Origin of the sequence: Corallococcus silvisoli (assembly GCF_009909145.1) — a bacterium.
In the GTDB taxonomy this organism is placed as follows: domain Bacteria; phylum Myxococcota; class Myxococcia; order Myxococcales; family Myxococcaceae; genus Corallococcus; species Corallococcus silvisoli.
Genome location: NZ_JAAAPJ010000016.1, coordinates 1 through 115,343 on the forward strand (window position 1 = coordinate 1; position 115,343 = coordinate 115,343).

The 115,343-nt window shown below is 70.8% G+C and carries 92 protein-coding genes and 2 pseudogenes (1 of these 94 running past the window's edge); 50 read left to right on the forward strand and 44 right to left on the reverse strand.

Translation table 11 applies throughout. The annotated features are described in order from the left end of the window. Both sitA6 and sitI6 read left to right on the forward strand, forming a co-directional pair. A partial coding sequence (sitA6, locus tag GTY96_RS28175) for a SitA6 family polymorphic toxin lipoprotein (RefSeq protein ID WP_161666343.1) occupies positions 1-214 on the forward strand: 214 nt, incomplete at its 5' end. A gap of 27 nt (positions 215-241) precedes the next feature. After that, the gene (gene sitI6 / locus GTY96_RS28180) at positions 242-967 is read left to right on the forward strand and encodes a SitI6 family double-CXXCG motif immunity protein (protein WP_161666344.1); all 726 of its coding nucleotides are present in this window, start codon (positions 242-244) and stop codon (positions 965-967) included. 3 nt (positions 968-970) lie between these two features. On the opposite strand, the gene GTY96_RS28185 is transcribed toward sitI6, so the two are convergent. The 3 genes from GTY96_RS28185 to GTY96_RS28195 form a co-directional block, all read right to left on the reverse strand. Beyond that, positions 971-2,800, reverse strand: coding sequence for an alkaline phosphatase D family protein (locus GTY96_RS28185; protein WP_161666345.1), 1,830 nt, complete (start codon positions 2,798-2,800; stop codon positions 971-973). Between the two features lie 163 nt (positions 2,801-2,963). Further along, entirely contained in the window at positions 2,964-3,980 is a 1,017-nt protein-coding gene (locus GTY96_RS28190; RefSeq protein WP_161666346.1) for an alpha/beta fold hydrolase, read from the reverse strand. A 71-nt stretch (positions 3,981-4,051) separates the two neighbouring features. After that, positions 4,052-4,489, reverse strand: a complete 438-nt coding sequence (locus GTY96_RS28195) for an SRPBCC domain-containing protein (protein WP_161666347.1) — start codon at positions 4,487-4,489, stop codon at positions 4,052-4,054. 56 nt (positions 4,490-4,545) lie between these two features. On the opposite strand from GTY96_RS28195, the gene GTY96_RS28200 reads away from it, so the two are divergent. After that, positions 4,546-4,875 (forward strand): ArsR/SmtB family transcription factor, encoded by a 330-nt coding sequence (locus tag GTY96_RS28200; protein ID WP_161666348.1) that lies wholly within the window; start codon positions 4,546-4,548, stop codon positions 4,873-4,875. 6 nt (positions 4,876-4,881) lie between these two features. Here the strand turns inward: GTY96_RS28200 and GTY96_RS28205 are convergent, their stop codons facing one another. From GTY96_RS28205 to GTY96_RS28240, 8 genes are all read right to left on the reverse strand, one after another. Further along, positions 4,882-6,156, reverse strand: a complete 1,275-nt coding sequence (locus GTY96_RS28205; RefSeq protein WP_143907501.1) for an MFS transporter — start codon at positions 6,154-6,156, stop codon at positions 4,882-4,884. A gap of 211 nt (positions 6,157-6,367) precedes the next feature. Further along, a complete protein-coding gene (locus GTY96_RS28210; RefSeq protein WP_407926986.1) occupies positions 6,368-7,897 on the reverse strand; it encodes a CapA family protein in 1,530 nt (509 codons plus the stop codon). Between the two features lie 530 nt (positions 7,898-8,427). Continuing rightward, positions 8,428-8,934 carry a DoxX family protein gene (locus GTY96_RS28215; RefSeq protein WP_143907498.1) on the reverse strand — a complete coding sequence of 169 codons (507 nt, stop codon included), beginning with the start codon at positions 8,932-8,934 and terminating at the stop codon, positions 8,428-8,430. Positions 8,935-9,050: 116 nt separating this feature from the next. After that, a complete protein-coding gene (locus GTY96_RS28220; RefSeq protein WP_328701030.1) occupies positions 9,051-9,833 on the reverse strand; it encodes a tRNA1(Val) (adenine(37)-N6)-methyltransferase in 783 nt (260 codons plus the stop codon). A 1-nt stretch (position 9,834) separates the two neighbouring features. Continuing rightward, entirely contained in the window at positions 9,835-10,788 is a 954-nt protein-coding gene (gene gshB, locus GTY96_RS28225; RefSeq protein ID WP_143907494.1) for a glutathione synthase, read from the reverse strand. 137 nt (positions 10,789-10,925) lie between these two features. Next, positions 10,926-12,560, reverse strand: coding sequence for a serine/threonine protein kinase (locus GTY96_RS28230; protein WP_161666351.1), 1,635 nt, complete (start codon positions 12,558-12,560; stop codon positions 10,926-10,928). 426 nt (positions 12,561-12,986) lie between these two features. Then, entirely contained in the window at positions 12,987-13,313 is a 327-nt protein-coding gene (locus tag GTY96_RS28235) for a hypothetical protein (RefSeq protein WP_255442862.1), read from the reverse strand. Positions 13,314-13,320: 7 nt separating this feature from the next. Beyond that, complete coding sequence (locus GTY96_RS28240; protein ID WP_143907490.1) at positions 13,321-13,611, reverse strand: hypothetical protein; 291 nt, start codon at positions 13,609-13,611, stop codon at positions 13,321-13,323. A gap of 189 nt (positions 13,612-13,800) precedes the next feature. Here GTY96_RS28240 and GTY96_RS28245 point away from each other — a divergent pair, with 189 nt between their 5' ends. Continuing rightward, the gene (locus GTY96_RS28245) at positions 13,801-15,984 is read left to right on the forward strand and encodes a tenascin-X (protein ID WP_235685930.1); all 2,184 of its coding nucleotides are present in this window, start codon (positions 13,801-13,803) and stop codon (positions 15,982-15,984) included. A 4-nt stretch (positions 15,985-15,988) separates the two neighbouring features. On the opposite strand, the gene GTY96_RS28250 is transcribed toward GTY96_RS28245, so the two are convergent. Both GTY96_RS28250 and GTY96_RS28255 read right to left on the reverse strand, forming a co-directional pair. After that, positions 15,989-16,930: a hypothetical protein gene (locus tag GTY96_RS28250; RefSeq protein WP_143907486.1), complete on the reverse strand. Its 942-nt coding sequence runs from the start codon at positions 16,928-16,930 to the stop codon at positions 15,989-15,991. Positions 16,931-17,016: 86 nt separating this feature from the next. Further along, positions 17,017-17,751, reverse strand: coding sequence for a DUF429 domain-containing protein (locus tag GTY96_RS28255; protein WP_143907484.1), 735 nt, complete (start codon positions 17,749-17,751; stop codon positions 17,017-17,019). 78 nt (positions 17,752-17,829) lie between these two features. On the opposite strand from GTY96_RS28255, the gene GTY96_RS28260 reads away from it, so the two are divergent. Then, positions 17,830-18,849 carry an aldo/keto reductase gene (locus tag GTY96_RS28260; protein WP_143907482.1) on the forward strand — a complete coding sequence of 340 codons (1,020 nt, stop codon included), beginning with the start codon at positions 17,830-17,832 and terminating at the stop codon, positions 18,847-18,849. A gap of 423 nt (positions 18,850-19,272) precedes the next feature. Here the strand turns inward: GTY96_RS28260 and GTY96_RS28265 are convergent, their stop codons facing one another. Further along, positions 19,273-20,004: a head GIN domain-containing protein gene (locus tag GTY96_RS28265; RefSeq protein ID WP_143907480.1), complete on the reverse strand. Its 732-nt coding sequence runs from the start codon at positions 20,002-20,004 to the stop codon at positions 19,273-19,275. 115 nt (positions 20,005-20,119) lie between these two features. Beyond that, entirely contained in the window at positions 20,120-23,500 is a 3,381-nt protein-coding gene (locus tag GTY96_RS28270) for a protein kinase domain-containing protein (protein ID WP_161666352.1), read from the reverse strand. Between the two features lie 218 nt (positions 23,501-23,718). Between GTY96_RS28270 and GTY96_RS28275 the strand changes: the two genes are divergently transcribed. From GTY96_RS28275 to GTY96_RS28315, 9 genes are all read left to right on the forward strand, one after another. Beyond that, a complete protein-coding gene (locus GTY96_RS28275; protein WP_235685931.1) occupies positions 23,719-24,759 on the forward strand; it encodes a hypothetical protein in 1,041 nt (346 codons plus the stop codon). A 34-nt stretch (positions 24,760-24,793) separates the two neighbouring features. After that, complete coding sequence (locus tag GTY96_RS28280; RefSeq protein WP_161666353.1) at positions 24,794-26,689, forward strand: ribonuclease R family protein; 1,896 nt, start codon at positions 24,794-24,796, stop codon at positions 26,687-26,689. 242 nt (positions 26,690-26,931) lie between these two features. Continuing rightward, positions 26,932-31,842 carry a PA14 domain-containing protein gene (locus tag GTY96_RS28285; protein WP_161666354.1) on the forward strand — a complete coding sequence of 1,637 codons (4,911 nt, stop codon included), beginning with the start codon at positions 26,932-26,934 and terminating at the stop codon, positions 31,840-31,842. Positions 31,843-31,950: 108 nt separating this feature from the next. Beyond that, positions 31,951-37,704 carry an RHS repeat-associated core domain-containing protein gene (locus GTY96_RS28290; RefSeq protein WP_161666355.1) on the forward strand — a complete coding sequence of 1,918 codons (5,754 nt, stop codon included), beginning with the start codon at positions 31,951-31,953 and terminating at the stop codon, positions 37,702-37,704. 8 nt (positions 37,705-37,712) lie between these two features. Continuing rightward, on the forward strand, positions 37,713-38,270 hold the full coding sequence (locus GTY96_RS28295) for a hypothetical protein (RefSeq protein ID WP_161666356.1): 558 nt from the start codon (positions 37,713-37,715) through the stop codon (positions 38,268-38,270). Positions 38,271-38,542: 272 nt separating this feature from the next. Further along, complete coding sequence (locus tag GTY96_RS28300) at positions 38,543-38,821, forward strand: hypothetical protein (protein WP_161666357.1); 279 nt, start codon at positions 38,543-38,545, stop codon at positions 38,819-38,821. Beyond that, positions 38,806-39,123 (forward strand): immunity protein TriTu family protein, encoded by a 318-nt coding sequence (locus GTY96_RS28305; RefSeq protein WP_161666358.1) that lies wholly within the window; start codon positions 38,806-38,808, stop codon positions 39,121-39,123. The genes GTY96_RS28300 and GTY96_RS28305 overlap by 16 nt, the downstream gene beginning before the upstream one ends. Further along, entirely contained in the window at positions 39,120-39,380 is a 261-nt protein-coding gene (locus GTY96_RS28310; protein WP_161666359.1) for a hypothetical protein, read from the forward strand. Before GTY96_RS28305 ends, GTY96_RS28310 begins: the two co-directional genes overlap by 4 nt. Positions 39,381-39,421: 41 nt before the next feature. Beyond that, complete coding sequence (locus GTY96_RS28315) at positions 39,422-39,877, forward strand: hypothetical protein (protein ID WP_161666360.1); 456 nt, start codon at positions 39,422-39,424, stop codon at positions 39,875-39,877. Between the two features lie 195 nt (positions 39,878-40,072). Here the strand turns inward: GTY96_RS28315 and GTY96_RS28320 are convergent, their stop codons facing one another. Then, positions 40,073-40,558 (reverse strand): YkgJ family cysteine cluster protein, encoded by a 486-nt coding sequence (locus tag GTY96_RS28320; RefSeq protein ID WP_143907468.1) that lies wholly within the window; start codon positions 40,556-40,558, stop codon positions 40,073-40,075. Between the two features lie 419 nt (positions 40,559-40,977). On the opposite strand from GTY96_RS28320, the gene GTY96_RS28325 reads away from it, so the two are divergent. After that, on the forward strand, positions 40,978-43,020 hold the full coding sequence (locus GTY96_RS28325) for a PilZ domain-containing protein (RefSeq protein WP_161666361.1): 2,043 nt from the start codon (positions 40,978-40,980) through the stop codon (positions 43,018-43,020). A 58-nt stretch (positions 43,021-43,078) separates the two neighbouring features. On the opposite strand, the gene GTY96_RS28330 is transcribed toward GTY96_RS28325, so the two are convergent. Next, complete coding sequence (locus tag GTY96_RS28330) at positions 43,079-44,065, reverse strand: NYN domain-containing protein (protein ID WP_143908861.1); 987 nt, start codon at positions 44,063-44,065, stop codon at positions 43,079-43,081. A gap of 387 nt (positions 44,066-44,452) precedes the next feature. Between GTY96_RS28330 and GTY96_RS28335 the strand changes: the two genes are divergently transcribed. Then, the gene (locus GTY96_RS28335) at positions 44,453-44,707 is read left to right on the forward strand and encodes a hypothetical protein (protein ID WP_143908863.1); all 255 of its coding nucleotides are present in this window, start codon (positions 44,453-44,455) and stop codon (positions 44,705-44,707) included. Positions 44,708-44,722: 15 nt separating this feature from the next. On the opposite strand, the gene GTY96_RS28340 is transcribed toward GTY96_RS28335, so the two are convergent. The 4 genes from GTY96_RS28340 to GTY96_RS28355 form a co-directional block, all read right to left on the reverse strand. Beyond that, positions 44,723-45,736, reverse strand: coding sequence for an ABC transporter substrate-binding protein (locus GTY96_RS28340; RefSeq protein ID WP_143908865.1), 1,014 nt, complete (start codon positions 45,734-45,736; stop codon positions 44,723-44,725). A gap of 76 nt (positions 45,737-45,812) precedes the next feature. After that, complete coding sequence (locus tag GTY96_RS28345; RefSeq protein WP_143908867.1) at positions 45,813-46,571, reverse strand: ABC transporter permease; 759 nt, start codon at positions 46,569-46,571, stop codon at positions 45,813-45,815. 15 nt (positions 46,572-46,586) lie between these two features. Then, positions 46,587-47,504, reverse strand: a complete 918-nt coding sequence (locus GTY96_RS28350; RefSeq protein ID WP_143908869.1) for an ABC transporter ATP-binding protein — start codon at positions 47,502-47,504, stop codon at positions 46,587-46,589. A gap of 136 nt (positions 47,505-47,640) precedes the next feature. Next, positions 47,641-48,186, reverse strand: a complete 546-nt coding sequence (locus tag GTY96_RS28355) for a hypothetical protein (RefSeq protein ID WP_143908871.1) — start codon at positions 48,184-48,186, stop codon at positions 47,641-47,643. Positions 48,187-48,410: 224 nt separating this feature from the next. Here GTY96_RS28355 and GTY96_RS28360 point away from each other — a divergent pair, with 224 nt between their 5' ends. Genes GTY96_RS28360 through GTY96_RS28370 form a run of 3 tightly spaced genes read left to right on the forward strand, consistent with a single transcriptional unit; the run spans position 48,411 to position 52,527 of the window. Next, a complete protein-coding gene (locus GTY96_RS28360) occupies positions 48,411-49,505 on the forward strand; it encodes a glucose 1-dehydrogenase (protein ID WP_143908873.1) in 1,095 nt (364 codons plus the stop codon). Continuing rightward, entirely contained in the window at positions 49,502-51,352 is a 1,851-nt protein-coding gene (locus tag GTY96_RS28365) for a glycoside hydrolase family 15 protein (protein ID WP_143908875.1), read from the forward strand. Before GTY96_RS28360 ends, GTY96_RS28365 begins: the two co-directional genes overlap by 4 nt. A gap of 32 nt (positions 51,353-51,384) precedes the next feature. Next, the gene (locus GTY96_RS28370) at positions 51,385-52,527 is read left to right on the forward strand and encodes an App1 family protein (RefSeq protein ID WP_143908877.1); all 1,143 of its coding nucleotides are present in this window, start codon (positions 51,385-51,387) and stop codon (positions 52,525-52,527) included. 82 nt (positions 52,528-52,609) lie between these two features. Here GTY96_RS28370 and ppk1 read toward each other — a convergent pair whose 3' ends face one another. Then, entirely contained in the window at positions 52,610-54,775 is a 2,166-nt protein-coding gene (gene ppk1, locus GTY96_RS28375) for a polyphosphate kinase 1 (protein WP_143908879.1), read from the reverse strand. A 215-nt stretch (positions 54,776-54,990) separates the two neighbouring features. Between ppk1 and GTY96_RS28380 the strand changes: the two genes are divergently transcribed. Further along, positions 54,991-55,497 carry a hypothetical protein gene (locus tag GTY96_RS28380; protein WP_328701032.1) on the forward strand — a complete coding sequence of 169 codons (507 nt, stop codon included), beginning with the start codon at positions 54,991-54,993 and terminating at the stop codon, positions 55,495-55,497. Positions 55,498-55,516: 19 nt separating this feature from the next. Here GTY96_RS28380 and GTY96_RS28385 read toward each other — a convergent pair whose 3' ends face one another. From GTY96_RS28385 to GTY96_RS28395, 3 genes are all read right to left on the reverse strand, one after another. Continuing rightward, positions 55,517-56,695, reverse strand: a complete 1,179-nt coding sequence (locus tag GTY96_RS28385; RefSeq protein WP_255442985.1) for a trigger factor — start codon at positions 56,693-56,695, stop codon at positions 55,517-55,519. 134 nt (positions 56,696-56,829) lie between these two features. After that, entirely contained in the window at positions 56,830-57,843 is a 1,014-nt protein-coding gene (locus GTY96_RS28390; protein WP_143908880.1) for a hypothetical protein, read from the reverse strand. Positions 57,844-58,018: 175 nt separating this feature from the next. Further along, positions 58,019-58,282 carry a hypothetical protein gene (locus GTY96_RS28395; protein WP_161666362.1) on the reverse strand — a complete coding sequence of 88 codons (264 nt, stop codon included), beginning with the start codon at positions 58,280-58,282 and terminating at the stop codon, positions 58,019-58,021. 278 nt (positions 58,283-58,560) lie between these two features. On the opposite strand from GTY96_RS28395, the gene GTY96_RS28400 reads away from it, so the two are divergent. Further along, positions 58,561-60,828, forward strand: coding sequence for a sensor histidine kinase (locus GTY96_RS28400; protein WP_143908884.1), 2,268 nt, complete (start codon positions 58,561-58,563; stop codon positions 60,826-60,828). Positions 60,829-60,838: 10 nt separating this feature from the next. Here GTY96_RS28400 and GTY96_RS28405 read toward each other — a convergent pair whose 3' ends face one another. Next, positions 60,839-61,738 carry an MBL fold metallo-hydrolase gene (locus tag GTY96_RS28405; protein WP_143908886.1) on the reverse strand — a complete coding sequence of 300 codons (900 nt, stop codon included), beginning with the start codon at positions 61,736-61,738 and terminating at the stop codon, positions 60,839-60,841. Positions 61,739-61,907: 169 nt separating this feature from the next. After that, positions 61,908-62,354 carry a cupin domain-containing protein gene (locus GTY96_RS37305; RefSeq protein WP_201756480.1) on the reverse strand — a complete coding sequence of 149 codons (447 nt, stop codon included), beginning with the start codon at positions 62,352-62,354 and terminating at the stop codon, positions 61,908-61,910. 437 nt (positions 62,355-62,791) lie between these two features. Here GTY96_RS37305 and GTY96_RS28415 point away from each other — a divergent pair, with 437 nt between their 5' ends. The 5 genes and pseudogenes from GTY96_RS28415 to GTY96_RS28435 all read left to right on the forward strand — a co-directional run bounded on the left by GTY96_RS28415 (position 62,792) and on the right by GTY96_RS28435 (position 65,791). Next, a complete protein-coding gene (locus tag GTY96_RS28415) occupies positions 62,792-63,139 on the forward strand; it encodes a thioredoxin family protein (protein ID WP_161666363.1) in 348 nt (115 codons plus the stop codon). Positions 63,140-63,204: 65 nt separating this feature from the next. Next, complete coding sequence (locus GTY96_RS28420; RefSeq protein ID WP_235685932.1) at positions 63,205-63,486, forward strand: hypothetical protein; 282 nt, start codon at positions 63,205-63,207, stop codon at positions 63,484-63,486. Positions 63,487-63,521: 35 nt separating this feature from the next. Next, complete coding sequence (locus GTY96_RS28425; RefSeq protein WP_161666364.1) at positions 63,522-64,418, forward strand: Vgb family protein; 897 nt, start codon at positions 63,522-63,524, stop codon at positions 64,416-64,418. Positions 64,419-64,493: 75 nt separating this feature from the next. Then, a pseudogene (locus GTY96_RS38630) lies at positions 64,494-65,054 on the forward strand (Tox-REase-5 domain-containing protein); the annotation flags it as partial. 17 nt (positions 65,055-65,071) lie between these two features. Continuing rightward, positions 65,072-65,791 carry an immunity 52 family protein gene (locus tag GTY96_RS28435; RefSeq protein ID WP_201756493.1) on the forward strand — a complete coding sequence of 240 codons (720 nt, stop codon included), beginning with the start codon at positions 65,072-65,074 and terminating at the stop codon, positions 65,789-65,791. 58 nt (positions 65,792-65,849) lie between these two features. On the opposite strand, the gene GTY96_RS28440 is transcribed toward GTY96_RS28435, so the two are convergent. After that, on the reverse strand, positions 65,850-66,791 hold the full coding sequence (locus GTY96_RS28440) for a TIGR02266 family protein (protein WP_161666367.1): 942 nt from the start codon (positions 66,789-66,791) through the stop codon (positions 65,850-65,852). 73 nt (positions 66,792-66,864) lie between these two features. Next, a complete protein-coding gene (locus tag GTY96_RS28445) occupies positions 66,865-68,220 on the reverse strand; it encodes an RtcB family protein (protein ID WP_143908898.1) in 1,356 nt (451 codons plus the stop codon). A 235-nt stretch (positions 68,221-68,455) separates the two neighbouring features. Here GTY96_RS28445 and GTY96_RS28450 point away from each other — a divergent pair, with 235 nt between their 5' ends. After that, on the forward strand, positions 68,456-68,737 hold the full coding sequence (locus GTY96_RS28450) for a hypothetical protein (RefSeq protein ID WP_143908900.1): 282 nt from the start codon (positions 68,456-68,458) through the stop codon (positions 68,735-68,737). Positions 68,738-69,026: 289 nt separating this feature from the next. Here the strand turns inward: GTY96_RS28450 and GTY96_RS28455 are convergent, their stop codons facing one another. Continuing rightward, the gene (locus GTY96_RS28455) at positions 69,027-70,220 is read right to left on the reverse strand and encodes a BTAD domain-containing putative transcriptional regulator (RefSeq protein ID WP_161666368.1); all 1,194 of its coding nucleotides are present in this window, start codon (positions 70,218-70,220) and stop codon (positions 69,027-69,029) included. Between the two features lie 341 nt (positions 70,221-70,561). Between GTY96_RS28455 and GTY96_RS28460 the strand changes: the two genes are divergently transcribed. Then, positions 70,562-70,885, forward strand: a complete 324-nt coding sequence (locus GTY96_RS28460) for a pilus assembly protein N-terminal domain-containing protein (RefSeq protein WP_143908904.1) — start codon at positions 70,562-70,564, stop codon at positions 70,883-70,885. Positions 70,886-70,898: 13 nt separating this feature from the next. On the opposite strand, the gene GTY96_RS28465 is transcribed toward GTY96_RS28460, so the two are convergent. Continuing rightward, positions 70,899-71,351, reverse strand: a complete 453-nt coding sequence (locus GTY96_RS28465; RefSeq protein WP_186002193.1) for a PaaI family thioesterase — start codon at positions 71,349-71,351, stop codon at positions 70,899-70,901. Between the two features lie 5 nt (positions 71,352-71,356). Then, positions 71,357-71,806, reverse strand: a complete 450-nt coding sequence (locus tag GTY96_RS28470; protein ID WP_161666369.1) for a PaaI family thioesterase — start codon at positions 71,804-71,806, stop codon at positions 71,357-71,359. Between the two features lie 175 nt (positions 71,807-71,981). Between GTY96_RS28470 and GTY96_RS28475 the strand changes: the two genes are divergently transcribed. Both GTY96_RS28475 and GTY96_RS28480 read left to right on the forward strand, forming a co-directional pair. Beyond that, positions 71,982-75,419: an amidohydrolase family protein gene (locus GTY96_RS28475; RefSeq protein WP_161666370.1), complete on the forward strand. Its 3,438-nt coding sequence runs from the start codon at positions 71,982-71,984 to the stop codon at positions 75,417-75,419. Positions 75,420-76,116: 697 nt separating this feature from the next. Beyond that, on the forward strand, positions 76,117-76,284 hold the full coding sequence (locus tag GTY96_RS28480; protein ID WP_161666371.1) for a hypothetical protein: 168 nt from the start codon (positions 76,117-76,119) through the stop codon (positions 76,282-76,284). 3 nt (positions 76,285-76,287) lie between these two features. Here the strand turns inward: GTY96_RS28480 and GTY96_RS28485 are convergent, their stop codons facing one another. From GTY96_RS28485 to GTY96_RS28490, 3 genes and pseudogenes are all read right to left on the reverse strand, one after another. After that, positions 76,288-79,527: a hybrid sensor histidine kinase/response regulator gene (locus GTY96_RS28485; protein ID WP_328701039.1), complete on the reverse strand. Its 3,240-nt coding sequence runs from the start codon at positions 79,525-79,527 to the stop codon at positions 76,288-76,290. Positions 79,528-79,542: 15 nt separating this feature from the next. Next, positions 79,543-80,043 (reverse strand): annotated as a pseudogene (locus GTY96_RS37975) (PAS domain-containing protein); the annotation flags it as partial. Positions 80,044-80,132: 89 nt separating this feature from the next. Beyond that, the gene (locus GTY96_RS28490; protein ID WP_143908911.1) at positions 80,133-81,122 is read right to left on the reverse strand and encodes a hypothetical protein; all 990 of its coding nucleotides are present in this window, start codon (positions 81,120-81,122) and stop codon (positions 80,133-80,135) included. 282 nt (positions 81,123-81,404) lie between these two features. Here GTY96_RS28490 and GTY96_RS28495 point away from each other — a divergent pair, with 282 nt between their 5' ends. After that, the gene (locus tag GTY96_RS28495) at positions 81,405-82,913 is read left to right on the forward strand and encodes a M20/M25/M40 family metallo-hydrolase (RefSeq protein WP_143908913.1); all 1,509 of its coding nucleotides are present in this window, start codon (positions 81,405-81,407) and stop codon (positions 82,911-82,913) included. Between the two features lie 11 nt (positions 82,914-82,924). On the opposite strand, the gene GTY96_RS28500 is transcribed toward GTY96_RS28495, so the two are convergent. Beyond that, positions 82,925-84,673 carry an MDR family MFS transporter gene (locus tag GTY96_RS28500; RefSeq protein WP_161666373.1) on the reverse strand — a complete coding sequence of 583 codons (1,749 nt, stop codon included), beginning with the start codon at positions 84,671-84,673 and terminating at the stop codon, positions 82,925-82,927. Positions 84,674-84,976: 303 nt separating this feature from the next. Here GTY96_RS28500 and GTY96_RS28505 point away from each other — a divergent pair, with 303 nt between their 5' ends. Together GTY96_RS28505 and GTY96_RS28510 are read left to right on the forward strand one after the other, a co-directional pair. Further along, positions 84,977-86,203, forward strand: coding sequence for an ABC transporter permease (locus tag GTY96_RS28505; RefSeq protein WP_161666374.1), 1,227 nt, complete (start codon positions 84,977-84,979; stop codon positions 86,201-86,203). 27 nt (positions 86,204-86,230) lie between these two features. Beyond that, positions 86,231-87,451 (forward strand): ABC transporter permease, encoded by a 1,221-nt coding sequence (locus GTY96_RS28510; RefSeq protein WP_201756482.1) that lies wholly within the window; start codon positions 86,231-86,233, stop codon positions 87,449-87,451. 58 nt (positions 87,452-87,509) lie between these two features. On the opposite strand, the gene GTY96_RS28515 is transcribed toward GTY96_RS28510, so the two are convergent. After that, entirely contained in the window at positions 87,510-88,073 is a 564-nt protein-coding gene (locus GTY96_RS28515) for a cysteine hydrolase family protein (protein ID WP_143908921.1), read from the reverse strand. Positions 88,074-88,185: 112 nt separating this feature from the next. Between GTY96_RS28515 and GTY96_RS28520 the strand changes: the two genes are divergently transcribed. Beyond that, positions 88,186-89,169, forward strand: a complete 984-nt coding sequence (locus GTY96_RS28520) for a GlxA family transcriptional regulator (RefSeq protein WP_143908924.1) — start codon at positions 88,186-88,188, stop codon at positions 89,167-89,169. 102 nt (positions 89,170-89,271) lie between these two features. On the opposite strand, the gene GTY96_RS37980 is transcribed toward GTY96_RS28520, so the two are convergent. After that, positions 89,272-89,871, reverse strand: a complete 600-nt coding sequence (locus tag GTY96_RS37980) for a hypothetical protein (RefSeq protein WP_186002195.1) — start codon at positions 89,869-89,871, stop codon at positions 89,272-89,274. 609 nt (positions 89,872-90,480) lie between these two features. Here GTY96_RS37980 and GTY96_RS28530 point away from each other — a divergent pair. The 11 genes from GTY96_RS28530 to GTY96_RS28580 all read left to right on the forward strand — a co-directional run bounded on the left by GTY96_RS28530 (position 90,481) and on the right by GTY96_RS28580 (position 103,368). Next, on the forward strand, positions 90,481-91,725 hold the full coding sequence (locus GTY96_RS28530) for a phospholipase D-like domain-containing protein (RefSeq protein WP_143908928.1): 1,245 nt from the start codon (positions 90,481-90,483) through the stop codon (positions 91,723-91,725). A gap of 191 nt (positions 91,726-91,916) precedes the next feature. Next, a complete protein-coding gene (locus GTY96_RS28535) occupies positions 91,917-92,438 on the forward strand; it encodes a GNAT family N-acetyltransferase (protein ID WP_143908930.1) in 522 nt (173 codons plus the stop codon). Between the two features lie 167 nt (positions 92,439-92,605). After that, a complete protein-coding gene (locus tag GTY96_RS28540) occupies positions 92,606-93,835 on the forward strand; it encodes an AAA family ATPase (protein WP_143908933.1) in 1,230 nt (409 codons plus the stop codon). A 209-nt stretch (positions 93,836-94,044) separates the two neighbouring features. Then, a complete protein-coding gene (locus GTY96_RS28545; RefSeq protein ID WP_143908934.1) occupies positions 94,045-94,485 on the forward strand; it encodes a hypothetical protein in 441 nt (146 codons plus the stop codon). Positions 94,486-94,687: 202 nt separating this feature from the next. Further along, a complete protein-coding gene (gene mmsA, locus GTY96_RS28550; RefSeq protein ID WP_143908936.1) occupies positions 94,688-96,172 on the forward strand; it encodes a CoA-acylating methylmalonate-semialdehyde dehydrogenase in 1,485 nt (494 codons plus the stop codon). Positions 96,173-96,256: 84 nt separating this feature from the next. Beyond that, positions 96,257-97,510 carry a GTP cyclohydrolase II gene (locus tag GTY96_RS28555; RefSeq protein WP_161666376.1) on the forward strand — a complete coding sequence of 418 codons (1,254 nt, stop codon included), beginning with the start codon at positions 96,257-96,259 and terminating at the stop codon, positions 97,508-97,510. Further along, positions 97,503-98,711: a URC4/urg3 family protein gene (locus GTY96_RS28560; protein ID WP_143908940.1), complete on the forward strand. Its 1,209-nt coding sequence runs from the start codon at positions 97,503-97,505 to the stop codon at positions 98,709-98,711. Before GTY96_RS28555 ends, GTY96_RS28560 begins: the two co-directional genes overlap by 8 nt. 68 nt (positions 98,712-98,779) lie before the next feature. Then, positions 98,780-99,415, forward strand: a complete 636-nt coding sequence (gene upp / locus GTY96_RS28565; protein ID WP_143908942.1) for a uracil phosphoribosyltransferase — start codon at positions 98,780-98,782, stop codon at positions 99,413-99,415. Positions 99,416-99,725: 310 nt separating this feature from the next. Next, positions 99,726-101,162: a golvesin C-terminal-like domain-containing protein gene (locus tag GTY96_RS37310; protein WP_201756485.1), complete on the forward strand. Its 1,437-nt coding sequence runs from the start codon at positions 99,726-99,728 to the stop codon at positions 101,160-101,162. A 116-nt stretch (positions 101,163-101,278) separates the two neighbouring features. Further along, complete coding sequence (locus GTY96_RS28575) at positions 101,279-102,037, forward strand: class I SAM-dependent methyltransferase (RefSeq protein WP_143908944.1); 759 nt, start codon at positions 101,279-101,281, stop codon at positions 102,035-102,037. Then, positions 102,037-103,368, forward strand: coding sequence for a CapA family protein (locus GTY96_RS28580; RefSeq protein WP_143908946.1), 1,332 nt, complete (start codon positions 102,037-102,039; stop codon positions 103,366-103,368). The genes GTY96_RS28575 and GTY96_RS28580 overlap by 1 nt, the downstream gene beginning before the upstream one ends. A 358-nt stretch (positions 103,369-103,726) precedes the next feature. On the opposite strand, the gene GTY96_RS28585 is transcribed toward GTY96_RS28580, so the two are convergent. Further along, the gene (locus GTY96_RS28585) at positions 103,727-105,013 is read right to left on the reverse strand and encodes a chloride channel protein (protein WP_161666377.1); all 1,287 of its coding nucleotides are present in this window, start codon (positions 105,011-105,013) and stop codon (positions 103,727-103,729) included. Positions 105,014-105,332: 319 nt separating this feature from the next. Here GTY96_RS28585 and GTY96_RS28590 point away from each other — a divergent pair, with 319 nt between their 5' ends. From GTY96_RS28590 to GTY96_RS28600, 3 genes are all read left to right on the forward strand, one after another. Beyond that, complete coding sequence (locus GTY96_RS28590; protein ID WP_143908950.1) at positions 105,333-106,418, forward strand: SGNH/GDSL hydrolase family protein; 1,086 nt, start codon at positions 105,333-105,335, stop codon at positions 106,416-106,418. A 445-nt stretch (positions 106,419-106,863) separates the two neighbouring features. Then, entirely contained in the window at positions 106,864-108,534 is a 1,671-nt protein-coding gene (locus tag GTY96_RS28595; protein WP_143908952.1) for a DUF6923 family protein, read from the forward strand. Between the two features lie 52 nt (positions 108,535-108,586). Then, on the forward strand, positions 108,587-109,159 hold the full coding sequence (locus tag GTY96_RS28600) for a hypothetical protein (protein WP_143908954.1): 573 nt from the start codon (positions 108,587-108,589) through the stop codon (positions 109,157-109,159). 100 nt (positions 109,160-109,259) lie between these two features. On the opposite strand, the gene GTY96_RS28605 is transcribed toward GTY96_RS28600, so the two are convergent. Both GTY96_RS28605 and GTY96_RS28610 read right to left on the reverse strand, forming a co-directional pair. Next, positions 109,260-109,853: a macro domain-containing protein gene (locus GTY96_RS28605; RefSeq protein WP_143908956.1), complete on the reverse strand. Its 594-nt coding sequence runs from the start codon at positions 109,851-109,853 to the stop codon at positions 109,260-109,262. Between the two features lie 22 nt (positions 109,854-109,875). Next, positions 109,876-110,733 (reverse strand): hypothetical protein, encoded by an 858-nt coding sequence (locus tag GTY96_RS28610; protein ID WP_143908958.1) that lies wholly within the window; start codon positions 110,731-110,733, stop codon positions 109,876-109,878. Between the two features lie 138 nt (positions 110,734-110,871). On the opposite strand from GTY96_RS28610, the gene GTY96_RS28615 reads away from it, so the two are divergent. Together GTY96_RS28615 and lnt are read left to right on the forward strand one after the other, a co-directional pair. After that, a complete protein-coding gene (locus GTY96_RS28615; RefSeq protein ID WP_328701038.1) occupies positions 110,872-111,432 on the forward strand; it encodes a hypothetical protein in 561 nt (186 codons plus the stop codon). Then, positions 111,429-113,036 carry an apolipoprotein N-acyltransferase gene (gene lnt, locus GTY96_RS28620; protein ID WP_161666379.1) on the forward strand — a complete coding sequence of 536 codons (1,608 nt, stop codon included), beginning with the start codon at positions 111,429-111,431 and terminating at the stop codon, positions 113,034-113,036. The genes GTY96_RS28615 and lnt overlap by 4 nt, the downstream gene beginning before the upstream one ends. A gap of 19 nt (positions 113,037-113,055) precedes the next feature. On the opposite strand, the gene GTY96_RS28625 is transcribed toward lnt, so the two are convergent. The 3 genes from GTY96_RS28625 to GTY96_RS28635 all read right to left on the reverse strand — a co-directional run. Continuing rightward, positions 113,056-114,279 (reverse strand): multidrug effflux MFS transporter, encoded by a 1,224-nt coding sequence (locus GTY96_RS28625; protein ID WP_161666380.1) that lies wholly within the window; start codon positions 114,277-114,279, stop codon positions 113,056-113,058. Beyond that, positions 114,276-114,902: a TetR/AcrR family transcriptional regulator gene (locus GTY96_RS28630; protein WP_161666381.1), complete on the reverse strand. Its 627-nt coding sequence runs from the start codon at positions 114,900-114,902 to the stop codon at positions 114,276-114,278. The genes GTY96_RS28625 and GTY96_RS28630 overlap by 4 nt, the downstream gene beginning before the upstream one ends. A 171-nt stretch (positions 114,903-115,073) precedes the next feature. Further along, positions 115,074-115,343: the 3' portion of a GMC oxidoreductase gene (locus GTY96_RS28635; protein ID WP_143908968.1), read on the reverse strand. The gene runs 1,257 nt beyond the window's last position; 270 of the gene's 1,527 nt are visible here — the last part of the coding sequence; its start codon lies off the right edge, out of view; its stop codon occupies positions 115,074-115,076.

The window sequence follows — 115,343 nt, forward strand, 5'->3', positions numbered from 1 at the left end:
GGGCATCGACATCCACCAGTACACGATCCCCATCCCTGTCCATGTCCACCGGCGCATCCACGGTGGTGGGCCCAAGGGGGGCCTGTGGAACGAAGCCTGGCGCGACTTCAAGGCGTCGAACGATGGCGCCACCCCTCCGGAGATCTTCAAGCACGCGGGGGAGCTCATCTACCGATTCCAGCTTCTGGGCGGTCCCATCGAGAAGTACAACTGACGGCTCTCGCGCGAGGAGCGCCAGCCCGTGACCCGTTTCTTCCAATTGCGCAACGACAAGGAAGCCAGGGCCCGTTTCAGCGGGGACTTCGATGCCGCGCACCCATGGGGGCTGCCAGGACTGAGGGACTGCCCAGGTTGTGGGGCCACCTGGTCCATCTCCGCTCAACACTATCCAGGCGTCGACCTGTCCCATTTCCCTGAACGCGGTCTATTCGAGGAGGCTCGCGCGGAGCCCTTCACGGAGTTCGTCCGCCTGCGTGAGTTGATTCGCCCACTGGCTCCTCTGGATGCAAGGCTTTCACCCGGCACCACCTTCGGTCCGTTGGTGGGCCGCGCCACCGGCCAGTTCGGGCCCTTCACCGGCTTGGAGGACTCGTTGATCCTCGTGCGCCGCGACGCCTTCGACAGCCTCCAGGCCGCCGGAGTGCGTGGGCTGCTGGGATGCAAGACGGAGTTGCGGTTCCGGCAGAAGACGCCCCCGGACATCCTCGAACTCCAGTTGGAACCCCGTGGCTTGCTGCACCCGGATTGCTTCCCGCCCGACCTGGCGCCCCCCTGTGCCACCTGCGGACGACTGGGACTCCGCCTCCCGGAGGACCCCATCCTCGATGGCGCCTCACTGCCCACGGACACGGACCTGTTCCGCCTGGGCAATTACAGCACCGTCCTCATCGGCACCGACCGTTTCAAGGACGCGGTGGAGCAGGGGGGATGGACCGGCATCTCCTTCCGTGAGCTTCCCGTCCACTGAACCTCACCCCTGCGGCGGGAAGGGGGGCGGCTCCACCACCACCTCCATCGGCAGGTGCTGCTTCTCCGCGATCCACTGGATCCACAGCTTGGGACGCGGCGGCGTGTCGGGGTGCTTGGGTCGCTCCAACCGGATGGACAGCCAGTTGCGGTCCCGCAGGTACAGCTCCTTGCCCACCGGCAAGAGCTCCGTCTGGAGGAAGCCCGGCAGGTCCTCCCGCGCATCCTGTGACATCGCGAGCATCCCCCTGAAGGCCAGCCATCCCGGCGGCGGATGCACGATGGGCGAGGACGTCGCCTGTTCGATGAACACCTCCCCCACCGTGCCCAGCGCCGGCACCAGGTGGTCCGGGTTGCGTGAACGCACGCGCGCCCTGGCCCCCACGTGCACGTCTCCCGACAACACCGTCACCGCGCAGTAGGACTTCCTCGCCAGCGAGAACAGGTTCATCAACAACCGCGTGCGCTCGCCGCGGTGCACCGCCGATTCCCACTGGTCCAGCAGGTCGTCCCGCAGGTCCCCGCTCATCCGCTCCATCGCCGGCCCGAAGCGCAGGTGCACCAGCGGCACCGACGACACCACCAGCACGTGCCGCGCCTTCTTCCCGTTCTCCGGCCGCTGACGGTGCTCCTCCCGCCAGGCGTCGAACGCATCCCACTGCGGCCGACTCATCACCGTGAACTCGGTCCGCGGATGCGCGCCCTTCTCGTCGAGCTTCCTGCTGGTCCTGCCGCTTCGCAGGTCCAGCATCACCACGTCCAGGTCGCAGTCCGCCGTGGAGAAACAATACGTCTGGAAATAGTGCCGGGTGCCTCGCGGATCCACGTCCAAGGCCTCGCGCCACATGGGCTTGACCACGCCCAGGTCGTCCGGCTCGCGCGCCATCCCCGGCTGGTCGAGCGTGCCTCTCTGGAAGGCCTCGAACGTCCGCGCCGCCGCGCTGTAGATGGCCCGGTACCAGTGCGACGCCTGAAGGTCCTCCTGTGAACCCCACCCGTCGAAGATGTCGTGGTCGTCCCACATGAAGAGCCCCGGCACCCGCTTCAGCAGCTCCGCGATGCCCTGGTCCCCGCCCCACCGCTCCCGGTAAAGCCATACATACTCCGTGAGCAGCTTCTCGCGGAGGCCCTCCGGGACCTGGGCCTTCAACCGCTCGGAGCGCCGCAGCTTCATGAACCCGTTGAGCAGGTCCATCGTGCCGTGGAGCGAGTCCGCGTAGAGCTGATCCCCCCCTCCCACGAGCAGCTGGAGACCCGGCGTCTTGTCCGGATCCGTCGGCTCCTCCTGGTGTTGCTTCAGCATCCGGTCCCAGAGCGCGAAGGGCTGCTCCAGGTCGCTCCAATCACTCGCACGGCTGGCGCCATTGCAGGAGAAGAACGCGATGTTCGGCGACACGCCCTTGGGGGGCACGACGATGTCCGACACCACCAGCGGCACCGACGGGTCGAGCGGCGGCGGCGAGGGCGGGTCGCCACGAGGGGGCGGACGCTCGAACGTCACCGGCACGCCGGGATGGTCCGGGGACTCGAAGTGATAGGTCAGCCGCTGGGCCGCCTCCGTGCGCGGCAGCACCACCTCCCAACGCCACACCACCCCCCGTGTGTCCTCGGGCAGGGCGGTGAAGTCCGCCGCGGGCCTCGCCTTCTCCTCGCCGTTCAGCGCCTTGACCGGCTGGCCCCTCGCGTCCCTGAAACACAGCGTCAGCGCCGGGGCCCGCGCGGCCGACGGGCTGTCCAGGAACAGGTTGACGAAGAAGCTCCACACATCGTGGGACCTCGGGTCGGGCGTGGCCTGCGCCTTCGCGTAGAGGATGGGTCCGAGCAGCAGCTTCATCACGCCCCCGTTGAACCGTGAGGCCGACCTCCGGCCCGGCGGGAAAGCGTGTCACAGACCTCCGCTCGCGTCGAAGAAGGCGCGAAGCCCGCCCGCTCCCCCCTTGCGCGGCGGCGCGGCGAAGACCCTCTCCCAGCCCCCCGCGGACGCGGGGCGTGCGTGGCTACTTCGCGCCCTTGCGCAGGAAGTCCAGCAGGGCGGCGTGCCACTTCTCCGGCGCCTCGAAGTGCGGGATGTGGCCCACGTCCGGGAGCTCCACCAGGGTCGCGCCCGGGATGGCCGCGGCCGTCTTCTTCCCCAGCGCCGGGTACTGGCCCAGCCTCGGGAGCAGCGCGGGCGGCACGCTGCCCTTGCCCACCACCGTGCGGTCCTCCTGGCCAATGACGACCAGCGTGGGGACCTTCACGAGCGGGAACTCGTGCACCACCGGCTGCTCGTAGATCATCGTCTGCGTGGCGGCGGCCACCCAGGCCATGCGCGGGTACTCGCCGCTGAGCGTCTGGCGGTAGAGGACCTGGACGTATTCGTCGTACTCGGGCTTCCACTTCACGTAGTAGCCGCGCTGGTACTTGCGCAGGCCCTCTTCCGTGGCCTGGAGGTTCTCGCGGTAGAGGTCCTCGGTGGACTTCCACGGGACGCTCTCGCGGTAGTCCTCCAACCCGATGGGGTTCTCCAGCACCAGCCGCGCCGTCGTCTCCGGGTACATCAACGCGAAGCGGGTGGCGAGCATGCCTCCCATGGAGTGCCCGACGACGGTGGCCTGCTTCACGCCCACCGTGTCGAGCACCTGCTTCGTCAGCGACGCCAGCGTGTGGAAGCTGTACGCGATGGCGGGCTTGGACGACTTGCCGAAGCCAAGCTGGTCCGGCACCACGACGCGGTAGCCCGCGCCGGTGAGGACGCGGATCGTGTCCTTCCAGTACGCGCCGAAGAAGTTCTTCCCGTGCAGCAGCACCACGGTGCGCCCGTTGGCGTTGGCCGTGGGCTTCACGTCCATGTACGCCATGCGCAGGTCCTGGCCCTCCAGCGTGACGGGCAGGAACTGCACGGGCGCGGGGTAGGGGTAGCCCTCCATGCCCAGGCCCAGCGCCTCCGGGGCGCGTTTCGTGTCCTGCGCGTTCGCCGCCGGAGCGGACAGGAGCAGGGCGGAGAGCAGCAGCGCGGGGACTCGGACGGACATGGGTCTCCAGGGGGTGGAACGGGTCGCGGAGAACGGAGGTCGCGCCGGGACATTCCCCCGCGCCCCGGTTTTCAGAGGGCCCCGCCCTCACGAAGGGGGATGCCGAACTCCAGGTACGCCTTGAGGCACGCCATCATGTGCATCCACCCGCCACAGTTGTCGTAGGAGGCCTTCAGCCCCTTCGCGTCCTGCGTCCAGCCCGACTCGCTCACCTGCACCAGCGTGGCCCCGCCCTCCAGCGGCTTGAAGACCATCTCCACCCGCGTGGAGCCGCCCGTCGCAGACGGCCACTCGAAGAGGAGCCGCTCGTCGCGGACCACCTGGCGGACGGTGACGTCGAACTCCCCCGGCGCCTCCGCGAACGACCACTTCACCGTCGTGCCCTCCACCAGCGGCCCGCTGGCCTTCTGCACGAAGTAGCCCCCCAGCTTCGCGGGGTTCACCACCGCCTCGAAGACCTCCGCCGCGGGCTTCCGGATCTTCAACTGCACCTGGAACTTCGGCTCCATGCGCCACCTCGTGCCGTGAACTGGTTCCAGCGCGGAATAGGTTATATAAATATAACATGTCAAGGAGCACCCAGGACGACCTCCTCTTCAAGGCGCTGGCGGACTCGCGGCGGCGGGCCATCCTGGACCTGTTGAAGGACGCGCCCCGGACCACCGGGGAGCTGTGCGAACACTTCGAGGCGACCCTGGACCGCTGCACGGTGATGCAGCACCTCGGGGTGCTGGAGAAGGCGGAGCTCGTCGTGTCGCGCAAGGAGGGGCGGACGCGGTGGAACTACCTCAACGCCGCGCCCATCCAGGACATCCACGCGCGGTGGATCTCCTCCTACGCCACGCACGCGGTGAAGCTCTTGTCGAAGCTGAAGCGGGACCTGGAGGGCGACTGAGGGCCGTCAGTGCGCGCTGTCGGAGAAGGGACGCACCTCCGCCTGGGGCGTGGGCCGGTTCTCGAAGCGGTGGGGCTTGAGCAGGCGCGCGGAGAGCACCAGGGTGAGGAAGAGGGCGCTCGCGCCGAGCGTCACGAGGCGCAGGTTCATCCGGTCCGCCAGCGCGCCCTGGAACCAGACGCCCAGCGAATAGCCCGCGCCCAGCACCATGCTGTAGAGGCTGCCCATGCGCGCCTGGAGCTCGCGCGGCACGCGGTTCTGGCAGGACGCGCTGAGGCTGCTCATCAGCACCAGGTAGTTGGCGCCCAGGAAGAAGATGCACACCGCCGCCACCTGGAGCGTGGGCGCCAGCCAGTACACGCCCGACAGCATCGCGATGGACATGGCCGCGTAGCCGCGCAGCCTGCCCTGGCCGACCATCTCCGCGAGCGTGCCCACGCACAGCGCCGCCGTCACCGCGCCCGCGCCCTGGCAGGTCACCAGCAGCGACGTCGCCGCGGCGCCCTGGCCCAGCTCCCGGATGGCGAACACCGGCACCAGCCCGATGAAGGGCGCCACCAGCGCCGCCACGAAGAAGGTGGCCACCAGCACCAGCGAGATGTCCTCGTCGCGGTACGCCACCGTGATGCCTCGCACGATGCCGTCGAGCAGCGGCTCGCGCTTCACCCGGGGGTCCCGCGCCGGAGGCACCACGCGCCACAGCGCCACCAGCACCGCGAAGAAGGACAGCGTGTTCGCGAGCAGCGCCCACGCGGGCCCGCCCGCCTGCAACACCACCGCGGCCAGCGTGGGCCCCAGGATGCGGCCCAGGTTGAACTGCGCCGAGTTGAGGCTGGTGGACAGGTGCAGCTCGTGCGGCGGCACCAGCTCCGCGAGCAGCGCGGAGAAGGCCGGGTAGGTGAGCGTGCTCACGCACCCGCTGAGGAACGAGATGACGCCGATGGCGGACACCGACAGCTGTCCCCGGAACGCCAGCACCGTCAGCACGCCCGCGAGCGCCGCCTGGAGCAGCGCGCCCAGCGCCGCGTACGCGCGCCGGTCGAAGCGATCCGCCAGCGCCCCACCCACCGGCGCCAGGAACACCGCGGGCAGGAACGACAGCGCGACGATGGCGCCCGTCCACTCGGCGCGGCCCGTCGTCTGGGTGACGTACACGCCCATCGCCACCGTCTCCATCCAGGTGCCGATGTTGGAGATGAGCGCGCCCAGCCACACCGCGAAGTAGCCGGGGTATTCGAATGGGCGCAGCGAAGTGAGTCTTGGCAGTCGATGGGCAGGCACGGCGGATCTTCTCTTAGCGCACGCCGCGCGAGCGCGCCTTGCCCGGCGCGGCACGCTTGGGGGCGCAATGATGCGCACGGCAGTCCAGGCAGCAGCCCGGCTTCAACGAGCCACGCATTCCCCGAGGGAGCAGCGTGGAACGGGATGTTTCAGCGGCCCCGGCGTGGAGGGTCCGTGGGTGGGGGTGCGGCGTTGTCGGGAAGGCGCCGCGCTACGGCGCGGAGCTGGAGGCCGTCGCGGGTGACTTGCGCGGGGAGAGGCGGCCATCGTCGGCGATGCGGGCGCCGGTGTCCGGGAAGTCCTCGGCGGTGAGCTTGCGCACCAGCGAGACGACCTTGGCGGCGGGGTCCGGCTGCGTGATGCCTTCGCCCACCTGCCGGGTGGGGAGGATGCGGCCGGTGGAGAAGCGGCCCTGGCTGTCCAGCTCCACCTCCAGGACCATGCCCAGGCCCTGCGGCCCCTGGAGGTTGAAGCGGCCGTAGGTGGCGAAGTTGCCCATGGAGTAGGCGATGAGGCGGCCCTGGTAGAACTCCATCGCGCGCGCGACGTGCGGGCCGTGGCCCAGCACCAGGTGCGCGCCCGCGTCCACCACCGCGTGGGTGAAGGCGCGCAGGTCGCCGCGGTCCTCGCCGAAGAACATCTCCTTGCCGGGCGGGACGTGCAGGGCCTTGCCGCCCTCGGCGCCGCCGTGGAAGGAGACGATGACGATGTCGTGCGTGGCGGCCACCTGCTTCACCAGCGCGGTGGCGGTGGGCAGGTTGTTGAGGTGGTTGCAGCCCGCGGACGTGTGGAAGGCCACGAGTCCAATCTTCAGCCCGTTGCGCTCCAGCGTGGCCACGCTGCCCGGGGGCCCGCTCCACGCGATGCCCAGCGCGTCCAGGGTGGACTCGGTGGCGCGGCGGCACTCCTCGCCGAAGTCACCGGAGTGGTTGTTCGCGGTGGAGACCACGTCCACGCCGGCCTGCTGGAGGTACTGGCCGAACGAGGTGGGCGAACGGAACGCGTAGCAGTTGGAGGCGGAGCGGCACTTGGTGGTGCGGCCGGTGTCGCAGAGCGGGCCCTCGAGGTTGACGAAGGTGAGGTCCGCGTCCTCCAGCAGGGGGCGCACGGCGGCGATGACGCTGCCGCCGCCTTCCGGGGGCAGGTAGCCCTCCGGCACGGTGGTGCCGAGCATCAGGTCGCCAGTGGCGCGGATGCGCAGCTTCGCGCCCGGGGGCGGGGGAGGGCGGGGCGGGCCGTTCAACGGCTGCGCGAGCCGGGCCTGGAGCGCGGCCTGGTTGCGGGCCTGGGTGAGCGCGCCTTCCAGGTCGGGCTGGTGGGGGTTGAGCGCGCGCACCTGGGTCCATTGCGCGAGGGAGTCCGCCCAGCGGCCCTCGACGGAGTAGGCCCAGCCCAGCTCCCAGCGGCAGTCGGCGCGGGACGGCGCGGCCTGCACGCACGCGGACAGCTCCGCGATGGCGGTGCGTGAGTCCTTCGACTGAAGGGCCTCCACGCCGCGCGCGAAGTGCGCGTCGGGATCGCCCACGGTGGCGAGACCGGACGCGGTGCCGGACTTGCCGTGCAGGGCCACGGCGGCGGCGCGCAGGGCCGCGACACTGGCCTCCACGGCGATGCGGCCCGCCTCGGAGAGGGTGTCACCGCCTGTCGCGGGCGCGGCGGACTGGGCCGTGGAGGCTCCCACACCCGTTGCCGGCGCGCTCACGGACGCGGGAGCAGCGACGGGCGCGAGGCCAGCGGGCATCCGCAGCGACACAGGAGTCGCGGACACCGCGGACGCCGCGCCGTTCGCGAAGGTCACCCCGGCGGAAGCGGCCCGGGGCGCGACATCGGCGCTCCGGTTCATCGCGACGGCGCGGACCGAGGCGAGGCCCGCGCTCCGGTTCATCGCGACGGCCCGGACGGAGGCGAGGCCCGCGCTCGTGAGCCGCGCGGTTCCCGTCCCTTCGGTGAGCGGCCCCCTCGCCACGGCCATCACCGACGCGGCGCCCACGGCATCCAGCGGATTCGCTCCGGCGTTCCGGATGACGGAGCGCACAGAGGTCGTGCCGGCTTCGGTGAGGAGCGCGGTGCTGGGGCGCTCGGCTGTGGAGAAGTTGGGGACGGACGCGGCGGGCGCGGTGAGCGCCAGCATCAGCAGGACGGACGGGGACATGGCCGGCGCATCTTACGGGAAGGCGCGGGGGCAGGGGCGCCACCCCAGGGCCCGGCTCGACAGCAGCCGGGCAGGCGACACCCTCACACCCCTTCCGGCTGCCCCGAACCCGGGACGGCCTACCCGAGCGCGTCCAGCAGCGCCGAGCGCCGGCGCTGACGCGGCAGCAGCCGGAAGTGCCTCAGCTCCCTGCGCTTCACCCGCCGCTCCAGCGCGCCGTACAGCGACAGCCGCCCCGGGCCGCGCATCAACGTCCCCAGGGCAATCGCGATGAGCGCCGCGTTGAACTCGTAGCCGCCCTTGGTGATGTCGAAGCCGTTCTTGCCGTGCACCTTCGCGATGGCCACCGCCTGCGTCACGATGACGGAGAGCGCGGTGAACCGCGTCGCGATGCCCAGGATGGAGCTCACCCCGGCCACCAGCTCCGTGATGCCCGTGGCCAGCACCCACGGCCGCCCTGGCTTGAACCCCAGCTGCTCGAACATGCCCGAGTGCTGCTCGGTGCCCCCCTTCTTCAGCTTGGCCACGCCGTGCTGGATCATCGTCGCGCCCAGCGACAGGCGGGCAGGCAGGAGCGCGGCGGACTTCAGCATCGACGGTCGTTCGTCCAGCATCATCACGTTCATGGGAGCTCTCCTCGTCGGGACGCGGGCGTCCGGTGGATGAAGTGCCCCTTACGTTGTGATGCGTCCGCCCCTCCGGCCTCGACGCTCGCAAGGCACGTCGCTCGGCGGACGGGCGCTCAACCCCCGCCCCGCTCCGCCAGTGGCACGTCCATCAGCGCCGCCACCTCCGCGCTGTAGCCCCCCGGTCCCTCCCCATGCACGATGAGCGGCGGCCGCACCGACAGCCCCCGGTCCTGGTCCCGCAGCGCCTGCACCAGGAAGCGCGTCGCCGGGGCCTCCACCCGCGCGTGCACCGACCGCAACACCCGGGGGAACAGCCTCGCCCGCTCGAGCAGGCCCAGCACCTCCGCCAGCCGCGCCGCCGGATACACCAGGCTCACGCCCCCACCCGGCCGCAGCGCATGCCGCGCCGCCGCGACCACCGAGGCCGCGTCGCACGCCACCTCCGACTTGGACACGGCCCGCTCCAGGTCCGGGCTCACCACGCCCGCTTCGGCCCGGCGGAACGGCGGGTTGGACACCACCTGTCCATGGGCGCCGGAGGCGAACAGCGACCGCGCCTCCCGCAGGTCCCCGAGCACCGGCCGCACCCGGCCCTCGCACCCGTTGAGCGCCACCGCGCGCGTCAGCCGCGCGTGCACCGCGGGCTGCAACTCCAACGCGTCCACCGGCCCGGCGACGCCGAACTGCTTCACCAGCAGCAGCGACACCACGCCACTGCCCGCGCCCAGCTCCAGCACCGGGCCGGGCAGGTCCCGGCCTTCGGTGGCCGCGAAGTGCGCCAGCAGCACCGCGTCCAGCGTGAAGCGGTAGCCCGTCCGGCGCTGGAACACGCGCACGTCCGCGGTGCCAATGGAGTCCAGCGTCTCGCCGTCGTCGGGCCCCTCGGAAGCGGTCACGTCAGCGCGCGCCGTGCATCCGTTCGGCCACATCCAGCACGCGCCCCTCGCAGGAGACGCCGTCCAGGTGGCTGGCCTCCACCAGGCCGGTGGGGCTGGTGACGTTCACCTCGGTGAGGTAGTCGCCCAGCACGTCGATGCCCACCAGCGTCAGCCCCTTCTCCTGGAGCGCGGGCTTGAGGCGCTGGCAGATGTGCAGGTCGCGCGCGGTGATGTCCGCCTTCATCGGCTTGCCCCCCGCGGCCATGTTGCCCCGGTGGTCCGCGTCCGACGGCACGCGCAACACCGCGCCCACCGGCTCTCCGTCCACCAGGATGATGCGCTTGTCCCCCAGGCGGCTCTCCGGCACGTAGGCCTGCGCGAGGATGGGCTCCTTCCCGCCCTGCGTCAGCAGCTCCACCATGGAGCGCGCGTTGCGGTCCCCTGGCGCGAGGAACAGGATGCCCTTGCCCCCGAACCCGTCGATGGGCTTGAGGATGGTGCCCTTCTCGTTCCCGGCGGCGAACTCCAGCACCACCGACAGCTCGCGCGTCACGCGCGTCTCCGGCATCAGGTCCGGGAAGTTCAGCGTGAAGAGCTTCTCGTTCGCGTCGCGGATGCCGGACGGGTTGTTGATGAACACCGGCGCCCGGTCCGGACACAGCTCCACCAGCTGGGTGGCGTGCAGATAGTCCGCGTCCACCGGCGGGTCCTTGCGCAGGAACAGCACGTCCAGCTTCGACAGGGGCCGCACCTCCTCCGAGAGCACGTCGAAGTGCCGGCCCGGCTCGCGCCGCACCCGGACCCGGCGCATGCGCGCCTCCGCGCTCCGGCCGTTGAAGCGCAGCCAGCCCTGCTCGAAGTAGTAGACGTCGTGACCGCGCCGCTGGGCTTCCAGCATCAGCGAGAACGTCGTGTCGTGGTCCACCCGCACGCTCTCGAGCGGGTCCATCAGGAAGCCAAGGGAGAACGCCATGAGGGTCGCGGGCTCAGGGGGGAGAAGGGTGGGGGCGGGAGGATAACGGACACCCTCCGCCCGTGCCGCTCCTTCCCTTCTCCATCCGTCCATGCCGGAACGAAGCCCGCGCCCGACGGGGGAGGGGAGCCGCCCCCTCAGCGGCCAGGCAGCTCCCGGAGCTTGAGGTTGAGGCGCACGGGCTTGCCCGTCTCCACCGGCACCGCGAGCAGGCGGCGCTTGCCGTCCTCGCCCACCAGGACCAGCTCCGCCTGTCCCACCGGCAGCGCGCGCTTCACCAGCGGCGTGTGGCCCAGTGACTTGTTGTTGAGGAAGACCTCCGCGCGCTCATCCAGGAAGAGCGTCACCTCGCCGCGGGCCCGCTTGCCCCGCGTCGGCCGGGGCTCCTCGCGGTCGGAGTCCGGGTCGTGGTCCTTCGCGCTCCGGTCCTTCGCGCCCCGGTCCTTGTCCTTGTCCTTGTCCTTGTCCTTGTCCGGCTCCGCGCCGGCCGTGCCCGCCTCGGACACCGGCTCTCCGGGCGGGCGGATGGGGATGGCGACCATGGCACTGGGGTTCACCGGGAGGGGCGCCTCCTCGGCTTCGATCAACTGGACGAGCCGGAACGCCCCATAGGCGACGCCCAGCAGCAGCGACAGCGACAGCAGGGCCCACACGACGCCCAGCTTCGAGCGCTTCACCGGGGGCGCGGTGTCCTCGCTGGTGGGGTCTTCCGCGCGCAGCCGGGCGATCTCCGCCTTCTTGCGCGCCTCCACGACGCTCAGCGCGGTCGCCTTGCGCTCCGGCAGGTAGGGGCCGTCATCCTTCTGGAGGGCCCGCTTCGCCGACGCCAGCACCTGGCTGCTCGTCGTCACGTCCGCGCTCTCCAGCAGCGAGCGCGTGGCGGCCATGCGCTCCGCGAACAGGCCCTTCATCAGGGCCGCGCGCTGCTCGGCGTCCATCAGCTTGCCGCCCGCCGCCTTCTCGATGGCGCGCGCCATGTCCCGGCCGGACGCGTAGCGGCGGTCCACGTTGCGCTCCAGCGCGCGCATCACCACGCGGGAGATGTCCTCGGACACGTGCGGCAGCAGCACCGACGGCCACGGGATGGAGTCCTCGAGGATCTTCACCATCTCGTCGCGCTCGGTCTTCCCGGCGAACAGCCGCTCGCCGGTGATGAGCTCGTGCATCACCACGCCCACGGAGAACAGGTCGCTCCTGCCATCCAGCGGATCGCCGCGCACCTGCTCCGGGGACATGTACCCGGTGGTGCCCTTCACCGTGCCGACGCTGGTGCGCTCCAGGCTGTTCTTCGCCTTGGCGATGCCGAAGTCGAGCAGCTTCACGGTGCCGTCGTACGTCACCATGATGTTCTTCTGCGCCACGTCGCGGTGGATGACGGGGCTGGCCTCGCCGCCGGGGGACGTGAAGGTGTGCGCGTAGTGCAGCGCCAGGCAGACGTCGCGCGCCACCGACAGCGTGAACGCCAGGGGCACCGGCTGGCGCTTCTTCAGGCACGCGCTGGTCACCTGGTTGAGGTTCTGCCCGCCGATGAACTCCATGGCCAGGTAGAGCCCGTCGTCCTCCTCCCCCAGGTCGAACACCTGCGCGATGTTCGGGTGGTTGAAGGCCGCGGTGATGCGCGCTTCGTCCAGGAACATGCGGACGAACTGATCATTGGAGCGCGCGTCCGGGAGGATGCGCTTGATGACCACGTACTTGCGAAAGCCGCCCGGGCCCGACGTGTAGCCCAGGAACAGCTCCGCCATGCCGCCCACGGTCAGCTGCGTGAGCACCTCGTACTTCCCGATGCGCTCGCCCCGATGGAAGTCGATGAGCTCATCCTCCAGCGCCCCCTGGTGGCGCCCGCGTCGTGAGAAAGCCGGAGCGGACCATAACAGGGCTGTTGCAACGGGGGACCTTCATCCCGGTCCCGGCCCGCGAGGGGTGGGCTCGCATGCCCCCCAGGTCCCTGTGGATCACCTGTGGATGGCTGGGAGCGGCCTGTGGAAAACCGGTGGCACGGAAGCGACGCTGTGGATGCCCGGGGGAAACCGGCAACTTGCCCACATGTAGCAGATCGCCGATTCCTTCATGAATCCGCGCGCTTGCTGACTTGTCCCCAACTCCGCGCCGCCTACTGCTTCCACCAGTTGATCAATACTCCAAATAGACTGGTGAAGAAGATGGGTCCGGCGCACAGGTGGGAAACGCCGGCCCTGCTACAGGAGCGTCGCGCGCAACCGGTCCAGCAGCCCGGGCAGGTCTTCCAGCAGCCGCCGGTCCAGGTCCTCCAGCGCGGCGCGGAACATGACCAGGTCCTCCGGCTCCCGCTCCGCGGACACCATGCGGTGCAGGCCGCGCAGGCGCTGGTTGCGCTGGACCAGGCGGGCCAGGGTGTCCTCCAGCTCCTCGGCCAGGGCGGCGTCCAGGCGCAGTTCCTGCCCCACCAGCTCCCGGAGCTGCTCGACGCGGTAGGTGAGCTCCCAGCTCTCCTCGTAGCCCGCGCGCCGGGGCAGCATCTGCCCGAACGTCCACCGCTCGCTCACGCGCCCTCTAGTGCGGCCGGGGCCGGGTGAGGCCCGTCAGGGACAGCCGGGTGCGCGTCGGGTCCAGCTCCACGTGCATCCGGCAGTCCGCCACGTCCAGGCGCAGGGTGTAGGGAGGGCAGGGCGTCCGGCCCGGGTGCTCCTGGCAGGCGCGGGCGCCCAGGCGGAACAGCTCCGCCAGCACCGCGCGCCGCACGCCCTCCGGCAGCCCGTCCACGGTGGACTGCACGCCCCGGGCGATGAGCACCGTGAACGCCTGCAATCCCGGAGAAACTCTGGAGGGGCCGGCCAGGGTCATGTCCGCGCCTTTTGCCAGAACCGTACCTTGCAACAGGCCTGTGTTTCCGGGCGGTTGGAGGAACCCAAAGCCCTTGGGGCTGAAAAAAACTCCGGCCCGGAAGTGCCCAATCCGGAAACCCCGGGGGGTGGGGTGCCGTGGGTCGGAGGAGTGAAGAGGGGTGGTATAGGCGGAAGGCAGGAGGCACGGATGGCGCTCGCGTGGACGCTGGGCAGTGGGGCTGGGGCTTCCAGGAAGGCCCTGGCGACGGCCCTGGCGGCCTTCCTGGCGCTTCTGGGGGCCTGCCGGGAGCAACCCCCGCTGACGGGCGCCCGGAGCCTCCTGCGGGTCTCCCAGGAGGCCGTGGCGTTCCCGGCCAGCTACCCCCGGGTGGAGCGGGTGATGGAGGTCCGGGTGGTGAACGCGGGCCGGACGACGCTGGACGTGGAGTGGACGGGGCTGGCGGCGCCGTTCGTGGCGGAGGGGCTGCCCGCGCGGATGGCGCCGGGGGAGGTGCCGGTGCGGCTCTTCTACCGGCCGGAGGCGACGGGCGTGCTGACGGCCACGCTGACGGGGCGGGCGCCTGGGGGCGGGGAGGTGCGCGTGGAGCTGCGGGGGGAGGCGAACCCCCTGCCGGACTGCCCCACGCCGGTGGCCTGCCACACGTCCACGTTCGACGTGGTGACGGAGTCCTGCGTGGAGGCGCGGCTGCCGGATGGCACGGCGTGCGACCCGGGCAACGCGTGCCTCCGGGACGCCACGTGCACGGCGGGGCTGTGCAAGGGCGTGGAGCGCGTCTGCGACGACGGCGACGCGTGCACCACGGACGTGTGCAACCCGCTGGACGGCTGCACGTCCGTGCCGGCGCCGCCGTGTCCTGGGGACGGGAAGTGCCAGGTGGGCACGTGCGACCCGAAGGTGGGGTGCACGCTGGCGAAGGCGCCGGATGGCACCTTCTGCGGCCCCGAGCGCGGCTGCGATGCCGCGGACGTGTGCCTGGACGGGGCGTGCCAGCGGAGGGATCCGCCGGACAACTTCATCTGCGCGCCCGCCAGCCCCTGCCAGGGGGTGGGCAGGTGCAAGGGGCCCGTGTGCGAGCGCCCCCCCGCGACGGCGCTGAGGCCCGACTGGACCTACGACGCGGCCTCCAACGGCGAGGCGCTGCACGACCTGCTGGTGGGCCCCACGGGGGACGTGACGCTGGTGGGCTTCTTCGTGCCGGCGCTGATGGACGCGGCGGGCCCGCTGCCGGTGCGCGCGAGCGTGGCCGGGCGGCGCTGCATGCTGTGGAACGACCGGCTGTTGTGCATGGACCAGCCGGCCTCCGGGCAGGTGTCGCTGCTGGACCGGGCGACGGGGGCGCCGCGGTGGACGTTCGACCTGGCCACGGCGCGGCCGGACTTCGCGCAGGGGCTGACGACGCTGTTCATGGCGCGGCTGGGGGTGATGCAGCCGGACCGGCTGGCGGCGCTCTTCGAGGCCTATCCGCCCGGCGCCTCGCGCGACACGCTGTGCCGGAGGTACTTCCTGGTGGTGTTGGATGCCTTTGGCGGGATGGTGTCCGCGCAGGCGTTGCAGGATCCGCTGCTCGCTGAGTGCAACCACCCGCACCCGTACGGCGTGGCGTCCGACGCGGCGGGGGACCTGTACCTGGCGTTCGGGCCCACGCAGAACGTGGGGGCGCCGCTGTATCCGGGGGCGCCCACGCTGCTGATGGCGTTCTCGTCGGACGGGGTGCCGCGCTGGCGCAAGACGGAGGCCTTCGCCGCGGGGGAGCTGGCCCTGGTGAACGGGCTGCTGCTCAACGAACGCTCCGCGCAGGCGCTGAGCACGAAGGACGGGCAGCCGGTGGGCTCGCGGCCCTTCCCCCAGGCGCTGGGCCGCGCGGTGGCGACCTCCGGGCACCTCATCCCGTCTCCCTCGGAGGACGACACCGTCGGGGAGTGGCGGCTGGAGGGCTACGGGCTGCCGGGGCTGGAGCCGGCCTGGACGTATTCGTTCCAGGGCGGGTCGGGGCCGGTGTCGCCGGAGGTGCGGCTGGCGAGCTGGGCGTCGTGGCCGGGGCTGCCGCCGGAGACGGTGGTGGTGGGCACGGGCCTGGACGCGCGGGGCGCCATGCTGTTCGCGGTGAGCGCGCGCGACGGCCGCGAGGTGTTCCAGTGCCCGGTGTCGAACGCGGCGACGCCCGCGCAGTTCCTGGAGCTGGGGCCGGACAGCCTGGTGCTGATGGACGGGGCGACGACGTGCGGCGACTGCGATCCACCCTTCGCGTACAGCCAGGCGCGCTTCCGGCGCTTCCCCATCCCCGGCCTGAAGCCCGCGGAGGAACCCTGGCCCGGAACGTTCGGCGGGCCAGGGCACGACCATCACGAGGACCCGGTGCGCGGGCGCTGAGGCCTCACGGCGTCAGCGCGGTCCAGTCGCTGTTGGGCACGGACACCTGGAAGTTGTACGTGCCGTTGGTCCAGCACAGGCCGTAGGGCCCCAGCTGGGTGCTGTTGCTGGGGCTCAACGCGGGCCACGCGCTCACGGTGTAGATCTGGAGATTGGACGCACGGATGCGCGGGAACGCGGGGCAGCGCTGCGCCACGTCCATCAGGTAGTGCGACTCCCACATGGTCCAGCCGTTGGTGAAGCCGGACGAGCCGCAGATCGGGGTCAGCTTCTCCTCCCAGAGCCCCAGGTTGAAGTTGTAGAGCACGCCGTGCGAGCAGCCGCTGCCGTCCTTGTAGGCCTCCGTGAAGTAGCGGTCCTCTCCGTCGAAGAGGCGCACGTACTTGTCCTTCCACGCCGCGTCCATGTACTCGAAGGTCTGCCAGCCGGTGGCGCCGTCGATGCCGCAGTGGTCCCAGAAGCCGTGCGCGTGCGCCGTCGTCGCCATCCCCGAATAGCGCCAGTGCGCCGTCACCGTCTCCACGCACCCGTTGCCCGCCGGCATGTGGGTGGGCGCGTAGAGGGTCGTGCCGATGGCGTTGTCCGGAATGACCAGGTCCGTCTGCGCGTCGTTCGCCGCGAAGATGCCCTGGCCTTGATTCACCCAGAAGCCCCGGTCCCCGGAGCCCGGGAAGATGTCCGGGATGGGGTCGCGCGGGCGGGGCCGGCTGGAGCGCTCCGGCAGCCGCGCCGCCGCGCCCTTCAGCACCTCGTTCACCTGCGGCTGGGTGTTGGGATGCGCCCGGCCGTGCACCGCTTCGTCGAAGGGCTCCGGCGCCGCGCTCAACGCCTGCCCTGGCGGCACCGGCACGCCATACGGAAGGTGGGGCACCGCCTCCTCCGCCAGCACCGGCGCGCACAGGAGCCCTGCCACCACCGCCACGGCCTTCCAAGACGTTCCACGCATGCGTGTCCCTCTTTTTCCGGAGTTGAGAGGGATTAAAGCAGAATAGAATGTAAGTGATGTAAAATATGTTTAACGTTTGGTGTTGGTCAATGCTGGCGCGGCGCGCCTTGAATGCGCGGGGCATCCAGGATGCGGCCTTCGCGCAAGGTGCCCTCCGCGTCACGCGTGAGGGGCAGGCCCACCGCGGTGACGTCCTCGGGGCGCATGCGGGTGAGCCACCCCAGCCAGGCGCAGACCGCGGCGTCCAGCTGGTCGTGGGTGCAGGGGCCCGCGTCCACGAAGCGCAGGCCGGCGGCTTCCAGCAGGGCCTTCCTGCGAGCGCGTCCTTCGGGCGTGGCCTTGGCCCCCAACTTCTCCACGGCCCGCGCGCGCCAGGTGGCGCCGGGGAAGGCCTCGAAGAGGCGCGCCCGTGACAGCACGGGGGTGTCCAGGTCCAGCATGGGCACCCGGTTGAAGGCTCGCAGCGCGGCGAACAGCAGCACGCTCCCGCGCACGAAGCCGGCGAAGGGGGCTCCGGGCAGGGGCAGCACGTCCGGGGTGCGGCCCGGGGCGCGCAGCCGCCGTTCCGCGTCGCGCACCCGGGCCCCGGGGGTCGCCAGCGCCTGGGGTCCGTCCACCACCACCACGTCGCCGGGCGCCACGGGGAAGGCCTTCACCAAGGCCTCCGGGTCCAATCCCTGACGCGCGTCGGCCCGGGGCCAGACGCGCTGGGAGAAGCGCACGCGGCCCTGGGGGTCCAGGATGGCTTCATCCACGGGGCGGGGGGCGCGGGCGAAGGGGTCGGTCAGGTCCCAGCCCACGAAGCGGGGAGCGTCCGTCATCGCGTGCCTTCGTGCGGCGAGCCTTCGCGTGGGCCGTTAAGAGGGGCCGCCTTCCCCTTCATCCTGGGTGACACGCGCATGCGATACCGTCCGCTGGGCCGCACCGGCCTCTTTGTCTCTGAACTGTGCTTTGGCGCCATGACGTTTGGTGGCGAGGGTTTCTGGAAGAACATCGGGCAGCAGGGACAGGCGGAGGCCGACAAGCTGGTGGGCCGGTGCCTGGACGCGGGCATCAACTTCTTCGACACGGCGAATGTGTATTCGAACGGGAAGTCGGAGGAGCTGCTCGGCAAGGCGCTCGCGGCGAAGCGGTCGGAGGTGGTGCTGGCCACCAAGGTGCGCGGTCGCATGGGCCCGGGCCAGAACGAGGTGGGCCTGTCGCGCTACCACATCTACGACTCCGTGCACGCCAGCCTCAAGCGCCTGGGCACCGACCACATCGACCTGCTCCAGATTCACGGCTACGACGTGGCCACGCCGCTGGATGAGACGCTGCGCGCGCTGGATGACCTCGTGCGCGAGGGCAAGGTGCGCTACCTGGGCGCGTCCAACCTGGCCGCGTGGCAGCTGATGAAGGCGCTGGGCCTGAGCGACAGCCGGCACCTGGCGCGCTTCGAATCGCTCCAGGCCTACTACTCCATCGCCGGCCGCGATTTGGAGCGCGAGCTGGTGCCGTTGATGAAGGACCAGCAGGTGGGCTTGATGGTGTGGAGTCCGCTCGCGGGAGGCCTGCTGTCCGGCAAGTACCGCCGTGACTCGCAGGGCCCCGAGGGCTCGCGCCGCGCCGCCTTCGACTTCCCGCCCGTGGACCGCGAGCGCGCATACAACGCCATCGACGCGATGGACGCCGTGGCGAAGGAGACGGGCGCCACCGTGGCCCGCGTGGCGCTCGCGTGGCTGCTGCACCAGCCGCACGTCACCACCGTCATCCTCGGCGCGAAGACGGAGGCCCAGCTGGAGGACAACCTGGCGGCGTCCGAGCTGCGCCTCGCCCCGGAGCAGCTGGCGAAGCTGGACGCCGTCTCCCAGCTGCCTCCGGAGTACCCGGGCTGGATGGTCGAGCGGCAGAACGTGGACCGCCTGCCGCCGCCCCGTTGAACCCATTGCCCCGAACTCCCCCTCGTACGGATTTTTTCAACATCGCTGAATGAATCCGACCTGCTGCGTCCATCGACGCACCGTGCAATCGCGGCGGGTCTGCTTCCACTGCCGGTCCGGGATGGCGGTCAGCGACTGACGCAGGGGGCCTCGGCGGGTGCGGTGAAAGACACGGAGGGTGTTTGGGATTGGGGCGGACTCCCGATATCTTGGGGACTGCGAAGCGCTCGGCGAACCCGGGCGTGTTCCATGGGGTCCACGTGCCCGCCCGACCGTGTTGTCCGTGCGGTGGGTGTCCACGTGGAAGGAGGACGGTCGCCCGGATGACCTTGGAGGTCCGGTGTGCGGCGTCTCCGTTGCCTCGTGGGGGGCCTGTCCGGGCCCCGGGAACTCCCCGGGGCCCGGGTAACCTTTCCTCCGGAGTCAGTTCGACGCGTCGACGCGGGACCCGCCGCTGACGTCGACGCGGGAGTTCTGGGGCCGCTTGGAGAGGCGGACGACGCTGCCGCCGGAGGCATCGCCAGAGATGCTGGAGGGGGCATCGGCCTCCACGATGGCGCCGCCGCTGGCCTCCACCCGCATGTCGGACACGCCCTGGAGCTGTCGGGCGTGCAGCTGCGAGCCGCCGCTGACCTCCGCTTCCAGCTTCTGCGCGCGGCCGGTCAGGGTGACTTCGGAGCCGCCGCTGGCCTCGGCCTCCACCTTCTTCGCGTCCACGCCGCGCACGTTGAGGACGGCGCCGCCGCTGGCCTCGGCTTCGAAGTCGTCGGACGCGGTGGCCTCCGCGTTCATGTGGCCGCCGCCGCTGACCTCCAGGCGGTCGATGGTGGGCGAGGACACGATGAGCTTCACGCGGCCGTTCAGCCCGCCCCAGAAGCCCTTGCGGTCCACCCGGGTCGTGAGGATGCCGTTGTCCACCACCAGGCGGATGCGGGAGAGGGCCTCCGAGGAGCCTTCCAGGCGGACGGACTTGGGACCCACCTTCACCTCCGCGTGCATGCCGTGGCCCACGGAGACGCCGTGGAAGTCCTCCACCTGGCGCGTCTCTCCCGCTTCCTCGCGGGAGGAGGGCCTGGTGGCGTCCTGCGCGTGGGCGGTGCAGGCGGTGGCGGAGAGGCAGCAGGCGGCGAGCAGGGACAGCGAGGTGATCCTCATGGTCGGCTCCGGGCGTGGCGCGAGGACGTAGGGCACGGCCTCCGCGGAATGCCTTGGGTACGCGTGACCCCCGCGCGTGATTGCGCGTGGGGGACGGGAGCCGCGCGGGCGCCGGTCAGGGATTGGCCAGCAGTTCCAGGGGGACCCGGACGGACGTGGTGTCGTCGGGTTTGATCTCCACGAGGAGCTTCAGGGGCCGGCCGGTCCCATCCATGAGCTTCAGCGTGTGCCTGCCCACCGGGAGCGCGACCTTGGTGAGGGGGGTTTCGCCGAGGGAGCGGTTGCCCAGGGACACGCGGGCGGAGGGTTCGGTGACGAGGGTGAGGAAGCCCTGGGCCGCGGCCGGCTCCGAGGTGTCTTCGGCCGGAGTGGGGGTGGCGACCTCGGGGGCGTCCTCGGACGGGGTGCGGGGCTTGCGGACAGGAGCGGGCGTGTCGCTGGCGTCGCGCTTGGTCTTGCGGACGGGGGCGCGGGTCTTCCCCTTCGCGACCTGGGAGTCGTCCGGGGGCGGGGTGTCTTCGGCGGGGGCCGCGTCGTCCGGGGGCGGGTTGGTGGGAGGAACCGTGTCCGCGAGTTCGGTGGAGGGTTTCGGCGCCGGAGGTTCGGCGGGGAGAGCCTTCTGGGCTTCGAGTGGGGCGGAGGGCGGTGGAGAAGTTGTGGAGGACTTCGTCGCCGGGGGCCGCGCGAGCACGGAGTCCCACAGCGCGGCGAACCGACCGCCGTCGAGTCCGAGGGCCACGGTGGTGCCGAGGCCCGCGATTCCCAGGAGCGCGACGCCGGCCGCGATGAGTCCGCCCCGGCCGCGGCGGGGGGTGGGGGCGTCGGAGTCCGTGAGGAAGTCGTGGGGTTCGGTCGACCGGGTGGAGGCGCGCGCCGCGCTGGCGCGTGCGGGGGGCGAGGACTGCTTGCGACGGGAGGACGGCGAGCGGCGGACCGCGGGTGTGTTCTCCGGGGCCTCTTCGCGAGGCAGGGCCGGCACGCGGGAGATGGCGGTCTCGCTGTCGTTCAGCAGCGCCTGCGGCGGGTTGTGAGGCTGGGTGACGCGCACGCTGTCCAGCGTGGAGGAGCGTGAGGGCCGGGGGCGGGAGTCGTCGGCGGAGGCGGATCCGTTCGCGGCGTCCCGAGCGGAGCGGGCCCGTGAGTCATCCGTGGATGGGTTCGCGTCGCGAGCGGAGCGCCCACGTGCGTCGTCCGTGGATGCGTTTGCATCGCGAGCGGAGCGCCCGCGTGCGTCGTCCGTGGATGCGTTTGCGTCACGAGTGGAGCGCCCGCGTGCGTCGTCCGTGGATGCGTTTGCGTCACGAGTGGAGCGCCCGCGTGCGTCGTCGGTGGCTCCATTCGCGGCGTCGCGAGCGGGGCGCCCACGTGAGTCATCCGTGGATGCGTTTGCATCGCGAGCGGAGCGTGCCCGCGAGTCATCCGTGGATGTGTTTGTGTCTCGAGCTGAACGCCCACGCGCGTCGTCCGTGGATGCGTTTGCATCGCGAGCTGAACGCCCACGCGCGTCGTCCGTGGATGCGTTTGCATCGCGAGCTGAACGCCCACGTACGTCGTCCGTGGATGCGTTTGCATCGCGAGCGGGGCGCCCACGTGAGTCGTCCGTGGATGCGTTTGCATCGCGAGCCGAACGCCCACGCGGGTCGTCGGTGGCTCCATTCGCGGCGTCGCGAGCCGAACGCCCACGCGCGTCGTCGGTGGCTCCATTCGCGGCGTCGCGATGCGACCGGAGACGAGAGTCCTCGGCACCGCTGTTCGCGGCGTCCCGCGTGGACCGGGCCCGTGCATCCTCGGAAGCATTGAGGGCTTCGCGCGGCGGCCGGGGACGCGAGTCCTCGCTGGCTCCGTGCGTCGCATCCCGGCCGGACCGCGACCTGGAGTCCTCGGCACCGCCGTTCGCCGCGTCCCGCGCGGAGCGCGAGCGGGCATCCTCGGACGGTGTCTCCCGTCCGGAGCGTGCCCGGGGCTCATCGGGCGGAGGCACGAAGACCGGGGGCTCCTTCGACAGACGCGCCTTCGGATCCACGGGAGGCTGCGCGCCCACGCGGGACAGGGGCGTGAGGATGGTCTCACCCTCGATGTAGCCGGGAGCCGTCGCGACGTTGGACGCGGTGATGCGCAGGGACGCGTCCAGCACCACGGGCGGCAGGGCCGGCTGGGTGCGCACGCCGGGCTCGGAGTCATCGGGGTTCGCGGACAGCGAGTCCGTGGGCGGCGGCCGGGGCGTCTCCACCGGCGGAGCCACCCGGCGCGAGGGCGGCGTCGCGGCCGTGGGCTTGCGGACCGCGAGCTCCTCCGTCGTGTTGCGGCGGACAGGAGCGGGAGGCGCGGACGCCTTCGCCGGAGCAGGCGCCCGGGCCGGCGGGGCCGCCGCGGGCGAACGGGGCGGCAACGTGGAGGAGATCTGCGGCAGGGCACCGGCAGGAGGCGCCACGACCGGCTCGGGAACATCCACGCCCCGGGCCAGCACCTGCGCCACCTGCGTCTCGCTGGAGGTGCCGTCCCCGGTGGACTGCCCGCTCATCAGCAGCAGGCGGGTCTGGTCGCGGCGCTCGGAGAACAGGCGCAGCATCAGTTCGCTGCTCTGCTCCGGGTGCCAGATGCGCGGGCCCACGGCGCGCTCGATGGCGCGGGCGAACTCCAGCGTGGTGCCGTAGCGGTCCTCGCGCCGCTTCGCGAGCGCCTTGAGCACGATGGCGTCCAGCTCCGGCGGCACCTCCTTGTTCACGCGCGAGGGTGGAGGAACCTCTCCACTCAGCACCGCGTTCATCATCGCGTCGGCGCTCTTCGCGTAGAACAGCCGCATGCCGGTGAGGCACTCGTGCAGCACCACGCCCAGGCTGAACAGGTCGCTGCGGGCGTCCAGCGGGTCGCCCATGATCTGCTCGGGGGACATGTAGCCGCTGGTGCCCTTCACCATGCCCACCGCGGTGCGGCCCGCCCGCGCCAGGCTCTTGGCGATGCCGAAGTCGAGCAGCTTGGTGACGCCCTCGTACGTCACCATGATGTTCTTCTCGGCCACGTCCCGGTGCACGACGGGCGAGGGCCGGCCCAGCGGGTCGGTGAAGCTGTGCGCGTAGTTGAGCGCCACCGCCGTATCGCGCACGGCCATCAGGCTCAGGCCCATGGGGATGGGCTCGTGGGCGGAGCGGCAGGCGCGGGCCACCTCCACCAGCGTGGCGCCCGGCACGAACTCCATCGCCAGGAACAGCTCCCCGTCCGCCACGTCCAGGTCGTACACGTGGGCGATGTGCGGGTGGTTGAACGCGGCCGTGACCTTGGCCTCGTCCAGGAACATCCGGACGAACTCCTCCTCGCCGCGGATGTCGGGGAGGATCTGCTTCAGCACCACCATCTTGCGGAAGCCGGCCAGCCCCTTCTGGGCCGCGAGGAAAATCTCCGCCATCCCGCCTGTCGACAGGCGGCAGAGCACCTCGTACTTGCCCAACACCCGGCCACGGAATCCGTCCGGAGTGAGCGTCAGCGTCGTCCCAGCCATCGTAAGGGGTCCGACTCTACACCGGCGCGGGGACCGACGCGAAAGGCCCGGACCACGGTTTCTGGCCAGATGCCAGGGTTTACGAGGATGAGGCCTTCGTCCGGGCGGAGACAGGTTTCCGCCGGAACGCGCGTGGATTGTCCGGCACCGGAGAGGAGGCCCCGGGAGGGCCGGACGGCGGTGGGGGGCTCGGTACTGTGCGCGCCATGGAGACGCGGATGGGCCAGATGGGGCGGTGGGGACGGTGTGTGGGCGCGCTGCTGGGGGTGGTGTTGGCGTGGGGGGAGGCCCGGGCGGAGGGGTTGCAGGTGGAGTACGACCTGCAGACGCCGCTGTTCCTGGACCGGACGTACCTGTTCGTGTCGCCCAACCGCATCCACCGGCTGGGGGACCCGGAGTCGCCGGCGCCGCTGCTCTTCGAGGGGCAGTTCGCGCCGAACCTCTTCCTGCCGCAGCTGCGCCTGGGTGATTTCAAGGAGGACGGGCGGGAGACGCTGTTCTCGCTGGTGTTCACGCCGCTCATCCGGCTGCGGGTGCTGAACACGAACAGCAGCCCCGTCATCCCGCCGTCGTACATCCCCAAGCTGACGCTCCAGGCGGCGCACCTGCGCCTGCTGCGGGGGCCGGACAAGGACAGTCAGCCCCGAGCGGTGGCGGTGGGGTTGAACGCCATCCTCGGGCACTACTCCAACGGGGCGCAGGGGTGCTTCTTCGCGGACCAGACGGGGACGGACCCGGACTGCACGCCCGCGGAGGGGAGCCTGCCGTTGAACGAGGTGTCAGGGAGCTTCTCCACGAACTTCCTGCGCTTCGAGCTGCATGGTCGGCTGGGGTTCGGGGTGGATCCGCAGCGGGTGAGCGCGTGGATCCTGGGGGCGAACGGCTTCTACGAGCTGAACTCGTCGATAGGGCCCGGAGGGATGAGCCATGCCCAGCGCGAGGTGTACGGGGCCGGCCACTGGGGGTTGGGGCTGGTGGGGGAGCGCGCGCTGAACGGGACGCGCTTCCGGCTGGAGGGGACGTTTTCGAAGCCGTTCGGGGAGACGCCGTTCCAGCGGCCCACCTTCAGCCTGGAGGCGGCGGTGAATCCCTGGTGGAGCGCGGGTTTTGGCCTCTTCGCGCGGTACATCCACGGGCAGGACTACTACAACATCCTCTTCCTGGAGCGGATCAGCTTCTGGCAGTTCGGTCTGGTCTTCGAATTGAATCCGGGCGCGCGGCTGAAGACAGACAGCGACCAGCCTCCTGGCTTCTGGTGACGTTCGTCGCGCCGTGGGCTACGACGGCGCGCACATGGACACCTCCACCTCTCCGCGCACCGTCACCGGCCGCGTCGACGTACATCCCCGGGGTTTCGGCTTCCTCACCGTGCAGAAGCCCGGGACTCCGGAGGTGCTGTCCGCCTTCATTCCGCCGCCGGACCTCAACCCCCTCTTCGCGGGGGACATCGTCTCCGCCACGGTGACGGCGTCCGGCGAGGGCCGCTGGACCGCCTCGGGCCTGTCGCTGGTGGAGCGCACCCGCACCGCGGTCTACGGCGAGGTCGTGTCGCGCAAGGGCGCCTTCTTCCTGCGCATCGACAAGGAGGTCTCCAACACCGAATGGCCCCTGGACCCGGGCACCACTCCCGTCCAACCCAACGACGCCGTCGTCGCCCGCATCGCGGCCGGCAAGGTCGTGCTGCTCTACCGCCTGGAGCCCGGCGCGGACCGCTCGCTGGAGCGAGTCATCGCCCGCCATGGCCTCCACCGGGACTTCCCGCCGGAGGTCGTCGAGGAGGCCCGCCGCGCGAAGGAGACGCCCCACGCGCTCAAGGGGGCCCGGCGCGACCTGCGCTCCATCCCCACCGTCACCGTGGATGCGCCCTCCACGCGAGACATCGACGACGCCATCTCCGTGCTGCCCGCGGGGCCGGACGGCGCCCTGCGCCTGCTGGTGTCCATCGCGGACGTGAGCGAGTCCGTGAAGGAGGGCACCCCGCTGGACCTGGAGGCCCGCGACCGGGCGACCAGCGTCTATCTGGCCGGCCGCGTGCTGCCCATGTTGCCGGAGGAGCTGTCCGCGCACTGGTTGAGCCTGGTGCCGAACGAGGAGCGGAACTGTCTCACGGTGGAGCTGCGCATCGACCCGGATGGCCGCGTCACCGCCGCGGATGTCTATGAGAGCCTCATCCGTTCCTGGGCGCGGCTGAACTACGACGAGGTCGCGGACTTCCTCGACGACAACACCGTGTCCCCCGCCATGGAGCCCGTGCGCGAGGCCATGCCCTGGTTCCGGCTGGCGTCGGCGCGGCTCGCCGTGTCCCGTGCGGCCCGGGGCGGCATGGCCATGTCCCGAGACGAGGCGCGCTTCACCTTCGACACCGCGGGCGCCGTGTCGGGTCTGGCCGGGGAGAAGGACACCTCCGCGCACGGGATGATCGAGCGCTTCATGGTCGCCGCCAACGAGGCCATCGCCACGTGGCTGATGACCCGGGGAGTGCCCACCGTGTATCGCGTGCACGAGCAGCCCGACCCGCAGCGGGTGTCGGACGTGAACGCGTTCGCGCTGCACTCGGGGTTCGCCGCGGGCTTCGGCGCGCAGCTGACGCCGCTGGCCCTGGCCGCGTTCGACCGGCAGATCTCCGGCGCGAAGGCGGAGGCCGCGCTGCGCTCCGTGCTGCGCCGGTCGCTGGGTCCGTCCCGCTACACGGTGAAGCCGGGGCCGCACTTCGGGTTGGCCGCGCCGCTGTATCTGCACTTCACGTCGCCCATCCGCCGGTACGCGGACCTCGCGGTGCACCGGCTCATCAAGGCGTACCTGGGCGGCCTGCGCGACTTCGTGCATGAGGACCCGGAGATTGAAAAGCTGTCCCAGCACATCAACGTGCGCGCCCGCTCCGCCAACCGCGCGGAGGTGGACCGCCACCACGAGCTGGAAGCGCGCTTCATGTCCACGCGCATCGGGCAGCAGTTCCCCGCGCGCATCGTGCGGGTGAAGCCCTTCGGCCTCGTGGCGCAACTGGATGGCATGTGGGTGGAGGGCATGGTGCCGGCGGAGGGACTCGCCGGAGGCCCCTACCGTCCGGACGCGCGCGAGCTGTCCATGGTGGGCCGCACGCGGACCTTCACCGTGGGCATGCCGGTGACGGTGAAGGTCGTCTCCACCGACGAACAGCTGGGCCGGGTGGAGTTCGCCCTGGTGGAGTAGCGCCACACCCCCGGCCACTCCATGGCACCGGTCCGGATGATTCGGTGAACCAGCCGCGCGGACTCGTCTCGTATCCAGTCCGCGAGCGCACCGGTCCCCGTCATCCGGCTTCGAACGCGAGCACATCCTGACTCGACGGTCAGCATCGCCCATGCGCGGAACGCGCAGGGCATCGCCATGGAATCGAAGGCCTAATGAAAAGACGAATCTCAGCATTATGGGGGCTGGGGGTTTCCCTGCTCATGGTCGCCTGCGGGCAACCTTCCGAGGAGGAAGCCACCCAGGAGAAGTGGGCCACGGCCGAAGAGGCCCTGAACGGTTCCAGTTGCCGGCCCACGGTGGCGCCGGAAACCCTGCCAGGGGCTCCCACGGGGCTGGATCTGGTCTGTCAGGGGCCCTGGGAGTACCGCAGGGAGTGCTTCAAGCTGAGCAACACGTCGGCATGCCCCCAGATTGGCTATGAGACCAAGCCCTGCATGGTGGACGCCACCTGCAGCCACTCCACCCGGAGCACCGTCACCTATACGGACATCAAGGCGGCCGGAAAGAACATCTACATACAGTACTGCGACTACTCAGAGAAGCCCCCCTGCGAGAACACCAACACGAGCGATTACACGTATACGTGTCAGGCCCGGGCCGCGCAGCTGCTGTTGAACCTGGAAGCCGACGGGAAGAGGGACCCCAAGTTCCCCCTGGCCATCGTGTCTGCCTATTCGACGGGAAACCGTGTGCTCGGCAGCCCTGAGACGCTCAATAGCGGCGGGACCGGATGGAGCCAGACCGTCACCACGACCCCGTGGACGGAAGGCTGCTCCATCACCGTCAGCAACGTGGCGTCCTCTTGGACGACCAGCCCGCACCCCGAGTGCGGTCAGGTCCCCTCCACCTGTCCTGACCCCTCGCGGCCCAAGTATGACTATTGCCGTGCGCCCACGCATGGCACCGAAGCCGATCCGGCGACGTGCGACGGATTGTCGGGCGGAGGCCTGTACTACTCTGTCGGAGGCCTGTCGCAGAACGCGCTGAAGAGCACCGCTGACGCCCAGGCTGACATCCGCACGGGCTTCCCCAACCGCCCGCGCTGCATGACGGCGGACGATACGCCCTATGCGTCCGTGGAGACCAAGTACACCCGGCTGGCGACCCAGCTGGACGCGGTCGCTCCGGCGGCGGTGGATGGCCCGCTGCTGAAGTTCAAGCTCGTCAACGCGCTCAAGCTGCTGTTCGAACTGCACGCGGACAACCCGGCCTTCGACTCGAACGTGCAGGCGGGTGGGTACGCCACGCGCCGCGCGCGGGTCCAGGCCCTCTACACGGCCTATCCGGAGATCAACCACTTCTTCCGGGTGGACCCGACGGTGGACTTCACCTGGAACCTGGATGCCCCGGCCCCCTTCATGTCGCCGGACACCTTCTCCGTGCGCTGGACGGGCTTCGTGGAGGCGCCCCAGACGGGCACGTATGCCTTCCACGTGAAGTGGGATGACAGCGTCCGCCTGTGGGTGGACGGCCAGCTCCTGCTGGAGCGCCCCACCTACCTGGGCGAGGTCTGGCACCAGGTCAGCGTCCCGCTCACCGCGGGCCGCCATGCCCTGAAGCTGGAGCACAGCGAGGGTGGCTGGGCCGCGGGCATCCGGCTGCACTGGCAGCCCCCGGGCGCCCCGAGCGTCACGCCCATCCCCACGAACCGGCTCTTCACGCCGGATCAGGCCAGCAACGGCCTGCTGGGGGAGTACTTCGACAACGAGGACTTCACGTCCGACACCTGCTCCACGGGCCTGCCCGCGCCGTCGGCCAGCTTCACCGCCTCCCAGGAGGTGATTGGCACGCTGGCCCTCTGCCAGCGGATGCTGGACAGCCACGTCTCCAGCACCGCGGCCAGCACCCTCCTGGACACATGCACGGCGGCCGCGACGGGCATCGAACAGCTCGCGTCCTCCGGCTACGACACCCAGGCGTACTGGCCCGTCTACGACAGCATCACCTCGCAGCTGCTCATCAAGGGGCTGCCGGGCATGACGACGACGCTGGGCAGCGAGAACCGCATCGCGGAGCTGCGCGCGAAGCTCATCGCCATCCAGCGGTGGTACGGCGCGTCCCGCGCCCACCTGTCGCCCACGGCCGCGCCGTCGCCAGCGCTCATGGCCCAGACGAGCCAGGTGATGCAGGCCTTCTGGAAGGGCGCCTGGCTGAAGGATGAGCTGGGGCTCACCGCCACCAATGACACGCAGGCGGAGACGGTCCGGGCCAAGGTCCTGTCCGACGGCTTCGTGGCGGACCGCCAGGTCCTGCTCGCGGCCTTCGGTGAGGCGGGCACGCCGCCGCTCACCGGAGCGCCGCTGCTCTACCTGCTGGATGACTCGCTGCGTGGGCTGAACGAGCGGATGCTGGACGTGAGCCGCCTGCACGACATGGGCTGCCGCTTCGTGTCCTGCTCCACCCGGTCCACCGTCACGAGCCAGCTCTGGAACGTGCTGGCGAACCTGAATGATGCGTCCGCGTTGCAGACGAAGGTCACCGCGGCGGCCAATGTGTCGGCGGACTGGAAGCGGGTCTTCAACCGGATGGTCTCCGGCCACGCCGCCCTCCGCTCCGCGGTGGAGGACGCGCTGGGGTTGCCGGCGGGAACCTACGTCGCCAACGACCTGTTCGACCGGCCGGTGTCCGGTTCCGCCATGTCCCTGACAGCGATGCTGCGCGAGGCCCAGGCCCGCGCCACCGGCTACGCGGTCAATGGCCTCTTCACCTCCGAGAACGAGCAGACCCTCAAGGTGGGGCTGGACGCGCAGAAGCAGGCGGCCATCCTCGCCCAGCTCAACAAGATCATCGGCGAGCTGGACGGCGACCTCACCGCCTACAACGCCAATCGCAAGACGCTGGTGCTGGAGCTGCTTGCCCAGCTGCAGAACCAGGGCAACCTGGCCAATCTGGACAACAGGAGCCTCCTCCTGGATGCGCAGCTGAAGTCGCTGAACAAGGACTTCAATGGACTGCGCGTGAGCCAGGCCGTGGAGGAGGCCCGCCTGGGTGACTTCATGGATGGCTTCGAGGCCCTGTACCCGGCCATCGCGGAGCAGGGCCAGGTCATGCTGAAGACCGAATCCTCCCTGATCGTCCCCAACCGGGGACGCATGGGGCCCAATGCCAATGACGTGCAGGGAATGGCGTCGCTGAAGCTGGATGGATCCACCTTCAAGCTCCAGCCCTCCTTGGGCAGCCAGCTCGTCGTCCAGGTTTCAGGCCGCTGGTCCCCGACCTGCGCGCTGGGGCTGACCAGTGGTCCCAATGGCAGCATGGTGAAGGTGCGGACCCCGCTTCCCGCTCAGACGCCCATCATGACGGGGCCCGAAGGCTTCTCCGTGACGAACTCGCAGGAGGTCTACACGGCGACCGCCAACGAGACGGTGAACTCGGAGGGCAACTTCGCCAACGCGACGAATACCGAAACGTTCTGCGCCGGGTTCAATCCCAACATTCCCATTATCGGAGGCATTGGCGGGGTCAACTCCTGCATGAGCTCCGAGAGTGGCACCACGTGGAGCCGGACGTGGAATCAGACGTCCTCCACCGGCAGCAACGCGCACACCACCTTCTCCGTGGCGCGCGGCGTGCGGTCTCCCCTGGCGCCGTTCCCGGACGAGCCGGTGGGCAGCCTCCTCCTGGTGGAGGTGGTGCGGGGCATGACGGATCGCGCCAATGTGCGCTCGGCGCGCGTGCTCCAGTCTCCGTCCACCTCGCTGCTGGTGAACGCGCAGTCGGACTACTACGTGGTCGTCAACGACGCGGCCATCGTGGCCAGCACGCCCACCGCGGCGTGTGAGGGGTGGGTGGGCCACTCCCAACTGGACGTGCGCGTCGCGGAGCTGAGCCCGCAGTCCAGCGAGGCGATCCAGATCACCACGTCGATGGTGTCCGGATTGGCCAAGATGAAGGCGCAGGCCCAGTCCTACGTGTCCCAGGGGCGGCTGCTGCCGAGCCAGATCAACAGCCTGCGCAGCAAGGCCTTCAGCGACCTCTACCTGGCCTGCGGCTGCACGAGCCTGGAGGGTTACCCGGAGAGCCTCCGCACCCTCTTCGGCACCTTCGTGGAGAAGGCACTGGTCGACGTGGAGCGGGAGGTGGAGCTCGTCAACATCGAGCGGCAGCTGCGGCAGGTCGCGTTGGAGATCCAGGCGCTGGAGGACGACCGCACCTATGCCCAGACCCAGTCCCGGCTGCTGGCCCTGGCTCCGGCCTGGACGTTGCGCAACCTGGATGGCACGGCCCTGCGGGTGAAGCTGGAGGCCTTGGACGAGGTGATGAGCCAGTGGCTGGCTCCCACCGTGCGGATCCTGCATCCGTCCACCCTGACGAACTTCACCTCGTCCGAGCTCAACCTGCTGAACGCGCTCACGGCCATCGACCCGGCCTCTCCCAGCACGGACATCACCGTGCTGGCGCAGACGGCGAAGCAGGCGGCACAGGCGGTGGAGACGCGCCTGGCGGCGACGCGAATCATCGGACCGGCCAACCCGGTGCTGGACGTCATCGTCAGCATTCCCCGCCAGGACAAGACGCCCGTCACGCTCTACCGCAAGGCGGACCCGGCCCTGTCGAAGGCGGTCTGGGATGACATCCTGGCGAACCGCAACCCCACGCTGACCCTCACGCCGGAGCACTTCTTCAGCCTGTCGGGCGGACAGAAGCTGCTGCCCTGCAATCAGGTGACGCCCATCGTCCGGACCCTGGCGGTCTACGGCGTCCTGCCTGCCGGCAGTTCGTCCGACCCGTACACGATTCCCCTGGGCCTGACGCCGGCGATGCGCTTCCCGGCGGCGTCCTCGCTGTTCCAGTATGACTTCGCCACGGCGGAGTACCTGGGGCCCTCGGCGCAGCTGATGTTCGGCACGATGGCGGAGCTGACGGCGCCGACCAACAACAAGCTGGACGCGTACCTGTCGACGTCGTCAGTGGCCGCGGGACTGTCGCCTTTCACCAGCTACCACCTGGACGTGCAGTCCATCGTGGGCAACTACCTGCCGCCTGCTCCCGGACTCATCAACCCGAACAGCCCGCTGGCGAAGACCCTCGAGCTGCTGGTGGTCTTCCGGGTGGAGACGAAGCAGGAGGCTCCCAGCGTGAAGCCTCCCGGCGTGATGCGCTGCCAGTAGTCAGCGCCCGTCGGACACCGAAGTCAGTCATGGCCCTGCCCGGTGGGTGCAGCCCGGGCGGGGCCGTTTTTCAGTGCCTGTCTTTCTTTCAATCAATGGGACATCGCCATGCGAAGCGTGTTGGGTTTGGTCGCCGGACTGTGGTGCGGGCAGGTGCTTGCCCAGCCCTTCAATGATGCGTTGGTACAGGCGCCGCAATTGGATGCGCCCCGTCGCGGAAGCCTGGTGGGGCAGTACGCGGCCACGGAGCTGGGGCCCGCGGACGTGAGCCGGGGAGGCTTCAGCCTGGCCTCCACGTTCGCCGTGCCCACGGAGCGCGGGGTCCTCCACGCCCAGGTCTTCCCCAGTTATTCGCCGGAGGGAGGCATTGGCGAGTGGGGGCAGGGCTGGGGTGTGTCGCTGGCCATGACGCGCACGCGTGTCATTGGCGAGCTGGACTACTCGAACGACGAGCTCACCGGTCCCTGGGGCCGGATGGTGAAGGGGACGGACGGGCGGTGGTACCCCGTGGGTCTCAAGAGCAACGTGCGCATGGAGGAGCAGGGGACCACCCTGGTGGCCCTGCTTCCGGACGGCAGCCGCTGGACGTTCGGCGGTACCGCGCGCGTGCAGACGGCGCGAGGCACCTATGCGTGGCACCTCACGCAGGTGGTGGACGTCACCGGGCACAAGACGAAGCTGGAGTGGACGGCCAACGCCTCTGGCCGCCTCTTCCTGACGCGTGCCTCCTATGGGGGCCTGGGGGATGACTTCCAGGAGCGGGTGGACTTCATCCACGAGCCGGTGACGACGGCCTTCGTGGACTGGCGGTCCGGAGAGGCGCTGCGGTTGGACCGGCGCGTGACGCGCGTGGAGGCTCGCAGCAAGGATGCGGTCACGGGACTGTTCGGGCTGCGCTGGAGCTACGCCGTCGGCTACCACCAGGACGCGCTGGGCCCCGCCTTCCAGCTTGAATTCGTGCAGCGGACGTATGCGTCGGGGCAGTCCGCCCCGGCGGTGACGTATGCGTATGAGCGCGCCTCGGACCTCCTGCCGAGCGTGTCGCCGCGCTTCATCCCCAAATTCGACGGCGTGATGCTGGCCTACTCCGAAGGGGTGGCCCTGCCCTCCGAGTCCACGCCCTTGGATGACGGGGACGACGGGTTGGTGGACCTGGAGAACCGCACGGACTTCAGCCTCATCCGGCAGCAGCCGGGCGGCTACACCTTCGACCCGCTGCCTCCGGCCGCCCTGGACGCGCGCATCGAGTGCCGGCCGGATGCGTCCGCGTTCAACCAGCCCCGGCTGCTGGCGAGGATGCGTCCCGAGCAGACCGACTACCAGGTGGTGTCGCTCTCCTGGAACGCGTTCCTGTCGAAGACGGAGATGCTGGTGTGCGAGCGGGATGGGCACCCGGTGCATCAGGGCTGGCTCCATGACGCGTGGGAGCTGGGTCCCAACACCCGCCTGGTGGACCTGAATCGGGATCGGCGGCCGGACCTGCTGGCCGTCTACCCGGGTGGCTACAGCGTGCTGCCCAACGAGAGCACGGCCACCGCGTATGCCTTCGCGGCCGTCCCGGTGACGGGCACGCTGAATCTCCAGGTCCAGCCCCAGGCCACCTGGGTGCATGACTTCAACGGGGACAGCGTGCCGGACCTGGTGGTGCGCTCCTACAACGACCTCTTCGTCTACGCGGGCAAGGGCCAGTTCCTCTTCGAGCCGGAGCCGCACATCTACGAGGCGCACTTCCCGGACGACAGCCCGGTGTCGCTCGCGGGCTTCGAGTTGAGCTTCACGGACATCAACAACGACGGCCTGCAGGACGTCATCGCCGGCAGCCAGTACGGGGCGCTGCTGCTGGTGAACGACGGGACGCGCCTGGTGCAGGTGCCGGTCCCCGCGCTGGAGTTGCTGGCGTGGAACTCCAGCTTCCCGGTGGTGCAGGACCTGGAGGGCACGGGCAACACGGAGCTGTTCTTCGTGGAGAACGGCCTGGCGAACTCCGTGGCGCTGGATGCGCCCGGCACGGGGCTCCTGAAGTCCGCGGACGACGGCAAGGGGACGCGGCTCGCCTTCACCTACGCGCGCAGCCCGGTGGCCGCCCAGCAGGGCGCGCGCCAGCCGGTGCTGGACACGCTGACGGTGCAGTCCAGCGGGCAGGAGACCCGGACGTACCAGTACACCTACGGCCAGCCGGCGATGCACTCCGTGGGTCGGTTCCTGCTGGGCTATGGGCAGGTGACGCGTGAGGGCGTGCATGTGCTGGAGGAGACCCACTTCCTCAACGACGACGACAGCGCGGGCGTGCTGCTGTCCTCGCGCGTGCGCGATGACAAGGCGCCACGGGTGGAGCAGTTCTCGGTGCGCCGTTACCAGGACGTGTCGCTGGCAGGTCTGCCGTGGAAGCGGTTGCAGGCCCAGGAGCAGGGCTGGCGCTCCACGACGGACGGCCAGCAGGTGTCGGAGCTCACGGAGTACGACGGGTACACCGCGGACATCTGCCCCACGCGGGTGATGACGACGACGGCGCAGGGGACGTTGACCACGGAGAGGACGCGGGCGTCGGTGTCCGGGCTGGGCCTGGCGATGCACTGCCTGGAGAGCCGCACGGTGTTGACCGGGCAGCATGCGCAGTCCTGGATGGACTTCCGCCATGAGGGCCTGGTGGAGCGCGACTCGCGGGGACTGGTCACCGCCGTGCGCAGCGTGGCGGGATCGCAGACGCTGACGTTGCAGGAGGTGACGTACAACCCGGACGCCTCCCTGGCCTCCATCTTCGTGCCGGGCAGGGGCGCGGCGACCTTCCACCAGGAGCCGGGACGACGGCTGCTGTATCAGACGAACGCACCGGACGGCGTGGTGACGCGCGTGGTGGACCGCGACTCGCTGACGGACGCGGTGTTGACGTTGGAGGTGGACCGGGGAGGCACGCCCTACCGGCGGTTCTTCCGCTATGACGGCCAGGAGCGGCTGAGCCGGGAGTGGGACAGCCTGGGTGGGACCTCACTCAATCCCAAGCAGACGTATGGCTATCAATACGCCACGGCGACCGCGCCAGGCTCGTTCCAGCTCACCACCCTGGTGGACGCCTCTCAGGGGGCGGTGCGGGAGTCCATCGAGTACGTCACGGCCTCGGGAGACGGTCTCACCGCGGCCCATCGGATTCCGGAGGGCTGGACCTTCGACAGCCTGAGCCGCAAGGACGGTGCACGCGCGGAGCTGCGCACGCTGTTGCGGCCGTCGGTGGGGCCATCGGTGAACATGCTGGCCATGGACTACGCGGCGCTGCTGGCGGGAGGCCGGCAGGTGGCCTTCAGCAGCGCGTCCGCCTTCGGCCATGACGCGGCCACCACCACCGCCTTCCATGAGGGCGTGGAGAAGCAGGTGGCCACAAGTCTGGGCTTTGAATCCGGAGCGCTGACCCAGACCGCCGTGGAGAACGGGACCTTCACCGCGAGCCGCACGCTGGACGCGGCGAAGCGCGTGCTGATGCAGGAGGACGAGGCCCACACCCGTTACGGCTACCACTACGACGCCTCCGGGCGTCTGCGCGAGGTGCTGCTGCCGGACGGTGCGACCCACCGCGTGCACTACGACGGCCACGGCCGCGTGGGCCAACTGGTGCGTCAGGGCATCGCCACGGTGGAGTACACCTACGACGCGACGGCGGGGTTCATCGCGCGGAAGAGCTACGCCTCGCCATCGGGCGTCGTACAGCGCCAGGTGGCCATGGCCTACGACACGCTGGGCCGGCTCTCCACGGAGACGCACAGCGCGACCGCCGGCAGCGGTACGCAGGTCTACCGTTACTACCACGATGGGGCTTCGCCCTCGGGTCCCGCCACGCTGGACCAGAAGGGGTTCCTCACGGCGGTGGCGGGCGACGGCTACGTCAAGATGTTCACGTACCGCGAGGATGGCAAGCTGACGTCCCGGACGCTGGAGCTGACCGGCTGGCGCACAGTCCAGACGCAGCTCGCGTACAACGACGCGGGGGACATCTCCTCCACCACCACCGTGGTGAAGGCTGCGAATGGGACGCCGCTGTCGTCCGACACGCAGGCCTACAAGCTGGACGGCCACGGGCGACTCAAGGAAGCGTGGCTGGGGACGGGCGGCACGACCCCGGCGCCCTGGGCCTCGCTGGCCTATGACGGCGAGGGACGGGTGTCCTCCGTGGACTTCTCCGGGGGGACGCACGTGGGCTTCGGGTATGACGCCCTCACCCGGCGGCGCACCACGCGGGTGCAGTCCACGCCCACGTGGAACGCCACCACCGCGCAGCGGCTCAACGCCCGTGGCCTGGTGGAGTCCGAGGACTTCACCGTGGGCGCGCAGTCCTGGCAGCGCGACTACACCTATTCGCCCCAGGGCTTCCTCACCCAGGCGCAGGATGCCCATGACAGCTACCTGTATGGCTATGCGCCCGAGGGGCTTCCCCTCTCCATCGAGGAGAACGGCACGACGCGTCCGGTGACGCGCGTGGGCAATACGCTCACCGCGGGGAGCGCCATCTACACGTTTGACGCCCTGGGCCGCGCGGTGACGAAGGGGAACCTTCAGCTGACGTACGGTCCCAATGGGCACGTGGCCAGCGCGACCCGTGGAACCACCCAGTGGCATTTCCTTTACGACGAGGGGGGCCAGCGCATCCTCAAGCGCGAGGGCGCGACCCCAGTGGCCGCGTACCTGGAGGCGGGCGAATACCTGGATGCGTCTGGCCTCACGCTTCCCGTGCACTTCGCCGGGCAGTTGGTGGGTGTCATCCAGCAGGGTGTGTTTCGCCCGTTGGCGGCGGACGCGCGGGGCACGTTGCTGACGGACACGGCGGGTGCTCCGTTCGTGGCCTCGCCCTATGGCAACCGCACGACGCACCCGGATGTGTCACCGGCGCTGGAGTTCGTGCAGAAGGGGTACGACGCGGACCTGGGCCTCATCCGCATGGGAGTGCGGGACTACGACGCCACGCTGGGGCAGTTCCTCTCACCGGATGGTCTGTTCCTGGAGTCGCCGGACCAGTGTCTGGCCAGCCCCAGCGAGTGCAACCTCTACTCCTACGCGCGCGGCAACCCGACGGGCTTCACGGACCCCAGCGGCAAGTGCTCGGCCAGCCTGGAGACGGGGATTGACTGCATGGGCCCCGCGCTGGCGCAGGGTGCCGCCATCGAAGCGGAGATGGTGGATGCGTGGCGGGGCGGAAACTATGGCACTGCCACCGTCGCGGGCGTCCTGAACGTCGGGAATGGCGCCATCGTCGTCTCGATGTTCCTGGTGCAGGGCGTGGTGGACGTCGGAAATGGGACCTACATCGCGACCTCCGGCTTCATGGAGGGGAACTATGACAAGGCATTGAGCGGGTCGGTGCAGACGCTGATGGCCTTCACGTTCGCGCGGTTGGGGCAGACGGCCACGGCGTTGAGTGCGGAACTCTCTCCGGCGGGGCGGATCGCCGCCGGGTTGGCCGCGGGCAAGAGCGCCGCCATGGTCGAGTCCTCCTCGATGTCGACCGCCTCGAGGATCGTTCCCAAGGCTTCGACAGCAGCGCCGGTTGTTACCGCTGGATCGGAGGCGGGAGGATCCATCGCGGTCCAGCCCAAGCGCATCTATTCCGCGCGTGAGCTGTTGCGGCGGGTTGAGGAACCGGGCCCGTACCATAATTTCCCGGAATCATTTAATAAGCAAATCTTTGAACAGGGGACACGCACGAGCACGCCGAACTTTTTCACCCGGCCCAAGGCCGGGTGGAGCAGCGAAGGGGTCATGTACTCAATGCCTGGTAGCGTGAACGGAGTTCAGGGTACATTCGAGATCGGCGTGAGGGTCTCGAACTCGAGCAAAGTCGAGCTGATCATGCATCGCTTCTTCAAGCCGACCCGATGAGTGTCCGGATGGAATCTGCCTTTTCTTTTGATGGTAACTGGGAGGTGCTGGATGGCAGCCGTAGCGCGGATGCCTCTCCACGGTACTTCTTTCCAGGAAACACCGCCGCAGGGCAGGACGGCATCCTGGTGCGTGTCACTCCAGAGGGAGGTGGTGCGCCCTGGCTTGGCGTGTTTGCTTTCGGAAGGTTTGGACAGGGGGAATTCAGCCGGGTCCTGAGCCTGCCGGACCCGAAGAAGCTCTGCGTCGTGTCTCGAGGCGCGGGCTACATCGTTGCGTCCCAAGATCCCCAGAACTGGGAGGCGATCAAGTCGGTGCCCATCACGGATGTCCGCGCAGTGCTTTCGGCGGGGGTCGTGGTGTTCGCGAACCTCACTGAAATGGTGGCCTATGGAGCTGAAGGCATGCGGTGGCGGACGAAGCGGTTGGCCTGGGATGGGTTGAAGATCCTCGAGGTAACTGAGCATTCCATCCGCGGCGAATACTGGGACCTCCGGGAGGAGGCGACACAGCCGTTCGAGGTCGACCTTGCCACCGGGGCCCAGAAGGGCGGTGTCGAGGGCTGATCCAAGCGATGACTTACTTCGCCGCGCCAGAGACAGACCTCCCGCGCACGGACTTTTTCAAACCCGTGCGCGGGACTCCTGTGGGTGGCGTGCCGAGGCACCCACTCATTTCCAATGCTCTCTCGGCGCTCGCTCGGCCGACTGCTTCAACTTCTCCGAGTCGTGAGAGCCCAGGCGAGAGTAATCGCCCAAGGAGTTTCTGTGAGACGCCGACGCGTATGAGCTGGCGAGAGGGGAGATGGATGGGAGCACATACTCACCGGAAGCTGTTGTTGAAGGTCTTCGAGGAGTTGGGAGAGGCCTCTCCTGCGGAGGATTGGGTGGGGATTGATCCTGTTCTTCCTCTCCTGGAGCGAATGCGTCAGGAGGGGGCCGTCGTGGTCATGAAGCTGGATGGGGAACGGCGGTCAGCGGAAGACAATGGCCCGTACACCGTGGTTGTATCGGGAGTACCCCTGGCTGGGGACTACCTGAAGGCGGAGACCCGTTCGATCGAGGAAGCACTGACACGGGTCATCCTCGACGATGCGTCCAGATGCTGGAAGCGCTGATGGGAATGGGTTTGATTGACATGCATCGATCCTGGTCCTCAGACAGAGGGCCAGGGTTCGCCAGCAAGGGAATCGTGGTGAGCTTCGTGGAGGGGGGACCCGCGAGCGCCTACGTCGACTTCGAATCCGAGCTGACGATGGGGCGCGTCTCCCTCTGGGAAAACGGCCTCTGTGACGTGGAACTCCTGAGCGCCGAGACTGGTGAGCAAGTTCTGTATCAACACCACGAAGGGGTCGGGGTGGACCGTCTGGTGCTGCTGCTTGAGGGGCTTGTGGAACGGATAGGAGAGGCACGACCATGAACTACGATGCAGTCATTGCTTCGGTCCGTGAGGACGTCCGGCAGGGGCTTTCGGTGGAGAAAGCAGTTGTTGCCCTCCATGATGCTGGGCTGACCATCGTCCAAAGCATCAAGGCGCTTATAGAACTCTATGGCATGCCGCTGAATGATGCGAAGTCAGCGGCAGCGAGCCATCCCGTCTGGGGCCGGGTCGTGAAGGCAGCTGAACCTCTGCACGATGAATTGGAGGCCTACGCGGATAGGCTCAAGAACCGATAGCGGGTGGCGTTGGGGTCTCCTTGATTGAGAGGCTGTCTTGAATGAGCGCGAAATCAGCCGAAGACATCTGGGGGCTGGAATACGACTGGATCGCGGTCGACGCCGTGGGCCATGTCGGGTTCTTCAGCACGGCGGGGGCGGGCTATGCCCCCAAGGAGTTCCTGCGAGACACCGACGCATACTCCACGGCGATCGAAGCCATCCTGGCGTTGCCGGGGTCCGCGGATGCTTCTCCCACAGCACGACCGCTCTCAGTGGTCCACGATACGTGGCGGATGATGGCGGAGCGGGGCGTGTTCGCGTTCGACTCAAATCCAAATGGGGGACCGTATCTGAGGGAAGCCGTTCCGAAGCATCCCATCCGTGTCGAAGAGCTCCCTGCTGAAGCCGCCACGGTTGCACGCCGGATCCTCATCGAGGGCTTGCGGTTCTCCGAGGTCCAGGAAATCGATTGCGCGCGATTGCACGAACTCTCACAGAAAGGCGCCGAGGAATGAGCGCGGCCTGGGTGGAAGCCGGAAGAATCCTAGCGGTCGACCCGACAGCGCGGGTCCCCTGTCCGGAGAAGGGCGACGGCCTGCTCACGGTCCACGACGTCCCGTTCTCCGGGGACCCGTCGATGATGGAGCGACACCTGGTCTGTGCCACCTGTGGCACACGCAACGTGCTCCGCATGAGCGCCCCGGTGTGACTCACCCCGAACGCCGGAACCGCCCCCGGAAGTGGCGGTCCAGGTACACCTCCGCGTGCGCCAGCGCCTCGCGGGCCTCCCCTGACAGCGACAGCTCCGCCGCGCCGGTCCTCGCCTGCCGCATCACGCTGCCCGGCCCGCTCCCAGGGGAAGCCAGCGTGCGGCCCACCGCCGCCACCTTCGCGTGAGCCGTGTCCACCACGCCCTTCGCCTCCTCCAGGGACACCTCTCCCTCCGCGAGCGCGTTGAACAGCTGGCAGCGGTAGCGGCGGCACGCCTCCGGACGCGCCTCGTAGACCGTGCAGCACAAGCCGTCCAACGCGGCGCAGCGCTGGGCCAACACCGGGGCGCCGTCCTCCCGCACCGCCAGCGGCAGACCGCGCTGGCGCAGCACCTCCGCCTCCCCCGCCTGGAGCGGGACCTGCGTGAAGAGCGTGCCGTCACAGCACATGCCGCAGTGGAGGCAGAGGGTGGACAAGGAGGACATGGCCACCCGGGATAACGTCCCGAGGGCCACGAGTCATCCCCCACGGGTGTACGCGCCGACTTCCACCCCCCAAGGCAAGCCATGTCTCACCAGCCGACATGCGACATGTCCCGCCGTGTTCCATGTGTCGGAGGCCCCCTGACTTCGTGGGTGACGTGTGACCCGAGGGGCTGGAGCCAGCCGCACCTGTCTCAAAAGGCCATGCGCCTGTCCGAGAAAGAAATTCTCCGCGCGTGAGAAGCCAGTGCGTGACAGTCCAAAGGACGTCCACGGACACGGCCCGTAGGTCCGAGTGCAGAAGGGGTGAATGATCTCCACTCTGTGGGAATCCGAGTTCCCCGGGTCGCGCGTAACTGGGGAGAGCACTGTTTCTTCGGACGTCGTAGAATCATGCCCCGTAGCACCTCAGGGAGCCCCCCATGCACACGGACACTCACGACGCGCCGGCCGGCCGCGAAGCCCTCCTCGGATATCGGGTGGGGACGGAGTTGAGCGCGGCGGCTTCTTTTGGCGCGGACTTCTCCCCCGGGCGTCTGGTGCAGCTGTCCCTGGAGCATCTAACGCTCCACCTGGAGTCGCGCACGGTGCCTCGCAAGGGGCAGGCGGCGTCGGTGGTGGTGGGTGAAGGCGAGCGGTGGGCCACCGCGCTCGACGCGGAGGTGATTGGCGTCAACGCCGCGCGGCCGGAGGTCAGCCTGCGCTTCGTCGCGCCGCCCCTGGATGCCGGCCGCCGCATCGTGGGCCTGCTGGAGTCGCTGCGCGACAACGGCCTGCTCCTCACGCCGGAGACACGGCCCGTGTGGCGCGAGCAGATTGACCACCCGGAGCGCGTGGCGCGCATCTGCGAGGCGCTCGCCTCGCGCCAGGCCCGCGGCGTCCTGCGCTCCCAGGACGGCCAGGCCGTGGCGCAGGTCACCGCCGCCTTCCACGAACCGCTGCAGGACCTGTTCGGCTGGCACCTGCACGGCGCGCTTCCCCCGGGCCCCTTCACCCTGGAGGCCTTCGGCTATTCCAGCGTGGTGCACTTCCAGATGGACCAGGCGCGCATGGAGGGCGGCCTGCTGGTGATGCCTTCACCCACGTCGCTCGTGCGCTTCCGCCACCGCTGGCTGCGCCGCACGCAGGCCAGCGCGTCGTGCACGCTGGACTTCGACCATCCGCTCTGGCCCCAGGTGCACGTGCGCCGCGGCCTGCTGGATGTCTCCTACGAAGGCCTGTCCTTCCTCACGGAGCCTGGCGAGGACCTGATGTATCCGGGCCTGCGCCTGCCGGTCATCGAAGTGGGCATGGATGACCACCTGCCGGTGCGGCTGCGCGCGGAGGTGCGCAACATCTCCAGCACGCCCAACGGCCGCCGCTGCGGCGTGAGCGTCCGGCCCCTGGACGCGGAGGGCGCCCGCGCGTGGCGCGCGCTGGTGGAGGCCCAGGCCCACCCCTCCACGAAGGTGGACGGCGACTGGAACGACTCCACCTGGAAGCTCTTCGAACGGTCCGGCTACTTCCGCCTGCCGGGCAAGGAGCCGGAGAAGTTCACCAGCCTGCGCGACCAGTTCGACCGGACCCAGAACAAGCTCCAGGAGGCGCCGCTCCTGGGCTACCGCGTGGTGCGCCCCGCGGACGAAGGCGTGGAGGCCACGCTGTCCGTGCTCAAGCCCTACGCGGGCAGCTGGATGGCCCACCAGCTGGCGCGGCACCAGCCCCCGGGCAGCCGCTCCACCGCGCGCGAGGCCCTGCGCGACATCTACCTGCGCGGCTACGAGCCCACGCAGGTGGATCCGGAGGTGAAGTGGTTCTTCGCCTACTGCGAGGCGAACGTGCGCTGGGTGCGCTACACCAAGTTCGACTTCGCCACCTGGTACGCGCACACCGGCCAGACGTGCCTCGTGCCCTTCCGCCTGATGGAAGGGGAGGTGGACTCGGTCTGGCAGGCGCCCGCGAATATCGCCCTGGACGCGCCCACCGCCGAGGAGCGCGCGGCGTTCTTCGCGCGGGTGGCCCACACCCGCCCGGAGGCCTACCGGGAGGCGCTGGACCTGGTGCCCGAGCGCTTCGACCTGCGCACCATGCGCACCGGCTGGGGGGAGGCGGGCCTGTCCCGCGAGCGCGAGCTGGTGGTGGCCCGTCACCAGGGCCGCGCCGTGGCGTTCGCGGTGTTCGAGTCCGCGCAGCCGGGGCTCAACCTTTTCAACGTGCTGGATGGCGTGCGCCTGGTGCCGCTCGCGGACGACGCGAGCCCGGAGGTGCAGGACGCGTTCGTGGCGCTGCTGGGCCGCGCGGCGGAGTGGTACCGCGCCCGCGACCGCAAGGTGTTCGTCCACTACGTGGAGGCCACCTGCGTGGAGTACGCGGAGCGCGTGTCGCTGGCGGACCTGGGCGACGGCAAGCTGTGGGTGATGTCCGCGCGCCTGCTGCCGGAGTTCCTGGAGCACCTCTGCGAATCCACCACGCCGCGCGCCGCGTGACGCAGAGGCGCGCGGCCCGGGCCGGCCGAGGCAACCCGGCCCGGTGCCGCTGGAAGGCCTAGAGGCCCTCGTCCTCGGGGTCCGGATAGGACTCCAGCTCCTCGTCCTCCTCCTCCACGGCGACGGGCGCCTTGGGGGCCCGTCCCTTGCCGCCCTTCGCGTCGCGGGCCGGCGCGCCGAAGTCCGAGTCCGGGCCCACGATGTAGCCCTGGCGGCCCTGCTGGATGCGGCGGAGCAGGCCCTCCTGCTCCAGCGCCTCCAGCAGACGCGCGAAGGTGGAGAAGCCGTGGTCGCGCTCGTCGAAGTCGGGCTCCTTGCGGACGATGGTCTCCTTGACGAGCGACGGGTTGAGCGGGCCGGTCGCGCGGCGCAGCAGGCTCAGCACCACCTCGCGCGCGATGGCGGGCACCTCCGCCTTGGGCTTGCCGCCCTTGGACTCGGCGGCCTCCTTGCCGGAGGCCTTGGAATCATGGCCCTTGTCGTGGCCCTTGCCGCCCCGCTTGCCGCCCTTGGCGTCGTCACCCTTGGCGCCCCGGCCGCCGTGGTCCTTGTCCTTGTGCGAGGACTCACCGCGGTGCTTGGGCCGCATGTAGATGAACTGGTCGCACGCCTTCACGAACATCTGCGAGCTGGCCTCCCTCACGGCGAGGCCAATGACGGTGCGGCCATTCTCACGCAGCTTGTACGCGAGGGGGCAGAAGTCGCTGTCGCCGGAGGCGATGACGAAGGTGTCGATCTGCTCGCGCGCGTAGCACAGCTCCAGCGCGTCGATGACCAGGCGCATGTCCGCGCTGTTCTTGCCCGCGCGGGTGGAGGGGGGCACGTCCACCAGCTCCACGCCCACGTCGTGCAGGCGCTGCTTCGCGTCCTCGAAGCGCGACCAGTTGCAGTAGGCGCGGCGGAAGACCACCTTGCCCTGCTCCAACAGCTGGTCCAGCGCGGGCTGCAGGTCGAACTGGTTGGCGCTGATGCCGGTGTTGGTGACCAGGTTCTCGAAGTCGATGAAAAGGGCGATGCGGTGCTGCTCGTCGGTACGTCCAGCCAAAAGGTGCCTCGTATTCGTTTGCGAGCGGTCCTTGGCTCGCGTGTGCTCCACCCTACTGTGTTGCCGCTCCCGCACGCACGGCCCGTGTTCCGCCGCTGAACATTCCGCGCATCCCACCCTACGTTTCGGAGGAGCCGGGGGATGGCCCCCCGGGGACACGGAGGTGTAACGATGATGCGCAGATTCTCCAAGGGATGGCGAGCCGTGGCATGGAGCGCACCAACGCTCGGTCTCTTGTTGTTTTCGGGTGTGGCGATGGCGGAGCCACCGAACATCAGCAGTGAAGGAGCTGAGGGCCCGACGAGCCCCTCCGATCTCGCCGAGGGGCCGAGCACGACCAGCCCGACGAACGTCCCGCACACGGTTTCAAGCTCGGCGCCTTCGCAAATGACCCAGAACCTGTCCGTGCGGCAGGTCTCCCCGGACATGGACAAGGTGAAGCAGGTCACCGGGCCCGTCGTGAAGCGGGAAGGTCTCAACCTGTATGTCCAGGACGTGTCCGGAGCCGTCGTGCCGTTGGACATGAGCGCCCTCCAGGTTCGCAAGATGCCGCGCGATGGGCAGGAGGTCGTGGCCCTCTATGAGGTGCAGGGGAACCTGACCAACGTGGCCCTGTCCATCCAGGGGGAGAAACTGGACTGACGGCTGTCCGGCCCTTCAGTCCGGCTTCTTGCCGCGCACCTCGTCCAGGACGCTCAGGTCCACGAGCCCCGCGATGTCGTCGCTGGGGATGAACCCCAGGTCCTTCGCGTTGCGCGCGGACGTGGCGAGCGCGGAGGGCACCGGATCCAGGCTCGGCTCCAGGCGGGAGAATGCGTCCTGGAGCACGGGCACCGGCAGGGGCTTGCGCGTGAGCTGGCCGAAGGCGGCGTTGGTCGCGGTGGCGAAGGCCGCCGGGTCCGCGCGCCAGCGCTCGGTCAGCTGCACGTGCGTGCGCAGGAGCGCGGCGATGCGCGGGCGCTGCGTCTCCAGCACCTTCTTCGTCGTCACCACCACCGTGGTGGGGAAGCGCCTGTCCGGCCACAGGTCGCGCTCGTCCACCAGGATGTGCCCGCCCCCTTCGGCGAGCATGCGCGCGCCCCAGGGCTCCGGGACCCACGCTCCCTCGATGGCGCCCTGGATGTACTGCGCCAGGATGTCCGGGTTGCTGATGGGAATCACCTGCACGTCACCCCCCGCGTCCGTGGCGATGCCCAGCTTCTGGGCCTTGAGCCAGTGGCGCAGGGCGATGTCCTGGGTGTTGCCCAGCTGCGGCGTCGCCAGCTTCTTGCCCTTCAGGTCCGCGGGGCTCTTCGCCGTCTTCACCACCAGCACCGCGCCGTCATTCACCGCGCCCGCGATGATGCGCAGCTCCCGGCCGGCCTTGAGGTACGTGTTGATGGCGGGGCCGGGCCCCACGTAGGCCACGTCCACGGAGCCCGCCACCAGCGCCTCCATGGCGGCGGGGCCCGCGTTGAACTGCTTCACCTCCACGTGGCCCATGCCGGGCTGCGAGGCGAACAGGCCCTCCGAGTTCGCCACCAACGCCTGCGCGTGCGTGATGTTGGGGAAGAAGGCCACGCGCAAGGGGGCGTTGGCGCCCGAGTCCGCGTCCTTCTTGCAGGACGCGACGCCGGTCAGGAGGACGCAGAGGCCAACGAGGAGGAGGAGCCGCGGACGCGAGGGAGACATGGCGCGTCACGCTAATGGAGAATCCCCGTCCGGTATCCATGTCCGTTGCGTCCATGGGGACCAAGCGTTTCCGGGCTCACACCGCCGTCAGGCCCCAGCGCCGGCGCAGCCGCGTCTCCACCGTCTGGAAGAGGACGCGGTCCACGGTGATGCCAATCAGGATGATGGCCAGCATCACCGCCATCACCTGGGACACGTCCATCAGCTCGCGGCCCATGGTGAGCAGCTGGCCCAGGCCGCCGGAGACGAAGAGCAGCTCGCCCGCCAGCAGCGCCCGCCACGCGAAGCTCCACCCCAGCTTGAGGCCGGTGACGATGCCGGGCAGGGCGCCGGGCAGCAGCACGCCGAAGTAGAAGCGGAAGCCGCGCACGCCCAGCGTCCGGGCCACGCGCGCCAGCTGCGGGTCCAGGCCGTTGACCGCGTCCTCGGTGGCGATGGCGATGCCCAGCACGCTGCCCATCACCACCACGAAGAGGATGGCGCCGTCGTTGAGGCCGAACCACAGCAGCGCCAGGGGCAGCCAGCAGATGGAGGGCAGCGCCTGGAGGCCCATCACCACCGGCTTCACCGCGTTGCGGAAGAAGGCCAGCCGGGCCATGAGCAGCCCCAGCGGCACGCCGATGGCCACGGAGATGACGTAGGCGCGCGTCAGCCGGCCCAGCGAGCGCAGCGTGGCGCCGCCCAGCTGCCCGTCGCGGGCCATGGCGATGAGCGTCTTGACCACCTCCACGGGCCCGGGGAACAGGTGCGGGTTCCACACCCCGGAGCGCGACAGCGCCTCCCAGGCCGCGAACAGCAGCGCGAGCACCCCCAGCTTCTGCGCCCATTTCAGCATGGCGGTGTCCCCTTCCTAGCGGCCGGTCACGACGCTGGGACGCGTCAGGCTGGAAGGCGTCTGCGTGCGGCGGGGCAGGGGCTCCAGGGGCGGGGCGTCCAGCCCGGGGCCCTCCACGGCGCGCAGGCGGTGGCGGATGTCGCGCGCCATCGCGTCCAGGGACGGGTCCTCCAGCGAGCGAGGCATGGGCAGTTGGATCTCCAGGTCCTCCACCACGCGCCCGGGGCGGGGCGCCATCAGCACCACGCGGGTGCCCAGCATCAGCGCCTCCTGCACGTCGTGGGTGACGAACACCACCGTCTTGCCGGAGCGCAGCCAGATGGACTGCAGCAGCTCCTGCATGTGCACGCGCGTCTGGGCATCCAGCGCGCCGAAGGGCTCGTCCATCAGCAGCACGGTGGGGTCCACCGCGAGCGCCCGCGCGAGGCTGGCGCGCATCTTCATGCCGCCGGAGAGCTGGTGCGGCAGCGTGTCCGCGAAGCCGTCCAGGCGCACGCGCTGGATGAAGGTGTCCGCGCGCGCGCGGCGCTCGGCGCGAGGGACGCCCCGGGCCCCCAGCGCGAAGGTGATGTTGCCGCGCACGGTGAGCCAGGGGAACAGCGCGGCCTCCTGGAACATCAGGAGCCGGTCCGGCCCGGGGCCGTGGATGGGCTTGCCGTCAATGGCCACGCTGCCGCCGGTGGGCGCCACGTGGCCCGCCAGCGCGTAGAGCAGGGTGGACTTGCCACACCCGGACGGGCCGAGCAGGCAGACGAACTCCCCCGAGCGGACGTTGAGGTTCACGTCCTTCAGCGCCACGACCTTGTTGGCGTAGTGGTGGCCCAGCTGGGCGATGGAGATCTTCGCCCGGTCCGCGTTCACGTTCGCGGGCCGCAGCAGGTGGGGCGCCGCCTGGCGCAAGCCCCGCATCCGCTCGATGAGGCGTCGAAGCATTCGCCACAACCTATTCATCTGCCCCGAGGTCGCACAGGCGGGGCCTGGAAGCGGGCAGGCGCCTTCCACTGTAGGACAGGTGGTGACGCCCGCGCCGCCTGGCCGGCTGCTTTTCGGGGTGGGGCCTGGGGCCCTGTCAGGCGGCGGTCGCCCGCTCCGCCTTGCGGTGCGCCAGCGTGCGCGACAGCAGCCAGAGGCTCAGCGCGAGCACCCCCAGGCCCACCGCGGTGAAGGCGCCTCCCACGCGCAGCGACGCGCGGCGGTCATCGCGGAACACCGCGAGGGTGTCCGTGCGGGGACCCGCGAGGTAGCGCCGCACGGTGTCCGCGAAGGCGTTGGCCTCCGCCTCGTCCTCCGTCCACTGGTAGGCGAGCGGTTGGGCGCCAGAGGCCGTCTCCAGGCGCGGCCGGTAGATGGGCGCGGCGCCCTTGCGTGCGCTGCGGCTGCGGTCCACGCCCACGCCCTGGAGGTCCTGGGGCGCGTAGCGGCCCACCTCCTCCGTCCCCAACCAACTGGAGCGGCTGAGCACGCACGGGCCCTGGGGTTCGCACCTCAGGTCCATGCGGGCCATCTGGCCCAGGAAGAACACGCCCAGCACGAGGAAGGGCAGGGCGAGCAGCAGGAAGGCCGTGGCACCGATGGCGGTGGCGCGGCTGCGATGGGGGGCGGGGGGCGCACGCACGGCATGCGTCTATAGACCCGCGCGTCCGAAGGGGGCAGTGCTTTCACACGCTCGCGAGTGTCGCCCTCCGGGCAGGCGGGCGTCCCGGGCTGTTCAGCGGCGGGCCCCTCGGGGGGCCGGGTGGGGAAACCCGGGGCGGCGGGCGGGCACTTGCGACATGGGTCCCAAGTCCGCACCCCTTGTCCTGGGATGCCGCACTTTTCCCAAGAAGGAGTCCGCCACCCATGAAGGCCGTGGCCGTCATGTTCCCCTCGCGCGAGGTGCGCGTGCTCGAGGTCCCCGAGCCGCGCCTGCATTCCCCCACCGAGGTCAAGGTGCGCACGCTGGAGGTGGGCGTGTGCGGCACCGACCAGGACCTCCTGAAGGGCCACCACGGCGCCGCGCCCCGGGGGGAGGACCACCTGGTGCCGGGCCACGAGTGCCTGGGCCAGGTGATGGAGGTGGGCGCGCACGTGCAGGGCCTGAGGCCGGGGGACCTGGTGGTGCCCCGGGTGCGGAGGCCCTGTCCGCACACGCGCTGTCCGGCGTGCCGCCACGGCCACCCGGACTTCTGCGTGACGGGGGACTACACGGAGCGCGGCATCCAGGGCGCGCACGGCTTCTGTTCGGAGCACTTCGTGGAGGACGCGGCCTACCTGCACCGGGTGGACGACACCCTGCGCGACGTGGCGGTGCTCACGGAGCCGCTCACCATCGCGGAGAAGGGGCTGCGCGAGGTGGCGCACATCCAGAGCCGGCTGCCATGGAAGGTGACGCCGGGCAGGGCGCTGGTGCTGGGCGCGGGGCCGGTGGCGCAGCTGGGCGCCATGGCGCTGATGCGCGCGGGGCACGACGTGACCGTGTACTCGCGAAGCCCCAAGCCCAACGAGAAGGCCGCCGCGGCGGAGGCCGTGGGCGCGCCGTACGTGTCGTCGAAGGAGGTGACGGTGGACGCGCTGAAGCAGCGGCTGGGCGGCGTGGACCTCATCTACGAGGCGACGGGGGCGTCGAAGGTGGCGTTCGACTCGCTCCAGGTGCTGGAGGAGAACGGCGTGCTCATCTTCACCGGGGTGCCCGGGCGCGAGGAGCCGCTGGAGCTGCACGGCGAACAGGTGCTGGGGCGGCTGGTCCTGGGCAACCGGGTGATGTTCGGCACGGTGAACGCGGCGGACAGCGACTTCCACGAGGCGCTGGAGGACCTGGCCCGCTTCCGCGCCCGCTGGCCCGGCAAGGTGGAGGCGCTCATCACCCAGCGCCATCCGCCAGCGGAGTTCGCGAAGGCGGTGGAGGCGAAGGACGGCATCAAACACGTCATCTCATTCCAGGAGCATGCCCGGTGAATCCCAACGTGGACCTGAAGGGCGGCGTGGCCATTGAAGACCACGGCATCATTGGCGACCTGCGCACGGTGGCGCTGGTGGGCAACGAAGGCACCATCGACTGGCTGTGCTACCCGCACTTCGACAGCCCCAGCATCTTCGCGGCGCTGTTGGACCCGGAGAAGGGCGGGTACTGGCGCGTCTCCCCGGAGCCGGATGGGGTGATGAAGCGGCAGTTCTACTGGCCGGACACCAACGTGCTGGTGACGCGCTTCTACACGCCGGACGGCGTGGGGGAGCTCATCGACCTGATGCCCCTGGGCCGGGGGGCGAAGGCGGAGGGGCGGGAGGTGCTCCGGCGCATCCGCGTGGTGCGCGGGGAGATGGCCTTCCGCATGGAGTGCTTCCCGGCGTTCAACTACGCGCGGGACGAGCACGAGACGCACCTGGTGCAGGGGGGCGCGGCCTTCGTGTCGAAGGGGCTGAGCATGCAGCTGGTCACGCCCGTGCCGCTGAAGAAGGAGGGCCGTGGCGTCGTCGCGCACTTCCGGCTGAAGGAGAGCCAGTCCGCGGTCTTCACCCTGCGCGAGGGCGGCGTCGAGGGCTGCCACCACCACCTGCACACGCACGACTCCGCGGAGAAGCTCTTCCGCGACACGGTGGACTACTGGCGCCACTGGCTGTCGAAGTGCAAGTACACGGGGCGGTGGCGGGAGATGGTGCAGCGCTCGGCGCTGGCCCTGAAGCTGATGACGTTCGAGCCGTCGGGGGCCATTGTCGCGGCGCCCACGTGCAGCCTGCCGGAGTCACCGGGGGGGACGCGCAACTGGGACTACCGCTACTGCTGGCTGCGGGACGCGGCCTTCACCGTCTACGCGTTCATCCGCATCGGCTTCAACGAGGAGGCCGCCGCGTTCATGCGCTGGGTGGAGAAGCGCTGCGCGGAGAACGGGGACGGGCCGCTGCCCCTGATGTTCAGCCTGGATGGCACCCCGGTGCCCCAGGAGGAGGAGCTGCTGCACCTGAGCGGCTACGGCGGCGCGCGGCCGGTGCGCGTGGGCAACGCGGCGGCGGCGCAGCTCCAGTTGGACATCTACGGCGAGCTGATGGATTCGGTGTACCTGTCCAACAAGTACGCGGCGCCCATCTCCTATGACTTCTGGAAGCACCTGCGGCGGCTGGTGGACTGGGTGTGCGAGCTCTGGCGGACGGAGGACGAGGGCATCTGGGAGATTCGCGGTTCGCGCCGCCACTTCGTCTATTCGAAGCTGATGTGCTGGGTGGCGGTGGACCGGGCCATCCGGCTCGCGGACAAGCGCAGCCTGCCTGCGGACCGCGACAAGTGGCTGAAGACGCGCGACGCCATCTTCGAGGAGATCATGGAGAAGGGCTGGAGCGCCAAGAAGGGCGCCTTCATCCAGGCCTACGGGTACGACGCGCTGGACGCGGCCAACCTCCTGATGCCGCTGGTGTTCTTCCTGTCGCCGGTGGATCCGCGGATGCTCTCCACGCTGGACATGCTGCGCAAGACGCCCCGGGACGGGGGCCTGACGTCGGACGGCCTGGTGTTCCGCTACGAGGCGGACAAGAAGCTGGATGGGATCGAGGGCAGCGAAGGCACCTTCAACCTGTGCAGCTTCTGGCTGGTGGAGGCGATGACGCGCGCGAGCCCCGTGCGGCCGGACCTGCTGGACGAGGCGCGGCTCATCTTCGAACGGATGCAGGGCTACGCGAACCACCTGGGGCTGTACGCGGAGCAGACGGGCATGTCCGGCGAGGCGATGGGCAACTTCCCGCAGGCGCTCACGCACCTGTCGCTCATCAGCGCCGCGTACAACCTGGACCGGACGTTGGGCCGCCACGATTGAGGGAGCGGGCTGGTAGAGTAGGGGCACCCGCCATGCCCGACCTGTACCCGCTGCTGTTCCGCTTCGCCGTGAAGGCGGACGCCCAATACGACGTGCTGAGCCGCCGCGTGCGCAAGGGGCTGGGCATCGCCCCGCCGCTGCGCATCCTGCCGTACCGGGGCTATGGCACCCCGGAGCGCGTGGTCATCAAGGCGCGCGTGCTGGAGGAGCGCAAGGTGAAGCCCTCGCGCCAGCGGCACACGCTGTGGAGCAGCGCCGTGGCCTCCTACAAGCGCTACATGACGCGGGAGATCGCCAGCGCGCACGTGGCGGTGCGCTGGGGGGACAAGCGCTGGGAGGGCGTCACGGACGAGGAGGGCTTCCTGGAGCTGTGGGTGCCGCCGCCCGCGGGGGTGCGCTCCGGCTGGCACATGGTGGAGCTGGAGCTGCTGTCGCCGGAGGCGGAAGGGGTGCCGCGCGTGTCGGCGCCGGTGCGGGTGGCGGGGGCCAGCGCGGAGCTGGGCGTCATCAGCGACATCGACGACACGGTCATCGCCACGGGGGTGAGGGATCCGCTCAAGCGCGCGTGGGCGCTGTTCCTCACGGAGCACCGCGTGCGGCTGCCCTTCCCGGGCGTGGACGCGTTCTACGCGGCGCTCCAGGCGGGCGCGAGCGGCACGGCGGACAACCCCATCTTCTACGTCTCCAGCAGCCCGTGGAACCTCTACGAGCACCTGGACGAGTTCCTGGGCATCCACCGCATCCCCATTGGTCCGCTGCTCCTGCGCGACTGGGGCCTGTCGCGCCACGGCTTCGCGCCGGGCGGGGGACACGGGCACAAGCTGGACAAAATCCGGGGCGTGCTGGAGACGCTGTCGCATCTGCCGTTTGTGCTGATTGGGGACAGCGGGCAGGAGGACGCGGAGCACTACCGCACCATCGTGCGGGAGTACCCGGGCCGCATTCGCTGCGTCTACATCCGCAACGTGCCGGGGAGCTCCCAGCGCGGCCAGGAGATGGAGGCCATCGCCCGGGAGATCCGCGACGCGGGCAGCGAGCTGGTCATCGTGGATGACACGGTGGCCGCCGCGCGGCACGCGGCCCGCGCCGGGTGGATCCGCTGGGAGGAGGTGCCGGAGGTGGAGGCCCACCGCCGCGAGGACGTCGCGCGGAGCGCGCTGGGCGAGCGGGGCTGAGGCTTCGCGAGCGCCGCTCCCCCGGGCCCACCGCGTGGCGGTGTTCAACCGGAGGCGCGGCGAACCCCGAAGCGCCGGGCGGTCACGCCACCGGACGGCCGCTCTGCATCTGGACCATCCGGAGGGCGCGCTCCATCAGCTCGCCCTGGGCGGAGCGCTTGTCGTTGGGCGTGGCGGCGGCGCGCCGCCGCCACGAGCCGTCCGAGGCCAGCTCCCACGCGCCGCTGGTGTCCACCATGCAGCGCTCCACCACGTCGCGCGCCTGGGCGCTCAAGGAGGGCTCCTCCACCGGCGCGAGGATCTCCACGCGGTGGTCCAGGTTGCGCGGCATCAGGTCCGCGGAGCCGATGTAGCAGCGCGACGTGGGGCCCCGCTCGAAGGCGTAGATGCGCGGGTGCTCCAGGAAGCGGCCCAGGTTGGACACCACCCGGATGTTCTCCGACACGCCCGGCAGCCCTGGCCGCAGGCAGCAGATGCCCCGCACGTTGAGGTCCACGCGCACGCCCGCGCGGGACGCGTCGTACAGCGCGCGGATGATGCCCGGGTCCACCAGCGCGTTCATCTTCATCAGGATGCGCGCCGGCGTCTCCGCGGCGTGCGCCGCGATGGTCTTCTTGATCTCCTCCAGCAGCCCCTCGCGCATGGTCAGGGGCGCCACCAGCAGCTTGCGGAAGGAGCGCGGCCGGCCGAAGCCGGTGAGGAAGTTGAAGACGTCCGCCACGTCCGCGCCAATGTCTGGATCCGTGGTGAACAGGCCCAGGTCCGTGTAGAGCCGCGCCGTCTTCGGGTTGTAGTTGCCCGTGCCGATGTGCACGTAGTGCCGCACCCGTTCGCCCTCGCGCCGCACGATGAGGATGGCCTTCGCGTGGGTCTTCAGGCTGGGAATCCCATACACCACGTGCACGCCCGCCTCTTCCAGCGCGTTCGCCCAGCGGATGTTGGTGCGCTCGTCGAAGCGGGCCTTCAGCTCCACCATGCACACCGCCTGCTTGCCGTGCTCGGTCGCGCGGATGAGCGCGGGCACCAGCGGGGAGCTGTCCGACGTGCGGTACACCGTCTGCTTCAGCGCCAGCACGTCCGGGTCCTCCACCGCCTCGCTCACGAAGCGCTCCACCGACGTCGTGAAGGATTCGTACGGGTGGTACACCAGCAGGTCGCCCCTGCGCATCGCGGACATCACCGTGCCCCCGCCGTCCGGGGACTCGCTGTCCGTGCGCAGCCGCGCCTGGGTCACCGGCGTCCACGGCGGGTCGCGCAGCTCGGAGAAGCCCGGCGTCATCGCCAGCGACATCACGTCCGCCAGGTCCAGCAGGCCGTGCTCCTCGTACACCTGCCGGGGCTCCAGCGTCAGCGCCTCCACCAGCGGCTCCAGCAGCTTCGCGTTCATCCCCGCCTGCACCTCCAGGCGGATGACGTCCCCGAAGCGGCGCTGGCTCAGCTCCGTCTCCACCGCCTTGAGCAGGTCCTCCGCGTCCTCGGACACGGTGAAGTCCGCGTCGCGCGTCACGCGGAACAGGCTCCAGCCCAGCACCTCCATGCCGGGGAACAGGTCCCCCAGGTGCTGCGCGATGATCTCCTCCAGCGGCACGAACAGCGTGCCGCCCTTGAGCGGCACGAAGCGGGGGAGGATCTCCTTGGGCACCTTCACCCGCGCCACGCTCTCCTCCTCCGCCACCGGGTCGCGCAGCAGCACCGCGAGGCTCAGGGACAGGTTGGAGATGTACGGGAAGTGCCGCCCCAGCCCGATGGCCAGGGGCGTGAGCACGGGGAAGATCTGCTCGCGGAAGCGCTGATCCATCTGCGCGCGTTGATCCGCGTCCAGCTCCTTCATGGACAGGATGCGCAGGCCCTTCTCCGCCAGCGCCGGGCGCAGCACCTTCTCGAAGCAGTCCGCGTGGCGGCGGCCCTGCTCCAGGATGGCCGTGTGCAGCTTGTCCAGCGTGTCGCCCGGGGACGCGCCGTCCGGCACCAGCCGGCCCACGCGCGCGGTGATCTGCTCATGCAGCCGGGCCACGCGGATCATGAAGAACTCATCCAGGTTGCGCGCGTAGATGGAGATGAACTTCAGCCGCTCCATCAGCGGCACCTCCGACGCCTCCGCCAGCTGCAGCACCCGGTCGTTGAAGGCCAGCCACGACAGCTCCCGGTTGAAGAACAGGTCGCCGTCCGGCATCTCCGTCCCCGGCGGGACGGCATCCCGCTCCAGGACCTTCTGGGTGATGCCCTTCGCGGCGGCGCGCTTCGCCATGACGTGTGACTCCTCGACGAGATGAGACTCTGGGTGAGCCCTCTAGCAGCCCCGCGTCGCGCCGATTGTGAACTCGCGTGGTCGGCCCGGAAGCGGACATCCGGGCGTATCCCACCCCGATGGGTCACGGCAGGGACCGGCGAGGCGTGGGAGCTGTGGACTTTCTGGCAGCCCGGGGCCTTGCATCCCGGGGACGTGGGCGGCATTCAGGAGGGGTGAGCACTCCCAATCCCCCCCTGCGGTTCGCGCCCGACGGTGGACCGGACGACACGTCGCCGGACGCCCTGTTCACCGCCTTCCGTGAAGGGTCCCGGAAGAAGTCCGGCCGGTTCACCTTCACCTGGTTCGTGGCCGCCGCGGTGCCGGTGGTGCTGGCCCTGGGCTTCTTCACCCTTTGGCGTGCAAACGGAACGTCCTTCTCCGTCGTCACACCGCACGGCATCAAGGTGGTGCGCGCGGGGATGAGCACCCAGGAGGTGGGGGGCCTGCTGGGCAATCCCCTCACGCTCCAGAAGCAGGGCGACCAGGACTGCTACCGCTACGGCCGGCCCAACTTCGTGAACGAGGTCTTCGTCGTGTACTCGGTCTGCTACGAGCAGGGGCAGGTGCGCGACGTGCTCACGCACCAGTACTCCGCCTGGCAGATCGACCCCGCGACGGGCGCCTTCGTCGCGCCGGGGCAGCCGCCGGCGGCGCCCTCGGCTCCGGCCGGACAGCCCTGAGGGTCAGGGCCCCGGGGCCTCAGCCCTGGGCGAGCCCGGCCTCGGCGCCCTCGAAGGTCACCTTGGCCTGCGTCATCACGTGCTCCACGGCGAGCAGGTGCCAGGCCACGTCGGTCATCTGCGCGGACGCGGTGGGGTCCAGCATGGACTCGCGCAGCTGCGCCTCCGTGATGCCGAGGGGCTCCGAGGACTCCTTGAGCAGCTCCAGCGCGGTCTGGGGCGACAGCTGAAGCTTGTCCCGCTGCGCGATGGCGCGCAGGACCAGGGCGATCTTCAGGCGGCGCTCCACGTCGTCGCGGATGCCGGGGTGGTGCAGCCAGCCGTCCAGGGCCTCCTGCTGCTCCTCCAGGCTGAAGAACTTCAGGGCCAGGGCCTCGCCCTCCGACTGCTGCCAGCGGCGGCGGATCTCCTCGTCCACCAGCGGCTTGGGGACGGTGACGTCGGTGCGGGAGACGATCTCATCCAGGGCCATGTTGCGCGCGTCCACCCAGAGCAGGTCGGCCATCTCGCCTTCCATCTCCTCCACGATGGAGCTCATGACCTCCTCGTGCGTGGTGCCGCGGCCCAGCAGCTTGAGGAACGCGTCCGACTCCGTGTCGGGCATGCGCACCTCGCGCGCGGCGCGCACGTCCACCAGGAAGCGCGCCGGCATGCCGCGGAGCTGCTCCGCCGGATAGTCGTCCGGAAGGATGAGGCCCACCTCCACGCTGTCGCCCACGCTGGCCTCGGCGATGACCTCCGAGAACCCGGGCAGCATCAGCTGGGGCGCCAGCTCCATCCAGTAGCCGGTGCGCGTGCTCATGGGGATGAGGCGGCCGTTGGCGTAGCCCAGGATGTCCAGCTGCACGTCGTCGCCCATGGCCAGCGCCTCGCCTTCGGCGCGCGGGCGGGCCTCCGCCTTGGCGCGGGCCAGCTCGTGGAAGCGCTCCAGCAGGTCGTTCTCCGTGGGGTCCTCGCCCACCGGAACCCGGATGTTCAGGTTCGCCAGCGAGGGGGCCTTCACGTCCGGCAGGTCCGCCTGGTGTCCCAGGCCGGGCGCGACGGGGAGCCGCTGCACCAACTGCCTCACGGGCGCCTCCACCTGCACGGCGGGCGCTTCCGGGGGCTTGCTGGCGGGGGGCTTCGGGGGCTTCGCCGCGGCGGAGGCCGGCTTGGCGGAGACGGGCGACTTCTCAGGGGGATTCTTCTTCGTGGCCACCGGAGGGCCTCCTGGCAGGTAGCGACCGTGGTCCCAGTTGGGATGGAAGCGAGAGCGTCTCACACGGTGCCTACCAGAAAAGGACCCCCCGGCGACATCCCCGGGCGTACGGCCCGGGGTCAGGCGTCACCGGCTCAGCCGAACAGGCCGCCGACGAAGCTGGAGACGGCGGAGACGGCGGCGCCCACCTGGCTGACCACCGGGATGTTGGTGGCGGCGGCGATGGAGCCCACGGCGGTGATGACGCCCGTGACCTTCTTGGTGGTGCTGGCGTTCGGGTCGCGCAGGGTGGAGACCGCGTTCGCCGTGTCGAAGGCGGCGATGGCGATGTTGGCGCCCGGGGCGAAGCGGCCCGCGGCCTTGGCCAGGGTGCCCCCGGCGGCCTTGGCGGCGGCGGTCGCGCCGGCCTTGGCGGCGGCCTTGCCACCCTCGCTCAGCGCGGCCTTGGCGGCGGCGCGGGTCGCGGTGCCGGTGGCGGCCTTCAGCGCGACGCCGCTCTCGCTCACGGCGGTCTTCAGCGCGCCGCGCACGCCCTGCTTGATGGCCTGGCTGGTGCCACCCTCGAAGGCGGCCTTGGCGGCGGCGCCCGCGGCGGCGCGCGCCAGCTTGGGACCGGCGCCCGGGACGGCGGCCTTGAAGGCGCCGCTGGCGGCCTTGTAGGCGCTGCCGAACTTGGTCACGTCGCGGGCGATCTCCAGACCGCCCTTGACGGTGCTGACCGCGCCCTTGCCGGCGGTGGCGACGGAGCCCAGCGCCTTGTTCCAGTCCTCGCTGCTGCCGCTGCGCACGGCGTTGCGCACGTCGCTGATGGCCGTGCCCGTCTGGCCAACCAGCTTCGCGGCGCTGGTGATGGTGCCCAGGGCCTTGCCGGCGATGCCCAGCTTGCCCTTGAGGTCCAGCTTCGTCTTCGGGTCGGTGGCCTTGGCGACCAGCTTGTCGACGTTGCCCTTCAGCGTCGCCTTGAAGCCGTCCGTCTTCAGGCTCTTGACGTTGTCGAAGCCGTCCTTCACCGCGGTCTTCACCTTGGTGAAGGTGTCGTAGCCCTTCTTCGCCTGCGTCCCGATGTCCTTCGCCGCCTTGATGGGGTCCTGCTGCACGTGGCGGATGGTGTTGCTGACGGCACTGCGGGCGCGGTCGATCAGGCTCATGTGGGGCTCCCCCGGGGGCGTTCGAGGAAATGGATGGAAAAGGATGCGGACGACTTGCGGGAATTATCGCGGCGGGCGCCGATCAGTTGCGTAGCACCTCACACCCGATGAGAAGGTGGGAGACAAGCGCTGATGGACCCACGCCACATGGCTCACCGCGTCAGAGGGGTTTCCGTCACGGCGGGGCGGCGCAGACGTTGGGCTCGCCGCCCCCGCCGCAGGTGAGGCCGTCGTCGCAGGTGCCGCAGTGGAGCGTGCCGCCGCACCCGTCGATGGCGTAGCCGCAGTCCAGGCCCTGGGACTCGCACGTCATGGGCAGGCAGACGGAGGTGGGGGGCGACAGCAGGCCCAGGGAGGCGTCGTACGGTGGCGTCTGGCCGCAGGCCAGCCAGAGCCCCACGAGGGTCCCCCACCCCGCCAGCTTGACAGCATGCGTCATGCCCCGTCCCCGCCGTCCCTGAAGCCCCACTTCCACCTCCGGCCCGCCGGGCAGGGTGGGGCCACGCCTGTCGCCCGTGAAGCGGCGGCGAGCCCCGGAAGGCCGCTGGCGGTCGGAAAGGCGTCAATGTCCCACCCCGCCTGGCGGGGAGGCGCGCACTGGTGGACACCGGACGGGCCAGCGAGGGGGGTGGGCGCGGTGCCCAGGGGTCCCCACCGTGAACGGACGCGGGGGCGCGCACGGGGAAGGCGGCGTCCGGCGGGGAAGGGACCCCCCCAATGGCACGTCCCAGACGCTTCGTACACGACGACGGTTGGGGGCTCGGCGCGAGCCTGGCGGTGGCGCTCGTGCTGCTGGCGGTGGCCGTGGGCGCCCTCCTGATGGCGCGGGCCTCCTCGCAGACGCGGGTGATGGAGCGCTCCATGGACCTGCTGGAGGTGGAGCAGCTGGGGCGGGCCTTCAGCGACAAGGTGTCCCTGGCCAACAGCGCGCTGCTGGCGGGCGGGCAGACGCTCTCCCAGGACACGGCGGAGGCCCGGAAGCGCTTCCTGGACACCGCTGGACGGCTGCACGACCGGCTGAGCCTCCCCGGGGCCCAGGCGCTGGTGGACGAGGTGCGCGCCGCCGAGCAGCTGCACGAGGAGGCCCTGCACACCCTGCGGAACGTGCCCCCCACGAACGACGAGCAGGCCGCGCGCGCGCGGCTGACGCGGGCCCATGCGCGCGTGCGGGAGGCGCAGGCCCGGCTGGAGTGGGAGGTGCAGGCCCAGCTGGCCATGGAGAACCGGGCGGCGGTGATGACGGACCGGTGGGAGACGGTGCTGCTGCTCGTGGCGTCCCTGCTGGGCCTGACCGTGGCGGCGGCGCTGGCGTGGGTGCTGCGCCGCCGGCTGCATCCGCTCAAGCGCGAGGCGGCCGCCAACGCGCACCGCTTCCAGGCGCTGGTGGAAGGCGTGCGCGACTATGCCCTGGTGCTGCTGGACGCGCGCGGGCGGGTGGCCAGCTGGAATCCGGGCGCGGAGCGCATCCAGGGCTGGGGCGAGGCGGAGATCCTCGGCCGCCCGAACTCCGTCTTCTACACCTCCGAGGAGGCGGCGGCGGGCCAGGCCGACCGGGACCTGGCCCGGGCGCTCCAGGAGGGGCGGCTGCGCACCGAGGGCTGGCGGCAGCGCAAGGATGGCTCGCGCTTCTGGTCGCAGGTGTCCTTCACCGCGCTGCGCGACGAGGAAGGCGAGCCGCAGGGCTTCTCCGTGGTGACGCGCGACATCACCGAGCAGCGGCGCACGGAGCGGATGCAGGAGCTGCTCGCGGAGGCCGGCCGCGTCTTCCACCAATCCCTGGACCCCGACCTGACGGTGGCGGAGGTGGCGCGGCTGCTGGTGCCGGAGGTGGCGGATGGCTGCATCCTCTACCTGCTGACACCCGCGGGGGAGCTGCGGCCCCGGGCGGTGACGCACGTGCAGCCCGACCGCGAGGCGAGCCTGTGGGAGGCCCTGCGGCGGTTCCCTCCGCGCGCGGGCATGCCTCCGCCCGTCTGGGAGGTGCTGCGCACCGGGCGCTCGCGGCTGGACGTGGAGGTGGAGGTGGCGGACCTGGAGGGCGCCGCGGAGACCCCCGAGCACCGCGTGTTGATAGAGCGCATCGCCATTGGCTCGTCGCTGGTGGTGCCGCTGCGCGCGGGCACGAAGACGCTGGGCGTGTTCGTGTTGATGACGGCCCGGGGCCACCGCCGCTTCACGCAGGTGGACCAGGTGCTGGTGGAGGAGCTGGCCGGCCGCGCCGGGCTGGCCCTGGAGAACACGCGGCTCCTGCGCGAGGCGCGCGAGGCGGTGGACCTCATCGCCGTCACCGCGCACGACCTGGGCAATCCCTTGCATGCGTTGCAACTGCTGTTGCACAAGCTGCGGCGCGCGCAGGCGGCCGGTCATCAGGAGGACGTCCGCCAGGGGTTGGTGGCGGCGCTCGGGCAGTCGCAGCGGCTGGGCCAGCTGTTGCACAACCTCCTGGACCTGTCGCGGCTGTCTTCCGGCAAGCGGCTGCTGGACGCGGCGCCCATGGACCTGGGCGAGCTGGTGCGCGAGGTGGTGGACCGCTTCGCGGAGACGGCCGTGCAGGCGGGCTGTGAGCTCCGGGTGGAGACGGAGCCCGGGCAGGTGGGCCAGTGGGACCGGATCCGCCTGGACCGGGTGGTGACGAACCTGGTCTCCAACGCGCTGAAGTTCGGCCGGGGGCACCCGGTGACGGTGACGGTGAGCGCGCTGGACGCGGGGCACTCGCGGCTGCGGGTGCGCGACGAGGGCGTGGGCATCGCCCCGGAGGCCCAGCGCCGCGTCTTCGAGCGCTTCGAGCGCGAGCGGGCCGCGAAGGCGGAGTCCGGCTATGGGCTGGGGCTCTACATCGTCCGCCAGCTGGTGGAGGCGCACGGGGGCGTCATCCAAGTGGAGAGCGTCCCGGGCCATGGCGCCACCTTCACCGTGGACCTGCCGCGGGTGCCCCGGTCCGTGGACGAGCCAGGGCTGGCGGACTCCCCTCCGCTCCAGCAGTGACCGTGCGCGGCTACAGGTGCAGCGAGGACACGGGGGCGACGAGCCCGGGCCGGATGGGGAAGTCCTCGGGCAGCTTCTCTCGCTCCTCCAGGCGCTCGAACTCCAGCGAGTCATGCGCGCAGAAGACCGTCACCTGGGCGCCGTGGCGCTGCACCAGCTCCCGCAGGCGGCGCAGGTTGTACCAGCGCATCCACCCGTCCTTCTGCATCAGCTTCTGGTAGGCGCGCAGGCCGAGGGTGCACCGGTAGCGGTCCAGGTCCAGCTCCCCGTGGTGGAAGTACGCGTCGCCCGCGTGCAGCATCCACCCGTCTCCGGTGTCGATGGCCACGCCCGCGTGGCCCAGCGTGTGGCCCGTCAGCGGCACCAGCAGGATTTCGGGCGGAAGGCCGGTGAGCTCGCGCACGCAGTCGAAGCCGAACCAGCCCTCCCCCCGGTTCGGGACGTAGGTCTCCCAGCGCGTCTCCTTGGACCATTGCTGAGGGCGGAAGCGCGCCCGGTCCAGCCAGGTCCGCTGCGCGGTGGCCACGCGGTACTCCTCCGCCAGCACGTGCACACGCGCATGGGGGAAGTCGTCCAGGCCGCCCGCGTGGTCGAAGTCCAGGTGGGTGAGGACGATGTCTCGCACGTCGCTGGCCTGGAAGCCCATGCGCTCCAGCTGGCGGATGGCGGTGGCTTCCTCGGCCAGGGCGGGCCGGGACAGCACGTCGCGGAACAGGCCGCTCAAGCGCACGCGGGGCGCGTACACGTCATTGAGACCGAAGCCGGTGTCCACCAGCACCAGACCGCGCGGTGTCTCCAACACCAGACAGTGGCAGGTGAGCGCCGCGGGCCCCGTGAAGCCGCGCCGCCCGTCGACGAGCCGCCGGCCGGGCGGGCACATCGTGGTGCAGTTCAGGTGGTGGATGCGCATGGCGGCTCCTGCTCCTCGTGACCGTGGCGGGCGACCGTCGGCGCAGCGGGGCCGCGGGAAGCCACCATCCGTTCGTTCAGGGCAAAAGTGCGCCGTGCCCCCCGTGGGAGGAATCACCGCGCCCGTGGCGGGCGGGGGCTCGCCCGGCCGGGGGGCGGAAGTCCGGGCTTCAGGGCGACGGGGATTGCCCGGCCGCCTCCTCGCCGTGTGGCGGGGCCGACATCAGCACCAGCGCTTCGCTGGGGGCGACGGAGCGGTGCTCGACGCCGCGCGGGACGATGAGCAGCTCTCCTTCTTCCAGGACGACGGTGCGCTCGCGCAGCTCCACACGCAGGGCGCCCCGGGTGACGAAGAACAGCGCATCCCCCGTGGGGTGCTGGCGCCAGGGCCCCACGCCGGTCAGCCGCACCAGATGCACGGGCTGGCCGTGGAGCATGCCCACGGGTCGGGCGGTGCCGGGGCCGGACAGGCTGGTGGAGGCGTGGGCCAGGTTCACCTTCTCCACGAGGGGTGGGGCGGCCGGGGCCACTGTTGAACCGTTCGGGGCGCGACGGCGCGAGTCCCAGCGAGGGGGACGGCCGCCAGCGAGAGGTGGGGTCCGGAGAATCGTGCTCATGCGGACAGCGACTCCTTCAGGGGCGACGCGGTCCCACCCCTCTCATGGGTTGTCTTGCTTTCTGCCAGAGACAGGCACCGTGTTTCATCCCCCCTGCCTGGGGGCCGGTCCGGTATCCGACGGAAGCCGCCGGTAAGATAGGGTTTGCCTGGGCGTTGTGCCCGCGGTGTCGCGAGAAAATCGAGTCCATCCGCTGCCCGCCGGGCTGCCCGCTCTGTCCGAGCCGTGGGGCGCGCGTGCTCGGCGGCCACCGTCCCCGAGTGCGCCCCGGTCCGACCCCTCCCCCCGGGTGGGGGCCCTCCCGTGCTCCGCCATCCCCAGACATGAGGGGTCCCGGCACCGCCGCGGGGCGCGTCCGGGAGATGACACGGGGGAGCCGTGGCTCAACGCGGGCTCCACCCTCCTGTGACCCAATCCCTTTCATCGAGGCAGCGACGATGCGGCTCGAGCACTTCACGGAGCGCAGCTTCCAGCAGCAGGTGCTGGCTTCGCGGCAGGTCGTCTTGATGTATTTCTGGGCGCGCTGGTGCCCCCCGGAGTACCGGTTGATGGACGCCTGGGTGGAGTGCGTGGCGGCCCGGCACGGGGGCGCCTTGAAGGTGGTGAAGGTGGACGTGGAGGCGGACCTGGTCCTCTCCGACCGCTACATCATCCGCGCGGTGCCCACGCTGCTGGTCTTCAAGGGCGGAGACATGGTGGACCGGGCCGTGGGGGCGATGACCCGGACCGCCATCCGGCGGATGCTGGAGGTGCATCTGCCGACTCCCGCTGTCACCCTGTTTTGACAAGATGGTCAGTTAAAGCTTGTTTGGAATATATTGCCTGTTGCCGTCTGATGACCGCCTTCCCCTTGGAAAGGCCGCGTCGGCAGCTGTCCTCGCTGTTCTCCTCCGGCGGGACGTTCCGGGGCGACACCAGCGGTGGCTGCGGTCTGGTGGCGGGCAACCGCGGCACCAACTCCGCGAACGCGCCGTGGGGCTGGGACGACCAGAACGACGGACCCATCCTGCGAGGGGAGATCGCCAAGGACCCGGCGAAGCTCGCCGCGTACTACTTCAGTCCGTCGTCCCAGCTCTCGACGACGGACACGTTCAATCCCTTCCAGAACATCGGCGACCCGAACCAACCCTGAAGGCCTGGGATGGGAGGGTAGGATTGGAGCCCTCCATGACACGCGCCCCTTCCTTCACCCTTCGTGAGTACCCCATCTGCGACGACGGTTGTGGCCCCTACGACATCACGACGGGGGCGGACGGGGCCCTCTGGTTCACGCTCGTCCATCACGGCCAGATTGGCCGGCTGACGACGGCGGGGCAGGTCACGCGCTTTGCTGTCGAAGGCGCGGATGGACTGTCGCGGATCATCTCCGGGCCTGACGGCGCGCTGTGGTTCACCGAGTTCAAGAGCCACCGTGTTGGACGCATCACGCTGGATGGGAGCGTGAGCCGCTTCCCCATTCCCGGCGAGGGCGGCCCTTACGGACTCACGGTGGGTCCGGACGGCGCGCTCTGGTTCACGCTGATGCGCAACGACCGCATCGGCAGGCTCACGCCCGACGGAGACGTCCGCGAGTACCGCCTCCCCACCACCGGTGGATATCCGTCCGCCATCGTCACGGGGGCGGATGGGGCCCTCTGGTTCACCCTCAACCAGACGAACGCTCTCGGCAGGATGAGCCTGGACGGCACCGTCCGCCTCTTCCCGCTCCCGACCCCCGGCGCGGCTCCCGTCGGCGCGACCGCGGGGTCGGATGCCATCTGGTTCGTCGAAATCATGGCGGGGCAGTTGGGCCGCATGGCCCTGGATGGAACGGTGACGGAGTTCCCCCTGCCTCATCGCGACGCGAAACCCCACGCCATCGTGGCCGGCGGGGACGGAACGTTCTGGTTCACCGAATGGGGTGGTAACCGTGTTGGCAGCATCACCGGAGCAGGGGTCATCCAGCTGTATGACCTTCCGACGCCCGCGTCCGAACCGCATGGCCTGACGCTGGGCCCGGATGGCGCGGTGTGGATTGCCTTGGAGAAGGGGCGGGTGGCGCGTCTGGAACCGCTGCTTCCATGAGGTGGACCCAGACGTCGGCTTTCGGCCTGGTGCAACCCACACGCGGGCGTGTTCGCGCCCCTGGTGAGCCGAGCCTTCTCGGAGGCGGCGCTGCTGGGGGCGTCGCAGGCGGGCTTCCGGTTGTCGGCCGTGCGGGAGGTGAGCGCGGTGGCGGTGGTGGGCGGCGGGGTGGAGGTGACGCTCGCGTCCACGGCGGTGGCGATGGCGGCCCAGAGTGGGGGTGGAGGGCTGCCGTCAGCAGGAGGCCCGGGCAAGTGGGTGCAGGTGAACGAGTCGATGTCCGAGCGCGCTCGCGCGTATCAGGCCCAGGTGACGGGAGCGCCGGAGGGTTCCGCGTACCGGCTTCAAGAGGGCGACACGGTGGTGGACTTCGACGGCTTCGACCCGGTGGAGAACGTGCTGCTGGAGGCCAAGGGGCCGGGCTATGAGAGGTTCCTCAAAGCGGACATGACGATGAAGGACTTCTACCGGGGCTTCGGAAGGATGCTGGATCAGGCCCGCCGTCAATCCAGGCTGGCGAACGACACGCGCATCCGTTGGAATGTGGCGGAGAAGCGCTTCGCTGACTTCCTCCGTGAGGCCTTCCAGAACGAAGGACTCAGCATTGAAGTCGTACAGGTCTCGCCAGCTCGCTGAAGGAGTGTCTGTTCGTGATGGAGACGTACTACGCGGGCAGTTACTGGCTGGCTCGACAGGAGTCCATTGAAGCGTGCGCGCAGCGCCTGGAGTCCTTCCTTCGAGGGATGTCACCCCTGGAGCCCACCTGGAGTCGTTGGTACGAAGCGGCTGCCACCTTCCAGAAGGCCCGGAAACAGCAGCTTTCACCCGATGCATCGACGTTGGCGAAGCTCCTCGGCAAGAAGAGCAACCGGTTCGGTGACGATTCCAGCTTCTGGCTTTGGGCTGGTGAGACATCGGAAGAAACCTCGGGGGTCAACGGCCACTGTGGGAGCTCTTCCGCCCGCGTGAGTTCCGTCTGCCTTCTCAATCCCCTCAGCCAGGGCGAGGTAGCGGAGCGGGTCCTGAAGGCTCACGTCCTGACTGGCGTGGTGCGCGCCATGGCGCTCGCATGGGAGCCAGAGTTTGGCATCGCCACCTCCCATGAGCACCGGAACCTCATCGTGGCCGAGCAGTTCCCCAAGCTCGGGACCTACGTCGGCTGGGTCATGTACTTCGCCGACTCCCGTGGCCCCGTGCCTCCGCTCCCCGCCCCCGTGCAGGTGGAACACATCCCGGACCGGGGCACGCTCATCACCCTCACACCCGAGAAGTTCACCGTCTCCAACCCAGCCCACGTCGCGCTCGCCGAGGACGTCCAGGCGCGCCTCCAGGACGCGGGCCTGCTCACGCCCCTGCGCCCCTGGGGGACCTGATCACAGCTCCGTCCGTGGGCGCTGGAGCGACGTCCCCTCGCGCCCGCTGGCGTGAGCGTCAGTCCGGATAGAAGAGCGGATCGCGCGTGGCCACGAACGAAGAGATGGCGTGCGCCACCTCCGCCGGCAGCGTGGTGAACTGCACGCCCACGCCAGGCATCAGGTCCGGCGTGCGGTCATTGCCATCGCGAGCCCAGCGCACCACGCCGTTCACCGTCAGGGGCCGGCCTCCCGGAAGCGTGAAGTCCAGCTCCACCGCCGTGCCTCGCGGCACCGCCTCCACCGTGGCGATGAAGATGCCTCCCTCGCTGATGTCCATGGAGAAGCCGGTGAAGAAGTTGGAGTCGCTGCGCGTGTCGATGCTCGTGTGCATCCGCACCCGGCCCGCCTTCCGCGCCTCGCTCTTCGCTGGAGTCGACGCCACCGGCGCCTGCGCGACCGCCCGCTCGGAGCGGGCCGGGGTGTCCGGCGTCGCCTTCGTTCGGGAGGCCAGACCCGGGGGCGGGGCGGCCTTCACGGACTCCGCTTCCGCCTGCCGGCGAGCCTTCGCCTCGGCTTCGGCGCGGGCCTTCGCGGCGGCCTCCGCGCGCTTCAGGTCGGACTCGGCGTCCGTCAGCGCCTTGACCACCCGGGCGGCGTCCTCCTGCTGCACGCGCAGCGCGGACTGGAGGTCCAGCCCGGCCTGCCGCCGCGTGTCCAGAGCGGCCTCACGCGCGTCCAGGGCCTTCTCGCGCAGGCGCTCCAGCTCCGGGGCCGGTTCGGGGGACTCGGTGTCCTCCAGGCGCATGGCCCACTGGGACAGGCGCGAATCCCCGGCGTGCTCCGGCCGGGACAGCGCCTGCCGGGCGCGGGCCAGCCGTTCGCTCAGCGCGGCCGCGTCGGTGGTGGCGCGGGCCACCTGCTCGGCGAGCTGCGCTTCCAGCCGGGCCATGTCGGCTTCGGCGCGCGCCAGCTCGGCTTCCCGGGAGGAGGTCCGGGGGGTGGGGGGCAGGGCACTCATCGGTCGGGCTCCAGGCGGGCGCCCACTCTAGCGCCGCCCGGCCTCCCCCACGAGCCCCCCACGGGGCACCCCCTCAGTCCGCGCCCTTGATGCAGGCCACCGGCTTGAGGCGGTGGGCCACCCGGGCGAGCCCCGCCAGCTCCACCGTCTCCAGCACGTCGTCCAGGTTCTTGTAGCAGGGCCCGGACTCGTCCAGCGGCGTGGTGCGGGTGTTGAGCAGGATGCCCGCCTCCTCCATGCGCCGGTCCGTCTCCTCTTGCTGGAGCTGCCGGCGCGCGGCGGCCCGCGACAGCCGCCGGCCGGAGCCGTGGTTCACCGAGTAGATGGACTTCTCCGCGCCGGGTTCGGCGAAGAGGATGGCGCTGCCCGTCTCCATGGAGCCGGGGATGAGGATGGGGTGGCCGGTGGCCTCCCACGTCGTGCCCTTGAGGGCCGGGTGGCCCGCGGGGAAGGCCCGCGTGGCGCCCTTGCGCGCGACGAACTTCCCGGCCTCGCGCTGGATGAGGTTGTGGGAGATCTCGTAGTAGATGCTCGCGGTGCCGCCGAACACGTCCTCGAGCGCGCCGCACACGGCCTCGCCGATGAGCAGGCGGTTGGCCACGGCGAAGTTGGCCGCCATGTTGTGCAGGTTCCAGTACTGGCGGCCCAGGGTGCTGTCCGCGTCCATCCAGACGAAGTCCTCGCTGCGGCTCTTGAGGCCCAGCGCCGCGGCGCCCTCCACGAAGAAGTGCTTCGCGATGTTCCAGCCGAAGCCCCGGCTGCCCGTGTGGAGCATCACCCAGACGCGGCCCTGCTCATCCACCTGCATCTCGGTGAAGTGGTTGCCGCCGCCCAGGCTGCCCAGCTGCCCGCGCTTGTCGTAGGCGCGGACCGGGATGTCCACGCCGGTGTCCTCCACGGGGATGAAGTCGCGCTCGGTGACGGAGTGGCCCCGGCCCAGGGCCTTGGCGCCGTGGCGCAGGACCTCCTTCACGGTGGGCTCGCTGAGCCTGCGCTGCTTGCGCGCGCGGGTGGCGCCCACGCCCACGGCGATGCGCTCGGTCACTTCGTTGATCCACTGGCGGCGCTTCGCGGGGTCCGCGACGTCCTCCACGGTGAGGGAGGTCTGGAGCTGCACCATGCCGCAGCCGATGTCATAGCCGGCGGCGGTGGGCAGCAGCGTGCCGTCCGTCTCCACGATGGTGCCAATGGGGACGCCGTAGCCCACGTGGCAGTCGGGCGTGACGGCGACGCGGCTGACGCCGGGGAAGGTGGCGGCGTTGACGACCTGGTCGAAGACCGCGTCCTCCAGGCCGGGGGACTCCGGGCCTCCCTCGCCCCAGAGGAGCTTGTCGGAGAGGAACAGGTCCGCGTGCACGCGCATCGTCTTCGTGCGTGGCAGGACGTAGTGGCCCTCGGAGACCTTTTCCAGATGTTGCTTCCAGCTCATGGCGGACGACCCCAGGTGGATGAACCCGCGGCAGGGACGGAGCCCTCCGTCATACCTGACGGTGCCGGGTTCCAGACACCTGGACGGCTGCCTGCCCGGCGGATGCGGGGGGAAATCCGGGCGGGGAGGATGAGGGAACAGTCGGAAGTGCACGGACGGGCATTCAGACAAGCCTGGGACTTGCGGTAGCCGATCTGGATTCCCATTTCTGCTGCGTGCATCAAGGGGGTGGGCGATGGGGCTTCTGACGGGGATGGTGCTGGCGGTGGCGTTGCAGGCGGGGCCGGTGGAGATGACCGCGGCCCCGGTGTTCAATCCTTCGCTGTGCGCGAAGAAGCGCGTGGACCCATGCGGATGCCATCACGTGTACGGCATCCGGCACTGCCACCAGAATCGCAAGAGCAACCACTGCGAGGCGCAGGTCCGCGCGGAGGAGCCGGACGCGGAGCAGGAGACCGCGGAGGCCGTCAATCCACTGCAGAGCCTCATTGATCCGAACAAGTCCGTGTCCATGTAGGGCGCGCTGTTCAGGACGGGGCAGGAATCCGGGCGTCCTTCCCAAGGTGGGGGAGGGCGCCTCGGTGCGTGGTGCTGGCCATCCTGGATCGAGCGCCCAGGTGCCGCGCTCCCCCGTGGTTCAGGGCCATGCGCGCGTCGAGAGCCCCGCGCCTTGAGCAACAAGGAAATCCACCGCCCAGTCCGCATGCGAAGTCCCCCCATGAGCCTCAAGAGGGACCCCCGTGAACACGCAATGCCAGACGCCGGGGGGCACCGCCGCGATCCGGGCGGCGGCGTGACACCACCGCTCAATACGCCGCGGACGGATCTTCAGGCAGGGCCTCCGAACGGGTCACCTGCAGGTCGCTGTCCGAGCGGATGATGACCCAGCGCGCATGGGGCGACACGCGCAGCGCGACCACGTTCGGCGCCAGGCGGCGCATCTCCGGCCGGTAGGCCGGCGCGGCCAGGGGCGGCTCCGTCTGCGGGGACGCATGCGGAGGGGAGGTGGGGACGGCTGCCGGAGGCGGCGTCGGCAGGGCCTCTGGAGCCCGGTTCAGCAGCGCGATGACCTTCACGGTGGGACGCTCCGGTGGGAGGGCGGGCTTCGTCACCAGCGTGGTCGGCTCCGCCGCGGACGTCAGTGCACCCGGAGGGCTTCGCGGCAGTGCGGGCAAGGCCAGCGGAGCGCCGGGCAGGGCTTTCTGCGGCGCATGCCCCCGCTCGCGCGCGTCGACTGGCGCCGCGACGGAGCTCGAGCCCTGCACGCCCGTGTCGTTGGCCGCGCGTGATGGCTTCGCGGAGGGCTTCGACGCGGTGTGCGCGACCGCGGCGGCGCTCGCCACCGAGCGCGCCAAGGTCTCCGTCGCCGAGCGCGGCGCGCTCACGGCCGCTCCCGTGGGACGGGGCTGGGGCAGGACCGCGTCCCGGCCCGGCCCCGAGCCGAGCCCCGGAGTCCTCGCCGCCGCGCCGCGCGCCCCTTGGAGGTTCACGGGGCGGATGGACGGCGCCACGGGCCGCGCATCCGTCAGCGTCGGCTCCTGCGCGGCGCTGAGCACGAAGGGAGGCGGCGGTGTCGGGGGCACGCTCCGGACCCGCGCGGGCGGCGGTGTCGGCGGCGGCAGCCGGTCGAAGCAGTAGAGCTGTTCATCCTCCAGCGCCGTCGACGGCGCCGCGCCCTGGCCCAGCCGCACCACCTCCAGTTGCAGCACCGGGTCGCGCGGATCCAACTCCAGCGCGGCCTTCAGCGCGCCCCTCGCGCGGGATTCACAACCCAGTGACAACAGCACCTGCGCTGCTTCACGGTACGCGGAGATCGCCTGCGTCCGCTGTCCCGCGCGCCGGCAGGCCTCCGCCAGCCGGACGCGTACATTCGCGTCGCGGGGCAGCAGCTTCGCCAGCTGCGCGTACGTTTCCACGCACTGCGCATACCTGCCCCGCTGGTACAGCGCGTGAGCGGATTCCTTCAACTCCCGCAGCTTCGTCGACTCGCGCTCGCTCATGAGACGGCCCCCGCGTCGGTGCTGTGACCGGGAGCTAGCAGGCGACGTGCCGTGTGCTTCTGATGAGCGCTCGCGTTCAGTGCCTCGCGCCCACCGCACCCCCGGGCCGCAACGCCTGTCCTCCACCCGGCGGACCCCGAGGCTGATCACCGTGCGCCCGTGCACGCTGTCGGGTGAATGACTCCGCAGCGACCCTGTAGAAAAGGGAGTGGCGCTGTAACAACACCAGTACGGCATTCCGCGTTCTCAACGGATGACGCGACACTCCAGGGACGTCGGATGCGCACGCATGCGACGCTGGTCTCACTCCGATTCCACGGAGACACGTGGAGGTAGTACCCATGATTTCACGTTTTGCGGCCTTGTCGGTGGGCGCCTTGTTGCTGGGTGCCATGCCCTCCGGGGCGAAGGAGCCGGCCAGGCGAGCGCCCGCTCAGGCGGCGGAGCCCCCCGCGGACGAGACGCTGACCTTGAAGCGGGGCGCGAAGCAGGTGCTGACGGTGCCGGGGCTGACGCGCGTGGCGCTGGGCGACCCGTCCATCGCGGACGTGAAGACGACGGGGGTGGATGGGGTGGAGGTCTCCGCGCTGGCGGCGGGGAAGACCACCCTCATCATCTGGAGCGGCGGCACGCGCCGCACGTACCGCATCGTGGTGGGCGGCTAGCGTCGCCGCGGGCTCACGGCTCGGAGAGCAGGAACAGCGCGTGGGAGCTGGCGATGGGGCGGGTGCGGTCGTCCTGCCAGGCCTCCACGCGCACGTTGGCCACGCGCCGGCCCTGGCGGGTGATGAAGGCGCGCGCGAAGGTGTCCTGCGCCTTGCCCGAGCGCAGGAAGTCCACGGTGCTGGAGATGACCTTGGGCACGCGGTCGGTGTCCGTCTGGAGCAGCAGCTCGAAGATGGCGGTCGACTCCAGGAGCGCGCCCAGCGCCCCGCCGTGCAGCGCGGGCAGGATGCTGTTGCCGATGAGGTGGGGCGTGTAGCGCATGCGGCAGAGCATCTCTCCGGCGAGGTTCTCCACGCCGATGCCCATGAAGCGCGTGTAGGGGATGGCGTCGGTGAGGCGGTGGTATTCGCGCGACTTGCGCACCACGCGCACCAGCTCCGCCAGGGGAAGGGAGGGCGTGCTCATGGCGTTCAGTCCTCCACCCGCATGAAGGTGCCCTGCGCGGAGGCCACCGGCATCGCCGGGTCCCCCTGGTGCACCAGGGCGCGCACGAAGGCGATGAGGCGGGTGACCTTGTAGCACTCGGCGTGCGCGGTCAGCGCGAGGCCCGGGCGCGCGGGGCGCAGGTAGTCGATTCGCAGGTCCAGCGTGACGATGGCGGTGAAGGTGCCCAGCGCCGCGAGCACCGCCGTGCCGCTCGTCGCGTCGATGAGCGTCGTCACCGCGCCGCCCGCCACCACCCCGGTCTCCGGGTTGCCGACGAGCACGTCCGCGTACGGCATCACCACCGTCGCGTCCGAGGCCCCCACCGCCTCCAGCCGCAGCCCGAGCGCGTGGTTGTGGGGCACCGCCTCGGTGAACAGCACGGAGAGCTGTTCGCGCCGCCCCGCCTGGTCCGCAGGAAGACTGAAGTCCGACATAGGGCTCTCGCGATAGCAGATTCGGACCGCGCCGGGGGAACGCGATGCGCGGGCTCGCTCGCTCGCGCACCCAGGAACAGGCACACCCTTTCGTGCGTTCACGGGCGCCCTGCGCGCCCGCGCGTCCTGGCATGGCAGGATGCCGCGCCCCGCGTCTCGAACGAGGACCCTCTCGGTGAACCGACCTCTGTCCGCCCTCTGCTTCACGCTGCTGATGCCTGGCCTGCTGCTGGCCGCGCAGCCCCTGCCTCGGCCCGCGAGTGCGCCCACCCCCGCACCACAAGGCGAAGCGCCTCCGCGGGAGCCGCCTCCGCCTCCCACGCCGGAGGACACCGCGCGCGCCGCCGCCCGGGCGAACGAGGGCGACGCGGGCACGCCGAACCCCGTCGCGGAGGCGGAGAAGCCGGACGCGAAGAAGGACGCGTGGAGCGTGGACGCGCCCCCCGGCGTGTCCGCGTCGCAGGTGCCCATCGACGTGCGCGAGGGCACGTGGATGAACGTGGACGTGAGTCCGCGCGGGGACGAAATCCTCTTCGACCTGCTGGGGGACCTCTACGCGCTGCCCATCGCGGGCGGCGAGGCGCGGCCGCTGACGTCGGGCGCGTCCTGGGACATGCAGCCGCGCTACAGCCCGGATGGGAAGTCCATCGCGTTCACCAGCGACCGGGGCGGTGGAGACAACCTCTGGGTGATGAACCGCGACGGCTCCGACCCGCGGCCCGTGACGCAGGAGAAGTTCCGGCTGCTCAACAGCCCGGCGTGGAGCCCGGACGGCCACTTCCTGGTGGCGCGCAAGCACTTCACCGGCCGGCGCTCGCTGGGCGCGGGCGAGGTGTGGATGTACCACCGCGCGGGGGGCGAGGGCGTGAAGCTCACCGAGCGCGCCAACGACCAGAAGGACCTGGGCGAGCCCGCGTTCTCCCCCGACGGCCGCTTCGTCTACTTCAGCCAGGACGTCACGCCGGGGAAGACCTTCGAGTACGACAAGGACCCGAACAAGGAGCTCTACGCCATCCAGCGGCTGGACCTGGACACGCGGGAGGTGGAGCCCTTCGTCACCGGGCCGGGCGGCTCCATCCGTCCCACGCCTTCGCCGGACGGCAAGCAGCTGGCGTTCGTGAGGCGGGTGCGCGCGAAGAGCGTGCTGTACGTGACGGACGTGGCCTCCGGCGCGGAGCGCCCGCTGTATGACGGGCTCGACCGGGACATGCAGGAGACGTGGGCCATCCACGGCGTGTCGCCGGTGATGGCGTGGACGCCGGACAACAAGTCGCTGGTGTTCTGGGCGGCCGGGACGCTGCACCGCATCGACGTGGCGACGAAGAAGGTCACCCCCATCCCCTTCCACGTGAAGGGCTCGCGCACGGTGTTCGCGGCGGTGAAGGGGACCCGGCCGGTGGCGCCGGACCGCTTCGACGTGAAGATGCTGCGCTGGATGCAGGTGTCACCGGATGGCAAGAGGGTGGTGTATCAGGCGTTGGGCCGGCTCTACGTGAAGGAGCTGCCGTCGGGCACGCCGCGCCGGCTGACGCGGCAGAACGAGCACCTGGAGTTCTTCCCGGCCTTCTCGCGGGACGGGCGCTCCATCGTCTATTCGACGTGGGACGACGACGCGCTGGGCGCGGTGCGCATCGTGGCGTCGACGGGCGGCGAGGGCCGCGTGGTGACGGCGCAGCCGGGCTACTACGTGGAGCCGGCGCTGAGCCCGGACGGCAAGTGGGTGGTGTACCGGGCGACGGGGGATGGCTACCTGATGCCGGGCACGTGGAGCCGGGAGACGGGGCTGTTCGTGGTGCCGTCCACGGGCGGGGGCGTGGCGCGCAAGCTGACGCGGGACGGGGAGCAGCCGCACTTCGGGGCGAAGTCGGACCGCGTGTACTTCCTCAACGTGGAGTCCAAGGAGACGGAGGATGTGCGCACGCTGCGGAGCATCGCGCTGGACGGGGGCGAGCCGCGCACGCACCTCACGAGCGCGGGCGCGCTGGAGATGCGCGTGTCGCCGGACGACCGGTGGGTGGCCTTCCGCGAGGACTTCAACGCGTACGTGACGCCCTTCGTGCGCGGCGCGAAGGAGGCGCTGGTGGGGCCGGGCACGAAGGCGATGCCGGTGACGCAGGTGAGCCGTGACGCGGGGGAGTACCTGCACTGGTCCGGCGCGGGGGAGCGGCTGTCCCTGCACTGGGCGCTGGGGCCGAAGCTCTTCACGCGGGCGCTGAAGGACGCGTTCACGTTCCTGGACGGGGCGCCGAAGACGCTGCCGCCGCCGGAGGCGGACGGGGTGGACGTGTCGTTCTCCGCGAAGTCGGACGTGCCGGAGGGGGTGCTGGCGTTGGTGGGCGGGCGGCTGGTGACGATGAACGGCGAGGAGGTGGTGGAGGAGGGCGTGGTGGTGGTGAAGGGCAACCGCATCGTGGCGGTGGGGCCGGTGGGCAAGGTGGCGGTGCCGGCGGGGGCGAAGGTGGTGGACGTGAAGGGCAAGACGCTGATGCCGGGCCTGGTGGACGTGCACTGGCACGGGAGCATGGGCGTGGACGGGCTGATGCCGGAGCAGAGCTGGGTGCAGGCGGCGTCGCTGGCGTTCGGGGTGACGACGTTGCACGACCCGTCCAACCAGTCGGAGACCATCTTCGCCGCGAGCGAGATGGGGAAGGCGGGGATGCTGACGGCGCCGCGCATCTACTCCACGGGGACCATCCTGTACGGGGCGGCGGGCGCGGGGGCGCACGTGGAGATCGACACGCTGGACGACGCGCGCCGGCACCTGCGGCGGATGAAGGCGTTGGGGGCGTTCAGCGTGAAGAGCTACAACCAGCCCCGGCGCGACCAGCGGCAGAAGGTGCTCCAGGCGGCGCGCGAGCTGGGGATGCTGGTGGTGCCCGAGGGCGGCTCGCTGCTCCAGCACAACCTGACGATGGTGGTGGACGGGCACACGGGGCTGGAGCACTCGCTGCCGGTGGCGCGCATCTACGACGACGTGCGCCAGCTCTGGAAGGGCACGCGGGTGGGCTACACGCCGACGCTGGGCGTGGCCTACGGCGGGCTGATGGGGGAGAACTACTGGTATCAGAAGACGAACGTCTGGGAGGACACGCGCCTGTTGTCCTTCGTGCCCCGGCGCGTGGTGGACGCGCGCTCCAGGCGGCGCGTGATGATCCCCGACGAGGAGTTCAACCACCCGAACGTGGCGCGCGTGGCGAAGGAGCTGAACGACCTGGGCGTGAGCGTGCAGCTGGGCGCGCACGGGCAGCGCGAAGGGCTGGCGGCGCACTGGGAGCTGGCGATGTTCGTGCAGGGCGGCATGACGCCGATGCAGGCGTTGCGCGTGGGCACGCTGAACGGCGCGCGTCACCTGGGCATCGACGGCGACCTGGGCTCGCTGGAGGTGGGGAAGCTGGCGGACGTGGTGGTGCTGGATCGCAACCCGCTGGAGGACATCTCCAACAGCCGCACGGTGCGCTACACGATGGTGAACGGCCGGCTGTACGACGCGAACACGCTGAACGAGGTGGGCACGCGGCAGCGCACGCGCGTCAGGTTCTTCTTCGAGAAGGACGGCAACGAGGGGTGGAGCCCCCGGGCCTCCACGCATGCCAATGAACAGGTATGCGATTAGGGCTCGTGCTGCTGTGGAGTGGGCTCGCGGGCTGCGCTGGCGGCCCGCGGCAGCTCCGGCAGTCCCTGGGGCCGGGACCGGGGCCGGGCTGCGTGAGCACGGTGGATTGTCAGTGCAAGGGAGGTTCGGCGGCGGCGTGCGAGCAGGTTGAAGCGATGAAGCCGCCCCGCCCCCGGACGCCCAACCCGGTGCCACCCCCTGGATCAGCGGAAGAGGCACGGAAGGATGAGGCCGAACGTGTCAGGAGGTCCTGCACCGAGGACTACGTTCGCTGCGTGGACGCTGGCGGTGACAGCGAACCTGGGCGAGTGGAGGGAGAGAGCCTCTGTGATTCATGCCGGGCCTACTGTATGGCCAATGGCTTCTGGCCCGTGGCCATCTACAATTGGAATGCGAGAGCCATCAAATGCCCGCGAAGATAAGGGATGCGTTCGATGATCCGCCTTTCCGGGATCCAAGCTGGCGTGCCTTCACCCGGGATGTAGAAGAGGCGACCGAGCTCGCGCCCAGGGACTGGGCACGCTTCAGGGCAGGCTTGAAGCAAGTGGAGCGGCGTCATGCGGGACGGGTGCCGTCGGCCTCGCTTCACCGCTATCTCGCGGACACGGCGTTCTTCTGTGCCGCGCACTGGAAGCAGACTCCGCGCGTCGTGCGTGGCGCGCTGCGCGCTTGTCTTCGGCACCCGTTGGGGACGCGGATGTTTGCTCACGTGGCCGCGGAGTACTGGCGTTGGGCGTCCAAGGTCTCCCCCTCGGACCTGCCCGAGGCGGAGGCCATGCTCGTGGAGGTCCGCGAGTCCCTGCCGTCCCTGGACGAGCACGAACGCTGGAACACGGAAGGCCTGCTGGCCTCCCTGAAGCGCTGAGCCTCAGCGCTTCGCGGCCACCTGGGCCAGGGCCTGTTGGATCTGCGGGAGGGCGTAGGGTTTGGGCAGCACCACCACGCCCAGCCACTGCCGCGGATCCCCGTCCAGCGCCGCGCGGCCGTGCCCGGACGCGATGATGATGCGCATGGTGGGCTTTCGCAGCGCCACCTCGCGCGCCAGGTCCACCCCCGACATGCCCGGCAACGTCACGTCCGTGAAGAGCACGTCGAAGGGCTCCGCCGCCAGCGCCACCCGCGCCTCCTCCGCGCTCGCCACCGACATCACCGCGTGCCCCAGGAGCCCCAAGAGCTCCCTCGCGGAGGCGCGGATGTCCTCGTCGTCCTCCACCAGCAACACGTGCATCCGCCGCGCGGACTCCTGCGCCGCGGACGACTCCCCGCGCGCGGCCGCCTCCGGCCACGCCAGCCTCGGCGTCAACTGCCGCTGCTGCCGCTGGTCCAGCTGCGCCCGCACCTTGCGCGCCAGGTCCTCGCGCCGGTACGGCTTGGACAGCAGGCTCACGCCTGGATCCAACCGGCCGCCGTGCACGATGGCGTTCTCCGTGTAGCCCGACGTGAAGAGCACCTCGATGTCCGGCTGCAACGCCTTCGCCTGCCGCGCCAGCTCCGGGCTGCGCACCGGCCCTGGCATCACCACGTCCGTGAAGAGCAGGTCCACCGCGACGCCGCTCTTCAGGATGGACAGCGCGCTCTCTCCGTCCACCGCGCGCAGCACCCGGTAGCCCAGCTCCGTCAGCAGCTCCACCACCGTCGCCCGGACGTCCGCGTCGTCCTCCACCGCGAGGATGGTCTCCTTCCCGCCCTGCACCGGCCCCGTCACCCCCTCCGACACCGGCGCCTCCGGCTGGAAGGCGCGCGGCAGGTACACCTTCACCGTCGTGCCGTGCCCCACCTCGCTGTAGAGCTTCACGTGGCCACCGGACTGCTTCACGAAGCCGTACACCATGCTCAGCCCCAGGCCCGTGCCCCGGCCCTCCGGCTTCGTCGTGAAGAAGGGCTCGAACGCGCGCTCCATCACCTCCGGCGCCATGCCCGCACCCGTGTCCGAGACCGCCAGCAACACGTACGCCCCGGCCAGCACCTCCGGGTGCGCCTGCGCGTAGTGGTCGTCCAGCGCCGCGTTGCTCAACTCCAGCGTCAGCTTCCCGCTGCCACTCATCGCGTCCCGCGCGTTGATGGCCAGGTTGAGGATGACGTTCTCCAACTGGTGCGGATCCGCCAGCGTGTTCCACAGCCCGCCGCTGATGACCGTCTCCACCTCCACGTCCTCGCCCAGCGCGCGGCGCAGCAGGTCGTCCATGCCCCGCACCAGCCGCCCCAGGCTCAAGGAGCGCGGCTCCAGCGGCTGCCGCCGGGAGAACGCCAGCAGCTGCGCGGACAGCCGCGCCCCGCGCTCCACCGCGCCCAGCGCCGAGCGCACCCGCTGCAGTCCCCGCTCGTTGCCCGCCACGTCGCGCTGCAACAGCTGGAGGTTGCCGCCCACCACCTGGAGCAGGTTGTTGAAGTCGTGCGCCACGCCCCCCGTCAGCTTCCCCACCGCCTCCATCTTCTGCGACTGCCGCAGCTGCTCCTCCGTCCGCCGCTGCTCGGTGACGTCGCGCGCGGTGGCGTACAGCAGGCCCTCCTCCAGCGCGGGCACCGCCGTCCAAGAGAAGTGCCGGTAGTGGCCGTCCCGCGTCCGGAAGGAGTTCTCGAAGCGCAGCGTCGTGTGGCCCTCCGCCAGCTGGCGGACCTCCTCGCGCGTCCGCTCCTGCGCGCCCGGCGGCTCCATCCACTGGCTCGTGCGCCCGACCAGCTCCTCCTCCGTCCACCCCAGCGTCCGCGTCCAGGCGGGGTTGACGCTGAGGAAGCGGCCCTCCAGGTCCGCCACCAGCAGCAGGTCCTGCGACAGCCGCCACACCCGGTCCCGCTCCTGCGTGCGCTGCGCCACGCGCTGCTCGAGCGTCTCGTTGGCCTGCTTCAACTCCGAGAGCGCCTTGAGCCGCGCCAGCGTCGTCCACACCCGGTCGGCCACGTTGCGCGCCAGCTCGATTTCATCCTCCGTCCATGGGCGCGGCTGCGTGTCGTGGAGGAACAGCACCGCCACGAACCGGCCGTGCTCCAGCAGCGGGATGTTGAACAGCGCCCGGATGCCAATCGCCTCCAGGGTGGCCGCCTGGGGGGCCGTGCGCGGGTCCTCCCTCACGTCCGGGATGGCCACCACCTCGCCCTTCAGGAGGTCTTCGATGAACACGCCGTAGTCGAGGAAGCGGTGCACCCCCTCCACGCGTGCCACGTCCGGCGAAGCCACCCAGTTCGGATGCATCCGCACCAGGGAATGCACCGCGTCCACCGTGCCGTAGCCCGCGCGCGGCACGCCCAGCAGCCGCCCCACCACCTCCATGGCGAGCCGCGCGGCGGCTTCCGCGGACACGGCCTCGCGCAGCCGGTCCGCCATCTCCAGCAGCGCGGCCTGCCGCAGCTCCGCCCGCTTGCGCGCGTCGATGTCCACCAGGACGCCCGGAAAGCGCAGCGGCGCCCCCGCTCGGCTGCGCTCGCAGTGACCGCTCGCCTCCACCCAGCGGTAGACCCCGTCGGAGCGGCGCACGCGGTACTCGGCGCGGTACGTCCCCCCCGTCTCCAGCGCGCGGGCGATGGCCGCCTCCACCCCGGGCCGGTCCTCCGGGTGGATGGCCGCCACGAACTGGCCGAGGGGCAGGCCTTCGCGCGCTCGCAGTGGATCCAACGAGAAGGAGTCCGCGAAGCGCGCGTCCGTGGTGACGCGGTTGTCCGGCACGTCCCACACCCAGGTGCCAATCACCGCCTCGGTGCTCAGCGCCAGCTGCACGCGCTCGTTCGCCGCGCGCAGCGCGTCCTCGGAGTGGTGGCGGTCGGTGACGTCCTGGGTGACGCCGATGAGCTGCGCGGGCCGGCCCGCCGCGTCGTGCACGAGCGACGCCCGGCGGGCGATCCACCGCACCTCCCCGGTGTCCAGCCGGCGGACGCGGTACTCCACCGAAGGGGTCACCTGGCCCGCCGCCCGGGTGCGCGCGTTGGAGGTCAGGGGCCGGTCCTCCTCCAGCACGAGCGCCTCGATGTCCGCCGCGGGCACGGTGTCCGTGAGCGGCACGCCGTACAGCCGGCAGAACTCCGGCGTCACCGTCAGCAGGTGGGTGGCGATGTCGAGCGTGAACACGCCGATGCCGCCCGCCTCCTGCGCCAGCCGCAGCTGTTCGTGCTTCACGCGCAGGCGCTCGTCGTCCTCCCGCGCCTGGGTGATGTCCCGCGAGACGCAGACGGCGAAGGAGGGCCGTCCCGCCGCGTCCCTCGCCAGCGCGACGTGGTTGCGCGCCCAGATGACGCGGCCGTCCGGCCGCAGGTAGCGCTTCTCCACGACGAAGGGCTCGCCCGTCTCCACCAGGCGACGGAACAGGGTGGCGTCGCGCGCGCGGTCCTCCGGGTGCGTGAAGTCCAGCAGGTCACGCCCCAGCACGTCCTCGAGCGAGCGCCCCAACATGTCGCGGAAGTGCTGGTTCGCCAGCTGGAACGTGCCCTCCAGGTCCGCCTGCGCGATGCCCACCCCGGCCTGCTGGAAGAGCGCCGCCAGCCGCTCCCCGTCGAACAGGGGCGTGGCGGCGGCGTCCGGCCCGGTGGGCGCCGCGTCGGTGGAGGACTCCAGGCCCGCGGCGCGCAAGCGATGCCGCAGACGTTCGACCTCGGCCTTCAAGGCCTGTTCGGTGTCGGAAGGGGGCAGGCTCATGGACGGGGGACCGGGTCGGTGGGGCGACCTTCAGCGCGGGAACTGTGACCCGGGTCCTCCAGGGTGGGCAACGGCGATTTCCCAGGGGTTCATTCCTCCGGAGGCGGAACTTCCTCCTCGGCGTCCGCGCCCGTCCGCGCCTGGATGAACGCCCGGATGTGGGCGACGAGCGCGTCCCGGCGGCGCGCGAGGAAGTCCGCTCCGTCGCCTTGACGCAGGGCGGCCAGGGCGTCGGGCGACAGGGCATGGCTGGGGAAGACCGCGGGGGGAACCGCGCCAGCGCGCACCAGCCCCAGCAGGGACCTGCCTGGCGCGAGCACCGGGTGGAAGAACTGGTTCGCCAGGGTCAGCTGCAGGGCGCTCCCCGAACCGGGGGCGGGAGGGAGCCCCGACAGGGGTGGGGGGAACACGGGCAGGAAGGCCACCGCGCCCTGGATCTCCAGCAGCGGGCCGGGCTCCAGCAGGGCGCCGGTGAGCAGGTGCCGGGGCCGCAGCGCCAACAGGGCGTTGGCCTCCACCCGGTCCGCCACCGACGCGAGCCCCGCCATGCCCGGCTGCGAATAGCGCTCCCAGCCGCGCGGCGGCGGAGGGCCCACCCGGTGGAGCAGCGCGCGCACGGAGGCGTCCGCGTCCGTGGTGAGGACCGCGAGGCTCGCGCGGGCCTCGGCGTCGGGCGGTGAACGCTCGGTGTCGAAGAGGGCGCGGCGCCACAGCCAGTACGACAGCCGCGCGCGGGAGTCGGGACCAGGCTGGGGGTGCAGGTGGAAGAACCGGGACAGCAGCGGCAGCACCTCCGGCCGGGGCAGGAGGCTCAGGTGCGGGATGCCCGCGTCCTGGCGGAGGAAGTCGAAGGCGCCACGCACCGCCCGCGCGGTCCGCCCCAGCGCCTGCGCCCAGTCGTCCTCCGTGCCGAACTCCTCCCGGAAGTCCCGCGTGAAGTCCCGCCCGTGCACCGCGAGCAGCAGCGAGGGCAGCGCGTCATCCTCCAAGCGACCGAAATCACGGGCGGACAGCTGCTCGGCCAGGGCCTCCAGGCTCTGGCACGATGTGTCGGGTCGCCCGGGAAGGGGTGGGGCCATGGGACGTCCTGCGTAGCGGAGAGTCACCAACACTCACATCGCCCGGAGGTCGCAATGCTCACTTCCTGCCTTGACGGTGCGAAGAATTTCTTTAAAGAATGCACGCACGTCCTCTTCTTCTTGGAAGATGGCGTATGTACCGGGCCTCGCGTTCCCCAACCGCGGAACCGGTGCGTGACGTCCCAGTTGAGCCCCGCGCGCCGCGTTCCCCCTCTCGGCGCGCGGTGGCCCCTGGGACTTCCACCCCCCGCCTTCATCCTCCTGGTCCCGTCGAGGCTTCGAGTGTCCACGTCCGCGTTCGTCCTGCCCGTCTCGCTGGCCCTCCGCCTGCTCACCGCGGCGTCGCCCGCACCGCAGTCCCCCGCCGCCGCGCCCTCCCAGGAGCCCGCGCCGAAGTCCCCCGCCACCAGCGCCGTGAAGGCGGTGGCGCCCGTGGCCTCGAAGCTGAGCGCCGCGCAGCAGGCCACGGCGGCGCGCCTGGTGGGGCCCGCGCTCACGGAAGGGCACGCGTACGCGCGGCTGGAGGAGCTGACGGACGGGGTGGGGCCGCGCCTGTCGGGCTCCGAGTCCGCGGAGGCGGCGGTGCAGTGGGCCCTGCGCGCGTTCCAGGCGGACGGGGTGAAGGCGTGGAAGGAGCCGGTGAAGGTGCCGCGCTGGGTGCGCGGGGAGGAGCACGGCGAGATCGTCGCCTCCGAGCGCACGCGCGGCCTGCCGCTGGCGCTGCTGGCGCTGGGGGGCAGCGCGCCCACGCCGCCGGAGGGCCTCACCGCGGAGGTGGTGGAGGTGGGCTCCCTGGAGGAGCTGGCGGCGCTGGGGGACAAGGTGAAGGGCCGCATCGTCTTCTTCAACCATACGATGTCGGAGGCGGCGGACTATGGCCGTTTCGCGGGGCTGCGCGGCCGGGGCCCGGCGGCGGCGGCGAAGCAGGGCGCGGTGGCCGCGCTGGTGCGCTCGCTGGCCACGGCGTCGCTGCGCACGCCGCACACGGGGGCCACGCGCTTCGACGAGGGCGGGGTGCGCCTGCCCGCCGCGGCGGTGTCGGTGGAGGACGCGCTGACGCTGCACCGGATGCTCCAGGGCGGAACGGTGAAGGTGCGGCTGGTGCTGGGCTGCTCGGAGCTGCCGGACGCGGACTCGTCCAACGTGGTGGCGGAGGTGCGGGGCCGGGAGAAGCCGGACGAGGTGGTGCTGCTGGGCGCGCACCTGGACTCGTGGGACGTGGGCACGGGCGCGCATGACGACGGCGCGGGCGTGGTGATGGTGATGGAGGCGGCGCGGCTGCTGGCGAAGCTGCCCCAGGCGCCCCGGCGCACGGTGCGCGTGGTGCTGTTCATGAACGAGGAGAACGGCCTGCGCGGCGGCCGGGCGTACGCGGAGGCCCACGCGAAGGAGCTGCCGAAGCACGTGGCCGCGCTGGAGATGGACTCGGGCGGAGGGCGCCCCCTGGGCGTGAGCCTGCACGCGGGCCCGGGCGGAGAGGCGCTGCTGCGGCCGTGGCTCTCGCCGCTGGAGGGCCTGGGCGCGGCCACCTTCCTGGTGGGGCACGCGACGGGCGCGGACCTCAGCCCCATGGAGCCCGCGCACGTGCCCTTCGTGGGCGTGCGCGTGGACAGCAGCCGCTACTTCGACGTGCACCACTCCATGGCGGACACGCTGGACAAGGTGGATCCCCAGGACCTGTCGCGCAGCGCCGCCGCCGTCACGTGGATGGCGTACGCGCTGGCGGAGGCGCCGGGCGTGCTCGCGCGTCCCACCGCGCCGGAGTCGGAGACGCCGCCGGCGAAGAAGTAGGCGCGGGGGGCTTATTCCGCCACGGCCCTGCCCGTCCCGCCGCGCCGCAGCGGCAGCTCCGGCAGCAGCAGCGTGAAGAGCAGGGCCCCCAGGGTGATGAGGATGGCGAGGCGGTACACCGCCATCGTCGCGAGGGTGAAGGACTCCTTGAGCGCTCGCGCCACGGCGTCCACGGTGGACAGCGCGCGGGCCTCGTCCGCGTCCACGTCCGCGCGGGCCTGGGGCCCCTCCGCCCGCCGCCGCTCCGCGTCGAAGCCCTGGCGCAGCGAGTCCTTCACCGGCCCGGGCTGGAAGCGCTGTCCCTGGGGGGCCCCCTCGCCGCCCAGGCTCCCCGGGGCCGCCGCCTGGAGCTCCTGCCGCACGTCCGGGGGCAGCCCCTGCGTGGCCTGCTGCGTGCGCGCGCGCATCTCCCGGCCCAGCGTGCCCGCGTACACGGTGCCCAGCAGCGCCACGCCCACCGTCATGCCCAGCTGCCGGAAGAAGGTCGTCGCGGAGGTGGCCACGCCGATGCGCTGGGGCGGCACCGCGTTCTGCACGGCCACGGTGTAGAGCGGGATGGACGGGCCCAGGCCCAGGCCCACCAGCACCATCTTCACCGTCACCTCGGCCTGGCTGGAGTCCGGCGTCAGCGTGAAGCCCATCACCGCGAAGCCGCCCATCAGGAACAGGAGCGCGCCCACCATCAGCGCCTTGTAGCGCCCCAGCCGCGACACCCACTGCCCGGACAGCACGTTGCCCGCCACCACGCCCAGGGTCAGCGGCGTCAGCGTCAGCCCCGAGTGCGTCGCCGACAGCCCCACCACGTTGACCATGAACAGGGGCAGGAAGGTGACGGACGCCAGGAACACCGCGCCAATGGTGAACACCGCCGCGTTGCCCGCCCAGAACGCGCGCAGGCGGAACAGGGACGGGTCCAGCAGCGGCTCCTTCGCGCGGCGCTCGCGCCAGACGAAGAGCCCCAGGCCCACCGCGGACAGCGCGAACAGCCCGAGGATGGGCGTGGACCCCCACGCGAAGCCGCCCGCCCGGTGCATCCCCGTCCCGCGTCCCAGGCTGAGCGCCAGGAGCAGCGGCACCACGCCCAGCGCCAGCGCGAGCGCGCCCGGGACATCCAGGCTGCCGCCGCGGACGCCCGCGGGCTTGAGCGGAGGCATGCGCAGGAAGATGAGCGCCAGCGCGAGCGCGCCCACCGGCAGGTTGATGAAGAACACCCAGTGCCAGCCCATCGTGTCGGTGATGAAGCCGCCGGCCAGCGGGCCAATGACGCTGGACAGGCCGAACACCGCGCCGAAGAGGCCCTGGTACTTGCCCCGGTCGCGCGGCGGGAACAGGTCCGCCACCACCGCCAGTGACCCCGTGAAGAGCGCCGCGCTGCCCAGGCCCTGCACCGCGCGGCAGAGGATGAGCGTGAGGGTGGAGCGGGACGCGCCGCACAGGAAGCTGCCGGTGAGGAACACGGTGATGCCCGCCACCAGGACCGCGCGGCGGCCCAGCAGGTCCGACAGCCTGCCCCACACCGGCACCATCATCGTGGAGGCCACCAGGTACGCGGTGGTGAGCCACGGGTAGTGCTCTGGCGCGATGTGGAGGTCCGCCTGGATGGTGGGGCCCGCGGTGGCCACGATGGTCTGGTCCAGCGCCGCCAGCAGCAGCCCCAGCAGGGCCCCCGCCAGCGTGAAGGCCTTCTGCGAGCGGCTGAACCGCTCGGACGCCGGGGCGGCGCGGGAGTCCGGAGCGGTGTCGGCGGCGAGCTCGGCCATGGGCGCGTGGGCACGCGCTCACGCGTGCGTCCGCGCGAATCTGGGGACGCGGTGGGGCACGGGCCATGCGCGCCTGCCTGGCCGCCCTCCCTCCTAAAGCAGGTCACGGCCCGGGTGCGCGCCTGGCGGGCGACACGGTGGCCGCGCCGCCCTGAAACGGGAAATCCCCGCCGCGAAAGCCTCCCCGAGAAGGCCGCGTGCAATGGGCGGCCCTCCTGTGCGTAGAGTGCCTGACGCGGACCGCCCGCCGGGGTCCGTCCCGGCGCGGGGGCCGCGTGGCCTCCAGCGTGAAGGGGTGGTTTCGTGAACTTCCGGGTCGACGTGTGGGAGGGGGCGCGCATCGCGCTGACCTCGCTGCGCTCCAACCGGCTGCGGACGGTGCTCACCACGGTGGGCATTGGCGTGGGCGTGTGCACGCTGCTGGCCATCGTTGGAATCATCCAGGGGTTGAACAGCTCGTTCGCGGAGCAGCTCGACAAGATTGGCTCCAACACGCTGCAGGTGTCCAAGTTCCCCTGGGTGATGAACGGGGACTGGTGGGCGTACCGCAACCGCAAGACGCTCTCGGTGGACCTGGTGGAGCCGCTGCGCGCCAGCTCCGAGCACGTGGTCGCGGTGGCGCCCATGATGTTCGTCGTCGCGGAGGTGGCCTTCCAGAACCGGAAGCTCGCCTCCGTGCAGACCATGGGCACCAGCCCCGAATACGCCTTGACGTCCTCGGTGGAGATGGCGAGCGGGCGCTTCATCACCCAGTCGGACGTGGACAACCGCTCCGCGGTGGTGGTGATTGGCGCGGAGGTGGCCAAGGTGCTCTTCCCGGGCATCAACCCCGTGGGCCACCGCGTCCTCGTGGACCGCCGCCCCTACCGCGTCTCGGGGGTCATCGTGGAGCGCGGCACGGTGCTGGGGCAGAACGTGGACATGGTGGCGATGCTGCCCTACCCCTCGTTCCAGGGGCACTTCGGCACCCAGCGGGACGTGAACCTGGTGCTCGCGGTGGACGCGCAGGAGAACGTGCCCCGCGTGCAGGACCGGCTCACGGAGACGCTGCGCCGCGAGCGCAAGACCAAGCCCGGCATGCCGGACGACTTCGCCATCAACCGGCCGGATCAGCTGGCCAACATGTACGCGCAGCTGACGGGCGCGCTCTACGGCGCGGCCACGGGCGTGGGGCTCATCACGCTGCTGGTGGGCGGCATCGGCATCATGAACATCATGCTGGTGTCCGTGCGTGAGCGGACGCGGGAGATTGGCGTGCGGCGGGCGCTGGGGGCTCGCAAGCACACCATCATCTTCCAGTTCCTCATGGAGGCGGCCAGCGTGTCCGCGGTGGGCGGCGCGCTGGGCACCGCGGTGGGCATGGGGCTGGCGTGGCTGGTGAACTACCTGACGCCCCTGGCGGCGGCGGTGCAGCCGCTGACGGTGGCGTTGGGCGTGGGCTTCTCCGCGATGGTGGGCCTGCTGTTCGGCATCTGGCCGGCGGCGCGGGCCGCGAACCTGGACCCCGTGGAAGCGCTTCGCCACGACTAGGCGGGAGCGGGAGATTTCGCGATGTGGATGGCATTCTGGGACACGGTGCGGTTGGCGTTCGGGACGTTCCGCTCCAACCCCCTGCGCTCGTTCCTGACGCTCCTGGGCATCGTCATTGGCGTCACCACGGTGGTGTCCATGATGTCCCTCATCGAGGGCTTGCGGAACCAGGTGAACGACCAGATGTCGGAGCTGGGCAGCGACTGCTTCCAGGCCCAGCGGCTGCCCTTCGGACAGGGGCAGCTGTCGGTCGCGGAGCTGGCGCGCCGGCCGCGCTTCACCTACGCGGACCTGGACGCCATCCGCACGCAGCCGTCCATCGCGCAGGCGGCGGGGGAGGACTCCAAGGGCGGCCAGAAGGCCTCCACGTCGGAGCGCGAGTCGCGCGCCAACGTGAACGTCTGGGCGGGCACGCCGGAGTACTTCCAGACGAACGCGGTGGGCATCGCCACCGGACGGCCCTTCACCGACACGGAGTTCGTGGACGGGCGGCGGGTGGCGGTGATTGGCGCGGACCTGGCGGACACGCTCTATCCCGGCCTGGACCCGCTGGGCCGTGAGTTCCGGCTGCTGGGGCGCACCTTCCAGGTGGTGGGCACCCTCAAGCGCCGGGGTGGGTTCCTGGGCGGCGGCAGCCAGGACAACCAGGCGATGATTCCCCTGTCCACGTTCGCGGCCATGTTCGGCGTGCGCGACTTCCGCGTCAGCATCCAGGCGCACTCCGCGGACGTGCTGCAGCGGGCCCAGGACGAGGTGACGCTGCTGATGCGCCGCCGCCACGGGCTCAAGCCGGACGAACCGGACGACTTCTTCATCTACTCCAATGCGAGCGCCACGGAGATGTTCAACAACCTCTCCAAGGCGGTGTCCGCGGCCAGCTTCGGCGTGTGCATCCTGTCGCTGCTGGTGGGCGGCATCGGCATCCTGAACATCATGCTGGTCGCGGTGACGGAGCGGACGCGGGAGATTGGCATCCGCAAGGCGCTGGGGGCGAAGCGCTACCGCATCCTCGCGCAGTTCGCGCTGGAGGCGGTGGTGCTGTCGCTCGTCGGCGGCGCGCTGGGCGTGGGCCTGGGCGTGGGCCTGTCGTACCTGGCCCGGTGGATGATCCGCCTGCCCACGGAGGTCCCCATGTGGTCCGTGGTGGTGTCGCTGGTGATGAGCTGCGGGGTGGGGCTGGCGTTCGGCATCTACCCGGCGGCGCGCGCGGCGAAGCTGGACCCCGTGGAGGCGATGCGCACGGAGTAGGCCTCCGCGCCATGAAGAGGGCCCCGCCCCGCGCTCTGGCGGGTGGGGCCTGCGTGCATCACGGTCCGCGTCCGGCCCCGGCCAGGAAGTCGGCGGTCGATTGGACCTGGGCGTAGCCCATGCCCAGGGCCGCCAGGAACGCGGCGTGGACCTGGGGCGCGGGCACGGTCTGGCCCTGGAACTCCAGGCTCCGGGCCGCGCAGGCGTCCTGGAGCACCGTGACCGTGTAGCCCAGGTCCGCGGCGGCCCGCACCGTGGCATCCACGCACATGAGGGTCATCATCCCCACGACCACCAGGTGCTTCACCTCCAGGGCCCGCAGGCGCTCCTGGAGGTCCGTCTGCCGGAAGCTGTTGGGGAAGTGCTTGAGCACGACCGCTTCGCCCGGCCGGGGCTCGACCCGGGGATGAAGCTCCGCGCCTGGGGTCCCCGGCAGGAAGAACGTGGCCCCTGGCTGCGGCGACTCGTGGCGCACGTGGAGGACTGGCAGGGTTCGCTCGCGGAAGAAGTCCAGGGCCGCGCGGGCCTGGGTGGCCGCGGCGTCGGCCTGGTGCAGCTCGAAGCGCCCTCCGGGGAAATAGTCATTCTGGATGTCGATGAGCAGCAGCGCGGCGTTCTCCACGGACGTCCTCCTTCACGCGAGTCGTGATGCGGTGTCAGGCCGAATACCCGGGCCCGCGCGCCCGCGGGAGTGGCTGGATTGACAAATCCAGGGCGGAAACCGACAAGCGGACATGCCTGTCGAGTCCTCGTCGATCCGCGTCGCGGTGCTGGCATTGGAGGGCTGCGTGGCCTCCAGCGTGGCGGGCCCGCTGGATGTGTTCGCCATGGCCAACCTCCTGAGCCGCGACCAGGGCCAGGGAGAACCCTTCGCGGCGGAGCTCGTCGCGCCGCTCCCCGGTCCCGTGCGCGACTTCCACGGCCTGGAGCTGGGCGCCGCGCGGGTGCCCGCCCCCACGGAGCGCTTCGACGTCGTCCTCATCCCGGCGCTGGTGGGCAGCTTGGAGCGATGCATGGCGGAGCGCTCCACCACGGACTGGCTGGCGGGACAGCACACGCGAGGCGCGAAGCTGGCGGCGGTGTGCGCGGGGGCCTTCCTGCTCGCGGAGGCGGGGCTCCTGGAGGGGCGGGAGGCCACCACCCACTGGGGGCTGGCCCGGGACTTCGCGGCCCGCTACCCGTGCGTGTCGCTCAAGCCGGAGCTGCTGGTGGTGGACAACGGCGACGTGCTCACCACGGGAGGCATCACCGCCTGCCTGGACCTCTGCCTGCATCTGGTCGCGAAGCAGGTGTCACCGGAGCTGGCCGCGCTCTGCGCCAGGATGCTCCTGGTGGAGCCCGGCCGCCGCTTCCAGGCGCCCGAGGCGGTGCGCGCCGCGCATCGGGACCACGGCGACGCCGCCGTGCTGCGCGCCCAGGAGTGGTTGGAGGCGCACCTGCTGGGCCCGGTGACGCTGGCGGGCGCGGCCATGGCCGCGAGCCTGGGCGAACGCACGTTGCTGCGCCGCTTCCGCAAGGCCACGGGGGATACGCCCTTGGATTACGTCCAGCGCTTGCGCATCGAGGCCGCCCGGCGGCTCCTGGAGACCACGCCGCGCACCGTGGAGGACATCGCCCAGGCCATCGGCTACGCGGACACCACGTCGTTCCGCCGCCGCTTCAAGGCTCGCACGGGGCTGTCTCCGGGTGATTACAGGAAGAGGTTCGCGCTGCGCTGACGCGACACGGTGCACGGGGCCTGGGCTCGCGGTGCGGGGCGGCTGGCGAACGGGCGCCGGGTCCGCGGTGCGCATGGAAGCGCGGGATGGCGAGGCGATGGATCAACGCCGGCCGGTGGGGGTGCGGATCCACTGGTAGCCCACGGTGGCGCCGGTGCCGATGAGGGACAGCGCGAGGTAGCGGCGGAGGGTGTCCAGCCGTTCGCTGGAGCCGGCCAGGTGGCGCAAGCCCTCGTGCGCGGCGATGCCGAGCAGCATCCCCGCGGTCGCGCCTCCGAGCGCGCCCAGGTACGCGCGGCCGGGCCGTTCGCTGTTCCCGAAGGCGACCTCTCCCATGCCCCAGGTGCCGAGCGCGGCGATGGGGGGCGTGACGACCATGGCGGCGCCGAACGCGCCCACTTCCAGTTCGAGCCACCGGCCCTGGGGATACGAGGGGTGGACGAAGAGGAACCTGCCGGGAAGTGAAGCGAGCAGGGTGCCCGCGGCGGCCTCCGCGGCGGTGGCGCCCAGGCGGGTGTCGCCGCCCACGCGGGTCGCGGCCCAGACGCCGCCCAGGGGCAGGAGCGTGAGTCCGCCATGCGCGACCCAGGTTCCCCCGGACAGCCGCGCCTCCGTGTCGGGCTCACCGTGCGGAATGAACGGACGCAGCGGGCGCTGTGGCACGGTGGGCAGCGGAGGCCCGCGGAATGGCGCGTCCGACACGAGGGGATCCAGCGGAGGTGGTGGCTCGGGTGCGGAGTGCTCGGGGGCGCGCGCGGATGTTTCCGCCTCATGCCGCGATGACAGATTGGGAGTGGCGGTCGTGGGCGGCTGCGTCGCATGCGCCGACGAAGTGGATGGCGTGGCGGTCGTGGGTGGCTGCGTCGCATGCGCTGACGAAGTGGATGGCGTGGCGGCCGTGGATGGTTGCGTCGCCTCCACGAACAGCGAGTCCGCTGGACCACCGGCCCGCGTGGATGTCTCGGTCTCATGCGCTTCGGGTGGATCCAGCATCTCGAATGTCTGCGTGCGCGCCGAACCGAGCGCGGCCGGTGCTCCCAGCCATCCCGCCAGCAGGAGGGCCCGTCCTCCCGCGCTCCGTGCCGGTCGCTTCCCCCGTTGCCCCATGCCGTGTCCGCTCTCCTCGCGCGGATTCCCTGCCGATGCCCGCTCCCAGCAGTGCGCATGCGGCGCGTCCGGCACCACCGGCCGTTGACCCCACGCCCTTCAACCGTCGACGGGTGGACGGTGTCCGGGCGCATCCATTCGCTTCCGTGACTCTGTCGCACGCGGCGGATGCGCGGGGCGGGGGGCTGCCCTAGCTTGGGGGCCGTGCGGCTGGTCTGGCCCCTCCTGTTCGCCCTGCTCGCCGCGGGGTGTCCCTACCCGAACCACCGACAGGACCTGCGCCTGCGCGCGCTGCCGGAGGACCCGGTGGCGCGGGAGGTCGCCATCGCGCAGACCCTGGGCATGCCCATGGAGCCGGGCAACGGCGTGGAGTTGGTGCAGAACGGGCGCATCTTCGACGTCATCGAGGAGGAGATCCGCGCCGCCCGCTCCAGCATCCACATCGCCAGCTACATCTGGCGCCCGGGCATCCCGTCGGACCGGCTGCTCGTCGCGCTGCGCGAGCGCAGGGCCGGCGTGCAGTGCCGCATCATCGTGGATCCGCTGGGCAGCGTGAACTTCGAGGCCGTGGCCCCCGTGCTCGCGGACGCGGGCTGCGATGTGCGCATCTACCGTCCGTACCAGGGCGCGGTGGCGTCCCTGGACGCGTCGCGGATCCGCGCGCGCATGCACCGCAAGATGGTCATCCGCGACGGCGAGGTCGCGCTGACCGGCGGGTTCGGCGTCTGGCGCAGCTGGCTGGGCAACGGCGACGCGGCGATGACCTGGCGCGACACCAACGTGCGCGTGCGAGGCCCCGTCGTGCGCGGCATGCAGACGGCCTTCGCGCGGAACTGGCAGGAGTCCGGCGGCGACTTCCTTCCCCCGGAGTCCTTCCCGGAGCTGGCCCCGGCGGGCGACGCGCGGGCCTGCTTCGTCGCCAGCACCAGCCACCGCTTCCTGTCGGAGGCGTCGAGGATGTGGCTGCTGTCCATCGCGTTCGCGAAGCACCGGCTGTGGATCGCCAACTCGTACTTCATCCCGTCGGAGGCCATCAGCGACATGCTCATCGAGAAGGTTCGCCAGGGCGTGGACGTGCGCGTGCTGGTGCCCGGCCGCTACCACGACGTGGCGCCCGTGCGCGCGGCTCAGCGCGCGTCCTACGCGAGGCTCCTGGAGGGCGGTGTGCGCATCTGGGAGTACGAGATGTCGATGCTGCACGCCAAGACGCTGGTCGCGGACGACATGCTCAGCGTCGTGGGCTCCACCAACATGGATCCGCTGGCGCTCAATCACACCGATGAGGGCTCGCTGATGGTGGAGGACCCCGTGCTGGCGGAGGAGCTGGCGGCCTCCTTCGAGCAGGACCTCACGCACTCGGCGGAGGTCCACTGGCAGGGCTGGAAGCGGCGCGGTCTGCTGCAGAAGCTGGGCGAGGAGCTGCCGTGGCTCATCGGCGACTTCCTGTGAGCCGGGGCGGAGCGTCCGTGAGGTGCCCCAGGCTGGGGCCGCCTGCTTGGACGCAGGAGGGGCGTGGTGGGTGGACGGGACACATCGGGCTGGAACGAGCGGCGCGTGCCAGGAGACGGCGGCCTGGACGCGCGGCAGCCGGCCTCGCATGCGGGAGGCGGGCTCCGGGCCGTCATGCTAGAGGGCGGCGCATGAGCACGGACGTGGTGAAGCGGGCGGTCATTCGCGAGGCGCGGCCCGAAGACGACAAGGCGATTGGCGATCTCCTGGTGGACGCCTACATGACGCAGTACGCGAAGAAGCTGCCGGAGGTCGTCTACTCCGAGGAGCGCAAGGCGTTCCTGCGCGACGTGGCCTCGCGCCGCGAGGTGTGCACCATCCTGGTGGCGGAGGTGGACGGCGAGGTCGCGGGCACGGTGGCCCTGTATCCGCCCGGTGCGCCCGGCTCCGAGGCGTGGCTCCCCCAAACGGCGGACCTGCGGGCGCTGGCCACGTCGGTGCGCTTCCACGGTCAGGGACTGGCGCAGCCGCTGCTCGCGGAGACAGAGGTCCTCGCGAAGCGCTGGGGCATGGACGCCATCTCCCTCCATGTGCGCCGGGGCGCGACAGGGGTCGCGCGCATGTACCAGGGGCGCGGCTACCAGCGCACGCCGGCCGGCGACCTCGAGCGCCCGGAAGTGTTCCTGGAAGCCTTCGTGCTGCCCTTGAAGTGACGCGTGTCAGGCGGGGACGCGTTCCCGCGTAGTGGGGGCATCCCGTCCGATGCCAGAGGGTCCGCGAAGGCTCGCGTGACCCGGGCGCCGGACGGGGTCGCGCGCGGGAGTGACAGCGTGCGTCCTGCCCCGAAAGGGGCGCCGACCCTCCACCCGGTGTCCCCACCATGAAGATTCCCATCCCCGAGCAATCGCTCGTGCTGCTCATCGGCCCGTCCGGCGCCGGCAAGTCCACCCTCGCGCGCGCGCACTTTCCACCCGAGGACGTGCGGTCCGGGGCCAGCAATGACCCCGCCCTGTTCGAGGACGTCGCGCGAAGGCTGGCGCGAGGCGCGTGCACCGTCATCGACGGTGTTCCCCTGAGCGCCGAGTCGCGCAGGCGGTATGTGACCCTGGCGCGTGAACACCACGTGCCCCTGGTGGCGGTGGTGCTGGACACGCCGGAGGCGCTCTGTCTGGAGCGAAACCGGTCCCGCGCCGGAGCGGCTTCGTCACCTCGCGCCCTGCGCAACCAGGTGCAGCAGCTCCAGAGCGCGCTGAAGGGGCTGGCGAAGGAAGGCCTCCGGCACGTGCACGTGCTCACGCCGGAGGCCGTGGACACGGTGGCGTTCGAGCGTCGGCCGGTGCCCGGCCACCTCCACGACGAGCGCGGCCCCTTCGACATCATCGGCGACATCCACGGGTGCTTCGACGAGCTGAAGGACCTGCTGACGAAGCTGGGCTACGCCGTCGAACCGCGCCCGGACGGAGCGCGCGGCTTCGACGTGGGCGGACCGCCGGGGCGCAAGGCGGTGTTCCTGGGAGACCTCGTGGACCGGGGCCCCGGGGTGACGGACGTGCTGCGGCTGGTGATGGGGATGGTGTCGTCGGGGCAGGCGCTGTGCGTGCCGGGCAATCATGAAATCAAGTTGCTCAAGAAGCTGCGTGGCAAGGACGTGCGGGTAGGGCGCGGGCTCGCGGTGACGCTGGAGCAGCTGGAGCGCGAGCCGCCGGACTTCGCTCGGGAGGTGGCGGACTTCATCGAGCACAGGCCCACGCACTGCGTGCTGGACGGAGGCCGGCTGGTGGTGGCGCACGCGGGCCTCAAGGAGCGGATGCATGGCCGCGACAGCCCCGAGGCGCGCGACTTCGCGCTCTACGGTGAGACGACGGGCGAAGCGGACGCCTATGGCCTGCCGGTGCGCGCCGACTGGGCGGAGCACTACCGGGGACAGGCGATGGTCGTGTACGGCCACACCTCCGTGACGGAGGCGGAGTGGGTCCACGACACGCTCTGTCTGGACACCGGCTGCGTGTTCGGAGGGAAGCTGACCGCGCTTCGCTACCCGGAGCGGCAGCTCGTCTCCGTGCCCGCGCGGCGCGTGTACTGGGAATCACGGAAGCACGACGCGCCGTGATTCAGGCCTCCAGGCTCCGCCGCGCCCGGGTGTCGGCGGGGGCGCCGCGGGCCATCCTCTCGGGTGGGAACACGAGCACCGGCGGTGCGTTCCGCGGACACCCCGCTGTCACTCCCAGAACATGAAAACTCGTGAAACCCAACGGGTCCCATCTCCTTCGGGGTGGGAAAGGTGCATGCGCCTCCAGACGGGCTTAGCGTGTCGTCCTCATGTCCCTCCGCAAGGACTTCATCGAGCGCGCCATCGAGCAGTTCGTGGCGGCCATCTCCAGCGTCCTCAAGGCCCGGAAGGAGAAGCGGTACGGGGACGCGCGCACCCTCATCCGGGAGACGGCCCTCACCGTGCTGGGCATGGAGTACGGCACGCTCATCCTCGCGGACGCCGAGTCCACCTCGCGGCTGCTGGGCACCGCGTCGCGTGTGCGGATGCTCGCGAAGCTGGTGCGCGAGGACGGTGAGCTGATGCGCGAGCAGGGCGACCCGCTCACCGCCGACTCCCGCTTCCTGCTGTCGCTGGAGCTGTACCTGGAGGCCATCTGCATGGGCCTCAACCCCGACACGGACGACGCCACCGCCATCGCGGAGCTGCGCGCCACCACCGACACCGCCGCCCTGTCGGAGCGGCACCAGCGGATGCTCTCGCAGGCCTGACGGGCCGCGGCGCGCACGTTGACGCACCCGGGCGGGTGAACGCACCCCTCGCGCATCGGTCGGCTTTGCGACACAGCAACATGGGGAGATCCATCGCTTCCGATCAGGCGAGGACACCGTCGCATCCGCCCGGCTTGCCCTGCCTTCCGGGTTTGCGTCTATCCTTGCCGTCCATTTGTCACGCAACACCGGGGGGGTGCGCGTGTCCTTTGTTCGGTTTCCCGAGAGCGTGGTCTCTTGTCGCAATCTCGTGGGTGGAGAGTGGGTCTCTCCCAGCGGGGTGGCGGCGCAAGAGGTTCGCAGTCCGTATACGGGCGCGGTCATCGGCCAGGTGCCGCTGACGACCGCCGCCGGCGTCGCCGAGGCGGTGGAGGCCGCGAAGGCCGCGGCCCAGGGGTGGCGAAGCGCTCCGCTGCGCGAGCGCACCCACTTCCTGCACCGCTTCCGCGCGCTGCTGGAGACGCACCTGGAGCGGCTCGCGCACCTGGCCGCCAGTGAGTCCGGCAAGACGGTGGCGGAGGGCCGCGCGGGCCTGCTCAAGGGGATGGAGGTCTGTGATTTCGCCCTGTCGCTCCAGAACCTGGATGGCGGCGCGCACCTGGAGGTGAGCCGGGGCGTCACCTGTGAATACCGCCGCGAGCCGCTGGGCGTCGTCGCCGGCGTCACCCCGTTCAACTTCCCCGCGATGGTGCCCCTGTGGATGTTCCCCATCGCCGTCACGGTGGGCAACGCCTTCATCCTCAAGCCGTCGGAGAAGGTGCCGCTGACCGCGACCGCGCTGGGCGAGCTGATGGTGGAGGCGGGCTACCCGCCCGGGGTCTTCTCCATCGTGCACGGCGCGAAGGACGCCGTGGAGGCGTTGGTGGCGCACCCGGACGTGAAGGGGCTGGCCTTCGTGGGCTCGTCCCCGGTGGCGCGGCACCTGTACGTGGAGGGCAGCCGCCACGGCAAGCGCGTGCTGGCGCTGGGCAGCGCGAAGAACCACCTCATCGTCGTGCCGGACGCGGATCCGGACCTCACGCCGCAGGCGGTGGTGGACTCGTTCACCGGCTGCGCGGGCCAGCGCTGCATGGCGGCCAGCGTGATGCTCGCCGTGGGGGACGTGCAGCCGCTGGTGGATGACATCGTCCGGCGCGCGGCGCGGCTGGAGCTGGGGCCGGGCATGGGCGCGCTCATCGACCGGGGCGCGGTGAGCCGGCTGGAGACGGCCATCGCCAAGGCGCAGGCGGACGGCGCGCGCGTGCTGCTGGATGGCCGCGGCAGGCGCCCCGTGGGCGACCCGTACGCGAACGGCCACTGGATGGGGCCCACCGTGCTGGACGGCGTGCAGCCGGAGATGGAGGCCGCGCGGCGCGAGCTGTTCGGCCCGGTGCTGTCCATCGTCCGGGTGCCCACGCTGTCGGTGGCGCTCGCGGTGGAGAACGCGTCGCCCTACGGCAACGCGGCGTCCGTCTTCACCACCCGCGGCGCGGTGGCGCAGACCGTGGTGGAGGGCGCGAAGGCCGGCATGGTGGGCGTCAACGTGGGCGTGCCGGTGCCGCGCGAGCCCTTCTCCTTCGGCGGGACGGGCGAGTCGAAGTTCGGCCACGGCGACATCACCGGTCCGTCCAGCCTCGACTTCTGGAGCCAGCTCAAGAAGGTGACGCGCAAGTGGTCCGCGCGCACCGACGGCTCCTGGATGAGTTGACGCCCGCTGAACGCGGCGATCCACCCATCCCCACTCCCTTCAATACCCATCCATCCATTTCGCGCCCCAGAGGAGGGTGCACCCATGTCTGACAAGAAGCCCATCAATCACATTCGTCTGACTTCACATCCGGATGGGCAGGTGCCGGGAGCGCCGCTGCGCTGGGGGGAGTCGGAGCCGCTGCGCCGGGGACCGGTGGTGGCCACGCTGTCCGACCCCGCGAACCGCAATGTCATTGGCACGCACTCCGGCGCGTACGCCATCTACCGCGCGCTGGCGGTGTCCGCGGGCAAGCTGCCACAGGACCACAAGGCGGACCTGACCAACACGTCGCCCGCGGCGCAGGTGGGCCCGCATCCGTCGTGGAGCGACCCCAAGCGCATCGTGTCGTTGGACCCGTGGGGCGCGGTGGCGTCCCAGGTGTTCCGCGCCTACGCGGAGCAGGGCGTGGACTACCGGCCCACCATCGCCGTCACCCGCGCCCACATCAACATGCCGGAGGTGCGCGACGCGATGCTCGCCGGGCGCCTCAAGGTGGACGGCGACCTGGTGGCGGCCAACGGGGACATCAAGGTCGTGAAGGCCGCGGTGGAGCCCGTCTGGTACCTGCCCGGCATCGCGGAGCGCTTCGGCCTCACGGAGAGCGCGCTGCGCCGGGGCCTCTTCGAGCACACCGGTGGCATGTACCCGGAGCTCATCACCCGCCCGGACCTGCACGTGTTCCTGCCGCCCATCGGCGGCCTGTCGCTGTATGTGTTTGGAAACATCGCGTCGCTGGCGGACCGGGACGTGCCGCTGGCGGCGCGCGTGCATGACGAGTGCAACGGCTCCGACGTCTTCGGCAGCGACATCTGCACGTGCCGGCCCTACCTGGTGCACGGCATCGAGGAGTGCGTGCGGATGGCGCAGCAGGGCGGGGTGGGGCTCATCGTGTATCACCGCAAGGAGGGCCGGGCGCTGGGCGAGGTGACCAAGTTCCTGGTCTACAACGCGCGCAAGCGGCAGGAGGGCGGCGACTCCGCGGCCACGTACTTCCACCGCACGGAGTGCGTGGCGGGCGTGCAGGACATGCGCTTCCAGGAGCTGATGCCGGACGTGCTGCACTGGCTGGGCATCACGCGCATCCACCGCTTCGTCTCCATGAGCGACATGAAGCACGACGCCATCGTGCGCTCGGGCATTGAAATCCTGGAGCGGGTCCCCATCCCGGACGGGCTGATCCCCGCGGACGCGAAGGTGGAGATGGAGGCGAAGAAGGCGGCGGGCTACTTCACGCGCGGGCCGGTGGCGGACGCGGGGACGCTGGCGCAGGTGAAGGGGAGGGACCTCGATGCTTGACGTGATCCGCGTGCAGGAGCTGTCCCCCACGGTGGCGTGGCTGCGCAGCCCGGCGGCCATCCGCGAGCGGTGTCACCAGGTGCTGGACCTGGGGCTCGCCGGGCGCCTGGAGTACTTCCGGGTGGAGCCGTCCCGGCTGCCGACGGTGGTGGACCGGGTGCTGGCGGTGACGCACGAGGCGTACCCCCGGCTGGACATCCCGGTGCACAGCCGCTGGCGCCACTTCGACGCGGGCGGGGTGCCCAGGCTCGCGCAGCTGGAGGCGCGGCTGGCCCCGCTGCCGCCGGAGGAGCGCGCCCGGGCCAAGGTGGACCTGGGCGTGGTGAGCGTGCTGCTGGACGCGGGCAGCGGGCCCTCCTGGCGCTACCAGGAGCCCGGGGGCGCCACGTACGTGCGCTCGGAGGGGCTGGCGGTGGCGTCGCTGCGGATGTTCATGGCGGGGGGCTTCTCGTCGGATCCAGACCGGCCCCTGCGCGCGGACGCGGAGGCGCTGGGCCGGATGACGCGCGAGCAGCTGGAGCGCGGCTTCCAGGTGTCCGAGTCCAACCCGCTCCTGGGCGTGGAGGGCCGGCTGCACCTGCTGCAGGCGCTGTCGCGCGTGCTGCCCCGGCCCGGGTCCATGTTCGACATGCTGGCCGCGCACCGGCGGAGCGTGCGGGCGGCGGAGGTGTTGGGCACGGTGCTAGACGTGCTGGGCCCCATCTGGCCGGGGCGCATCAGCGTGGATGGCATCAACCTGGGGGACGTGTGGCCGCACCCGGCGCTGGGGCCGCCCGACAGCGCGGACGCGCTGGTGCCCTTCCACAAGTTGTCCCAGTGGCTGGCGTACTCGCTGGTGGAGCCGCTGGCGGAGGCGGGCGTGACGGTGACGGAGCTGGACGCGCTCACCGGCCTGCCGGAGTACCGCAACGGCGGGCTCTTCGTGGACCTGGGCGTGCTGGTGCCGCAGGACCCGCGCCTGGCCACGGAGGTGTTCTCCGCGGGCGACGCGCCCATCGTGGAGTGGCGCGCCCTGACGGTGGCGCTGCTGGACCGCGTGGCGGCGCTGGTGCGGGGGCGTCTGGAGTTGAGCGCGGAGGAGCTGCCGCTGGCGAAGGTGCTCCAGGGCGGCACCTGGACGGCGGGGCGCCGGGTCGCGGCGGAGCTGCGTCCCGGGGGCGTGCCGCCCATCCGCGTGCGCAGCGACGGCACGGTGTTCTGAGGTGGCTTTGCAGCACAGGCGCAGGCCCACAGTCCGTCCGGGCTCCCCGGGCGGCGCGAGGAGGACGCATGGACTATCCGAACTGCACGGTGGTGGATCACCCGCTGGTGAAACACAAGCTGACGGTGATGCGCAGGACGGACACGAGCACGGCGGCGTTCCGGGCGCTGCTGGAGGAGATCTCCCTGCTGCTCGGGTACGAGGCGATGCGCGACCTGAAGCTGCGCGAGGAGGAGATCCAGACGCCCATGGCGCGCACCACGGGCTGGGCGCTGGACGGCAAGAAGCTGGTGCTGGTGCCCATCCTCCGCGCGGGGCAGGGCATCCTGGATGGCCTGCTCCAGCTGGTGCCGTCCGCGCGCGTGGGCCACATCGGCCTGTACCGCGACCCGGAGTCCCTGGGCGCGGTGGAGTACTACTACCGCGTGCCGGCCGACCTGGAGGACCGCGACGTCATCGTCTGTGACCCGATGCTCGCGACGGGCAACTCCGCGGTGGCGGCGCTCCAGCGGGTGAAGCGCAGCCGCCCGGGCTCGCTGCGCTTCGTGTGTCTGCTCGCCGCCCCGGAGGGCCTGGCGAACCTGCGCGAGCACCACCCCGACGTGCGGGTCTTCACCGCCGCCATCGACGACAAGCTGGACGCGCACGGCTACATCCTCCCCGGCCTGGGGGACGCCGGAGACCGGCTCTTCGGGACGAAGTAGCCCCAGCCCCCACCGTCATCGCGGGCAGGCAGGTGCTTCCTGAGGTGAGTGATTGATGGCGAGACAGGGTTGATTCATGTCTCGCCATCATGAAGCCGCTTCGCCCGGCGAGCGCGCCAGACGTCCACCGGCAAGTCCCATGAGGATGACGGCCAACCCGTGCGGATGCGAACGGACTCCAGAGCCGTGATGCGGTGAGCCAGGGCAGGGCCAGCGGACGGTTTTGTCTCTTGGCTCTTGAGAACCGGGAAAGACGGATTTAAGAATTGAACCGTCTAAACGTTTTTCTCCATTTCCCGGGAGTCCAGGCATGCGCGCGTCGTGGCGGTCCACCCTGATGGCGGTGATGTTGGGCGCGGTGTTCGCGGAGGGTGTGGCGGTGGCGGAGCCGGCGCCGGAGTCGCTTCAGGGGGAGGCGGGCACCCAGCGCTGGACGGAGGACCTGGCCGTGGGCGCGGGCACGTCCGAGCTCGTGGGCACGCGGGACGGGCTGCTGCGCTACGAGCCCAACGCGGTGATGCGCCGACCCGAGGGCATGAGCCGGCTCACGGGCCTCTTCGAGTTCCCGCCGCGCACCCTGGCTGGCCCCGTGGACACGTTCCGGCCGCGCGTCGAGGCGGCGGTGGGGCCGGGGCAGGCCGTGGAGGTGGACGTCCGCGTGCGCGTCCCCGGCGGGGCCTGGAGTGAGTGGCGCACCGCCGCGGGTGACGAGGCCGTGCGCCTGCCTCGCGCGGGCACGGAGGTGCAGGTGCGGCTGGCGCTCATCGCGGACGAGCGGGGCCGGGGCCCGGAGGTCCAGGCGGTGGGGCTGGAGGGCTGGCGGGACGGGCGCGGCACGGAGGAGGGGCTCCAGGCGCTCGCGCCCCTGAGCTACCGCGTCTACGCCACCCGCGAGGGGTTGGTGGGCGGCACGACGGCCAACGGCCATGTCATCAAGAGCAACGACCGGTTCGCGGCGCTGCCGTCGCGGCGGGGGCTGGCGTCCAACGGCGGCTCCGAATACCAGGTGCGCGTCTGCTATTCAAAGACAAGCAAGTGCGCGACGACGTCCGTCTGGGACGTGGGCCCGTGGAACACGAAGGACGACTACTGGAACGCGTCCAGCGTGCGCGAGATGTGGAAGAGCCTGCCGCAGGGCAAGCCAGAGGCCCAGGCCGCGTATCAGGACAACTTCAACGGCGGGTTGGATGAGTTCGGGCGCCGGCCGGCGAACCCCGCGGGCATCGACCTCGCGGACGGGACGTTCTGGACGGACCTGGGGATGACGAACAACGACTGGGTGGACGTGACGTACCTGTGGACGTCCGGCGGGGGTTCTTCGTCGGGGCTGGTCATCGACAGCAACAACGCGAACAACGACCAGGCGAAGGGCTACATCCAGCTGACGGGTTCCAGCTGGGCGTCCTCCACGAACGTGGCGGGCTACTACGGCACCAGCTACCTGGTGTCCCCGGGCGCGGCGGTGTCGGAGCCGGCGACGTTCTGGTTCTACCTGCCCGCGGCGGCCACGAAGTCGGTGGACGCGTGGTGGACGGCGGCGACGGACCGCTCCACGGCCGCGCCCTTCATCATCAGCAACGCGGCCGGCGCGCAGCTGGCGAACGTGAAGGTGAACCAGCAGCTCAACGGCGCGAAGTGGAACACGTTGGGCACGTGGAGCTTCACCGCGGGCTGGAACAAGGTGCAGGTGAGCCGCTGGGTGACGGCGGGCACCTACGTCGTCGCGGACGCCATCCAGGTCCGTTAGTCAATCCCTGGCGTGAGCGTTGACCGCCTCCGTGCGTGGCCGGGGCGGTCAACGCGTCGTGGACGCCCCGGTCGCCCGGGCGATACAACGATGGCCCGTCCCCGAGGAATCCATCCATGGCGCTGCGCACCGTGCTTCCGCCTCCGCTGGAGGAGCCCCGGCTCTACACGGAGCTGGCGACCTGGTGGCCGCTGTTCTCGCCTCCGGAGGAGTACGCGGAGGAGGCGGAGGAGCTGCTCGGCATCCTGCGCACGGCGGCGGCGGGGCCCGCGGGCACGATGCTGGAGCTGGGCGCGGGCGGGGGCAGCCTGGCCTTCCACCTGAAACAACACTTCACGTTGACGCTGACGGACCGCGCGCCGGAGATGGTCGCGGTCAGCCGCGCCCTCAACCCGGAGTGCGAGCACCGGGTGGGGGACATGACGTCCCTGCGGCTGGGGCGCATGTTCGACCGGGTGATGGTGCACGACGCCATCATGTACGCGGCGGACCGGGACGCCGCGCGGGCCACGGTCCAGACGGCCGCCGCGCACTGCCGCCCGGGCGGCGCCGTGGTGCTGCTGCCGGACTTCGTGCGGGAGACGTTCGAGTCCACGACGGAGTCGGGAGGGCACGACGCGCCGGACGGGCGCGGGATGCGCTACCTGATGTGGACGTGGGATCCGGATCCGGACGATGAGACCTTCGAGACCGCGTTCGCGTACCTGCTGCGGGAAGCGGATGGGACGGTGAGCATGTCCCAGGAGCGCCACCGCTTCGGCCTGTTCCGGCGGGAGGACTGGCTTGGGTGGATGGCGGAGGCGGGCTGCCCCGCGACGACGCGGCGGGACCCGTGGAACCGCGAGGTCTTCATCGGGGTGCGGGAGCCGGAGTGATGCGCGGTTGGGGGGCGGTGCTGGCGCTGGGGTGGATGCCATGGCTGGCCATGGCCGCGCCCGTGCGCGTGGAGCTGGTGTTTGGCGGAGATGTGATTCCGCACGGCGAGGTGAAGTCGGTGGCGCGGGCCCACGCGCGAAGCGGGGCGGTGCCGCCGGGCGGCGGTGCGGCGGCCTCGCTCAACCATGAGGGCTGGGACCACGTCTTCGGGCCGCTGTCGGACGTGCTGCGCACGGCGGACGTGGGCGTGGTGAACCTGGAGACGCCCGTCACCGCCAACGACAAGGCCTTCACGAAGGAGCTGGTCTTCAACGCGCCGCCCGCGATGGTGCGAGCGCTGGTGGGGGCGGGCGTGAAGGTGGTGTCCACGGGCAACAACCACGCGCGCGATCAGCACGTGGAGGGCCTGGTGGAGACGCTGCGCCACCTGGACGCGGCGGGGCTGCGCCATGCGGGCACGGGGACCACCCGGGACGCGGCCTGGGCGCCGGTCTTCATGGACGTGCGCGGGGTACGGCTGGGCTTCCTGTCCTTCACGCGGAGCCTGAATGGCTTCAGCAACCCGAAGGAAGCGGATGCGCCACACGCGGCGCTCTTGCCCTATCCAGAGCATGAATCGCGCAGGGGCCTGAAGCTGGAGGAGGCGCTGGAGCGGGTGCGCGCCGCGGCGGCGAAGTGTGACGCGCTCTTCGTGATGGGACACTGGGGGCGGGAGTATTCAGACACGCCGCATCCATTGGACCGGGCGTTGGGGCAGGCCTTCCTGGAGGCGGGGGCGTTCGCGGTCATCGGGCATCATCCGCACGTGCTCCAGCCGCTGGAGGCGTACACGACGAAGTCGGGGCGCCAGGGGTTCATCGCGTATTCGCTGGGCAACCTGGTGGCGAACCAGGGGCGCTTCTACCAGCACGTGAAGGGGCAGCTGGGGAAGGACGGCGACAAGCGGGACTCGCTGCTGCTGCGCGTGGGCGTGACGCGCGCGGAGCCCGGCGCGCCGGTGGCGCTGGCGGATGTGTCGGTGTTGCCGGTGTGGATTGAGAACAACGCCACCGGCCGCAAGGCCCGCGCGCGGCGCAACATCCAGCCGGTGCTCATCGACCGGGAGGTGGAGGAGGTGTCCCGGCGGTTGGCGGCGCTGGCGCTGCGCACGGCGCCCCAGGACAAGGCCTCCCGCGCGGAGCAAGCCTCGCTGGAGAAGCGTCTGGCGAGCGCCCGGTACCGCCGCGAGCGCATCCTGCGCATGCTGCCCACGGAGTTCCGCGTGGCCACGCCCGAGCTGCGGCGGAGGGACGACAGCGAGGCGGGGCTGACCGCCCAGACGGTGCCGTGAAGCGGCACGCCGCGCTCCGCGGGAGCGGAGTGTTCATGAAACACAGCCACTCCCGAGGGCCGCCGGAAGGGACTCCGCGCGGGGCACGGCCGCTCGCATGTCCTGTCAGCTTGTGACACTTCCGTGAGTGGAGTTCCGGCACACCGAGGGACTGGTCCCCGCCACGCCCGCGAAGAGCAGCGCCATCACCGAAGCCGCCAGCGGGCGCTGAGCCCGAATCCGACGCCTCCGGACGCACCCTGGGACGCCGCGTCGTGCGTGCAGCGTGTGGGGCGACACCCGTGGACGCTCCCTTTCATCCCGGAGCGTTCGTGCGCCGTCCCCGTCCCGGGTTCCGCTGGAGCCCGCGGACCCAGTCTCAGCGGGGCGCCTCGGGCTGCTTCGGGGGCGCCTCGTGCAGGTCGCGCAAGGCGACGACCCGGTCCAGCAGCGGCCCGCCCAGCTTCCTCCGCGCGATGCGCTGCGAGGGATAGATGCCCCGGTGGCCGGTGAGCAGATACGCCACCGTGGCGACGATGGCCACGTGCGGGAGCACCGCCGCGCCCACCAGCTCCACCGCCATCAGCGACAGCGCGAGCGGCGTGTTGGCCGCCGCCGCGAACAGCGCCGCCATGCCCACCGCCGCGCCCAGGTCCACCGGCAGGCCCAGCAGCCGCGCGAGCACGTTGCCCAGCGCCGCGCCAATGAAGAACAGCGGCGTCACCTCGCCGCCCAGGAACCCCGCGCCCAGCGTCACCACCGTGAAGATGAGCTTCCACGCGAACGCGCCCCACGGCAGCGACACGTCCTGGAACGCGCGCAGGATGCCGGGCACGCCCAGGCCCAGGTAGTCGCTGGTGCCCGCGAGCTTCCACAGCCCCACCACGCCCAGGCCGCCCAGGGCCATGCGCACCGGCAGCCACGGGACGCGGCGCTCCAGCACGCGCTTCAGGCCGTGCGTGCCTTCGATGAAGGCCACCGCCACCGCGGCCACCGCCACCGCGAACACCAGCCACTTGCCCAGCACCGGCAGCGTCAAGGCCAGCGCCTGAGGCGACGGATACGCGGTGTGGTGGATGCCCAGGCCGCGCGTCACCATGTCCCCCACCACGGACGCGGTGAGCGCGGGCAGGAGCGCCTCGTAGCCCAGCCGGCCCACGCACACGACCTCCAGCCCGAACAGCGTGCCCGCCAGCGGCGTGCCGAACACCGAACCGAACCCACCCGCGATGCCCGCCGCCAGCAGCTCGCGCCGCGTGTCCGGCGACACGCGGAAGCGGTGGGCCAGCTGGTCCGCCAGGCTCGCGCCCATCTGCACCGCCGTGCCCTCGCGCCCGGCGCTCCCGCCGAACAGGTGGGTGAGCACCGTGCCCAGCAGCACCATGGGCGCCATGCGCAGCGGAATCACCGCGTCCCCGGCATGCACCGTGTCCAGCACCAGGTTGTTGCCGCCCCGGATGGACTCGCCCCACCGGCCGTACACCGCCCCCAGGACGAGCCCCGCCACCGGCAGCGCGTACACCAGCGCCTCGTGCGCCACCCGGAACTCCGTCGCGTGCTCCAGCAGGGCCAGGAACGCCGCGGACGCCACGCCGCACACCCCGCCCACCACCGCGCCCAGCAGCAGCCACTGGCCCAGCGCCTGGGCACTCCGGGAGAGGTTCATGGCGGCGCAGTCTAGGCGCGACGCGATGCTCCGGCCGGGCGTTTCCATCACGCCAAACACAGACAACGGATTCTTCCAGTCAGAGGCCTTCTTTCTGGCATGAAACAAGGTGAAACATCGCGTCAACCCGGAGCGCTGCGTCACGGCGCGGGGCGTGAGGCTCCCCTCTGACGCATCGTGGCGGAATTCGCGTTCAACAAGGAATGCAAGTTGTGGAGTTATTTCTGGTCTGAGAGGTGATTCCAAAGTCAAAGCCGTGTACGGTGCGCGGCCTCTCCCCTTGCCGGGGCGGGAACCCCCTACCTCTCCAGGAGCCGGTATGTCCGTTCGTCTCAGCGGGCTGTCCCTCGCCGCCGTCCTCGCCGCCACCACGCTGGGTGGAAGCGCGATGGCCAGCACCATCAACCAGAACACGTCGTGGACCATCAACCGCTCGGCGTCGCAGACGTACCGGGTGGTGGCGTACGGCGACTCCATCTTCGCCGGCTACAACGGCGGCATCAGCAGCGTGGCGCGCCGTGGCGCGCCGGTGGTGGAGGGTGAGTACGCGGCGAAGAAGTGGGGCGCGAACGTGGAGGTGGTCCGCCGCACGAAGTCCGGCGCGAAGGCGGACGACATCTACAACAACAAGATCGTCTCCGAGCGCTCGTACATGCAGGCGTCCAACACGCGCGTCGTGATGTTCGAGATGTGCGGCAACGACTACCTGCAGGCCCGCAGCGCGTTCACCGACCAGACGGGGACGTGCAACTACAGCGGCCTGCAGAGCGCGCTGGCGACGTGCACCACGTACATGGAGCGTGGCATGCAGGCCATCAACCAGTACGCGACGACCGCGAAGGTGAAGGTCATCTCCAACATCTACTACCCCGGCTATGACGCGGACAACGTGCTGACGTCCTGCACGGACTCGGCGACGGGGCAGAAGGTGAACAAGCAGCAGTACTTCCTGCCGCTGCTGGCGCGCAGCAACTGGCGCGCGTGCAGCCTGGCGACCAAGTATGGCTTCAAGTGCGCGGACGCGTTCGCGGAGATGATGGCGTCGGACTACGACCGCAACGGCGACGGCCTGGTGGATTCGGAGGCCATCGCCTACCGCGAGGGCGAGTCCGAGGACGCCTACGTGCAGCGCATCAGCGTGACCCTGCGCAGCACCCTGCGCGACGCGAACCTGCACCTGGCGAACGCGAGCACCAGCTACGACTACATCCAGTCCGACAACACGCACCCGACCTACACGGGCTCCACCATCAGCGTGAACATCTTCTCCGGCTCCGGCTCCGGTTCGGCCGCGCCGGGCTACACGGACAGCCAGATCGTCAACGGCAAGAACCCGGACTGGAACAAGTTCGGCCACGAGCGCATGGGCTGGAGCCTGTCCACGTTCGACCCCGCCACGCCGTGAGCTGAGGCGGCATCCGCGGGACCCCAGGGCCTCCGACCTGTCACCGGGTCGGGGGCCTTTTCATGTCCGCTGAGAAGGAGGGAAGGCGCCCCTGGGCCTGGCACGGACCGCCGGAGTCTTGGTTTGTGAAAGCGTGACGGTGGAGGGCCGCGGCCCTGTCGCCCCTCACCGGGGGACAGGGCCTCTGTCGTCAATGCCATCAATCCCAGGCGGCCCTCGGCCCCGCATTGAACGGAACGTGCCATGTGCATGTTATGGCTATCAAGCCGTGCAACGCCGGTTTTGTTGAGCTGGCTTGAAATGCTGATTTTGCGTACCCGGGGGCATGCTTGTTTGTTGGAAGTCCGATTGGGAAACACAGTTCTCCGCCATGGCACGCCGGGTGTAACGGGAGGGAGCGGTCCTTCCCACTGTGGGAGGCTTTAGTGCTCTGGGGGAGAAACGAATGCATCAGACATGGAAGGCTGCCATTGCGGCGGCCACGGTGATGGTCGGTGGTGCTGCGCAGGCTCACGACTTCGTCGCCTTGAAGCTCGTCAATGGTTATCAGACGCTCGACATCACCTCGTACCCGACGACGGTCAATTTCACGACGGTCGCGCTCAATTCGCACCCGACGCTGCCTTCGACGCTGCTGACCGCGACGGATCCGCTGTTGACGCCCTCGGGCTGGACGTTCACGCCGCCGCTGCCGCAGTCGGTGCCGGTGGATGGGAACCTCATCTCCTACTACTCGTTCACCATCAACAGCTTCGACGACTGCGTCGCGCTGGGGAACGCGGATGACGACCCGACGACGCCCGGCCCGCTGCCGAACGCGGCGTTCACGAACACGTTCTTCGCCACGTGGGACAGTGGCACCGCGCAGAGCAGCGTGAAGGTGACGTGCAAGCCGGCGAACACGCTGCCGTGCGACAACAGCCTGTTCTACTCGGACAGCGGGCTGGGGCTGCCCAACACGACGCTGAGCAGGATGAACCCCGCGACGGCGGCGCTGACGCCGTTCTCCACGGCGAACATCTTCTACTCCGCCACGGCCTTCAACCACCTGGATGGCTACATCTACGCCATCGACAACACGCTGCCGGTGAAGAACCTGGTGCGCATTGGCGCGGATGGCGTCGCCACCATCGTCGGGCCCCTGCCGCAGCTGAACCTGCTGAACACGTACCCGGCCGGCACCGTCCTGTCCGACGGCACCTACCTCATCTTCAGCGGCCCGGGCTTCGGGGTCATCCCGTCGTACGCGCGCATCAACCTGACCACGGGCACCGTCATCAACGCCGGGGCCGCCCCGACGCTGGCGAGCATCCTCGACTTCGCGACGAACCCGCTCGACGGCCAGGTGTACGGCTACAACCAGGTCACCCACCGCATGACCCGGTTCGACCCGAACACGGGCAACACCACCGACTACGGCCCCATCGGGCCGCCGGACGGCCTCACCGGTCTGCCCGCGCTGTACTTCACGACGACCGCCGCCGCCTTCGACGCCGCGGGGACGCTCTACGTCTACGGCAACCAGCTGACCGGCCTGCTCCACCCCATCAACACCCTCTACACGGTGAACGTGACCACGGGGGTCTTCACGGCCGTCGCCACGGGCGCGGTGAGCCTCAACGGCAACGAGAACTTCGCCTCCTGCCCGTTCCCCTCCGCGCTCGAGAAGAGCGCGACCCGCAACGAGGGGTTCTTCAAGACGCATGAGGAGGCGCTGTCCGCGTGCCTCTCCAACGGCGGCAGCATCGACCTGGGCCGGCTGGGCACCGTGAACAGCGTGGAGGAGGCCATGGGTGTCCTGTGGCTCAGCCCCTCCGCGACGCAGCAGCGCGTCCCCCGCACGGAGGAGCAGTCCCTGCGCGTGAAGCTGGGTCGTCAGTCGCTCACCGCCACCTGCAACTCGCGGCTCTTCGGCGCGGCCACGCAGCCTGGGGTCGAGCGTGCCCGCAGGGCCATGGACTCCGGCACCCGCGAGGACATGGAGGCCCAGCTGACGGAGCTGCGCGCGCTCAACGACAAGGGCTCCCGGTACGCGCTGCCCATGTCCTTCAACGGTGGGCCGGCGTCGGCGTCGCATGCCCTCTCCATCGCCCGCGAGCCGAAGAGCAGCCTCTGAGCGCTGAGTTCAGACATCGATTTCAAACATTCAGATTCTGGAGAACACGCACATGAAGAACTGGAAGCTGTGGATGGTGGCTGTGCTGGGCGGGTTGAGCCTGATGGGTTGTGGTGAGCAGCAAGAGCCGAACGACGGCGCGGAGACCCCGGCGGCGCCGACGGGCTTCATGCCGACCCTGGCGGACGACCTCCATTCGAACCTGGTGGAGAACCAGTACGAGGTGCGCATCCTGGGGGTGGGGAACCACCGCTACCAGGGGGCCTTCGTCAACGTGGACAGCATGAAGGTGTCCGCTGGGGGCAGGGACCTGCCGGTGGAGATGAAGGCCACGGTGATGGACCTCGCGAGGCCGGACCACGCGGCGCTCGTGGGCTACTTCACGATGCCTCCGGGCGTGGACTCGGCGCAGGTGGTCATCCGCTTCGACGAGTACGGCGCCTTCGAGGACGGCCAGCGGGTCGGCGCGCTGGATGTCCGCACCGCGCCCCTGCGGTTCGAGGTCACCCGGGCCCTGCTGGCGCCGCGCAAGCACGCGGTCGTGCAGCTGGACCTGGCCCGCTCCGTCGTCATCCCTCGCGTGGGGGACGCGATGATGATGCCCACGTCCGCGGTGGCCTTCTAACGCGCCGCTGACGTCAGGGAAGTGAAGTCCGGACGCCCGGTTCCTCTTCACGAGGGGCCGGGCGTCCGTGCGTGCGGCGGCGCCGGGTCCGACCCCGGTCCTACGCCGTGCGGAGCGCCCGGTGGGTGAGGTGGATGTCGCGGAAGGAGGGGATGCGGGCGGGGGCCATGACGTGCTTCAGGGCCAGCCGCATCTGGACCGCGCACCGCCGTGCCTCCAGCCCTCCAATGCCGGTGCCGAGCCCCGGGCAGACAAGCGTCCGGATGGGGGGCGCGCCCCGCGCGTTGTGTCGCTTCACCGCGAGCAGGACGGCGCGAAACGCGAGATAGGCATTGACCGTCTGGGAGACGTTCTCCGGGATGCGCATCGTGGGCGCGGCCACGAGGAACGGCCAGCGCTCATGGCCGGAGGCAACGACCACCGCGGCCCCGACGGGCAGCTCGCCGTGATGCTCTTCCAGGATGGCCCGCTGGACCGCGTCCTGCACCTGGAGGCCCAGCGTGTCGCGGATGGCCAGGTCGAGCCCTCCATCCATGATGCCGAAGCTGTTGGCGGGGCTGACCATCGCGTCCGCCGGGAGGGAGAAGAAGTCCTCCTCTCGCGCGGCGACGAAGTCGAATTCCTCGAAGGCTTCATCCCAGGCCCGCACCAGCGCTGGCTGGAGGTCCATCAGGTAGATCTTCTCGGGGAGCATTCCCGGGACCTCTAGCACCTCTTCAGCCCAGCAGTCGCACCGCGAGGAACACGGGGAGGGCGACGTAGTAGAGCGCCCGGCAGGTCCACTCCGCGCCCGTGCGGACGTGGCGCGCCCACTTCGGTCCCAGCCACGCGGCGCCGAAGCACAGCGCCTCCGCCAGGGCCCGCCAGAAACAGCCGAACAGCAGCAGCGCCAGGAACACCGGCAGCCAGGTGCGCGCGAAGGACAGGAGATACGCCCGAAGGCCATACATCTGCCACTCGCCGAAGGGCCCCCCGAAGGAGATGTACTGGTGCGCCCGGAAGAAGATGGCCGCGACCACTCCCGGCACCAGGCCGTACTTCAGCCCCCAGTCGTACCAACGCCTGCGCCACTTCGCGCTCCGCGCCTGCGCGTAGCGCACCAGGGCATGGTCGCGCGCCTCGCCCCGTGCCCCCAGCGCCGTCAGCAGCGGCGCGGGGTCCTGCATCTCCACCCCGTAGTCGAACGCGCGCCCCGTGCGCAGCCTCAGCGTGAGCCCCGGGCCCGGGGTGGGCAGCCGCCAGGGACGCGCGGACTCCAGCGCGTCGAAGGGAATCTCGAAGCGCGCGCCGCCCTGCTGCGTGAGCACCACGCCGTCCTGCCCCACCGTCACCGTGGCCCGGGTCCCCAGGCGCAGCAGGCGCAGCGCGATGAGCGGCAGCAGCCCGCCCACCACCAGCCCCGCGGCCAGCGGGCCCGGTTGCATCTCCTGGGTGCCCGCGAGCACCTCCTGGAGGAACCGCGCGGTGAAGGCGCAGAGGGTGCCCAGCACCACGGTGTGCAGCAGCGCCCCCAACGCGCGCAGCCGCGGCGTGAAGGCGTGGACGGGGAAGGGGCCGGACGCGTCGACGGTCATGGAGGGGGGCGTGGCTCGTCGCGCATTGCTTCGGAGCGAGCGGCTTCCGTAGCATACGCACCCCGGAGGCTCCCCGAGAACATGCGTTCCCCGCAGTCTGGCCCTGAGCGTCGCACGGATTCCGATGGTGTGACGCGGGTGACGCCCTCGCGCGAGTCCTCCAGCGCGGGCCCCTGGCTCATCGGGGGCGCCACCGCCATCACCGGCCTGTGCGTGGGGCTCTGCCTCTGGTGGCTCTCCCGCCCGGTGCCCATGGAGGACCTGCCGCCCATCGTCGTGGCCGCGAGCCCCGCCCCGGTGGCCCGCACGCCCGAACCCGTGCGCGCGCGTGCGCGCCCCTCCACCCCCGCCGCCGCGCTCGTGGAGGCGCCCGCCCCCATGCCCGTCGATGATCCACCTCCGCCGGAAGGCAAGAGCGGGACGGCGCTGTACCAGCGCGGCACCAAGCCGCTGAAGGTCGGGCTGGTCGTGCCCGACGACTTCGAGCTGCCTCCCGGCTACATGCGTCACTACCAGGCGACGGACAACGGCCAGCCCCTGGCCGCCATCCTGATGTTCCACCCGGACTTCACGCCCAAGGACGCCAACGGGCAGCCCATCCCCATCCCCGAGAACCGCGTGGTGCCCGAAGCGCTGGCGCCCCCTGGCATGCCCCACCGGATGCTGGAGCTTCCTGTCGAGGACGAGGACGCGCCGTGACCCTGGCGAAGGGGTGGGCCGGGGCGCTCCTGGGCGTCGCGGCGACCACCGGGTTGTTCGCCGCGTTCGGGCAACTGCAACCGGGTTTCGTGTGGCTGGGCGCGGTGGCCATGGCGCCATGGCTCGCGGCGGTGGACCGGGCCCGCTCCGCTCGCGGCGCGCTGGCCCTGGGCGCGCTGTTGTCGGTGACGTTCACCGCGGCGGTGTTCGGCTGGTTCCCGGGCGCCATCGCCGCGTACGCGCGCGCGCCGGTGTGGCTGTGCTGGGCCGTGTTCCTCCTCATCGCGCCCGTGCTGGAGCTCCAGTTCCTCACCGCCGCGTGGGTGCGGGCCTACGCGCGGCGGAAGGTGGGAGACGGGCCGCGGCTCGCGTGGGTGCCGCCCGTGCTGACCGCGCTCGTGTACGTGGGCACGGAGGGCTTCACGCCCAAGCTGTTCGCGGAGACGCTGGGCCACGGTCTCTACGCGTCGGAGACGCTGCGCCAGGGCGCGGACCTGGCGGGCGCCCCTGGCCTCACGCTGGGCCTGCTGCTCCTCAACGAGTGCGTCGTCGCGGTGGGGCAGGGGCTGGTGGCGCGGCGGGGCTCGTGGCGCGTGCCGGGCGTCGTGGCGGCCCTGCTGGCGCTGGTGGGCTTCGGCTACGGACACGTGCGGCTGGGGCAGGTGCGCGCGGCGGTGCGTGAGGCGCCGGCGCTGGTGGTGGGCGCGGTGCAGGCGAACATCACGAACATCGAGAAGCGGGCGGCGGAGCAGGGCACCTACGAAGTGGTGCGCGACATCCTGGATACGCACTACGCGATGTCGGACGCGCTGCTGCGCTCGGCGCCGCTGGACCTGCTGGTGTGGCCGGAGACGGTGTATCCGACGACGTTCGGCACGCCGAAGAGCGAGGACGGCGGAGCGCTGGACGAGGAGATCCGCGCCTGGGTGGCGGAGCGGGGCGTGCCGCTGGTGTTCGGAACGTACGACCTGGACGGCGAGCGCGAGTTCAACGCCGCCATGTTCCTGGGGCCCTCCGCGACGGGGGAGCTGGCGCGATCCGCGTATCGCAAGACGATGCTGTTCCCGCTCACGGAGTGGGTGCCGGATGCCATGGACACGCCCGCGCTGCGCGCGTGGATGCCGTGGACCGGCCGGTGGAAGCGCGGCCCCGGGCCTCGCCTGGTGGACTTCCGGTTGAACGGTGGCCGGGTGCTCCGGGTCGCGCCGCTCATCTGCTACGAGGCCCTCTTCCCCAACTACGTCGCGGCGGAGGTGCGCCAGGGCGCGGAGCTGATCCTCACGTTGTCGAACGACTCGTGGTTCTCCGGCACGCCCGCGCCCCGGCTGCACCTGATGCACGCGGCCTTCCGCAGCATCGAGACGCGCACCGCGCAGGTGCGGGTGACGAACTCCGGCATCTCCGCGTTCATCGACCCGGCGGGCGCGTGGACCTCCGCGCTGGAGGACAACCAGCGCGCAGGCACGGTGATGCGCGTGCCGGAGGCGGAGCGGCTGCATTCGCTCGCGGAGGCGTGGGGGGATTGGCTGTGGCCCGTGGCGCTGGCGCTGGCGGGGGGGCTGGGCGTGTGGCTTCGCCGTCAGCCCGCGCGCCTCCCCGGGTGATTCGGGAGCGCGCTCCCTCTCAGGTCGTCGCGGCGGTGTCCGCTCCGGGTGGGGAGGCGCGCCTCGCCAGTCCGAGCGCCGCGAGGGAGAGGAGCGCGGCGATGGCCACGCCCACGGCCATGGGCCGCGCGGTGCCATCGTGGCTCGCGCTCACCGCCGCGGAGGCCCCCGCCGCCAGCAGGAACTGGAGCGCGCCCAGCACCGCCGACGCGATGCCCGCCTGCTTCGCGTGGTGCTCCATCGCCAGCGCCGTCGCGTTGGGCGTGATGGCCCCCAGGCTGGAGACGAACACGAACAGCGACAGCGCGATGCTCCACAGACCACCGAAGCCCGTCGCCGCCACGGCCACCAGCGCGAGCCCCGCGAGCGCGGCGGTGCGCACCGCCTGCTTCAGCACCCGCTCCGGGGAGGAGCGCGACAGCAGCCAGTGGTTGAGCTGCGACACGGCCACCAGCCCCGCCGCGTTCGCTCCGAAGAACCACCCGAAGTGCTCCGGCTTCACGCCGTGCAGCGTGATGTAGACGAAGGGAGAGCCGCTGATGTACGCGAACATCCCCGCCTGCGCGAGCGCCGCCGCCAGGGCGTTGCCCATGAAGTCCGGGGCCCGCGCGATGCGCGCCATGGCCTGGAACGGCTGGGACCTTCCGCGCCCCGCTGGCGCCGTCTCCGGGAGGATGGCGAACACCGCCCCCAGCGCGAGGACGCCGATGACCGCGTGGCTTCCGAAGATGGCGCGCCACCCGGCCACGCGCAGCACCCAGCCGCCCAGCAGCGGCGCCAGGATGGGCGCGAGCCCCATCACCAACACCAGCCGCGACATCATCCGCGCCGCCGCCGCCCCTGAGTGCAGGTCCCTCACGACGGCCCTGGACGTCACCATCCCCACCGAGCCGCCCAGCGCCTGCACGAACCGGCACCCCGCCAGCACCCCCGCGGAGGGAGCGAGCGCGCAGCCCAGCGACCCCAGCACGTACAGCAGCAGGCCCACGTAGAGCGGCTTCGTGCGGCCGAACCGGTCGCTCACCGGGCCCGCGAAGAGCTGCCCCACCGCGAGCCCCGCGAAGAACGTCGCCAGCGTGCGCTCCACCTCGCCCGCGCTCGCGCGCAGCGACTCGCCGATGGATGGGAACGCCGGCAGGTACATGTCGATGGACAGCGGCCCGAACGCGATGAGCGCGCCCAGCAGGAGGATCAACCGGGCGCCCTCCGTGGAGCGGAACGGTTTGGGCGTGGCGGTCGTCATCGGGCGGTCCTTGGCTTCGGCTGCTTCCGGGCGCGGGCCGGGGGTTCGCTCGGGACGATGAGCGCGCGGATGAGCTGGCGCAGGACGGCCGCGTCCTCGCCGGGGGCATAGGTGGCGCCGCCCACGTGGGCGTTGAAGCAGCGGGCCTCCAGCGCGCCGCAGAGGGCCTCGGCCACGACCTTCGGCGCGGCCAGTTCCACCCGTCTGGAGCGCTTCGCCCGGGTGAGCCACACGGTCAGTCCCTCGCGCAGCGCCACGGGCGGTGGCGTCTTCGCCCGGAGGGCCCGCGCTCCGCCCAGCTCCGAGTAGTGGAGCACGAACAGCCACGGCACCAGCCGGCGCAGGAAGTCCCGGTGGTGCAGCAGCGCCTCCAGGAGCTGGTCCTCCACGGAGGTGTCCGGGCGCGGGCCCGGCTCCAGCAGCGCCAGCGCGGTGGGGGGCATGGGCCGGAGCGCTCGCAACATCAGCGCCTCCTTCGTGCCCACCCGGTGCAGCAGCGCCGCCTGGGAGATGCCCAGCCGCTTCGCGATGTCCTGCAACGGCGCCGACGGGCCCTGCGCCAGGAACACGGCGCGGGCGGCCTCATCAATCTCCGGGTCGAGGACTCGCTGGGGACGGGACATGGGCGGACGGGGTTAGTTACTGACGGGTAGGTAATGAATCCACGCCGTCCGCGCAAGCGGCTTCGGGGCCTGGCCGCTCCTGTTTCTTTCAGGGGTTCGGGGGTGGCATGCCGACGCGGGACGGTGGTGACAGACGCCGCGAGCGTCCGTCGCCACCCGGTCCGCGAACGGTCAGATGCGGCCGGCCCGGAGCTCGCCCACCAGGTGCGCGCAGGCCCGCACGGTGAGGGCCATCATGGTCAGGGTGGGGTTCTGGGGGCCCTGTGACGGGAAGCAGGAGCCGTCCATGACGTAGAGGTTGGGCACGTCCCAGCTCTGGTTGTAGGGGTTGAGCACGGACGTCTTGGGGTCCCTGCCCATGCGCGCGGTGCCCACCTCGTGGATGGCCATGCCCGGCGTGGAGAGCGTCTTGTTGATCTTCTCCACCGTGCAGCCGGCCTC

What these genes read in the sequence shown, in the direction of transcription:
- GTY96_RS28285 (WP_161666354.1), top strand. Translation starts at nt 26,932, where the DNA reads ATGGTCGCCTGCGGGCAACCTTCCGAGGAGGAAGCCACCCAGGAGAAG.
- GTY96_RS28510 (WP_201756482.1), top strand. Translation starts at nt 86,231, where the DNA reads ATGGCATTCTGGGACACGGTGCGGTTGGCGTTCGGGACGTTCCGCTCC.
- GTY96_RS28350 (WP_143908869.1), bottom strand. Translation starts at nt 47,504, where the DNA reads ATGCTTCGACGCCTCATCGAGCGGATGCGGGGCTTGCGCCAGGCGGCG.
- GTY96_RS28245 (WP_235685930.1), top strand. Translation starts at nt 13,801, where the DNA reads ATGGCGCTCGCGTGGACGCTGGGCAGTGGGGCTGGGGCTTCCAGGAAG.
- GTY96_RS28435 (WP_201756493.1), top strand. Translation starts at nt 65,072, where the DNA reads ATGGAGACGTACTACGCGGGCAGTTACTGGCTGGCTCGACAGGAGTCC.
- GTY96_RS28500 (WP_161666373.1), bottom strand. Translation starts at nt 84,673, where the DNA reads ATGGCCGAGCTCGCCGCCGACACCGCTCCGGACTCCCGCGCCGCCCCG.
- GTY96_RS28470 (WP_161666369.1), bottom strand. Translation starts at nt 71,806, where the DNA reads ATGTCGGACTTCAGTCTTCCTGCGGACCAGGCGGGGCGGCGCGAACAG.
- GTY96_RS28400 (WP_143908884.1), top strand. Translation starts at nt 58,561, where the DNA reads ATGGCACGTCCCAGACGCTTCGTACACGACGACGGTTGGGGGCTCGGC.
- GTY96_RS28405 (WP_143908886.1), bottom strand. Translation starts at nt 61,738, where the DNA reads ATGCGCATCCACCACCTGAACTGCACCACGATGTGCCCGCCCGGCCGG.
- GTY96_RS28630 (WP_161666381.1), bottom strand. Translation starts at nt 114,902, where the DNA reads ATGTCCCGTCCCCAGCGAGTCCTCGACCCGGAGATTGATGAGGCCGCC.
- GTY96_RS28340 (WP_143908865.1), bottom strand. Translation starts at nt 45,736, where the DNA reads ATGTCTCCCTCGCGTCCGCGGCTCCTCCTCCTCGTTGGCCTCTGCGTC.
- GTY96_RS28440 (WP_161666367.1), bottom strand. Translation starts at nt 66,791, where the DNA reads ATGAGTGCCCTGCCCCCCACCCCCCGGACCTCCTCCCGGGAAGCCGAG.
- GTY96_RS28425 (WP_161666364.1), top strand. Translation starts at nt 63,522, where the DNA reads ATGACACGCGCCCCTTCCTTCACCCTTCGTGAGTACCCCATCTGCGAC.
- GTY96_RS28625 (WP_161666380.1), bottom strand. Translation starts at nt 114,279, where the DNA reads ATGACGACCGCCACGCCCAAACCGTTCCGCTCCACGGAGGGCGCCCGG.
- GTY96_RS28535 (WP_143908930.1), top strand. Translation starts at nt 91,917, where the DNA reads ATGAGCACGGACGTGGTGAAGCGGGCGGTCATTCGCGAGGCGCGGCCC.
- GTY96_RS28280 (WP_161666353.1), top strand. Translation starts at nt 24,794, where the DNA reads ATGGACACCTCCACCTCTCCGCGCACCGTCACCGGCCGCGTCGACGTA.
- GTY96_RS28190 (WP_161666346.1), bottom strand. Translation starts at nt 3,980, where the DNA reads ATGTCCGTCCGAGTCCCCGCGCTGCTGCTCTCCGCCCTGCTCCTGTCC.
- GTY96_RS28370 (WP_143908877.1), top strand. Translation starts at nt 51,385, where the DNA reads ATGCCCGACCTGTACCCGCTGCTGTTCCGCTTCGCCGTGAAGGCGGAC.
- GTY96_RS28260 (WP_143907482.1), top strand. Translation starts at nt 17,830, where the DNA reads ATGCGATACCGTCCGCTGGGCCGCACCGGCCTCTTTGTCTCTGAACTG.
- GTY96_RS28460 (WP_143908904.1), top strand. Translation starts at nt 70,562, where the DNA reads ATGATTTCACGTTTTGCGGCCTTGTCGGTGGGCGCCTTGTTGCTGGGT.
- GTY96_RS28585 (WP_161666377.1), bottom strand. Translation starts at nt 105,013, where the DNA reads ATGAACCTCTCCCGGAGTGCCCAGGCGCTGGGCCAGTGGCTGCTGCTG.
- GTY96_RS28270 (WP_161666352.1), bottom strand. Translation starts at nt 23,500, where the DNA reads ATGGCTGGGACGACGCTGACGCTCACTCCGGACGGATTCCGTGGCCGG.
- GTY96_RS28195 (WP_161666347.1), bottom strand. Translation starts at nt 4,489, where the DNA reads ATGGAGCCGAAGTTCCAGGTGCAGTTGAAGATCCGGAAGCCCGCGGCG.
- GTY96_RS28555 (WP_161666376.1), top strand. Translation starts at nt 96,257, where the DNA reads ATGTCTGACAAGAAGCCCATCAATCACATTCGTCTGACTTCACATCCG.
- GTY96_RS28290 (WP_161666355.1), top strand. Translation starts at nt 31,951, where the DNA reads ATGCGAAGCGTGTTGGGTTTGGTCGCCGGACTGTGGTGCGGGCAGGTG.
- upp (WP_143908942.1), top strand. Translation starts at nt 98,780, where the DNA reads ATGGACTATCCGAACTGCACGGTGGTGGATCACCCGCTGGTGAAACAC.
- GTY96_RS28545 (WP_143908934.1), top strand. Translation starts at nt 94,045, where the DNA reads ATGTCCCTCCGCAAGGACTTCATCGAGCGCGCCATCGAGCAGTTCGTG.
- ppk1 (WP_143908879.1), bottom strand. Translation starts at nt 54,775, where the DNA reads ATGGCGAAGCGCGCCGCCGCGAAGGGCATCACCCAGAAGGTCCTGGAG.
- GTY96_RS28465 (WP_186002193.1), bottom strand. Translation starts at nt 71,351, where the DNA reads ATGAGCACGCCCTCCCTTCCCCTGGCGGAGCTGGTGCGCGTGGTGCGC.
- GTY96_RS28455 (WP_161666368.1), bottom strand. Translation starts at nt 70,220, where the DNA reads ATGAGCGAGCGCGAGTCGACGAAGCTGCGGGAGTTGAAGGAATCCGCT.
- GTY96_RS28390 (WP_143908880.1), bottom strand. Translation starts at nt 57,843, where the DNA reads ATGAGCCTGATCGACCGCGCCCGCAGTGCCGTCAGCAACACCATCCGC.
- GTY96_RS28200 (WP_161666348.1), top strand. Translation starts at nt 4,546, where the DNA reads ATGTCAAGGAGCACCCAGGACGACCTCCTCTTCAAGGCGCTGGCGGAC.
- GTY96_RS28520 (WP_143908924.1), top strand. Translation starts at nt 88,186, where the DNA reads ATGCCTGTCGAGTCCTCGTCGATCCGCGTCGCGGTGCTGGCATTGGAG.
- GTY96_RS28185 (WP_161666345.1), bottom strand. Translation starts at nt 2,800, where the DNA reads ATGAAGCTGCTGCTCGGACCCATCCTCTACGCGAAGGCGCAGGCCACG.
- GTY96_RS28335 (WP_143908863.1), top strand. Translation starts at nt 44,453, where the DNA reads ATGACCCAGAACCTGTCCGTGCGGCAGGTCTCCCCGGACATGGACAAG.
- GTY96_RS28255 (WP_143907484.1), bottom strand. Translation starts at nt 17,751, where the DNA reads ATGACGGACGCTCCCCGCTTCGTGGGCTGGGACCTGACCGACCCCTTC.
- GTY96_RS28395 (WP_161666362.1), bottom strand. Translation starts at nt 58,282, where the DNA reads ATGACGCATGCTGTCAAGCTGGCGGGGTGGGGGACCCTCGTGGGGCTC.
- GTY96_RS28575 (WP_143908944.1), top strand. Translation starts at nt 101,279, where the DNA reads ATGGCGCTGCGCACCGTGCTTCCGCCTCCGCTGGAGGAGCCCCGGCTC.
- GTY96_RS28610 (WP_143908958.1), bottom strand. Translation starts at nt 110,733, where the DNA reads ATGACCGTCGACGCGTCCGGCCCCTTCCCCGTCCACGCCTTCACGCCG.
- GTY96_RS28450 (WP_143908900.1), top strand. Translation starts at nt 68,456, where the DNA reads ATGGGGCTTCTGACGGGGATGGTGCTGGCGGTGGCGTTGCAGGCGGGG.
- GTY96_RS28315 (WP_161666360.1), top strand. Translation starts at nt 39,422, where the DNA reads ATGAGCGCGAAATCAGCCGAAGACATCTGGGGGCTGGAATACGACTGG.
- GTY96_RS28305 (WP_161666358.1), top strand. Translation starts at nt 38,806, where the DNA reads ATGCTGGAAGCGCTGATGGGAATGGGTTTGATTGACATGCATCGATCC.
- GTY96_RS28595 (WP_143908952.1), top strand. Translation starts at nt 106,864, where the DNA reads ATGCATCAGACATGGAAGGCTGCCATTGCGGCGGCCACGGTGATGGTC.
- GTY96_RS28560 (WP_143908940.1), top strand. Translation starts at nt 97,503, where the DNA reads ATGCTTGACGTGATCCGCGTGCAGGAGCTGTCCCCCACGGTGGCGTGG.
- GTY96_RS28215 (WP_143907498.1), bottom strand. Translation starts at nt 8,934, where the DNA reads ATGAACGTGATGATGCTGGACGAACGACCGTCGATGCTGAAGTCCGCC.
- GTY96_RS28320 (WP_143907468.1), bottom strand. Translation starts at nt 40,558, where the DNA reads ATGTCCTCCTTGTCCACCCTCTGCCTCCACTGCGGCATGTGCTGTGAC.
- GTY96_RS28605 (WP_143908956.1), bottom strand. Translation starts at nt 109,853, where the DNA reads ATGCTCCCCGAGAAGATCTACCTGATGGACCTCCAGCCAGCGCTGGTG.
- GTY96_RS28250 (WP_143907486.1), bottom strand. Translation starts at nt 16,930, where the DNA reads ATGCGTGGAACGTCTTGGAAGGCCGTGGCGGTGGTGGCAGGGCTCCTG.
- GTY96_RS28590 (WP_143908950.1), top strand. Translation starts at nt 105,333, where the DNA reads ATGTCCGTTCGTCTCAGCGGGCTGTCCCTCGCCGCCGTCCTCGCCGCC.
- GTY96_RS28600 (WP_143908954.1), top strand. Translation starts at nt 108,587, where the DNA reads ATGAAGAACTGGAAGCTGTGGATGGTGGCTGTGCTGGGCGGGTTGAGC.
- GTY96_RS28360 (WP_143908873.1), top strand. Translation starts at nt 48,411, where the DNA reads ATGAAGGCCGTGGCCGTCATGTTCCCCTCGCGCGAGGTGCGCGTGCTC.
- GTY96_RS28540 (WP_143908933.1), top strand. Translation starts at nt 92,606, where the DNA reads ATGAAGATTCCCATCCCCGAGCAATCGCTCGTGCTGCTCATCGGCCCG.
- GTY96_RS28210 (WP_407926986.1), bottom strand. Translation starts at nt 7,897, where the DNA reads ATGCCCGCTGGCCTCGCGCCCGTCGCTGCTCCCGCGTCCGTGAGCGCG.
- GTY96_RS28275 (WP_235685931.1), top strand. Translation starts at nt 23,719, where the DNA reads ATGGGCCAGATGGGGCGGTGGGGACGGTGTGTGGGCGCGCTGCTGGGG.
- GTY96_RS37310 (WP_201756485.1), top strand. Translation starts at nt 99,726, where the DNA reads ATGCGCGCGTCGTGGCGGTCCACCCTGATGGCGGTGATGTTGGGCGCG.
- GTY96_RS28490 (WP_143908911.1), bottom strand. Translation starts at nt 81,122, where the DNA reads ATGGCCCCACCCCTTCCCGGGCGACCCGACACATCGTGCCAGAGCCTG.
- GTY96_RS28345 (WP_143908867.1), bottom strand. Translation starts at nt 46,571, where the DNA reads ATGCTGAAATGGGCGCAGAAGCTGGGGGTGCTCGCGCTGCTGTTCGCG.
- GTY96_RS28265 (WP_143907480.1), bottom strand. Translation starts at nt 20,004, where the DNA reads ATGAGGATCACCTCGCTGTCCCTGCTCGCCGCCTGCTGCCTCTCCGCC.
- GTY96_RS28295 (WP_161666356.1), top strand. Translation starts at nt 37,713, where the DNA reads ATGGAATCTGCCTTTTCTTTTGATGGTAACTGGGAGGTGCTGGATGGC.
- GTY96_RS28325 (WP_161666361.1), top strand. Translation starts at nt 40,978, where the DNA reads ATGCACACGGACACTCACGACGCGCCGGCCGGCCGCGAAGCCCTCCTC.
- GTY96_RS28310 (WP_161666359.1), top strand. Translation starts at nt 39,120, where the DNA reads ATGAACTACGATGCAGTCATTGCTTCGGTCCGTGAGGACGTCCGGCAG.
- GTY96_RS37305 (WP_201756480.1), bottom strand. Translation starts at nt 62,354, where the DNA reads ATGAGCACGATTCTCCGGACCCCACCTCTCGCTGGCGGCCGTCCCCCT.
- GTY96_RS28480 (WP_161666371.1), top strand. Translation starts at nt 76,117, where the DNA reads ATGTTTGCTCACGTGGCCGCGGAGTACTGGCGTTGGGCGTCCAAGGTC.
- GTY96_RS28415 (WP_161666363.1), top strand. Translation starts at nt 62,792, where the DNA reads ATGCGGCTCGAGCACTTCACGGAGCGCAGCTTCCAGCAGCAGGTGCTG.
- gshB (WP_143907494.1), bottom strand. Translation starts at nt 10,788, where the DNA reads ATGGCGTTCTCCCTTGGCTTCCTGATGGACCCGCTCGAGAGCGTGCGG.
- GTY96_RS28240 (WP_143907490.1), bottom strand. Translation starts at nt 13,611, where the DNA reads ATGACCCTGGCCGGCCCCTCCAGAGTTTCTCCGGGATTGCAGGCGTTC.
- GTY96_RS28580 (WP_143908946.1), top strand. Translation starts at nt 102,037, where the DNA reads ATGCGCGGTTGGGGGGCGGTGCTGGCGCTGGGGTGGATGCCATGGCTG.
- GTY96_RS28445 (WP_143908898.1), bottom strand. Translation starts at nt 68,220, where the DNA reads ATGAGCTGGAAGCAACATCTGGAAAAGGTCTCCGAGGGCCACTACGTC.